We start from the raw sequence: 115,343 nt of genomic DNA on the forward strand, positions 1-115,343 counted from the left end.
GGGCGCATAGCACTTGCAATGCTCGTTTCTCCGTCCGGATATACCAGATCAACAGAATATAATTGCGTCCTGACCGAGGTTTCAACGGAATATTCTCCGAAATCACCATCTAGGCCAGCAATCTTCTGCGGGGCTTCTGTTATTGTTTTGTCACCGAGTAACTTAGGGGTCAGTAGGTACGTCTCAACAGTCTTTCCATTGTAGAACGCTTCAAGTACACGATCGCCGCGGTTGATTAGAATCATCTGGGAATTCCCGAAATCATACATCCCGATTACAGCCGAAGCATTATCGGATAATTTCGCCTTTTTAATGATCAAGTCTGAAAGATCTTTTGAATCTTCGTATTTCAGGAACGGTGCCGCTTTTTCATTTACTGTGGGTTTTTGCAGGCCGAATTCGTCGAACAGATTGGCGCTGTTATCCATTGCGGGTTTTTGTATATTTTCATTTGCAGGATTTGCCTGACAGGAATCTCCTGCACTCACTATCGGTATCATCACCATCGCTGCCAGTAGTAGAGCCAGCAGGACGAGACTCAGTTTACGTAGTTCCATTCTCTTTCAACTCCTTTTGCATTCGCTACGCTCGAAAGGCACGGGAAAATTTTCATATAATCAGAAGATAATCTTCTCATGCCTACGGGCAGGACCGGGTTCAACAGAGTTTCGATGCTTGATGAACCCGTCCTTTTCTTTTCCGGGACAACCTCCGGCTGTCCATAATAAGCGATCTATTAAAAAATATTTAGTTTCTCTGTCCCAATAATCGAACTGGCAGTTTGAGGATACGGACAGAAATCATATATCCGCGTGAACTTAAAACCCGGAGTGAATACCCTCAAGGTATTCCGGGGTCTCACTAATCTCCCAGTCACAATCGCGTGGGACCCTGTTCGAATAATTCTAATGAATTCTTATCAGGCTTAACAAACCCTTTCCGGTACCGCACACTCTCCCAAAATCGCCGGTACGTACAAGTTCCGGTGCCCGTTCCTGTCCGTGCAATTGTCAAATGGTATGCGATCACCGGTTCACGGCTGGGCCGTTACACGAGACCGACCCCCCCGGGTTTCAGCGGGGACCGGTGCCCGGGCCATAAAATAATTGAGTAGACCTTGCCCGAAAAATTCCGGGCAGTCCCTGGCAGAAAAAATAATTCAAACCCTGCCGGAAAATTTTCAATCGGATGCTGAGGGAAAATTTTGAAAAACGTTGTCGAAAAAAAATTCCGGGAAAAATCAGAAATAAAAAATTTCACCCAAACCCATCCGAACGAAAAATCCCCCGGCTCCATCCTGAAACTACCCCCCAAAACCCCTTTTTATTCACATGTAACAACCCCTCCAATCCGGGCACGTGACGGCCCCCGTTTCCCCAAAATTCCCAAACAAAGCCCAAAATGAGCCCCGTTTCCGATCCGATCACCCCCTGTCTGGTCGAAAACTCCTGGAGGAATTGTAGGAAGAGGGGGTCCGGAATATTTCACGAAATTAACGTCGGTGTCCGATGTGAGGGGACTTCAATCCGGGCCTCAAAAAGGGGGTTCTTTTCGTTTTGACCGTGCTACCCCCCCAGCAAAAAATGGGGGCTGCCGGACGCCCGCTAAATTGCAGGTTCAAAAACCCTTAAAATCGGTCCAATGGGGAAAATAATCGATTATAGCCGTATTTTTTGTACGCGTGGACATTTTTTCCCATTGGTCAGAAAACTGGTTTCGTCCGATTGGAAAACCGGGCATTTTACGGGCTTATTTGGGATACGATACATCCCACCGGTTCCGGAGTAGCCCTGCTACACACCACCAATCTTCCTGATACCTGTATCATCAGTCAGCAGTTTCATCTGGTGAATCGCGATGCTGTTCAGTTTCACCAGCCGCTCCTGTTGGGAAAGATTCTCGCTGATAAACAGGGCATTGAGGTTTTCCAGGTTGGAGAGACATACGAGCTGTGAGATGTCGGCATAATCCCGGATATTTCCCGTCTTGTCAGCGTTTACCTCACGCCACTCCTTCGCGGTGATCCCGAATAATGCCATGTTGAGTACATCCGCTTCAGATGCGTAAATCGTGGTAATCTGGTGCCGGGTCAGTTCAGCTGGAATCAGGTTCTCTTTGATCGCATCCGTATGGATCCGGTAATTGATCTTTGCCAGATTCCGGCGGATATCCCAGCCAAGCTGTTTACGCTCTTCATCCTTAAGCCGCTGGAATTCCTTGATGAGATAAAGTTTGAATTCGACTGAGATCCAGGACGCGAACTCGTATGCGATATCCTTGTGAGCGTATGTCCCACCATACCGTCCCGGCTTAGAGATAAGGCCAATGGCTGATGTCCGAACAATCCACTGTTTGGGAGTCAGGGTAAAACTGTTGAGCCCGGCAAGTTTTCTAAACCCATCGAATTCGATGGGATTAAAATACGGATTATTTAGACGCTCCCAAATCCCTAAAAATTCTATGGTATTCCTGTTCCGTAACCAGTTCTGAATAATATAATCAGATCTGTCCGGATCTTTGTAACGTGCAATATCGGTAATACTGATATAATCCTCATCATTCAGCGAACAAATGGAAATTTCGTTATCCAACACACGGATCTTTGTCACTATCTTTCCCAGGTTCAATTACCGGTTATTCAAGAGATAAAGATCCGGGCACAGAGGGTGAAAGTAAATTTGTTCCGTGTCATATCCAATCGATAAATCCGGGCCGTTGGACAAAAACTCCGGAACATGCCCGGTTCTGTCCGGGCAATTGTCAAATGGCGTGCAATGACCGGCTCAGGGCCGGGCCGTTACGCGGAGACACGGCCAGCCCCCGGATTTCGGAGGGGACGGGTTGAGCCCGGGTCTCCTTGTACGGAAGCACGGTTCGTAACGGGCAAACGCGGATACTAAAAAAAATTATGGTGATTTCTGACGGTGAAACGTCATAGTCATTGCAAATGCATTTCCATCCGTATCCCTGCCCCCTGGATGAGTGAGCGCAAGGAACATGGTATCCGGGCCGACAATCGTACCTTTTGCCCATCCACCCGGCCGATCGATCATGTAGACGGACTTACCGTCAGGATCAAAAATACCCACCAGGGTCTGGTTTGCGTAGGTGCCATCCGGTTGTCTGAACACCTTGTATCCCTCCGCGATATGGCCGTGCTGCGAGGTAACGATCCACGTATTTTTACCGATAGCGACCGGCTGGATCGTGGTATTCAGGTAATACCCGGCCTCCTCATCGGATATCCAGACTCCGGTAATATCGGGATATTCCGTCATGGATGCCGGGGCATTCCCGGGTGAAGCGGCAGTCGCCGGAACCTGGGTTGTCATGAGCGGGACCGTCTGTGGGGCACTGTTCGTACATCCCGCTACGAACAGGGTCATAATCAGGACTGCGAAAAGGAGAACGGAACGCTGAAACGACTTCATAGCTTCACTAATCCAGCTCTACCAATAAATAAATTCTTTTTCTCTATCCGGCAAGGCAGCCCGCTGTCCCGGCTCGTACTGCTCATGTTCTGCTCATACGCTGCTGCAGATCTACCCGGCCAATTACCTCACTGATCACTCTTACAAAATCTCCGGAGCCTGCCCGGTCCGGTACCCGTTCCTGTACCGGACAATTGTCAAACGGCATGCGATCATCGCCCCCGGCCGGGCCGTTACGCGGAGACCAGGCCTGCCCCCGGGCTCCGCAGGAAATGGTGAGGGAAAATCAACGCCCTTACAGATCCTTTTCTTTAAGATACGCAAGAAGTGCTGTGCGGACCAGCCTGAGGTTGTCGGTTGACATATCGGCAGAATTTAAGTTGAGGGTAATGTAGGTATCCTTTTCCGGCAGGTAATCCCAGAGCGTGAACGAACCCGGGTATCCCCCGCCATGACCCTGCAGGGTCAGGTTCGCATCTGCATTGAGCCCGGTCATATACCCAAGACCGTAGCCCTGCTCGCGGGATTGTATCGAGGGTTTCTCCATAGTGGCAAACGACGATTTGCTGATCAGTTTCCCTTCCCGCAGCGCACGGTGGAAGCGGTTGAGATCCGCAGTTGTGCTCACAATGTCTCCCGCCCCGCGATCGAACTGTACATACAGGTTGGAAAAATCTGCATACGTGCCATTCTCTCCGCGCTGGGTAGCAGTCATGTGCGGCCCGGGGATGTGGTTGATATCCAGGATGAACGTGTCGTTCATGCCCGCAGGGACAAAGATGTTCCGGGTCACGTAATCCTCATAGGGAACCCCGGCGGCGTTATCGATGATCAGCGTTAAGAGGATATAATTCACGTTCGAGTAGGTATAATTCGTTCCCGGCGGGTAGAGCGGGCTTTTACTTATACCCTGTTCCATGGCGGCCTGGTACGTTACCGGAATTCCCGGGTTCTGGTATTCCCGGAGCAGGATGGAGATTTCGTTATAATCCGCGATACCGCTGGTGTGATCGAGAAGCTGGCGGACCGTGATCGTTTTGCCGTTTGGGATCTTTTCAACAAGATCGGCCGGCAGCCAGCGATCTATAGGATCATCGAGCGAGAGTTTCTTCTCTTCTGCAAGTTTCTGGATCGCAACGCTTGTGAACGTCTTCGACGTGCTGGCAATCAAAAAGCGCATACCGGGCTGTGCCTTTTCTCCGGTAATCGGGGAGGCGTTCCCGGCAGCGGAATTCCAGGTCCATTTCGGGGTTACGATCTCCACAACGGCACCGGGGATGCCGGCTTCCTGGATTTTGGTATCCAGGATGTGCTGGAGAGCGGCTCTGGTCTCTTCGGGGGGTGGACTGGCCCCCCTGCCCCCCGCCTGTTGCTGCGGGGTTACGGATTGCGTGCACCCGGAGGAAACGATTGCTGCGATGACGATGAGGACGATGAGGATACGCTGGATGTCAGACATAGATCTATCGTTTGTGTTGTTGGTGTGACAGATGATAAATGGCAGTTTTTGTCTCCAATGGGTTTGCCGGAAAAATCTCCCCAGAGAAAATTGCCGGACGAATAGGTACCCCTCCCCCCATTTTTCCGTTGGTTTTTTAATGAAACGAAAATATTCCCCTCCGGAATCATCCCGAAGAGGAAAAGAGGTCTTTCTTCCGGCTCCGGTCACCACCCAGACCCCCCGGTATTCGCATGTACTGGTGCCCGTTCATGTACCGGTAATTATCAAACGGAATGTGATGATCGGTTCATGGCTGGACCGTTTCAAAGAGACCCGGCCAGCCCCCGGGCCAAAGCCACGCGAACCACAGCTGAAATATTCTCTCCCGTCTCATTATTCACATAAACAGGGTAGGACAATGAAACAACCTGACCTCGCAACTGAGATCGATATGTTCGGACGGATGACGATTGCTCTTGAGGAGATTGAAAAATGCCGGGAATTTGTCTCTCTCATACCTGAAGTCAGGACGAACATGGCATTTGCCCATCCTCATGCAAAAACGCCCGATGAAATCATGGCTTTTGATGGCCGGATTACCATCATTAACGGTATGCCCCGGGCTCCCGGGAGAGTCCGGTTCGGGGCATCAAGCCATATGGCACGGCTCATCATTGAACTCATGAAAACCGATCCCTCCGTCCGGGCCGGGATCGATTTCGCAAATCCCCCGGGGTTTTCAGACTGGCTGGCAGACTATGGCATAAAGCAGGGCTGGGTGACTGCCATGATTGACCGGAGGATAGAGCCTGCCGAACTCAGGATTGCCGAGGGGTCATCGATGCCGTGGAAAGCACAAGAAGCGGTCCGGGCTGCGGGGGGGAGGGTGCCGAAAATTATCTGCGATACCGGTGGAATGGGAAAGGAGCCGGTCTGTATCCTGACAGGAAAAGAACCCATCAGTCTTGCACGGGATGTGTGCGGGATTGCACGGGCTTACGCACAACTGCGGGAATAACTCTTTTCCCCGACTTCGCATCCTAATGTTGTAATAGTATTCCGAATAATATTATTGAGGCAATTACTATGGAGCTCGACGAAATTACCATCAGCAGGGCGATTCTTTCAGCCCAGATGAATACCCTGATCGATTATATGGAACTGGACGTGGCGGTCGTGGGAGCCGGGCCTGCCGGACTTACCTGTGCGGCACTGATCGCTGAAAAGGGCATCAAGGTTGGCATCATTGAAAAGAAGCTGTCAATCGGTGGCGGGATGTGGGGTGGCGGGATGATGTTTCCCCGGATTGTCGTACAGGAAGAGGCACGTAGTCTGCTTGACCGGTTCTCTATCAAATCCACTATCTACAAAGAAGGGTATTATGTTGCAAAATCTGTCGAAGCTGTCTCCAAACTTACCGTTGCCGCATGTGATGCCGGAGCAGAATTTTTCAATCTCACCTCCGTAGAGGATGTTATGATCAAGGCAGACGGACGGATCAGCGGGCTCGTGATCAACTGGACTGCCGTTGAGATGGGAAAACTCCATGTCGATCCCCTTGTCATGGGCTGCCGGTACACGGTCGATGCAACCGGCCATGATGCGGTTGTTGCCCGGCTCGTGGAGAAGAAGGGCGGGAATCTCCAGGTGAAAGGTGAGAGTTTCATGTGGGCTGACCGTGCCGAATCCCATATCCTTCAGCACACCAGGGAGGTATTCCCCGGCCTGGTTGTTGCCGGTATGGCAGCAAATGCTGTCGGGGGAGAGAGCCGGATGGGCGCGGTATTTGGCGGAATGCTCCTCTCCGGTGAGCATGCGGCCAATCTTGTTTTGAAGAACCTGAAGATGTGATGGAAAACACCTTTTTTGATTTTTTGTTATCTTGCGTATCTCAATTTTTTCTTTGACCACGTAAACACCCGGTCCTTCCGGATCATTTTTGCCCCCTTTTCCCGAAGCACCGGATGTCGTTGTTCAGACCCGGAGTTTTGATTTGTACATCAGGTTCCCGACAACGAGACCTGCGGCGAGCGTTATTGCGACAATGAACCTGTGGGAGAACTATGAGAGCCCGAGCCGGATCACGAACCTGCGGGCAGTTTCAAACCTCACATCCTCCTCGGTATCCGCATCCGGCATATCCTCACCATCCCGCAGGTTGGAACTTTTCATACCCTGGTGCCGGGGGCCAGACGGCTCACAGGGTATTTTTGTAGATCGTTCCGGCCTTCATGACCACACGGATATTCCTGCTGTCGGTTATTGCGGAAATATCCTCAACCGGATCCTTTGCCAGGATAAGAATATCGGCAGTGGCCTGTTCGGAGATCTCACCCAGGGTGCCGGACTGGTTCAGCACCTCGGCGTTGATCTTTGTTGCCGAGAGGATCGTATCGATCGGCTTCTCAACGTGGGAACGCAGGGTAAATTCAATGCTCTGCTCCTCCCAGAGCGGCCCTAACAGGTCGGTACCAAACCCGATCTTCACCCCGTGCTTCCGGGCAATCTTCACGGCCTCGAGTGCCTGGACCCGGACGGAGGCGATCTTGTTGATGCTCACTTCGGGGAACTGGTATTCGGCGCCCCGCCGGGCGAGCGCGTCATAGGTGATGACGGTCGGTATCAGGTACGCTTCCTTCTCCTTCATCAGGGCCGCGGTTTCGTCATCGAGCAGGTTGCCATGCTCGATAGTTCTTACCCCATGATCAAGGCAGATCCGGATGGCTTTTGCCGAGTACACATGGGCGGCAACGTAGGTGCTCTTGGCTTCTGCTTCCTCTGCGATTGCCGTCAGCTCTTCGCTGCTGTACTGCGTATCGGTCACGCGATCCCCCGGGGATGCAACCCCCCCGGCCGCCATGATCTTGATGAAGGATGCCCCCTTCCGGAACTCTGACCGGCAGGCCCGCCGGACCTCGGTGATCCCATCTGCGATCCGGCCGATACTGGTTGCCGAGGTCTGCATGGGCGCCCCGTATTCGCCGTCATAGGTCATGGCCCGGAAATCCCCATGCCCGCCGGTCTGGCTTAATGCCCGCCCGCAATAAAAGAGCCGGGATCCCAGGATCAACCCGTTTTCAACGGCCATGGCGAGCCCGAAGTCTGCACCGCCTACATCCCGCACGGTGGTGAACCCCCGCTGCAAGGCATCCGAGAGGTTCTTTGCCGCACAGCAGGTGATGTACGTGAAGGGCAGCTGGGGTGTTGCAAGATCCACGGTTGCAGAGGTCACATGAACGTGTGCATCGATCAGGCCGGGAATAATGTATTTCCCCTCAGCGTCGATGATAACATCCCCCTGCCCGGCCGTGACGGGATTCTCTGTCAGGGTGGTAATTTTGCCGGATTCTACAACAATGTTCTTTTTCTCGTACCGGGAGGTGTGGACATTCAGGACCTGGCCGTTTCTGATGATTGTTTTCATGGTACCATCCATTGTTTCAAGTTCCTCTGCGGATCGAAGCTGCTGCCTGGAGGATCAGCTGCACAGCAGCTCATGCGGCGCACACCTTTCCTTGATCCGGGTTCTACAAAAAGCCTTTGAAAAAAGAATTGCGGCCCGGGGTTACCGGGTGAGACAGCGAGAGAAAAAATTAAAACAGGATATTTACGCCATTGATAGATGCCGGTGCAGTCCGCCGGACTGAAACCGAAGCACCGATATCCGGTTTGACTTCAAGGGAGAAGGCATCATTTTTGTTGATGCCGCGGGTGGGATAGGCGCAGATGTCGAACAACTCCCCGTTTTCGAGCAGGCTGTTTGAAGTACCCCTCGGGTTCTGGACACTGGTAATCGCCCATTTACCCGGTGTGACGCCCGTGCCCTGCCATCCGGCTATCGGCTCAAGGGTCTCAAGTTCGGTGGCATTGCTGTACACCAGGACCACTTTTTCAAAATCGATCGGCGTTCCGCCCGCTGCAAGCCCGATGGTGAAGTTCACCATCGCAATCGACTCTCCCTGAGTCCCGACACCGTAGACATTCCCGACAATCTGCATGTTGGACCCTGCCGACTGGACTCCGGTGTGGACCACTTCCTGGCTCTTCTGGGTTGTGTAAAAACCGGCGCCGAGGACAACGTACGAGAAGACCGCGGCAACAACAACAAACGCAATGAGGACAATTGCAGCCTCAAGACCGGTAAACGCATTATCTCTGGTACAACGGGTTCGCATACACGGACCTCCCTGAAGAATTTACAAAAATTACTCTCTATTATTTTTATAGATTTGTATATAAATATAGGTGGAACCCGGCAGCCATTTGTTAAAAGGCTGCTGGATTCCGATCCATTGCCAGAAGTCCTAATGATACATGAGCGCCTACCTATTCCCCATGATTCTTGTTGACTGGCAGCTCCTCGACCGGATCGGAAGGGGCCACATCAAAATCGATCCCTATGATCCAAAACTGATCCAGCCCAACTCGCTGGACATCCGGCTCGGGAACCACTTTGTCTGGTACAAGCCGGGAAAAGAGGTCATCGATCCCTTTGCAAAAGATTCCGTGAATACGGATGTAGAGGAGATCCATGCCGACTCGTTTGTCTTGAACCCGGGACAGTTTGTCCTTGCCGAGACCCTGGAATGCATCGGCCTTCCCGACAATATCGTTGCAACCATTGAAGGGAAATCCAGTATTGCCCGGCTCGGCGTTACCCTCCACCAGACCGGGGGCTGGATCGATGCCGGGTTCCGGGGCACGATCACCCTGGAGATGGCGAACGTGAACACGCGCCCGGTGAAAGTCTATGCCGGTATGCCCATAGGCCAGCTCGTCTTCTACACGACCGAGCGGGCAGAGATGCCCTACGACAAGAAATGCGATGCGAAGTACCTCGACCAGCGGCAGGCAACGCTCTCGCGGTACCATGCCAACAAAAAGAATCTCTAGGCCGGTTGTACAGGACAACGGATCAGCACCGGTTACCCACAATAATATACCGGTAAATCCCATTTATGATCAATGATCAGATCCATCCGGAGATGAATTAATGCGACTTCTTTTAATCCATTCTGATTATATCGAATACGAAGCCAAAAAGAAGACAAAGATGGCTGAAGAGGGCGCTGTCCTTGCGGACAGGGAAGAAGAAGCCCTTACGGTTTTCTGTGCCGTGGAATCGATCGACGAGGAAGATCTTGACGGAGTAATCCTCCAGGCAATCGCCGAGATCAGGAAGACGAATGAACAGGTCAAGGCAGAATCAATCCTTATTTACCCGTATGCCCACCTGTCCAGTGATCTCGCGTCCCCCGAGACCGCGGTATCTGTGCTCAATGCGCTTAAGACCGGTCTCGAGGCAGAAGGCTTTGCCGTCAAGCGGGCACCGTTTGGCTGGTATAAGTCGTTCAAGCTCTCCTGCAAGGGCCACCCGCTCTCCGAGCTCTCCAGGACCATTATTCCCGGTGAGACAACCATCAAGCCGGCGAAGAAGGAAGTCACTCACACCTGGTTCGTGCTCACTCCCGACGGGAAGAAGCACGATTACAAGGAGTTCCTCGATGACACGCCATTTGGCTGCCTTGTCAAGAAAGAGCTCGGCGTTGCGGTCCCGGTCGGGGGAGACCCTGCCCACGTTGACCTGATGCGCGGAAAAGAGCTCGTGGACTACGAGCCGGCCAGCGATGTCGGCTGCCTCCGCTGGATGCCCAAAGGCAAGATCGTCCGCGACCTGCTTGCCGATTACGTGCTCCACCTTGTGCTGGAGTACGGCGGCACCCCGGTCGAGACCCCGGTCATGTACGACCTTGGCGACAAGGCGATCTTCGAGCATGCCGACAAGTTCGGCGAGCGCCAGTACCGCTTCAAGTCCAACAACCGGAACATGATGCTCCGGTTCGCGGCCTGCTTTGGCATGTTCTCGATCATGCGGGACATGCACATCTCGCCCAACCACCTGCCGATGAAGATGTACGAGCTCTCGACCTACTCGTTCCGCCACGAGCAGAAGGGAGAGGTCATCGGCTTGAAGCGCCTCCGGTGCTTCACGATGCCCGACATGCACTCGCTCTGCCTCGACATGCCGCAGGCGCTCACGTGCTTCGAGGAGCAGCTCGCAATGGGCTGGCAGACCGGCAAGGACTTCGAGACAAAACTCGTTGCCGCGTTCCGGTGCACGGAAGCCTTCTATGCCGAGCACGAGGCCTGGGTCAAGAAGATCGTCAAGGAATCCAACTGCCCGATGCTCATCGAGGTCCTCTCCGACCGCGTCCACTACTGGGTTGCAAAGATCGACCTTGCAGCAATCGACGGCCAGCTCCGCCCGATCGAGAACCCGACCGTCCAGATCGATGTCGAGTCCTCGACCCGGTTCAACATCAAGTATCACAAGGAAGACGGCACTCCCGTTTACCCCCCGATCCTCCACTGCTCCCCCACGGGCAGTGTCGAGCGTGTGATGTGTGCAATCCTCGAAAATATCTCAACGCAGGAAGTCCCGGCACTCCCGACCTGGCTCTCACCCGTTCAGGTCCGGGTAGTCCCGGTTGCCGAGCGCCACGGGACATTTGCCGCAGAGGTCTGCAATGCTATCAACGCTGCACAGGTACGGTGCGATGTCGATGACCGCGAGGAGAGCGTAGGCAAGAAGGTCCGGGAAGCCGGCATGGACTGGGTTCCCTACGTGATCGTAGTAGGCGACGAGGAAATAGCCTCGAAGAACCTGACGGTCACGATCCGGAAGAAGTCGCAGCCGAACAAGCCCCACAAGGAGCAGATGACCACCGACGCCGTGATCGCAGCGGTGAAGAAGGATACGGAAGGAAAACCGTTCCGCCCCCTCTATACCCCCCGGAATCTTTCAATGAAAGCCCGGTATATCTGATCTCTTCTATTTTTTTCGTTGTTTAGCGATACTGCGTTACCGGATATCCGGAAAGAGCCGTGCACAACGGGTATACGAAAAATATCCGGAAAATAAAAACGGGTTCCGGGATACAATGACGGAACGGTACGTTGTGCTCTTAAATAAAAGCCGGATACGTTTACTTCAGGTAGCGTTCGATACCCGCCTTGAGCTCTGCAAACGAGACGGGCTTGTTGAGCACCCCAAGATGGGGATCATTGATCCGGGCAATATGCTCTTCTACCGCAGGGGCAGCAGAGAAGATGATGACCGGGAGGTCTTTTATCCCGTACTCGGTCCGGAGTTTTTCCAGAAATTCCCAGCCATTGATGGGCATCATCATGATATCGAGCAGGACGAGCGAGGGTGGATCCTTCCGGATTGCTTCAAGTGCTTCAAGACCGTTCCCAATCAGTACCGGCTCGTACCCGAGTTTGCGGATCAGCAGGTCCATCAGGTCAAGGATCGGCTGGTCGTCCTCTACGACAAGGATCTTATGCGTCATGGTCGATCTCCTCCATGGGGCGCTGCTTGGGGATATGGATCGTAAACGTGCTTCCGAGATTCACGATGGAATCCACGCTGATGAAACCCCCGTGCATCTGGACATATTTCTTGGCAATCGAGAGCGAGAGCCCGATCCGGTCATACTTCCGGCTCATGTTCGAGGAGTCGGCCAGCTGGAACGGCTCGAAGATCTCGTCCAGCTGGGTGTTGGTGATACCGATCCCGTTGTCCTGGATGGACAACCGGTGCATGGTATCGGTAGGGGTGGTCGAGTAGATCACCCGGATCTTCCTGGGCGGCTTTGAGTAGTTGACCGCATTCGAGATCATGGACTCGATCACAATCGAGATCTTGTTCTCATCCGCTTCAAAGGTCAGGTCGGAGGGAAGGTCAAGCGTGATCTCGGCCTTGGTCACGTATCCGCCGGCATCGAGGATTGTCCGGAGCATGGAGTTGACGGAGAAGATGGAATATTTTAAGGGGATCTTGCCGGAATCGAGAACTGATAGTTCCAGCATCTGGTTGATGATCTGCCGCTCGCGATCAACGCTCTTTGCGCACCGGTTCAGGATAACTTTGGTCTCGTCGGTAACCCCGTACGTCTGGGGGTCTTCCGTGAGCAGGTTGAGGTAGCCCATGATCGGCTGGAGCGGAGTGCGGAGCTCGTGGGCAATGGTGCTGATGATCCCCCGCCTCCGGTCATTATCCTTCTGGATCGTGAGTTTGAGCCGTTCCCGCTCGGTGATATCCATGACATTGATGAGGACTGCCGGACAGCCCTTCTGGGTGATCCAGGTGAAGAAGAAGGCCGCAAGCCGGAGCTCGCCGGATTTCGAGAGGAGCCGGAACTCGGTCATGACGGGCAGGGGGATCCGTGCATCCGCGGTCTCGGAAAAGAACGGGAATTCGTTCCGGTCCTCATGGTGGATGAGCGGGAAGAGGTCTTTTCCCAAGAGCTCTTCTGCGTCATAGCCCGAAAATGCCAGAAACGAGGGGTTCACGTAGACGATCGTGTTGTTCCGGAGAACAACAATCGATGTCGGGGCGTTCTCGGTGACCTGCTTGTACTGCAGGTAATTCTCTTTTGCCTCCTCTTCAGCGCGTTTCCGTTCATCGATGTTGATGACCGAGCAGCTGACCAGGTTTCCGGTTATCCGGCTCCAGGCAAGGTTGACCCAGAGGATTCCTTTTGTGCGGGAGAGGAACTGGGTCTCAAAATTCGTGACATCTTCGCTTGAACCCAGAAATTCAAAGAACCGCCGCTGCTCATCTTTCGAGGCGAAGAGCTGGGGAAATGTCATCGTGTAGAGTTCTTCCTGCGTATAGCCCATCAGGTCCAGGAGGAACGCGTTTACCATACGTATCTCAAACCGGTTCTGGTCGAAGAGGACGATCCCAAGGAGCGAGGTCTCGAAGATGCTGCGGTAACGGGCTTCGCTTGCATTGACTTTCTCGATAAAGTAGGAGACAACCGCGGCGATACAGATAAAGAGGATTGCCTGGCCGGTAGTCAGCAGCAGACCTGCCGCATTGGGAAAGACGTACAAGTACGCAAGCACTTCGTACGCGATAGCGCAGAACCCGGCAAGGTAGAGGCCCCGCCGTGGAAAAAAGTACGTGGCGTAGAGGATGGGGAAATAAAAGAGCTGCGAGTAGAACGTCTCGATGTGGAGCGAGAGGGAGATGGCGGTGATGAGAATACAGCACAGGGTGAGGGATACGATAACGGAGATACGGACGATATCGGTGTGCGATAACGGTTTTCCTGCAACCCTGATGTTCCGGTTCATGGATATTCTCGTTGTTCACGGTCAAAGTTAATAAAACCCGTCTCTTTGCAGGTGAAAATCCGTAAATCTGTAATCATTTGTACGACTGGCAGGAGTGCCCCCGGGGATACCGCGAACTGAACAGCACAGGACGACCCGGAAAAACCGGTGTATTCCGGCATCAAAAAAAGGATCGGGGCTTTGTTCAGACACAGAGCGGGGAGAGTTTTTCTTTCAGGCGCTCGACTTGCAAAACCGCGGTTCCGATGTAGGCATCGGGGGCAAGCAGGGCGTCGATCTCGGCCTTTGAACAGTACCGGACAATCTCCGGGTCTGCCCCCAGGATCTCGGCAAGGGGTTTTCCTTCTGCAAGCGCTTTCATGCTGGCCGTCCGGATCCGCTCGTGGGAGTCCTGCCGGCTCATGCCCTTCCTGGTGAGCTCGATCATCACCGATTCCGCCATGTTGATCCCGTGGAGGAACGCGAGGTTTCTCCGGATTGCGGGCTTGTTGATGACGAGCCCCTCGAGGACAACGGTCATCAGCCGGAGGCAGTGATCGGTGAGGATGGAGGATTCTGGGAAGATCACCCGCTCGCAGGAGGAGTTGGTGAGATCGCGCTCGTCCCAGAGCGTGTTGTTCTGGAGCGCAGGCTCGACCGCCGAGCGGATGATCCGGGCAAGACCGCAGACCTGCTCCGATTTGATGGGATTCCGCTTGTGTGGCATTGTGGAGGAACCCACCTGCTTTGCACCGAAGGCTTCCTCGACTTCCCCAATCTCGGTCCGCTGGAGCGAGCGGATCTCAACGCCAATCTTGTCGAGCGTTGTTGCAACACCAGCGCAGAACATGAAAAATTCCGCATACCGGTCGCGGGAGATCACCTGGTTTGAGACGTCCACCGAGCTCATGCCAAGGAATTCCATCATGGAGGCCTGGACTTCAAGGCCTTTGGGGCCGAGCGCTGCCTGTGTCCCGACTGCGCCGGTCATCTGGCCGACAACAACGCGGGGGCGCATCTGTTCGAGCCGCTCGATATGCCGGCTCACTTCGCTCGCCCAGATCGCAAAGCGGAGACCGTAGGTGGTCGGGACGCCGTGCTGACCGTGGGTCCTGCCAATGCAGACGAGCGTCTTGTTCTCGTCTGCCCGTTTGAGAAGCACGCCAAGAAGACGGCGGAGTTTTTCGTCCATCAGGTTGAGCGCCTGGCCGAGCTGGAGGCCGGTTGCGGTGTCGAGAATATCGTTGCTCGTTGCACCGTAGTGCACCCAGCGCCCGGACTCTCCTGAAACCTCGGTTATCGATTTGACGATGGCCATCATGTCGTGGCTGATCTCCAGCTCGATCTCCTTTGCCCGCTCAAGCGAGGCTTCGTGTGCCTTCTCGCTGATCTCGACTGCTGCTGCGGCCGGGATCATGCCGTGGCGGGCTTCGGCCTTTGCCAGCGCAACCTCGGCTTTCACAATACAGGAAAACCGGTACTTCTCACTCCAGACAGCACGCATCTCCTGTGTGCCGTAACGCTCCTCGATGGGGTGGACTGCCATGGGTAGAAATGGGTTTTGCCGGAATATAAGGGGTGAGGGGGATCATCCCTTGCCGGGCAATGGGAATATCCTGACTATTCCCTGCACAAAACCATTGAAAGAATGAGGTGATCAAAAAAAGATATAGGGATCGTTTACCCGAAGTGCTGAAAAAGGGAAGATGCCCTGTCTATCGAACTCCATGAGTTTATCTTTGCGCCCGTTATTAAAATCATTAGAAATATAAATTTGCGATGTAAATAAATACCCTGATGAACCAAGGAATCTCCCCTTTTTTTTTACTCCACACAGCGATCATATGTCTGCTGGTTATCCAGCCTGTGAGCGCAATGGATTGGAGCATGGCAGGAAAAGATTCCGGGCATACCTCATTCTCTCCGGATATCATCCCGCCACCCCTGAAACTATCCTGGATTACCGAACGGGGTTTTATGGATACCTATCCTCCCCCCGGGGTAATTGTATCCGATAATATAGTCTACACCCGGGATGTTCTGCTGAACGGGAGTGAATTTGAGACCGGGACCGGTGCACGCGCTACTGTTAACGGGTCCTTGATCTGGCGCTTTTCCGGAGCTTCGCCTGCCGTTGCATACCATGATTATCTCTATGCATGGAACAACGAATCGGTTATCAGCCTGAAAAACGGGATGGAAGTCTGGAGGCAGCCGGTCACCGGTCCGAATTCCCCGATCCTGTACAAAGACCTGCTTATCGCCGGAAATGTCACGGCATTTCATCACCATAATGGAAGTGTAATTTGGACATATCATCCGCAATTATTGGTGCAGGAGACCCGGCATACCCGGATCGATTCGTATCTCCCCCTTACCGCGGGAAATGAGACGGTCATTCTGGCGATAAATTCAATGGAATCAGAACTGGCAGATGCCGGATCAGGATCTGGTGCCAGCACTGCCGGCGATTCCCGGACCGCGTTTGCCTACAAATCCTCTCCGGATGAACAATCCTGTACCCTGATAGCGCTTGATGCTGCCTCGGGAAAAGAGCGATGGATACAAAAAATCCCGATCCTTTCCGGGAGTGCCCCGGTCATATCCGGCGATCGGGTATTTATCGGGGGCAATGCGACCGTCCGCTCATTCTGGCTGAATGACGGGAGTGAGATCTGGAGGGCAGCTCTTCCCGGCTACTCACGAACCTTGTCGGCAGATCCGGAATTTCTTATCGTTGACGACCGTTTTGGCCATAACGTCACGGCGCTTCGTCTTGAGGACGGGAAAACTGAATGGATCTACGAGAGTGAGGGGAGATCCAGATCGATGTCAATCGCGGGGCCGGTCCTGTATATTGTCGGGACGATGCCATCCGCCGGTCTGGTGGCACTTGACATAAAAACCGGAACCCCGATCTGGGAAAAAGAGATGCCGGCAGACTGGACCAGTATTTCATCCCAGCCGGTAATCAGCGGGGATACCCTCTATATCACGACCATGACCGGAAAGACATATGCGTTTTCACCTGCCCCCCAGGATCAGAACCCCCGTCCAAATCCCCTGCCATCCTCGGAAATTGTACTCTCGATCACAGCGTTAATCTGCATTTATGCCGTCACCCGCCGGGAATCATAAGTAAACTCATTTTTTAGTAAAAAATTTTCTTCACCGGATACACTTGTTCGAGACACGGGCCCTGAAGAGGAGTTAAAAAAATGATGTATGAGAAGATTATGTATACTGAACTTCATTCGTCCACTTGGATTCATGATACGACGAGTTGAAACAGCCCGGGGTGCATCGGGGGATTTCAGCATCCGTCATTATTTCCATACGAGGCTGTGATTTCATGGGAACTCCAATTCGTCCCCGGGTTTCTTACACGGTTACAGATGGGGGTGGGGACCCATTACCCGTCCAACAATATCTCCACCCGGTTTGTAAGTTACGGTCCTGCAAAAGAATTTTTCCGGTTTTCCCGATGATTCTCAGTAAGAGATCAGTTCGAGGCCGTCAATTGCTGAAAAATGCCGGTCCCTGGTTACCAGCGGTTCATCGTGGCGGAGCGCAATTGCCGCAATAAGTTCATCAAAGGTTGAGATATGCCGCCCGCTTCCGGAGAGCGTGGAGGCAACTTCGGCATAAATGACCGCAGATTCCGCATCGAACGGGACAACCGGGAAAAACCTGAGAAATTTTTCCGAAACATCATACACGTTCTTTTTCCCGCTTTTCTTTGCCCCATAAAGGAATTCTGCGCTGCTGACCGAGGTGGTTTTTAAGGATTTGTGGGTTTTTATAATCCCCTCGGCATCCGGATCCCCTTTCATGAGATCGATGAGAAAACAGGTATCCACAAGAGTCAAAGCGATACCTTCCGTGGCCTGACACGATCGAGCTTTGATTTCGCAGTTGTCACGGATTCTGCAATCTCACTGCGGACCGCAGGATCGATTGTCTGTAAAAAAGCGCAGACACTTTTTTCCTCGCCACCGGTGACGCGGAGTATCACATCGGAATAACTCTCCCCTGCACGTTTCTGTGCCTTGAGAGCGTGATATGCGGATTCCCGGATGTTGATGGTCTTGGTCACCATGAAAGATTCATTGTGTATACACAGTTATACTTTTTTCGGCACCCCGGTTTATTTCCCGGAACTTCCCCGTGGGGGCGGGCTGCCATGGGGATAAACGGACATTCCGCAGATACTGCGGCTGACCCGTTCCGGTCTTTTTCAAGAGTGGGGGGTCGGCGGTCCCGGCCCGAACCTTCATCAGCTCCCATCCCCATTTCCATGCATGGTACGCCCGTCATTGGTTCCGGATATCCTCCTGGCCGTTGGCTCTGTCGTTGTCTCAGTGCTCTGCACCCTTCTGGTTCAGCCATTTGCAGGACGGTATGGCATGGCCATCACCTTCCTTTCTGCCCTCTTCCTCCTCCTCTATCTTGCAGCCTCCCGCCGGGGCTGGAGGGCGCCGTTTTCCCTTCCGGTGGCCAGGTCGCAGGTCCTCTCCGAGGTCTTTTTAGGGTTGTTCCTCCTGGTTGTGGCGCTCGCGATATCCTGGTACCTGGGTCTTGCCCTGTCCCGGGCGTTCACGGACGAGGACGGGATCCTCCTCGGCCTTGTGATCTTCGGGGCGCTGATGCTCGGTATCTCTTCGTACCGCGACTGGCAGTAGACCGTCTCTGCGGCTGGCACCTTCGCCCCGCATCCCCACACCCATAAAACCCACGAGCGCCAACAAGGTACCCAATGGACAGCATCGACACCTTCTTTCCCTACTCCGGTTACCGCCCGGGCCAGCGCCACATGCTCGAAGTCGCAGCCCAGGTTGCAAGGGATGGCGGGATAGCGATGATCGATGCCCCGACCGGCTCCGGGAAGTCGAGCGTTGTTGCCTCGCTCCTCGCTGAGCGGAGAAAGCGGAAGATCGTAATAGCGGTCCGGACCGTCAGCCAGCTCACAACGTTCATCCGCGAACTCGATCTTGTCAAGAAAAAACAGCCGCAGATAAAAACCGTGTACCTTGTCGGGAAAGGGAGCATGTGCCCGCTTGGCGGCGAAGGGGACATTTACCGGAGGTGCGAAGGCGTCAAGGCGTACTCGAACTCGCTCATGCGGGACCGGGCGGACAAGGGAGCCCTTACACCGGGAAAAGACCCGTTCATCATCCAGCAGATCCGGCTCATGGACAAGGAACACCCGATCCTCTGCCCCTACTATATTCACAGCAAGATGTTCGTGCCGGCCGAGACTGTCGGCGTCAAGATGGTGCCCTCGACCGCCCTCCGCACAAAAGCCGACCGGGTGATAGCAAATCCTGTCCCGCCCCGCGAGCTTGCGGAGTTCTGTGCCGACATCTGCCCCTACGAGCTGATGATGCAGGCAGCCCGGAACACGGACGTCGTGATCCTCAACTACCACCACCTCTTCAACCGGGACATCCGCGAGCAGCTCTACGCAAATCTCGGGGTGGAGCCGCAGGACGTCCTCCTCCTCATCGACGAAGCCCACAACTGCGGCGACGTCATCACCGGCATCGAGAGCGTCACTCTGGAAGAGCGGGACCTTGAACAGGCCTCCCGCGAACTCTCCGGCATGAGGAAGCGCCACAAAGGGGCAGAGGCAGTCCAGCACGTGCTGCCCCGGCTCACGGAGTTCATCCGGGGCCTTACCAACTCCATGGAAAGTGAGGACTGGTTCGATCCCGCTATCTTCGGGCGGATGATCCTGCGGGAGTCCCTCTACAAACAGATGGACGAGATCGTTGACGATCTCATGGGGCTCTCGGAAACGATCCGGGAGAAGAACCTCAAATCCGGCGAGTACCGCGAAACCGCCATAGAACGGCTGACCGTCTTCATGGTCCGGCTGGCCAACTCCTCAACCGACCCGGCCTTCCTGACCGTGTACCGGAAAGACGAGAGCGGCATCACGCTCGAAGTAAGGAACATCGATCCCGCCGCAGCCCTCTCGGACGTCTGCGGCTCGCATGCCTGCTGCATCCTCATCTCGGGAACCCTCTCGCCGGTCGAGAGTTTCCGGCGCTACTATTTCGGCAATGCACCGGTCACCGCCCTCTCCCTCCCCAACGCATTTCCCAAAGAGAACCGGCTCGTGACGTGCGCGAGCGATATCACAACCGCGTACTCGATGCGGCAGAACAAGGAGAACACGACCCGGATCACGGACTATATCCGGGCCTTCTCCGCGCTCAAAGGGAACCGGGCAGTCTATTTTCCCAGTTACCAGATCCTGGAATCGTACGCAAACCTCGCCGTCCCGCATATCCGCAACCGGAAGATCTTCATAGAATCGCGGGATGCCGCGGAGGCCGGAGCTGCGCTCTCCCATTTCCTCTCGCTGCCGGACCGGGGCGAATCGGGCGTCATGTTTGCGGTCTGCGGGGGGAAATGGAGTGAAGGTCTCGACTACCGGGGCGAGATGCTGAACGGGGCAATGGTTGTCGGCCTCCCGCTCGCCCCGTTCAACCGGGTGCGCAGGATGATGATCGACTATTTCCGACACAAGTTCGGCGAAGAGGGCGAGTTCATCTGCTACACGCTGCCGGCCATCAACCGCTCGCTCCAGGCCCTCGGGAGGGTTCTTCGGACCCCCGAAGATCGCGGCGTCCTTGTCCTTGCCGAGAAACGGTTCCTGGAAAAGCGGGTGAGAGGTGCCCTGCCCGGCTGGATGCAGGAAGAGATGATCGAGTGCGATATTGCGAAATACCGGGACGTGATCGGTTCATGGAAATGAGGAGCGGGTCCTGCCGGCTCGGGCTCTGGCATGTCCACGTCCACTGGTGCGGGAGTACGATCCACCAGGTCCGGTTCTCCCGCGAAGGCATACAGGGCACGGTTCCGGAACCGGTCCGGCAGTACTGCGCCGGCCTTCCAGTGGACCTGACCCGGCTTGACGCAGTTCCGCTCCACTATGAAGGAACCTACAACCGGATTTACGCAAACGTCCGCAACGTTCCGTACGGCCGGACCGCAAGTTACGGTGAGATTGCCGCACTTGCCGGCACCGGAGCCCGCGTTGTCGGGCAGGCCATGGCCCGCAACCCTACGCCGCTCGTCATCCCCTGCCACCGGATCGTTGCAGCCCGGGGAATAGGCGGTTTCTCCCCCGCAATCGAGATCAAGGAAGCGCTCCTGGCCCTGGAACAAAAAGGTCTTCATAAAATACTTTGCAAAAAAAGATCTATATAATCGGAGAGCGGGTGTTGACACGGTCAGGGTACGGTCGGATGCAGATCCTGCCCGTGTCCGGATACGACCAGGTGAGCGGGTGAGATCGGCAGTTATTCTCGTGGGCGGAGAGGCAAGACGCGCAAACGGGCAGGAGAAGTACTTCTTCGTGTACGAGGGCAGGACCTTCATCGAGCGCCTGATCGATTCACTCAGCCCGGTCGTGGACGAGATCATCCTTGTTGCCCGCGATCCGGAACAGTGCAAGCGGTTCCATACCCTCAACGGCACGCGTGCCGTCCGCTGCATCAACGACCTCCGGACCGGTATCGGGCCGATTGGCGGGCTCCATGCCGGCGCTATGGCGGCAACCGGTGATTATCTCTTCGTATCTGCCTGCGACATGCCCTGTGTCGAAAGCAGCGTTGTCCGGTACCTCTTTGACTCCATAGGGTCCTATGATGCGTCAATACCCAGCTGGAACTATGACATGATCGAACCGCTCCACGCAGTGTACCGCCGATCGGTACTCCTTGAGTACCTAAAAAACCATGAATCCTATTCCCTGCGCCCGATGATCCGCAGCATCAACACCCGCTATGTTCCCGTGGACGAACTCCGTCAGTTCGATCCAAACCTTCGCACGTTCACCAACATCAACAAGCTCGAAGATCTCGAAACTATCAATGCCCGCCCGGCAAACGGGCAGAATGTCCCGGAATAACCCGGAACCGGCTCTTTTATAAAAAACAGGATTCTGTATAAATTATATGTAATAGGATCACGGACTACTATTGTACTGATCCATTCGCAGAAGAGCGGTACCGGGTTTCTCCTTTCGGCAGGAGAACGGGTGATGATACCTTGAAAAACGAGAATGAAGACTCACTGCAGCTGTTCATCATCGCTGCGGCGTCCATTGGTGCAGTTATCACCACGGTCTTCTCGCTCACCCGCGGGATCTTCGAGATCTTCCCGTTTTTGTATATCCTCCCCATCATCCTTGTTGTCTATTTTTACCCGAACCGTGGCGTGATCTTCTCCCTGGTCATCAGCCTGACCTACATCAGTCTCGTATACCTGTTTAATTTCACGGACCCTGCGATCATCGCCATTTCAACTGCCTGGTTTGCCATCTTTATGACCATTGGCGTGGTTGCCTCGTCCTATGCAACCAAACTCCAGGCCGAGAAGGCCCGGATTCACCAGATCCTCAATAACTCGCAGGACGGTATCTTCTGTTTTGATATCAGGTCCGAGCAGGTGCTCGAGGTTAATGCCAAATGTGCCCAGTGGCTCCGGTACGAGCGCACGGAACTGCTCGGAACAAGCCTTGCCCTTATCTGGTCCGATGCGGGCGAGCGTGAAGGGTTCATTGACCGGCTGAAAAAAGATCCCCGGAACACCGAGACGGAAGGACTCTTCCGGGCAAAAGACGGGACCGTTATCCGGCTCATCATCTCGGCGGTCCTGGTGTTACCGAACCGGGCGCTCTGTTCTGCCATAGATATTACCGGCGGCAAGATTGTTGACGAAGAGATCAGAAAGACGCTCGATGACCTGGAAGAACAGGTCAGGGCCCGCACGGCGCATCTGGAAGAGATCAACGAGAAACTGCGGGCAGAGATCCTTGAGCGCCGGAGAGCCGAACAGAAAATGTTATCCGGGCTCATGAACCCTGACGACGAGGAGGTGGAACGCAGATGAACGTTACTCCTTCCGTAAAACGCCAGGCGTTCTGGACCGTCATCATCCTTGCAACAACGTTCTTTGCGATCTATTCAACCGTATTCTCCTTAACCCACAACATCTACGAAGTATACCCGTTCCTGTATTTTTTGCCCATCATCCTCTTTGTGTACCAGTATCCCCGCTGGGGCGTGCTCTTCTCCCTTCTCATGAGCACGGTCTACCTGCTGCTCGTCTACTTCTTCAGCAACTTCAACCCGGCCGTTATCGCGGTCTCGACTGCGTGGTTCGTGATCTTTGTCACTATCGGGGTAGTCACGTCATCCTTTGCTGAAGGTCTCCGGGCAGAAGAGAGGAAATACCGGGGCATCTTCGAGAACTCGCAGGCGGGGATCTTCACCTTCGATCTCACAACAGGGCGCATCCGCGAACTCAACAGCAAGTGCGCCCGTATGCTGAAATACGGGAAAGACGATCTCATTGACATGGACCTGGCGGTAATTTTTCCAAACGCTTATGACCGGGAGACATTCATCAACGAGATCCGGTCCCGGGCAAAGACCGGGGATACCGAGCTCCGGTTCCAGACACGGGACGCAATCGTCCGCCATTTCCTCGTCTCCGCATCCCTCTCGCCGAATAATCTGGTTATCTGTTCGGCCATTGACATCACCGACCGGAAACTTGCCGAGCGGGTGATCCAGAAAGCAAAGGACGATCTCGAGCAGCGGGTCCGGGAGCGGACGGACGAACTGCTCCGGGCAAACGATGTCCTCAAGGTGGAGATACAGGAACGCAAGCGGTTCGAGGCCGCCATCCAGCTCTCCAACCGGAAACTCAACACCCTCTCATCGATCACCCGCCACGATATCCTCAACCAGATAACCGCCATTGTCATGTACCTCTCGCTTGCAGAGGAGACCACAACCGATCCCCAGGTGCTCGATCATCTCCAGAAGATAGGCCAGCTCACCGAACTTATCCAGGCACAGATCCGGTTCACCAAGGATTACCAGAGTATCGGGGCAAATGCCCCCTTATGGCAGCACGTGGGCTCGACCGTCAACAGTGCGATCGTCAATCTTGACCTGGGCCCGGTCACGGTGAAGAACGATCTCGGCAGGCTGGAGATCTACGCAGATTACCTGCTTGAGAAAGTCTTCTTCAACCTGGTGGACAACTCCCTCCGGCACGGGGAGAAGGTTACCTCCTGCCGGTTCTCCTTCCATGAAGAAACGGACGGGATTACGATCGTGTACGAAGATGATGGTATTGGTGTACCTGCAAATGCCAAGGACAAGATCTTCAAGCGGGAATATTACCGGAATACCGGGTACGGGATGTTCCTCGCCCATGAGATCTTAAGCATCACGGGTCTTTCGATAAAAGAGACCGGCGAGCCGCAGAAGGGTGTCCGGTTCGAGATCCATATCCCCGCAGGGGAGTTCCGTTTTGCTGCTGACAACTTTGTACCGGATACCGGCAGTTTTTAAAAAAAAAGGTTTTATAAACTTCTCTTTTTTGTTTCTTCCAAAAAAAACATACGGGAGTTACAGGTTCTTTTTCCTGCCGCTTGCGTCTCGCATGTAGTGCCCGAACTCGCTCTTCTGGAGCAGGTCGCCTGAGAAGACCGGGCCATCCCGGCAGACGCGGAGACCGGACGGGTCCGTGCAGCACGAGCCGCAGACCCCGACACCGCATTTCATGTACCGGTGGAGCGAGAACTCGGTCTTGTGGGCAAGCCCTTTCTCGGTGACTTTGGCGAGCACGGCCCGCATCATGACCTCCGGCCCGCAGACCGCAAACCGGTCATAGGCCGCAAGGTTGAGGTCGTCCATGAGTGCCGTGACAAACCCGTGGTGCCCCAGCGATCCGTCGTCCGTTGCAATGATCACGTCCGTGCATTCGTCGAGCTGGTCCACAAACAGGAGTTCGCTCTCGCTCCGGGCCCCAAGGAGCATCGTCATCACGCAGTCGGCCCGGGCCAGCGGGAGCAGCGGGGCGGCTCCCACGCCGCCGGCAATGGCGAGCACCTTCTCTCCCTTTGAAAAGCCGTTCCCGAACGGGCCCCGGATCCCGAGTTTGTCCCCCGGGCCGAGATTGAAGAGTGCACCCGTTGCATCCCCCACGTTCTGGACCGTGATGCTGTTCTCGGAGGAGAGGGCCATCGGAATCTCGTCCACACCCGGCACCCAGACCATCACGAACTGCCCGGGTCTGAAGGTGAACGGGGTGTCGAACATAAACGTCCGGATCTGCGCCGTCTCTTTCTTCACCCGGATAATGGTCACGGGAACGGACAGGGCATCAGCCATGGGCACACCCCACAATCTCTCCGGCTTCGATCCCGTTCTTCGCATACAGGTCTTTTTTAATGGCATCAAACACGCTGACATCCCCGTAAACAGCGCTGCCGATCTCAACTGCCGCTGCGCCGGCCATCATCATCTCGATGACATTATCCGCAGATGCAACTCCCCCGCAGCCTATGATGGGGATCTTCACCGATTCATACAGTTCATACACGCACCGCACCGCAACCGGGAAGATGGCCGGCCCCGAGAGCCCGCCGTACCCGTGTCCCAGCATCGGCCTGCGCAGGCCGGTCGAGATCCGCATTGCTTTTACGGTGTTGATGGCAACGATCGCACTCGCCCCGCCGTTCTCGGCGGCTTTCCCGATGGCCGTGATGTCGGTTACATTCGGGGTCAGCTTCACCCAGGTTGGGATTGCGGATTTGCTGACCGCCCGGGTGCAGGCTTCGACAAGAGCCGGGTCGCTCCCGATTGCCGCACCATACCCTTCCGCGTGCGGGCAGGAGAGGTTGAGCTCGAAACCCGAAGCCTTTCCGGAAAACCATCCGGCCACTTCAGCAAATTCTTCCGGGTTTCCGCCAAAGATGCTGACCACGACCGGCTTTTTTGCAAGCCCGGTCAGTTCTTCCACGAAATCCTTCGACGGGTTGGGAAGGCCCATCGCGTTCATGAGCCCGTCTTCCAGCACCACAAGGCAGGGGCCGGCATGCCCCTCCTTTGCCACCGGTCCTATCGACTTGGTGACCACGCCCCCGGCCCCGAGCAGCAGCATCCGCGAGAGCGATGCCCCCGTTGTTCCCAGGATCCCGGCTGCGAGGACGAGGTGGTTGTCAAGTGCAACGCCACCGGCAGTTACCGGACCCGGCTTGAGAGTAACCATTGATCAGAAAATGGTCGTTAATTTATTATAAAGAGCATCTTTCCGGGGATTCATGAAGCCCGGGAAAAACCGGAATTACGAACCCGCTCCTGATCACGGGAGTCACTTAATTATTCTCTGCATACCCATATTGGTACCAGATGGCGCGCCTTGCAGTTGTGGGAGTGGGCAGGATTGGCGGCGGGGTTGCTTACCTGGCGGCATCGCTCGGTATTGTCGACGAACTGATCCTGTATGACAGTGCCCCGGACCTGCTCAAAGCCCAGGTGCTCGATATCGAACACACCGGCCTTGACATGGCCATCAGCACGGATAAAAACGAGGTGAAGGATGCGGACATCTGCATCCTTTCTGCGGGACTCCCGCGCAACCCTTCCGTAAAAACGCGGGCCGATCTCCTTGAAGCAAATCTCCCGGCAGTAAAGGACTGCACGGCGCTCCTGAAGGGGTTTGAAGGAATTCTCATAACGGTAACAAACCCCATGGACATCAACAATTTTTATCTCTGCAAAAAAACGGGCATGGCACGGGAGCGCTGCATCGGGTTTGGCGGCCAGCTCGACAGTGCCCGGTTCGGCCTCGCGCTCCGGAACCGGAACATCAGCGGCTTCCCGTTCGTTCTCGGGGAGCATGGCGAACACCAGGTCCCGGCCTTCTCCCGGCTGGACGAGCCGGTTGACGAGGAGAAACGGAACGAGATCCTCGCGGAGCTCCGGGGCGCCAGCATGGAAGTCATCAAGGGCAAGGGAGGCACGGTCTTCGGCCCGACCCTCCACCTCGCGCACCTTGTACGGATGGTCCTCTCAGACACGCGGGATCTCGCAATCTGTTCGGCAGTGCTTGAGGGCGAGTTCGGCATTACCGGCTGTTCGCTCGGTGTCCCGGCCCGGATCGGGCGGGACGGGATTCATGCGATAGAAGAATGGAATCTCGATCCCTGGGAACGCCGGAAGATGGACGAAGCCGGATCGTTCGCACGCGAACTCTCCACCCGGGCGGTTTCCTGATATGGGATCGCAGGCACAATTGACTTTAGAAAATTGTATGAACGCACCCAGTACTCCGGGGCAGTCACCCGACAGTATCTCCATCGCCATCAACCAGGTAGAATATAGTAAAGTATTACCGGACTGTCCGGTCATCCATGTCTTCGGACGCAATAACAAGGGGAAGGCCATCAGGATCGATGTTACCGGGTTCAAACCATATTTCTACATTCCTGCTGATGAGGCGGACTCGAAACAAATACCGTATAATGCAAAACTTGAGCCCGATACCATATACCGCTCAATTCAGAACGAGCCGCTCCGAAGGCTCTATACAAATCAACCTACAGATGTCCGTGAAGTGCGGAACCTGTTCCGGCATTTTGAAGCCGACATTCCGTTTGCCACACGGTTCATGATCGATTGTGGGCTCACCGGAGGGATGTCCGTATCGTCCGCAATTACGGAAAACAAGGATCTTAGCCCGGCGGTAGTGGATTATCCAGATAAGCCCCGTGTCACGGACAATGTGCGGACCGATGAGGGGTCGGCTCCAGATATTATCGTAGACTATAATGATCTCGTTCCCGCCGAAGTAGATGCACCTGCCCGATCTTGTATTATTGATATCGAATGTGAAGACGAACGAGGATTTCCGGATCCTCAGCGGGATGCGATCATCTGTATCACCGCGTTCGATTCATTCAAGAAAGATTATGTTACGTTCCTGCTGTTCAAAGGTGGAATTCCCCCCTCGATTATGGAACAGCAGGATATCGGCGGACTTGTGAACGGGTGTTTTCAGAAAGGCAGACACACAACCTGTGCCTACGAAACCGAAGTTGACATGCTCAAAGCATTTGTCGCGTACATTACCGAACGAGACCCGGACGTTCTCTCGGGTTGGAACTTCACTGAATTCGATATGCGTTACATCAATGACCGGATGGAGGCTCTCAAACTCCAGCCCTCTCAACTCGCCCGACTCACCGGATGGTCAGACCGCAGCGCACTCCGGGGTCGAGCGCTCTTCGATCTCCTCAGTGCATACAAAAAGATGCACTTGAGTCAGAAGGAGTCGTACCGGCTCGATGCGGTCGCCCTTGAGGAAGTTGGCGAGCAAAAAGTGCGTTACACCGGAACGATCTCTGATCTCTGGAGAAATCAACCGGCTCTGCTCGTGGAGTATAATTTCAAGGATGTTGAGCTCTGTGTCAAGATCAACAATAAGGATAACATTATAGAATTTTACCGGGAGATTGCTCGTTACGTAGGCTGCCCCTTGGACAAGACCCTTAACTCATCAAACATAGTTGACGTTTTTGTCCTTCGGAAAGCATTTGGCAAATATGTTCTGCCCTCAAAAGGGTTTGTTAATGCAGAAGAGTTTGAAGGAGCGACCGTCTTTGAGCCGAGCAGGGGCGTCCGGGAGAACGTCGTAGTACTTGATCTTAAGTCCCTGTACCCGATGGCGATGATGACGATCAATGCCTCAATGGAGACGAAGGATCCGAACGGCGAGCTCCATGCTCCGAACGGGATCCGGTTCCGAAAACAGCCGGATGGGTTGACTCGGAGTATCATTTCAGATCTGCTCAAGGAGAGGGATGAGAAAAAGGCCCTCCGCAACACGTTCGAATTTGGCTCACCTCAGTACGTTCTCTACGATATGCAGCAGAATGTGCTTAAGGTCATCATGAACACCTACTACGGTGTAAGCGGGTACCCTCGGTTCCGGTTATTCGATCGGGAGATTGGTTCTGCGGCGACTTCGGTTGGACGTGCGATTATTGAGCACACCCGACGCGTGATCGAGCAACAGGGTTACAAGGTCATTTATGGGGATACGGATTCCTGCATGGTCCAGTTGCTCCCAAAAGATCTCGACAAGGAGCAGACCATCGCACTTGCCAGACAAATCGAAAAACGCCTAAATGAAAGTTATGCAGAATTTGCAAAAAATGAACTGAATGCGGATGTTCATTTCTTCTCCATCAAATTCGAAAAGATCTATGCCAGGTTCTTTCAGGCAGGGAAAAAGAAAAGATACGCAGGCTCACTCGTCTGGAAAGAGGGAAAGGACGTTCATGAGACCGACATTGTGGGTTTTGAGATCCGACGTAGTGACACCCCTCAGATCACGAAAACTGTTCAGCAGCAGCTGATGGTGATGATCCTTGAAGGAAAGGGGAAAGAAGAGATCCGGAAATACCTGATAGATGAAGTGAAAAAATATAAAACAAATCAATATTCCCTGGATGTGATTGGTATACCCGGTGGAATTGGGAAGGATCTCAATGATTATGACATAGATGATGCCCATATTCGCGGTGCGAAATATTCAAATGAACACCTCGGAACTAAATTTGGTAAAGGTAGCAAGCCTAAACGCGTATATATAAAAAATATTGACAGTTCAGGAATTTCTGACACAAAATATCCTCATACTAATGTGATCTGTTTTGAATATAGTGATCAGGTTCCAAAAGAATTTCACGTTGATTTAGATTTGATGCTGGAAAAAACATTACAACAACCACTTTCCCGTATTATCGAAGCTCTTGGATGGGATTGGAATGAACTTTTAGATCCAAGTAAAAAGATTACAACGGGAACAACTTTCGATCAATGGGGATCATGAAGTGAGCGGAAATAATCCGGTGATTTTCTTTTTTTGAGGAACTTCCAATTATTGCATTAATTCTTAATAGTTCGATGGGGGCTGATGCCCCCATACCCCCCGGTTGCGATAGATTGCGCCGCCCCCGACGGGGCGCCCCCGCGGCGCTTCGATTTCCTGCCAACATCAAAAAAAGGGAATTACCATGGAGATGTTTTCGTTACGTTGTCGGTTGACTCCCCCGTAGATTGTTCGTATAATTGTGGGGGGTCAAGGGGACACTCCCCTTGGGCAGCCTCCCCCTCTGGGGGAGCGAGGGGGTCACTCTCACAGGTATATCACACATTGGTAAAACCTGAAATTAGTTGCGAGCTTGTGAAAAAATTTGCAGTTTCGTAAAAACCAAAATTTTCATTAGGAGCGAATTCACCCTACCCGAGCCTTGCATGCAGCTGCCGGATCTGTTCCCGGACCGCAATCGCCCGCTCGAAATCGAGCCGCTCGGCAGCATCATACATCTCTTTTTCCAGGCTGATCACCACATTGGGGATCTCGGTCTTCGGGATATGGCGGATGTCGGTTATCTCGACTTCCTTCTCCTTGACCGGCTTGATGATGGTCTGCGGGACGATGTTGTTCTCGGTGTTGAACGCCACCTGGAGGGTGCGCCGCCGTTTCGTCTCGGCTATCGCCCGCTTCATCGAATCGGTCATCACGTCGGCATAGAGGACAACTTTCGAGTTCACGTTCCGGGCTGCCCGGCCAATGATCTGGATCAAGCTCTTGGTATCCCGGAGGAAGCCTTCCTTGTCGGCATCCAGGATCCCGATGAAACCGACTTCGGGGATATCGAGCCCTTCCCGGAGCAGGTTGATCCCGACAAGGACATCGAACTTGCCGAGCCGGAGTTCGCGGATGATCTCGCTCCGTTCGAGCGTCTTGATATCCGAGTGGAGGTAGCGGGTCTTGATCTTCCGGTCGGCAAGGAACTCGGAGAGCTCCTCGGCAAGTTTCTTGGTCAGTGTGGTGATGAGGACACGGTCGCCCCGGGCAATCGTCTTTTGTACTTCCCGGATAACATCGTCCGTCTGGCCTTCGATGGGCCGCACTTCAACTTCGGGGTCGATAAGACCGGTTGGGCGGATGATCTGTTCAACGGCTTTTCTGGACTTTTTGAGCTCGTACTCTCCCGGGGTTGCCGAGACAAAGACCACCGAGCTCATGTACTGCTCGAACTCGTGGAACTTCAGGGGCCGGTTGTCGTACGCGCTCGGGAGCCGGAAGCCGTAGTCGATTAAGGATTTCTTGCGCGAGCGGTCGCCGTTGTACATGCCGTGGAGCTGGGGGATCATCTGGTGGCTCTCATCGATGATCAGCAGAAAATCGTCCGGGAAATAGTCGAGCAGGCAGTAGGGCTTCTCGCCCTCTTTCCTGCCATCGAAATGCCGGGAGTAGTTCTCGATGCCCTTGCAGGAGCCGGTCTCCCTCACCATCTCGATGTCGTACCGGGTCCGCTGTTCGAGCCGGTACGCTTCCATCATCCCGAGTGTTGGCAAAACTTCGGTGAGTTCCTGCTGGATCGAGTCTATGGCAGCGGCCCGGGCGCCCTCGGGCGTGACAAAGTGCCGGGCCGGATAGACATAGAAATATTTCAGCTGCTCTTTCCGGTTGCCGGTGTTTTTGTCCACTTCGCTGATACGCTCGATCTCGTTTCCGAACAGCTCGATCCGGATGATGTCGTTGAAGTAACCGGGTATGATATCGATGGTGTCGCCCTTGACCCGGAACCGCCCGGGCATCAGCTCGAGATCGTTTCGCTGGAAGAGGATGTCGAGGAGCCGGCTCATGATCTCGGTTCTTGAGATCTTCTGGCCTACTGCAAGCTCGAACCCCATGTTCCGGAAATTCTCCGGGTTGCCAAGACCGTAGATGCAGGAGACCGAGGCAACCACGATCACATCGCGGCGGGTCGAGAGCGAAGCGGTGGCCGAGAGACGGAGCATCTCGATCTTGGGGTTGATGGCCGAATCTTTCTCGATGTACTGGTCCTTTGCCGGGATGTAGGACTCGGGCTGGTAGTAGTCGTAGTAGGAGACGAAGTACTCGACGCGGTTGTTTGGGAAGAAGTCGCAGAACTCCGAATAGAGCTGGGCGGCAAGCGTCTTGTTGTGCGCAAGGACAAGGGTTGGCCGGTTTGCGGCCGCGATCACGTTTGCCATCGTGAACGTCTTGCCGGAGCCGGTGACGCCAAGCAGGGTCTGGTACTGCTCGTTTCTCTCAAGACCTTCGGTCAGCTCCTTAATGGCTTCCGGCTGGGAGCCGGCCGGCGCAAAGGTTGAGACGAGCTGGAAGTCTGTCACGGTGCTTAGGATCTCGGATTGTGATATTAAAAGGAATGGGGATGAGGCAGGAAAGTGAACTGATCCTGCCGTGCCATGAGATCCGTACCGTGAGGACTTTCAGAATTGCAGATGAAATAGTTTTTCAATAATAAATATAATTATCTTCAAGTGATTATTTTAATGAGTGCACAGCCGATACCTGCCAGGGGCGTGAGCCGGATGCATCTTTGCAAGGCTGCAGCCGGTTGTTGCTTCATCGTTCTTCTCATGGTGATCCCCCCGGTTGCTGCAACCCCGTACGCGAGAATCATCGGGGGCCAGGTCACCGGCCTGAACGAGACGAGCCACACCCTGACAATAGTAACCGACTGCGACAGGTTTCCCTGCGATGAGGATATGCAGGGATCCTATTCAGGAATCGTCCGGAACGATTCAGTATTTGGTTTGCTGCGGACGGGAGAACCGGTTGTGCTGATGTACAGGAGCTGGATGGGTCAGTATCCCTGCAAGAGCGGGGATTACGAGGGCCGGTGCATGGATCCCGGGCATGAACCCATTCCCGTTGGAAACTGGGAGGGAATCTCACGCGTTACCATGGATCCCGTTGCCGGCCGATGGCTGACAACGGATCTTTTTGGAGACCCCCATGAGAGCACGGTGCAGCTTGTCAATAATTATTCACTCGATTATGAACCCGGGCCGGACAGTACTGCATGTCCTCCTGATCAACCACTCTGGGAATGCAATGCCGGCTATCTCAATGTCACCCTCTCTCACAGGAACACTGCCGTTGCAGAGACCCGAATCCTGCGCAACACCACATTCATGTATGAAGATCCGGTTGACAGGACAACGGTCACCATACTGTTCCGGGGGGGCAGGGCAACACCGCGTCATGTCGTAAGTCCCGGGGGATGCCCCTGCACGGATATTGAAGTCCATGCCCGCCCGATACCGGTGATGCCCGTGCAGGCATCACCACCCCTGCCCCCCAATCCTCTACGCTCCGCAACGCAGGCAGCTTCGCTTCCCTTTGGGATATCGCTCATCGCGCCATTCCTTGCCGGGATTCTCGTGCTTGAAAGAATAAGAAAAATGTGATCTGTAAAAAAACCGTGAGAACGTGCCGGCCCCGGGGTTCAGATCTTCCCCCTGCTCCCCGTTCTTGTCATCGGACAGACATTGCAGCCCGCCATCTCGCCAAAGCAGAAGAGGAACCGTTCCCGGATCGTCTTTGGGAGCAGGTCTTCATGAATCGGGACAAACCCGAATGTCTTGTAAAACTGGATGAGGACAAGCGTCGAGTGGATAAAGATCTGCTCGTTTCCGCACGTATCGATGAGTGCCTGGACCGCGAGCCGGGCATACCCTTTGCCCCGGTGCTTCTCGCCTGAAAAGACGCAGTCCATCTCAAGCCCGTCCGGGTGCCGGGTACACCGGGCCGTTGCGGCAAGGCTGCCGTTTTCAAAAACTCCAAAGACCCGCTCGCCCGGCATGTCGTTCTTCTGGCCGCGGTACTCTTCCCATAATTTCTCCGCGAGCCGGAATTCTTCGTGTGCGAGCTCGCGGACTTCGATTTTTGATCCAGGTTCTGCCATATTGCTGATGAGGTTTTCATCTGCAATGTTATTTGAGGTTCGCGATGTGTGCAGGAACGGTGCCGGCAGAATTAATTCAAAAAATTTTTTAAAGTTCCGGAATGGTTTTGGGATCGTTGAGCTGGCAGCATTTCAAATTTTTTTCATAACAGATCGAACCCGTTGTTTTCTTCACTCAGGGAAAATCCCTGAACTACCCCGGTCCCCGCAAACGACCCGGCAGATCGCTCACGTCGATAAAACACTGATCAGGACATTTTCCGGTGTCGTGGAAAACCTGCCTCTCCCCATGATCACCGGATTGCCCGGATTGCCAAAATACGCTCTATACGGGCCCCGTTTTTCCTGATTTTTTGCCGAACGAAGATTCGACAGGAAATCATAGTGCAATTGTTTTTGAAAATGCTCAAATATCGCCCCAATTGCGTAAATAATAATAAATTGGCGGTTTTTGACCGTGCTCTTTATTGCGTTTCTGTTGGCCTGCCACCTACTTCAGTCCGTTTTTTTAAGAAACGCGATTCTAAACCCCCTGGCGTGCCCCGGATTATGAGGCGAAAACGGGGCGTTTTTAGCAGGTATTATAGCGAAATAGGCGGTTTTTAACGGATTTTTTTCACGTCGAAGCACGGATCGGTAGCAGAGAGGTCAGAAGGCTAAAAACCGGCCCGGTTCCTGAAGGGAAGTACGAAAAATATTTTGAAAGATTTTCCGGAAATTTTTTATTTCATCCGGCAATTTGCAAAAATTCAGAGACAATCAGGATGATTTCATAAGGGTCTCCGCCCACGCCCGGTTCGCCCGGAGGGCACAGCCCCCCGCAGACTCCGTGAGCAGCCCGTGCTCGTTGCGGATCCGGGCGAGCAGCCGGGAGCCGAGCGCCTCTTTGAGCGGCACAAGCCCGAGGTTCGCGTCCGAGTACGGGGCAGCGGGGCAGGGTTCGAGGTTGCCGGACGGGCTCACATGCACGAATCCCCGGCCCGCGGCAAGACACCCGCCATACAGATCCTCATCGCCGGGAAACCCGATGAAGAGTGCCGGGAATTTCCGGGTAAAGTCTGCAAGGACAATCCGGAGGATCTTCTTCTGCTCCGGAGTCAGGACAAGGTTCCCCGTGTCAGGCTCCATGGGCACGAACTCGACAAACGTGAAGACCCGAACGCCGGCTGCCATCATCTCCCGGATAAATTTTTCATCAGTCACCCGCGAAAAATTTTCCCGCGTTGTCGTAACCGAGCAACCGAAGAAGATGTTCCGGCTTTTCAGCCGGCCGCAGGCTGCCAGCAGCCGGTCATAGACCCCGCTGCCCCTCCGCAGATCGGTGTCCTCGCGGAAGCCCTCGAAGCTGATGACCGGCACAAGGTTCCGGCATGCTGCAATTTTTTCTGCAACCGCGTCATCGATAAGGAGACCGTTGGAAAAGACCGGGAAGAGGATCGCCGGGTGTTCCCGTGCCATCTGGAAGATCTCATCCATCCGCACGAGCGGTTCGCCACCGGCAATAACGAAAACGGAGACGCCGAGCTCCGCGGCCTGCCGTACAACGGACGCAAGAACCGCCGGGCTCATCTCCGCAGCGGGTTGTTCACCCCGCCCGTGCATGTAGCAGCCGGCACACGCGAGGTTACAGCGCGAGGTGATGCTCGCGATCATGACCGGTGGTACGAACAGCCCGTCACGCTCGTGACCCTTCCGGACCAGCGCAGCTTTTTGCTGGTGGTGCAGGATCACGGATCCCGGGATGATAAGTACCGGCTCGGAGGCAATGATCCGGATCGCCTGGCTGAGGGTTTCTGCGATTGTGGTATCGAATGTATCGCGGTACTGGCGGTTGCTGTCCTGCATACCTGCACCTTCCCGGTTATAACGCCGGACTCCTGGTTTTCCGGCCTTTGATACTACTGATCGCCCGGCCGGCCACTGCCCCGATGAGGATGATGCCTGCAAGAGCGCTGAATGCAAACTTGAGGAGCGTGGCCGCCATCGTAAAACCCGCAATATCCGGAAGATATGCCGGCCATGCGAGGAGCATGGCGATGATCCCGAAATTCTCCAGGTAATCGCAGAGTCCCCCGATCACGGGAACAAGGTTGAGCCGGTGCCACCGGCTCTCCGCTGGCAGCCAGGTGTGAAGGAGCCACGAGATGACCGTCGAGAGGAAGAGCGCGTAGAAGAACGGGACGAACATATCGAGCAGCGCAATGTGCGTTACGTAAAACGCCCGGCCCGCTTCGCCCATAATCGCGAGAAACGCGTACGCCTGATCGGGAGTGTACAGCACTTCCATGTCGAGGACACCGACACCCCCGGTGATCGCATTGAGCTCCGCTATGCCGAACGGCCGGCCGTTGATGAGAAAAGCGGTGACCAGGAGCCCGGCAAGGGCTGCGAGCATGGTGCGCCGCGAGGTGATCGCGATGATCCTGTCCGACAGAACATCAAGAATCCGCTTTCCGCTCTCGATCCCGTCCATGCCTATTCGCCCCGCTGGTCCAGCATATCCTTAATCGTGACATCCGGGTGGTGGTACCGGGGTTTCCCGGCAGTCCTGCCGCCGATCTCAACGGCTCCCTGCGGGCACCAGTGGATACAGGCATAGCACTGGGTACAGTTCCTGCCCCATCTCACTCCATCCGGCGTTGTCGTGATATTATGGGTGGGGCAGATCCGCGTGCAGGTCCCGCAGTGGCTGCACGCCGCTGTGGCATGGAGCCGGCCCGGCACATTGTACACGGAGGTCATGAGCGTTCTCGTCACGGCACCCCCGAACTTCAGGAGAGCCGAGTTCGTGCCCTCAGGTGCCGCAACCTTCCGGTCCCGGACGGCTGCCGCAATTGCCGCAATCCGGCTTTTTGCACCGGTATATTTTTCCTGCCGGTGGCCGGCATCCCCCATCAAATCAACGGGACCGATATAATTCTCCGGCATGACAACGACAAACCCGTTTGAGAGCGTTGTTTCCTTCTGTTCAAGGAGCGTTTTGAGACTGAAGAGCGCTCCCCCCGGCCGCTCCCCGCAGGTTGCAATGCCGAAGAGGTAGGGCCTGCCGGTGAACCGGATATTCTCAACAAACTTCCGGACAATGGCGGGCATGTCGAGGAAGTAGACCGGAAACGCGATCCCGACCGCATCTGCATCCGGGCAGATCCCGCCCGGGTGCATGGCCAGCCGGAGGGGGATCAGTTTTGTATCGCCAAGTTCCGCGGCAAGGTCGCGGGCAACGGCCAGCGTGTTTCCCGTGCCGGTGAAATAGTAGAGGATGGTCTTCATGCATTGTCCTGTTACTGCTTCCCCGTGTACGTGATCGCACCTTTCGGGCAGGCATCGGCACAGCTTGCGCAGAGGATGCACTCGGCGTTCTCCATCCCGCCCTTCCGGACCATGCCGTTCACATCGAGCCCCATCGGGCATTCCTTTGTGCATTTCTTACAGTCAATGCAGCGGCCGGCATCGGCGTCCAGATGAAGGGCCGGCCACCGGAACAGGTTACGGATCTTCCGGCCCGCGATCATCAGGACTGCGATCGGGCAGAACACGTGGCAGAACCCGCGCCTTCCCGCGAGGAATGCAATGATGAAGATGATGACAAAGATTATGCCGACCGTGATCAGGACTTCGATGGACGATATCGAGATGCCATTCACCGTGCCAAACAGGGGATCAACGGAACGGATTCCCCCGGCGCTGTAAAAGGAGAACGCGATCGCGGCAAGCCAGAGCACCGTGATGCCGTACTTGACATAGTTGCGCCATCCGTCCTTCACGGTGTGTTTGATGACCGGCGAACAGATCTCCTGCCATGCCCCCATGGGGCAGAGCCACCCGCACCAGAGCCGGGCTACAACGAGCGAGAGGATGAAGAGCGCGAGGTAGAGCAGCAGGCTGCCGGTGGCAACACCTGCTGAAGCCCCCATCAGGATAACAATGGGGGAGATGTAGAAGATCGTAACCGGGATTAAGAGAAAGGAGATGACGAGCAGCCATTTCCGGATTGCCTGGCGGGACGATGCGTTGTTGTCTTTTGGTGTATCTGTCATGGTGATTTTCCGTAATTTGTCAGTTTTTCCCAATAATCGTACGTTGCTTCAGATTCTCTGCAAACGCTTCTGCAAGCCGGAGGTCGTCCGCATCCGGTCTTCCTTTGTTCAGCCCCCCGAAGAACCGGAGGAAACTGTTCGTGTTGAACCCGGCACAGCTGAATTCATCCATAACCACGTAGCCCCGGGCTTGCAGTGTTTCCCGGAGTGCCGAGTGGTTGTCCCGGATAAACTCCCTGAGCCGGTCTCCCTGATACAACCCCTCCGGGGCCCCGAATGTCGAGAAGATGAAGGCGTTCCTGCCATGGGCATCCGGCAGCCGGCCGGCAAGGTCAAGGATCGACCCGTGGTTTTTTGCTCCGTATATCCCGGAACCGAACCCGACCAGGTCGTACTCCGCAAGCTCTTCAGGGATTATCTCCCGGGGCGTTTTTACCGGGGCGCCAAGGACGTTTGCGATAACGTTTGCTATCTTCTCCGTATTGTTGTGATGACAGGAAAAAACAACAACAAGGGATTTTACCGGCTGTGTCTCCCCGGCCGTGTTCCGGGTCGGCCCTGCGTTCTTTTCTTCCGGGCTTTTCATAGCCTATGATTCCTCTCCCTGCTGGGTTTTCATGTCGGCAATCTTCAGGTCAGGATGACGGTACCGGCCCCGCCCCCTGGTCTTTGGTCCCCACTGGACCGCTTTTGCCGGGCAGAGGTTCAGGCAGGCCATGCAGAGTTCGCAGTGGTGCTGCCAGGACGGTTTATCGTTCACCATCACGATGTTTTTTACCGGGCAGACCCGCGAGCACGTACCGCAGCGGGTGCAGTTCTCATCGGTAATGAACTGTTTGTCGGATTCGTGGATTGTTTTGATGAACCCGGTATACACCAGGCTTTTCAAGAGAGATGAGATCGGTGAGAACTTAGGGCGGACGGCAATCCCCGTATCGATCAGGCCGGCAATGTTCGCAAGCCGTATCTCCGCTTCTGCAAGGAGCGTCTCCTTCTTTTTTCCTTCCGCCGGGGAATAGAGCGGGACAAAGTTTCCCACCATCGGGACTGCCCAGGCAGCATCGAGCGGCTGGCCGGTCTTGTTCTTCACGATGTCGTTCATCTGGTGAAGGGCGGATCCACCCACACCGCCATTTGTTAAGACACAGAATGTGTAGCCGGCCTTTGAGAGGTCAAGCCGTGCAGCAAATTCCGCAACAATGGACGGCAGCCCCATGTCGTAGACCGGTGCGATAATGCCGACACGGTCTGCTACCGGGAGTATATCCCCGGGTACGTTCTGCAATGGTGCAATCGCTACAAGCTCGCAGTCCCCAAGGGAGGCGGCAATCTGCTTTGCAGCGGCAAGCGAGTTGCCGGTGCCGGTGAAATAGTACATGATCGTTTTCATAGTGCACGTCCTGTCTGCTCGATATACTCTGCCAGGGCATTCAGTTTTGTCTCGTCCTTGAGATCGCGACCGGTGAAGACAACCTGCCCGGTGACGGTTATGCCTTTTTCTTCAAGGGCTTCTGCAAGCCGGGGCAGGGTCTTTCCGGCTTCACTCCCGCAGGTGGCAAAGAGGATCGCTTTTTTCCCGCTGCATCCCTGCAGGGCATTGACTGCTGATACAATTGCGGGTGTTGCTTTTCTTGTCCAGACCGGTGTTCCGATCACGACAACATCCGCAGAAGAGACATCGATCACTTCCGGTTCAATGGGACTCCACTCGTGGTTCATTGCGCGGAACAGCCCGAGGAAGTAGGCAAGAGGAGGTGAATGTCCCTCCCTGAGTTTTACTTCGATAAGATCCCCCCCGCAGGCCAATTTCACATGCTCTGCCACGCTCCGCGTATTTCCGGAAGGGGAGTGATAGATAATGCAGGTATTCATGATTTCACGTCACTTTTCTGCCAGGTACTTGTCCGGGGTTCATCGTCGATCCTGACCGGGAATGCTGCCGAGATCTGACCGAGCAGTTCATTGCCCACGGCCGGGTTTTTCGTATCCTCTTTTGTGAGGCAGATCTCTGCCATAACCTCAACACCCCGTTCTGCCAGGGCAGCAGTCAGGAGCGGGAGGGCTTCGCCCGGTCGTTCGTTGCAGGTGACAAAGGTCACGGCCATCTTCCCTTCGCAGCCTTTGAGGGCCCGGACCGCCGCGTTGATTGCCGGCGCCGGCTTCCAGGCCCAGACCGGTGTGCCGATGATGAGCAGGTCGTACTGCGAGACATCGATCTCTTCGGGAACGATCGGGTCGCAGGCCCCTTTGCGGGACCGGAGGACACCGGTTGTGTACGCCGTGAAGTTGGAGTACTCGGTTTTTGTCTTCACTTCAATGAGATCGCACCCGCTGGAGGAATGGATTCCTTCTGCAATTCCCCGTGTCACCCCCGAATATGAGTAGAAGAGCACGCATGCCCGGATACTCCGGTCGCGGGTGGATTTGCGGATCAGTTCCCGGCTGCAGTTCTCCATGACACTGGAGTACATCAGTTCGAACTGCTCCCGGAACTCAACAATGCGATCCCGGTTGATCGTGTAATAGACATAGAATCCCACCCGGCGCGAATCAACAAGCCCCTCCCCCTTGAGGGTTTTTAAGTGCTGCGACACCGCCGGCTGGGAGATTTTCAGCCGGACCGCGAGCTCACTGACGCCGAGCGTCCCGCTCGTATCGGTTGCGAGCAGGTAGATTATCTGGAGGCGGGTGAGATCGCCTAAGGCTTTGAACTTCCCGGCCATGACCGGGACGATCTCGCAGAGTTTGTTGCAGACTTTGCATTTGTTGCAGGGTTCCATGGATTCTGTATAAGTGTTTGCTTATACACTTATAGGCTTTCTCTTTTATCCGGGCACCTCCGCCCGCCCCGCTCTTTCATGCCGGCAGAATGTCTTTACCGGGTTATCCGGTTTTTCCGGAATTGCACGGGAGATACTGCCAGACCCATACAATGCAGATCGCAATCGTGCTGCCGATGAGCACTTCAAGGAACCGGGTCATGGCATTGACAAGCGGCGGGATCTCCGGGTTGATTGCCGATATAACCATAACGATCCCGACCGTAAGGGCAGCAAGCCGGGCCGGGCCCGGAATCCCAAGAACCTGGCAGATGAGGACAACAATGCCGATCAGTAACGCCATGCCGGCTATGCTGAAGGGAAATATGCTCAGGAATATCCCGCTCAAAACCGCTCCCAGAAATGCTCCTAAGACCTGAAGCCAGGCGGTATCCTGTGTTGAGGAACAGCAGTCCTGCGTAACACTGATGAACGTGATCATCGCCCACAGGGATCCGATCATCGCTGTACCGGATGTAATGTGGATGATGTTTTTGGAGAATAGCAGAGCAATGGAGAAGGAGATGAGCGCTCCAAGACCGTACTGAAGGGCAATAAGGATCGGTGCTGCCAGTTTCTGTACACTGCCGGAACCCGTCCTGCATGTTTTTATTTTCCCGGGATCTGTCACAAATATTTTTCTGGCTTGTATAGGATAAGGATTTATTGAGATGGATTTTTCTCTGACCGCGATTTACGGGCCGGGCACCGGAAGCGTTTCCCGGTATCGTTAAGATACGGGAGCCCGGCAACCGGTCTGCGCTGTCATCCGGCCGTCATGGATCTATCCGGAAGACCCGGTTCCTCTCACTTTTTTGGTACAATGGTATGCTTGGCCATATCGACCTTGTAGGACATGGGCCGGTCGAGCAGGTCGAGCACGTTAATCTTCATGTCGATGAGATCCTGGAAATTAAATGCCTCGAACTGGTTTTTGCCATCCACCTCAAAGGAGACCATGATGTCGTTTCCCATCTTCTTGCTGGCTTTGATGTCGTGCATACAGTCCGATTGGAGCGGAAGGTAATGAACATTACGGCAGAGGCAAAGGCCGGATGGGATGGTGTGATACCCGTACCCTGCCAGAGGGGTGGGTGGAGTTCACGCAACGGGGATGTAGATCTCCGTCAGGATCTCTTCCGGGGGAACCTCCATCGGGTCGTTCGGGTAGACTTCCCGGATCGGGCCGGCAATGGTGAGACCCTGCTCCTTGATCCAGGCAAAGGCCTGCAGGTACGTTGGTTCGCAGGTCTCGTACGGGCCCTTGTGCACGGTATGAACCATCCGGCCCCCGGGCAGGGTGTACTTCCGGATATCCCCCGTGCCCTGGACCGGGCCGTTCACCGGCCAGGCGATCTCGACCCGGGCGGTTCTTTCTGCATTTGCCGCCTTTACTGCTTCGGGAGATTGTTCCTTGCAGATAAAGACGGGCGGCCCGGCAATCGGAATGTTGTGTTCCAGCATGTGGTTTAAGACTTTCATTAAGAGTTCCGGGATGAGGGCATAGGTGCCGGTCTTTTCTGTCCCGAGTACGTCCATGGGCGGTTCATCGATAAGGGAAATTGCAGGTTTTCCTGTCATACTCAAACGTGAAACTGAATTGGTATTAACGGCCGGGGTTGCAGGGGGTGAAAGTGTATGTCAGTTGGGGGCTGGAAAAATTTGGCGCTGGAAAACCGGTGAGTGCTGTGGGATGGTTGATGAGTCGTACTTCCTGAACAGGGCCGGCGACAGAAAAGATCCCGGCACCCGGAAACCGGCGGGCCAGATCCCTTTATGCCAGAATATGTACAAAATCTAGGGTCAGGTACCTGATCATGGATTTCGCAATTCTTACTCAGCTCAACGTCCTGTTGCAGCTCATGTGCGTTATCATCGTGGCCGCCTACCTCCTTTCGAGGAGCCGGATATTTCCGGAGATCCTTGCCGGCCATGCGACCCTGAACACGCAGATCATTCTCGTGGTGTTCTTTGGCGCCCTCTCCGTGTATGGTACGATCAGCGGCATTGACTTTCTCGGATCGGTCGTGAACGTCCGCGACCTCGGGCCCATGCTTGCCGGCCTGCTTGCCGGCCCATGGGTTGGCATCGGGGCGGGACTGATTGGGGCTGCCTACCGGCTCAGCATGGGCGGCATCACCGTCTATTCCTGCTCGGTCACCGCAGTCTTTGCCGGGCTCTTCGGGGGGCTCATCTGGCTGCACTGCAAGCGGAAGTTTGCCGGCTGGAAAATTGCCGTGCTCTTTGCCATCCTCATGGAAATCTTCCACATGGTGCTCACACTCCTCATTGCCCGCCCGTTCGATGCTGCTCTTGCGATTGTCGAGAGAGTGTACATCCCGATGATCCTTGCCAATGCCATCGGGATGTTTGTCTTTGCCTACATTGTCAAAAACTACCAGCACGAACAGCAGATCCTGGCTGAACGCGATGCCCTGATCCGGGAAAAAGAGCACGAACAAAAAAATGGGTAATCAATAGCCGGTGATTACGGCACCCCACTTTTTTCAGCAGTCATGTTTTTTTTTATTGGGTGACAATCATTACCCGCAGAAAAAGGCGGTTAAGAAAAATATTCCAAAAAGAAAAATTGCTCTGTAAACATTTTTTTGGGTTTTCAAATGGCGTCCTGTTCACCGTGTGTGATCCCATCTTTTGTTTTAATTTAGGGTAATGTACTATTCCAGCCCCTGAATTCAGGAAGGATTTACGGAGTGAAAAAAGTAAAAAAAACATGCCTAAATTTTAATGCAAAAAGGAAATTCGTTTTGGAGCGGAAAGACTGACGCTCCAGGGGCTTCGCCCCGCCGCTATGGCGCCCCGGTTGCGATAGTGCTGTAGTACCTGAATTGAAATTTTTGGTAATACCGAGGAATCGCATGCGCCCCCGCCCCAAATGGGGGCAGGGCTGGCGCAAAGGGGGGGCGGACTATTGTAAAAGATAGATGTTAGGGGCTGGATTGGCACTTTACCCGAATTTATTTTTCAACGCATGAGTACCGCTCATTCCATGCGATGCTCACGTGTGGAGGGGGGCGTCTTTTTTTGAGGGCGGAAAAACCGATCACTTTGGTTTATAATGGCCCCACTTATCAAGGGCGCCTTTGAGTTCCTTTGCTTTCTTTGCCTTCTCTTCGAGCGTGACGCCTTCCTGCCACGCCTCGATAGCCTGCATGGTTGCCCTGGCCCCGGCCCGGGTCCCTTTCGGGTGGCCGTGGATGCCGCCGCTGACAAGGAGGACCAGTTCGGTGCCGTAGATATCGAGCACCGGGGGAACAAGTCCCGGGTGGAGACCACCGGACGAGACGGGGAACGCGTTCCTGATCTTCCCCCAGTCCTGGTCGAGCAGCAGGGTGCCGACCGCTTTTGTCTTCTTCTCCCGGAGCACGTCTGCGATGACCGTTGATTCCTTCTTTGAACCGGTCAGTTTCCCGACCGCGGTTCCCGAGTGGATCTGCGAGACACCGACAAGACGCATCAGCTTTGCCAGGAACTGCATCGTAATCCCGTGTTTTGGGTTCCGGTCAAAGCTCGCGTGCATGGCCCGGTGGGCGTGGATGGCGAGGCCGAGATCGGAACAGTAGTCCCGCATGGTCATGACGCTCGAAGTTCCTGCCACGACTACATCGATCATCGCGTAGTTCCACCCGTACTCAGCGAGGAGGTCCGCCCGCTTTTTCATCGTTTCCGTGTCGGCCGTAATGTTCAGGAACGCGGATTTCGTCTCGCCGGTCTCTTTCTCGGCCTTGTCCCGCAGTTTCGACATCAGCTTCACCCGGTCATCGAAGCGGTTGAACGAGACGGACGTTAAGTTCTCGTCGTCCTTGACGAAATCAAAGCCCCCCATCCAGGTCTCGTACCCAATCTCGGCATGCTCCTTTGCGGTAAAACCGATCTTCGGCTTGGGCACGGCACCGGTCAGCGGGCGTTTTGCAACCTTCATCATCTTCCGAATCCCGTCATTCCCAAAGTGCGGACCCTTGAAATGTTTCAGGTATGCCTGGGGGAACGAGACATCGACAAGCCGGAGGTTTTTGAGCGCTTTCATCCCGAAGATGTTTCCCGCAATCCCGCTCATCAGCTGGACGGCGTTGCCCTCTTCCCAGAGTGCGACCGGGTAGGCGATCTTCACGAAGTTTCCATCTATTTCGAATGCGGTTGCCTGGAGCGCCTTCATCCGAGGGGGCATGGTAAAGAGCGTTGTCCAGGTACCGGTCGAGCTCTCCGATGCGATACGACCTACCGCCTCCTCGCGCCCGATCCCTGCAGCCGGTTCAAAATAAAACAGGACAACGAGATCGTCCCGTGCCGGAGTATAGTTCAGATCAACGAATTCATTGTACCAGTCAATTGCCATAGAAATCCCTGTACCTCTAAAGGACATGCCGGTTAAAAAAGATGCACAATGGGGTATTGCGGACCCCGGGGAGGACGCGAATGGTTAACAGGGCGGTTCACCGGATCCGTGCCCGGCCGGAATCCTGAAACCTGCAATGAATCCGTTCATGTGCAGACCGGCAAATTCCCCTGAACCCCGTCTCTGTCGTTATCCCGACAAAAGAGTGTGGCAGCACTGTATGCGGTTCTTTTTTTTGAATCGCACGGAAAAAAATGGGTATGATCAACTGATGGTCAGGCCCTGCATAACGGCAGTTTCCGGTACTTCGTATTCCCGGCCGGTTGATAAGACTCGGTATTTCCCGGTTGCTTTTACCCCGTACGGGTTTCCGGTTGTTGAATACGGGACAATGAATTCGCCGTTCGTGCTCTCCTGCCGGTACACGTAATTCCTGCCGGTATTTGTCACCAGGGGAACCTCGATGGTCCCGGTACCGCTGATATGCGCACCCTTTACGTATTCAAACACTTTTACGCTCTTATGGTTCAGGGTATTTGAATCCGGGGCATTATTCGGGGATTCATGGACCAGCCGGTAGTGGCGGAGTGCCGAAACATCCCCAATCGGATGGGTTGTGCTGGTACTCAGCACCGCTGCATGGTATCCCGCAGGAGCTTTGAGGTTGTACTCTTTCACCCGGATCAGGGCATCCGTGATATTCATGGTCTGGGCATTCATGATCACCGGCACGGATGTCCCGGTGATGACCGGGTCTGCCAGTTCAACGTAAAACGAGGTGTTTCCCGCAGGGGTCATCGACCCGTCAAAGTTGTGAAGCCGTGAAACCATCGACTGGTAATACAGCGGTTTGTTGAGGATTGCAAGGGTTGCCGTGTTGGAGAGGCGGTTCTGATCGGGCACCAGCACATCAATCATATAGGGATCCAGGCCCGCCGTTGAGTTGTACCAGGTTGCCATGGGTCCGAATTTACTCCAGTCCATCATGTAATCCGTGACAACATACCGTGTCCCGTCAGCGTCCAGGATTGCGTTTGCCACTCCCTCATCGGTTGCAACAAAAAAGGCAGCAGCCCCGTTTGGTCCTGCAACACCCTGCTGGAACGGGTTTGCGTTGGGAATGCGCTTGGCGATATAGGTGATCATGTGCCCGTAATCCCACCACGACATGACCCCGTACGCTGTTTCCGGGTACGTGAACGTGTCTTTGTCGTACACTGCCAGGTAATCAACGCCGGGATCCGGGGTATTTTGCCCCATCCATTCCAGGGATTCTTTCCAGTCCGGACTCAGCGCGATTCCTCTGCTCGAAGAGAGCAGGTAACTGTACGATGCTGAATTGAAGACAAACAGGATCGCAATCGCGACCGTGAGGAACACAGGGAGGAGCACCAGATAATCCGGGGATTTTACGCGGGCTGCTTTTTTTGCAGGTTTTTTGGATGATTTGCCGGGTTTCCGGATGGTGGGTTCCGGAAGATCTGGTTCTGCCGCCGGTTTTGCAGAGTCAGATCCCTTTAAAAATCCGCAGACTTCCTTTTCGCTGCGACTGATGACAAAACTCACGCAGACTGCTGCAAGAAGAGCGATGTTGATCCCGAGATAATATTCGTACCGCACGTGCTGCCAGGTGGAGTAGAACATCACGACAGACCAGACAAGGGCAAACACCTGGTGCGGATGCTCGTTACGGACATTCTGGTAGAGCATGACAAGCACCCCGCCGGCAAAGAGCAGGAGGCCGTAGTTGAAAGCCATCCAGGCAGATCCGACCGACCAGCCCATGGCTTCCAGAACCGTATTCGTGACCGCCTGCTGGCCGAAGAATGCGCTGAGATTGCTCATCAGGATGTTAAAAATGTCCGGTGTCGCAAGGGCAATGACCAGAACGATCGCAACGGCGATCCCAAGAATCGACCCAAGGTACAATGCGGGATTTTTTCCTTTCAGGTACTGTGCCAGGAAATACAGCACGAGTGTTCCGGCAATCAGGCCGGCATACACAAGGATGTGCCCCAGGGAATAGGTGGAAAGGCCGAGGCTCGCGGAACTGAAGCCAAAGAGGAAAAGCCCGATTGCCGCGGTTGCAAAGACAACGGTATTGATGAGCACGAGATAGCCGCTCGAACGGTTGCGGCAGACATCGACAACTGCCTGGATCACCGTGAAGATCCCGACGATCAGGGCAAAGAGGATCATTGTCGGCATGACGAACAGGCCGGCAAGGTAGGCGATGCCCGCCAGGAACGCGAGCACGATCGTCCGTTTGTAGCTGGCGATCTGGTGTAAGTCAATGGTATTGTCCTTGTCCGAGAGAATGGCGTACGAATACAAGAGGCAGAATAGTGTTGAGAAGAGAACTTCGGCTATGTGATGGTCGAGATACCCGTAAAAAGATCGGTAAAAAAACTGGCCTGAAACGATTGCGGTAAACCCGGCGGCAAGAAGACCCGTCTTCCAGTCCCCGAAACATTTGCCGGTAAAATACATGACAACGATCGTTGCGGCGGCCATCAGCGGGGGCACAAGCAGGGCCGTGCTGATGATCTCGGGCCGTGTTGCTGCCCCGGTGATGAGACAGCAGACAGAGAGGATCAGGGGAAAGAGGGGGCCCCAGTAATTGACCGTCCCGGTGGGGTACAGGGTCATGGCATCAAACCAGCCGTACTGGGGGAAATGTGCAAGCATCTGTTCCGTCTGGCGGAGGTTGTAGAACGGGTCATCCATTGCTACAAAGTTGATGACATCCATATTCCCCATGGTCAGCATGGGGAGGAGGCGGATCCAGAGGGCGAATATCACAAAAGCGGCAAGAATGCCGGCAATGATATACGACTGATATTTTTGAAGAGCGGAAAAATCCATGAACGATCACTTTGCGTTATCTATGGTACTCTGCACAGGATGTTAATAATTTTTAAAACGGATAGTAAGCAGTACACTTTTTTGTTTTTCTTTTCCGGACATCGCGAACATCCCGTTACGATCCAACAACAGGATCGCATAACCTATGCTGGTTGAGAAATATATCCGGTATATGCATTCCCCACGGATCCCGGTGGTGCTCGTTCACGGGTGGAACAGCCATCCCGGGATCTGGAACCGGCTCTGCCGCAGGCTTGATTCAGCTGAAATTCCCTATAGTAAATTCGATCATTCCGGGATGCAGGACTCGTCTTTGGAAGAGATCGCTGAGGCACTGGGAGATTACATCCGGCATACCCGGAGCACAACCAATTACCCGGGGCCGGTTGATATTGTCTGTCATTCGGTGGGAACCTGTATTGCCCGGTATTACCTGGAAGCCGGGAGCGGGGCCGACCGGCAGGAGAACGTACGCCATCTCATCGGCATCGGCTCTCCCAACAACGGATCGGCTCTTGCCGAGCTCTTCTTTAACCCGGAACATGGGCCGAGGATCATCGAACGGTTAAACGGGGTGTTCGTTCCGCAGGGTTTCGATCCGCAGACCGATCTCCTGGTCCAGGGGGTCCGGCCTGCGAGCCGGACCATGCAGGAGCTCCGCTCTGCCGGGATCCGGAACGACATCACCTACCATATGATCGTGACGGCCAACCCGTACAGTATTCCTGCCTTTTTCCCCCTCTTTGACGGGAAAACCTGGGAATCGTCAGAGGATGGAACGTATTTTATGACAAAAAACGGCGATGGGATTGTTTCCCACAGGGAATCCGCCCTCCCGGGTGTGACGCTGGATATCCTCCCTGCCGAAAAGGATGATACTATGGATCTGATCCCGGTTGATCACTACTGTCACATCAACCTGCTCAAGAACCCGCGGGTTATTGAACGGATCCTGGAGTACCTGACCGGGTAATTGCCGGACGGTCCGGTGGTAATGCGGGGGAGTTTCGGTTTTTTTATCCCTGAGCCGCCCGGGGGCGGTGGTCGTTTTGCCTTGGGCCAGGTGGAGCCTCCGGACAACAATCCCGAAGTTCCCTCCAGAAAAAAACACGTTCTCTTTTCCAAATGGATCACCTTTTTACGGGAGGATCCGGATTCCGGTCAACCCGGACACCCTGCGCATGAGGCGGTTATGAGAACGGACAGGAACCGGTGAGTGGAAGATCTGCTGAAAAAAAGAGAGGGTTAAGGGAAAAGATGATTACTTTTTGGAGATGGCTCCCATGAGCTGCCCGATGATCTGCTCGGAGTGGTTCTTCATGCCGAACCAGAAGGTGATGGCGATTGCTGCAGCAAGGCCGATACCAATACCCCATGCAATGGGCGTGACGAAGGTGTAGATGATCGTCAGGTCAATCATGAGCTGCGAGAGTGCAAGGATAACGATCACGAAGTACAGGAAAACGCGCAGGACCAGCATTACCGGAGTAATGAGTTCAATGTTCTGGGTTTCGTGGTACTTGGCAAAGAGATCGATGAAATAGTCAATGAGGATGAAACCTACGACAAGGATGATGACAAATCCTACAATGTGCGGGATATAGCCGACAACGGCGGTCATCAGGAGGCTCATGTAGTCAAGGTTGAGGAAATCCACCGCAGCGAGGATAGCGATAAGGTAAACACAGACCCTTGTTGCCACATCCCCGAGGTACCCGAGAGTGACGCCGGATTTGGTTATCTTTTCGGCAAATTCAGTCTTGTTCACCATGGCATTCTGAACGATCTTGTCGATAACAAAGCGGACTGCTTTTCCAAGCAGGCGGCCGATTATCCAGCCAACCAGCAGGATAATAATTGCACCGATAATTCCGGGCAGGGACGTAGCAAGTACGTCAACCCATTTGTTTTGCGTAACAACAGTAACTGTATCCATAACTCAAACTTCCTACAATCTGGAATTTGCTTCCATATCATAATAGATAATTGCAATAGATATATTTTTCTTTCATCAAGTATACATATTGATAGTAGAAAACAATTATAAATTTTTCATGACACATAAGTAATAATTGAAATGATCTCATGATGCAGGACTACCAGCACGAGCTCAGCCAGATAAAAGAGCTCCTGAAAAAAAGACCGGAAGGCATGAGTGTAACGGATCTCTCCAAGGCTCTTGGAAAGAACAAAAACACTGTTGGCAGGTATCTTGATATCCTGCTCATCTCCGGGCAGGTCGATATGAGAACGTACGGGATGGCAAAAGTCTTCTCCCTCTCCCAGCGCGTCCCCCTCTCCGCCCTGATCAGTTACTCCAATGAGCTCATCATGGTCCTGGACGCTGACTCGCGCATCATCCAGATCAATGAGAACTTTCTCAAACTGCTTCACCTGACCCGGGACGCAACGGTGGGGCAGAATCTCGCATATCTCTCCCCCCCGGACGTGGATATGCACGAGCTGCTGGAAACCCTCTCGGAGGATTCCCTTGGAAAAGAGCACATGCTCACGTTCCACGTGAGGGACATGGGGGAGCGAATCTTCAAACAAAAATCAATTCCTGCAGTGTTTGAGGATGGCGGGAAAGGCCGGACCATCATTCTCGAAGATGTTACCGAACACATCCTTGCCGAGCGCCAGATCCGGGAGAGCGAGGAACGGTTCCGGATGATGGCGGATAATATCCAGGACGGACTCATCATCATGGAGAATGATAAAACTGTGTACGCCAACCATCGCATTGCCGAAATTAGTGGTTACACATTTGAGGAATCATTCGCTCTTGAGCCCCTGGCAATTGTCGCTCCGGAATGCCACGACATAATAAACCGGCAGATCAAGGAACTTGAAAGCAATCCCGAAAAACCGGGTGAGATCCAGGTCTGGATTGTCAGGAAGGATGGTGAGCGGAGATTTGTATCCGCACGCATCAGCAGTGTCCGGTACCAGAATACCAATTATAATTTCGTCATCTTTACCGATATGACTGCGTCAAAACAGCAGGAACTTCTTTTGCGGGAGAGCGAACAGCGGTTCCGGATGATGGCGGAAAATATCCAGGACGGCCTCATCATTGTGGAAAACGAGAGTTTTGTCTACGCCAATCGCAGGGTTTCTGAGATCAGCGGTTATTCCACGGAAGATCTCATCCATATGCATTCCTCGGATCTTCTTTCCGCTGAAGACCATGAGCACCTGGAAAAAATGATTCTCAACGCAGGTCCCGATGCGAAAAAAAGTGGGGAACTTACCTTCTGGATCAACCGGAAAGACGGGACGCGGCGATGCATATTGGGACGTATCACGTCTGCTACGCAGGGAAAAACCATTAGCACCTACGTCACGATGACCGATATAACGGAATCCGCAGAGCGTGAACGCACCCTCCGGGATCGCATCACCTCGCTCCAGCAGCTGATTTCCTGATCCTGCCGGTCCGCCCGATAATCTCTCACCCCCTTTTTTTATACGCCTTTTTGAAATCTTCCGGTACCGATTTTCTGATCAGGCGCGGGCGTTGTCGCGAATCTTTTCAAAAAATATCCGGTGGGAAATTGTGGGGGCCAAACCATGGTAGTGCCCCATTTATTATATGATTGTATAATCTATAAACAAAATGTTTATTATACATTACTTCCAACAAAATGAGTGCAACAAGCCCAAGGAGCACCTCCCGATGAGCCCGCAGAGCAAGAATGAAAATGTGCACACACGACCATCCGCATTCCTGCACCGGAAAGGGCGCCATAATCTGCTCTTTTACCTTTGCCTCCTTCTCATTGCCGGTATCTTTATCATCGCTGCTCCGGCACAGGCTGCCGGAGGTGACATCTCCCTCCAGCTGGATCAATCCAGCCGTTTTGCACCGGACGGGATGGTCTGTCAGGAACATTTCCACCCGGCAGAAGACCATGATGCCGGAACGGGAAATATCGGGGTTAGCAAAAATCCCGGGGCAGTCCTATGATCTCGGCGCTGGTTGTGGATTCCGATCCGGCCATGAGTGCATTTATTACCGGCATCTGTGAGAACACCGGTTCCTTCAAAGTCCACACCGCGGAATCCGGCGAGGCCGCCATGGTCTGGCTCTTTACCAACGATGTGGACGTCATCGTATCCGATTACCGGATGCCGGAGATGACCGGCATCGAACTGCTGCGTTCTTTGCGGAACCAGAACATCCGGATCCCGTTTATCCTTTTTACCGAGGATGATTCCGGGTTTTTGAAAAACGAGGCGTATAAGAGCGATGCATACGGGTTTATCATACGACGGGGAACAGAAAAAAAGCCGTTCCTGGATCTCATGCGACTGATGTACTGGGCCGGAGGGTATCACGATGCAGATGAGTGATCGGTCACATTGCCCTTCCAGAAAAACCCATCCCGCCTCTTCCCAAAACGGGAATGCCCGGATGCGGGGACCAGAACTGATCGTAACGGGACAATGGAGATCCCACCATCATTTCAATTTCGGCAGATCGTAAAAAAGCCAATCTTTGTATGAATGCCCGACAGATAGTGTGATTGTTATGTTTCCCGCTGGAATGTCGCGGATCGAGCGGCTGCTTCTGGTTACTGCCCTTGTTCTTTTCATCCTCCTTGCCGTGAAGATGACGATGTTCATTGTCACGATCATCCTGACCTCGGTCTTCCTCACCATGCTTGCATACCCGGGCGTGAACTGGCTTAAGAAGAAGGGACTCTCCGATCTCCCGGCGGTCTCGATCATCACGGTCGTGGCCTGCCTGATCATCCTCGCCTTTATCCTGCTGACCCTGTTGTCGTTCAATACCCTGGTTGCGGATATCCCGCTCTACCAGCAGGAGCTCAACCTGCGGCTTGCGGACATCACCGCTCTCCTCCAGTCCGTGGGAATCACGAGCGACAAGCTTTCGTTACCGCCACTGGACATCGGCAGCATCATCTCACTGGGGATATCTTCGGTTATGGGCCTCAGTGAAGCCATCATCTTCCTTTTCTTTGTCGCCGTGACAACGTTTTTCATGCTCCTCGAGGTTCCGGACCTGAGCGCCCGGTTCAGGCAGCTTGGGGGAAACAACCCAGAGACCATCCGGCAGGTCTCCCGCATGGCCGGGTATGTCATGGATTTCATTGTCGTGAGAACAGAAACCAATTTTATCCACGGGGTGCTTTTCGGAGGGTTCCTCAGTATCATGGGCGTGCATGCCGCAATCCTCTGGGGAATTTTAGTATTCCTCCTGGGCTACATTCCCTATATCGGACTCATCATCGCATCTGTGCCGGCGATCTTTTTTGCCTGGCTCCAGTTCGGGGTCTGGGGAGCGGTGGCCGTCATTGCCGCAGTCTGCGTGCTGAACCTGATTGTTGAAAACCCGGTCTATTCCTACCTTGCTGCACGGAAATTTGAGATCCCGGCCCTCGTCGTCATCATCTCCGTGATCTTCTGGGGATGGCTGTTCGGCCTTGTCGGCATGCTCTTTGCCATCCCCATCACGCTGATGGTCTTTTTGGGATTCCAGCTCTTTGAGGAATCCCGCTGGATCAACCGGGTGCTGGGTGTCAGCCACCTGTTCGAAGAGGAGAGTTCTCCCCAAAAAGAACCGGATGCCTGAGTCCTGACAACGGATGGATTTACGCGGATCCCATCACGGGATCACTTTCTTTTTCCGGAGCAGGCGGTTGTAGGCGATTGCGAACCGGTGCGCCTCATTGCGGATCTCCTGGAGGAAATGGAGGGCCATCCCCTTCTGGTCCAGCCGGAGCGGGAGCATCTCGCCAGGGATATAGATGTCCTCCTCTTTCTTTGCAATCGCTATAACCGGCACATCCACGCCCAGGTCCTCAAGGGCAGCCGATGCTGCCGAGAGCTGCCCTTTCCCGCCATCGATGAGGATCAGGTCAGGCAGATCGGCATCCTCCTCGATGAGCCTGCGGTACCGCCGGGTCACGACTTCAGCAATCGAGGCAAAGTCATCAACACCCTCAACGGTCTTGATCTTGAACCGCCGGTAATTCTTCTTGTCCGGCACCCCGCTTCGGAACTGGACCATCGAGCCCACCATCGCTGTACCGGAGATATGGGAGATATCGAAACACTCGATCACCTCCGGCAGGCCTTCAAGGCCGAGATTTGACTGGAGATCGTTCATCTTGAGATCGTTTTTCAAAAACGCAAGCTCGATGTTCTTCTCAACTAAGGAGAGGAGCTTCTTCTTCTCGCCAATCTTCGGGACCGTGATCGTTACCGCATGGCCCTTTCGCTCCGCCAGGTAATCGGCTAACGCCCCGTCTATCTCGTGGGCCAGGATCAGTTCGGCAGGAGGCATGCGCTCGGTGTAATACTGGACAAGGAACTCCTCGAAGAAATCCTCGCGGAGGTCAAAGGAATATTCCTGTTTGCCGGCAAGGCGGCCTTTCTCTACCGGGAAGACCATGAGGTAGACCGTGGGACCGGCAACCGTGTACGCAATCACGTCCTGGTCGGTCTCGCGGACCTGTTCCACGTGCTGGCGCTCGGCAAGATGTTCTATTGCAGCAATCTGGTTGCGGATGGCAAGGGCTTTTTCGTACTCCTGCTGGGAGGACTGTGCAACCATCTCTGACCGGAGGGTTGCGATAAGTTCGCTGCTTTTTCCCTTGAGGAGGCTCCTGGCCCGGTCAACGCTTTCCCGGTAATCTTCCTCGCCGACAGCCCCGATGCAGGGAGCGCTGCAGGAGTGCATGTGGTGCCGGAGACAGGCACGTTTCGGCAGCTTCCGGCACGAGCGGAGCAGGAAGATCCGCTTTATTACTTTGAGAACCGCATCGCGCTCGGCCGCGGATACGAACGGGCCGAAATAGGTTCCCTCCTCCCGGTTCTTCTGCCGTGCAATGCCAATGCGGGGATAGGGTTCCTTTGTTATCTCGATGTAGGCATAGCGTTTGGCATCCTTGAGATCGATATTGTATTTCGGCTGGTATTTCTTGATGAGATTGTTCTCGAGGAGGAACGCTTCCGTCTCGGTGTTGGTCACCAGCACGCTGACCGAGACTATCGACTCCACGAGCTTCCGGGTCTTGGGGTCGTGATCCTTCTTCTGGAAATAACTGCCAACTCTTTTTTTGAGGTTCTTGGCCTTTCCTACGTAGATGATCGTGCCTTCACGGTCAAGGAACTGGTAACACCCGGGGCTCGCCGGGAGGGTGGCCGTGTCAAACATTGCTGTAGTAGGGTCTCGCGTGCCAGCTATTAAGGGATAGGCATTGATCAATACCCCCGCAGGAAAGCACCTGTGACGGATGCGGGCATGGGCAGCGGACCGGTCAGGATCTCAGGGGGCCGTATGCGGGAGCGCAGGCAGAGCGTAGTGCGAAACGGGCAGCAGGATGCCGGCAGATTAAATATTACGGGATGTCCGGGCCGCCCCGGGTGTATCCCGCTGAATCCAGGACCGCGAGCCAGTCAAAATCGCAGAAGCTTTGGGGAGTCAGGGCAAAATAACCCGGGTTCTTCTTGCTTCCCGGACGGACCCGCAGAGCCGCGATCTCTGATGCCGGGAGCCCCCTGCCACGATAGGTAGGGATGAACCGGGCCGGCCCCGGCACGGCAGTCAGCAGGGCTTCTAGTGTGCCGTCCCCGGGTTCCTCGGTACCGTCCCCTTCGCAGACGCCAACTGCAGACCCGATGACTGCATACCCCGGACCGATGATCTCCTGGAGATGCGCTCCTGCAGGCCACCACGTGAGTGCATGCTTCCCGAGCTGCCACCGGGCCGGTCCGCGCTGCAGGTGGCTGTTGTGGGCAAAGGCAAAGACCTTCCCCCGGCCCCGTTCGCACGAGACCGCATACGCGAGATTGTCCGCCATCATAGCATCGCGCCAGCCAAGGCCGTTCATGATCCGTTCCCCCGGTGCCACCTTCTTTGCGAGCAGGGCATGGTAGTCCAGGAGCTGCCGGGCCACCGAGGCATACTGGACCGCTTCATGGTAGCAGTAATCGCCGGTCTTTGCCACCAGCTCCGGGCGGCGGGTGGTAAGTTCCATGATGAGATCCTCGGTCTCGATCCTCAGTGCGCTGGCAGCCGGCGAGCATCCGATCGATTGCTCCGGGTCCATCATCGCAGCAGGGTTCTCCCACGCAGAATCGTCTCCAAGGAGGGCGTTGATGCGGTCAGATCGATCGGTATCCTCAGTTTCGTCAACCGAAGCGAGATACTCAAGAACGAACTGCAGGAGCTGCCGGGGGCTGTCGCTTGTGGTCATCTCGGTCGGGCTGTCGAAGCCGTAGAACCGGACTTTTGTGGTGTGGGATGGGTCGGTATTGTACTGCCGGATCCATTCTGCGAGTTCCCGGTTCGCATCGAGCCTTCCGAAATTATGGCTGAACCCGGTCTCCCGTATATCATCATACGATGCCGGGCCGCGACCGAGGACATACTCGTTCACCGCATGCGCCCGGGGAAAACTGCTCTCGATGGCAATGGCGCTGTAGCCGTGCTTTTGTACAAGCTGCTGGAAGAGCCGGTTCCGGAGCAGGAGGATCTCTTCGCCGCCATGGAGTGCCTCGCCGAAACCGAGCAGCTCGACTGCGGGGCTGAGGGAGCCTATGAGCCTTTTGACGGTGATGTTGAAGATGCCGGGGGAATCTAAAGAGAATCGTATCGATTCGTTGAGGACCCAGTCCTCGAGGGTTGCATATTCCGGGCCGTAACTTTCCGGGAAAAAATCAAAGTCATTCATTTCTTAAAAGCCCCTCGGGGAGATCGGATCTGTCCTTGCCGGTGTTAATTCTGCTCTTTATTTGTTTAAGCCTGAGGATTCCTGTTTGCCGGGCGCTCTATCCCCGCAGCCTCGTTTACGGGGAGTGCCACCATACCCGGGGGGCCTCCCCGCAACAGTGCAAAACAACGGGTATTTTCTGAAACAATGCTGACCCGCCGTGCCTCAACACGGCCATGACGCGGGAACCCACCGAATTCCGATCATATCTCCGGTCAAAATCCCGACAGCCCGTTCAATACCGGTTCACTAAAAAATTCAAAAAAAGGAATTCTTTTACTTCGCGTTCAGGATGGGCTTCAAAAACTGCCCGGTATAACTTCCCGCAACCGCCGCCACCTGTTCGGGGGTCCCGGTTGCCACGATCTCGCCGCCGCCGTCCCCTCCCTCCGGGCCGATATCGATGAGATGGTCGGCCGACTTGACAACATCGAGGTTGTGTTCGATAACGATCACGGTATTGCCCTTCTCCACGAGATCGTCGAGCACCTTGATGAGCTTCTTGGTGTCATCGAAGTGGAGACCGGTTGTCGGCTCGTCCAGGAGGTACAGGGTCCTGCCGGTGGCACGCTTGGCAAGCTCGCGGGTGAGCTTGATCCGCTGCGCCTCGCCACCCGAGAGGGTTGTCGAGCTCTGGCCGAGCTTGATGTAATCGAGCCCTACCCGGGACAGGGTCTCCAGCTTGGACTGGATCGAGGGAATGTGCTCGAAGTGCTTCATCGCCTCTTCAACGCTCATGTCGAGAACGTCGGCGATCGACTTCCCCTTGTACAGGACTTCCAGGGTCTCGCGGTTGTACCGCTTCCCCTTGCACTCCTCGCACTCGATGTAGACATCGGGGAGGAAGTTCATCTCGATCTTGATGAGACCGTCGCCTTCGCAGGCCTCGCACCGGCCGCCCCGGATATTGAAGGAGAACCGGCCCGGCGCAAAGCCCCGCATCTTCGCCTCCTTTGTCCCGGCAAAGACCGTGCGGATCTCGTCGAAGACTTTCGTGTAGGTTGCGGGGTTGGACCGGGGGGTCTTTCCAATCGGGGACTGGTCGATGACGATCACCTTGTCGATCTCGGCATCGAAGACGATCGCGTCGTGCTTGCCGGCCTGCTCCTTTGACTTGTTGATGATCTGCATCATGCCCTTGTAGAGCGTCTCGTACACGAGGGTTGACTTCCCGCTGCCCGAGACCCCGGTAACGACCGTGAGGAGACCGATGGGGAACTTCGCGGTGATGCCCCTGAGGTTGTTCTCCTGGCACTTCTTCACCGTGATGTACTTCTTTGGGACCCTCCTTGTTTTCGGCACATCGATCATCTTTGCCCCGGAGAGGTACTGGCCGGTCAAGGACTTCTTGTTCTTCTCGATCTGCTTGGGGTTGCCTTCCGCGACAACGGCGCCTCCGTGGAGCCCGGCACCGGGGCCCATGTCGATCACGTGCTCTGCGGACCGGATCATGTCTTCGTCGTGCTCCACCACGAGCACCGTGTTCCCGAGGTCGCGGAGTGTCCGGAGGGTCTCGATCAGTTTCCGGTTGTCGCGCTGGTGGAGCCCGATGGAGGGCTCGTCGAGAACATAGAGCACGCCCATCAGGTTGGATCCGATCTGGGTTGCGAGCCGGATCCTTTGGGCTTCTCCTCCGGAGAGCGTCCCGGCGTTCCGGGAGAGCGTGAGGTACCCGAGGCCGACTTTTTCCAGGAAATCGATCCGGCTTTTGATCTCCTTCGTGATCAGGTTGGCAATCTCCGCTTCCTTTTTGGTCAGCCGGACGTTCTTGAAGAACGCGATACCTTCCGAAATCGACATGTCCGTGACATCGATGATCGATTTCCCGTCGATCCGGACCGCGAGCACCTTGTCCTTGAGCCGTTTTCCCCCGCAGGCCGGGCAGGGGGAGACCCGCATGTAGCCTTCGAGCTCGCGCTTACGCCAGTCTGACTGGGTCTGGGCATAGAGCCGGGCGGTCTGGGGGAGGAGACCTTCCCATTCGCCCGTGTGCGACCATTCGGCGTCGCCGTTCTTCATGCTCATCGAGAACTTCATCCGCTTCGAGGAGCCGTACATCAGGGCGTTGTACTGCTCTTCGGTGAGGTCCTTGATAGGCGTCATGGCCGAGAAGCCGTAGTTCTTTGCGACCGTTGCAAGGTACTGGCCCCGGAACCCGTCCATCGGGTTGCGGTACGGGGCGATGGCACCGTCTGCGATACACCGCTCCTTGTCCGGGATGATTAAGTCGGGGTCGAACTCCATCTTGACCCCGAGACCGTGGCACTCCTCGCAGGCGCCGAACGGGCTGTTGAACGAGAACATCCGGGGCTGGAGTTCCTCGAATGCCATCCCGCAGACCGGGCAGGCCATGAGGGACGAGTAGGTGGTCTCCTTCTCATCCTCGCCCGCAACGAGCACGAGCCCCTCGGACTTCTTTAAGCAGTTCTCCACCGCCTCGGCAAGCCGGGTCCGGTCGGAGGATTCGAGCCGGTCGATCACGATCTCGATGTCCTGCTTTTTGTACCGGTCGAGGCTGATCTCCTCGTCGGTCCGGATGATCTTCCCGTTGACCCGGACCCTTGCGTAGCCTTCCCTGTTGAGATCTTTCAAGAGCTGCTGGTACGTGCCCTTCTTCTGCCGGACTATCGGGGCGAGAATGGTGACCTGGCCTTTGTGCTCGGAAGCGATCTGGTCGGCAATCTTATCCGGGCTCTGGGCCGCGATGGGGATGTTGTGCTCGGGACAGAACGGCGTCCCGATGCGGGCATAGAGGAGCCGGAGGTAATCGTAGATCTCGGTGACGGTCCCGACGGTGGACCGGGGATTTTTCGAGGTGGTCTTCTGCTCGATGGAGATCGCAGGCGAGAGCCCCTCGATGGAGTCCACGTCGGGCTTGTGCATCATGCCGAGGAACTGCCGGGCGTACGAGGAGAGGGACTCGACGTACCGGCGCTGGCCTTCCGCATAGAGGGTATCGAATGCGAGCGTTGATTTCCCGGAGCCGGAGACTCCCGTTATGACGACCAACTTGTCCCGGGGGATCGTGACGCTGACATTTTTGAGGTTGTGCTGGCGTGCACCTTTGATGATGATATCTTTCATTGTAGGTGCTCAGACTGTTAAGCTCCGGTAGTTAAAGGAGTGAGGTTTGGGGCATGAAAGTGAAAATTGAATTCAGGGTTAGAAATGCGTTTTTATCGAGTTCATGCGTTGGAATCCAATCCTTCGCATCCGATTTGCACGCTGAATAAAAAAAGAGGGTGAGATTTACAATTTCAGCATGCCTTTTTCTTTGAGATAATACCCAGGACCGGATACGCTAAACGAAGCGGTCAATATCTGCTCAAGCGACTTTTGAATTGGTTTGCCCGTATCCAACGCTTTTGCAAGATCCCATAGTCCTTCTTCAATCTTCTTGAAGGTTGCATCATCCAGAGGAACTGTTGTTTCACCAGATTTAATCCGCTTGAATCGATCAAACAGGGTTTGATAACTTGCATTCAGAATGAGGTCTGCGAGTAAAATCTCACTTGAAAATGCATACCGATATGATCGACTTGTAATCCCATAGCCCGCTGAAAAGTAATATATTTTTTTCTCTGGATTTTTTTCTTTCTCCATCAGTCCTGCGATATTTCGCAGTTCCGTGACCAGCTCTTTTTTGAAGAAATCTTCATGCGTTGCCATTACTACACCTCACAATCATTTAATTTTCTGGCATCATCGGAGTTCCATAAGTTTGATACATATTGGGGGCTCGCGGTTCCATCCAATGTCATTCCATCTAGTGGAATTCGAGGATAACCTCTCTGTACTTTCCAGCCGGTTTCACTTACTGGTTCGGGCCCTATTGATGACGTAGGCCGTGGCATATGGCTTTCGAGATAGTCATGAATCTCATATAACGTTTCATCTCCCAGGACAGATTCAATGGCCACGATGTTTAATCGTTTTGCGACTTCAACCCATGGTGAAGCCACATTCAGGGAATAAAATGTGACTGAACCTACCCGACGTGTTTTCAGGATTTTGTTATTTACGAATTTTTTGATAATTCTCGTTGCGGTAACCCTTGAAACGCCAACCTCTTCTGACAATTCTGTTACGTTGAATTCGATGTCCTGCAAAGGTAATAGAAACTCCAGTAATCTCATTTCACTGGTGTTCCCAAACACTCCCTCAAATGGTTGCTGCATATGACTCACACCATACACCGTGAATTAGACTGGGGCATCACTCCCGATCTCTACCCTGATGTTATTATTATTATTATTATTATTAAAGATATGTAAAGTAAATTGAACACACGTGTAAATATTATTTAATATGTCGGATCTTACCCAACGATGTGTTAAACCCATGCGCAGATAGTACCAGCGTGGCCTGATTCATATCAGAGATGTAAAACTTGATATCTTTCTTTCTTATCTGGGTAATATAACCCTCATTTAACAGGGTCTTAATCGCATCATCGAATTCTTTAGTAAATCGCTTTTTTGCATATATCTTTTTAATTAATTCTGAGTTTTTCCCTCGGTCCTTTGCCAGAGATCGACCTTGGTACAGCATATCCAAGATGAAAAGTTCTTCATCAGATAACTGGCAGCACACAGTAACATAATATTATTTTACGTTAATTATAGTGTTTTGGGTTTTATGAATTCCCCCCCGTAACCGGGGGCGAGCGGGTCACATCGGGCTTGTGCATCACGGCCTGAGGAACTGCCGGGCGTACGAGGAGAGGGACTCAGGCGTACCGGCGTCGGCCTTCCGCGTAAAGGGTATCGAATGCGAGCGTTGATTTCCCGGAGCCGTTCGAGGCTCCGCTGATCGTCGCGGGTTTGTCGCGGGGATCGTGACGCTGACATTTTTGAGATTGTGCTGGCGTGCACCTTTGATATTGATATCTTTCATTGTGCGTGCGGTACTGATTAGTGCTGGGTATTAAAGACATTTGATCTATTCAAGGTATTTACCAAGTGTATTTCGAATGAAAAGTTTGCCGAATTCGGACAATGAATTAGTTGGACTGAGAAAGCCTATTTTTTTCATTTCTTCCAAAAAATCAGAGTTTAACACCTGAATATTTTTGTAGGCCAGTTTAATCGCATAACCAGGGTCCATTTTTCGGTCGATTTTCAGATCTCTAAAGCCAGAATTGAGTAAGTAAGACTCTAATGGGGTAAGGTGCACGCATAATCCCCAGTCATTCAACCATTTTTTTACTGAATTACCAACTGAAATATTACAATTCTTAATCGTGAATTCTCGGTATAATTTTCCGACTAAATCCGATGGAAGTGTTTCCAAATTTTCTTCTTTCAACAAACAAATTGGTTTATCTAATCCTAATAGATAACCTACCTCCAAAGATACATTTGGGTTAAAGGATTCTTGAGAAATTATTTCAAAAACTGCGATTCCAAAACCACATCCATGCAAATAAGTTAAAATATTGAAATAGGTGTCTGAGTGATATGCCTTATCATCAGCACGAAGACCTTTTAGCCCGGATTCTGCCAAGCTTTTTCGGAGCGCCGATAAAATATTTGTGTGGTCTTGGGTATTACCAAATTGCATCATAATAAACGCAACTTTTTTGGGATCGGGGTGATCAAGTTTGAATTTTTTTAGGCTCTCTTGAATTTCATGTGGAATATGAACTTTAGAGATATTTTGTATCGAATGTTCCTCGACTGAAATGGCATTTTTTTCTTTTCCCGGTACTAGGCTTGGAGGCTTCGTTTGCAATATTGATGGTAAATCATAACCGGCATTTTCAAAATCTATGTATAGCCATTCCTCATCGCATTCTAAATCAAGCAAATCAAAACCAATATCCTTAATTAATTCAATATTAATCGGAATGGAACTAAATTTAGAATAATACTTCAAAAAAGCTGCAACAATTTTCCCAAATTTTCCTTCTTTGTCAATATAGATTTGAGTTAAGAACCCTCCAAATATCTCATCGGTCCATGAGAGCGGAAAATTATTTGAATCGTAATCTTGGTGATCTTCATGTTCAAACACATCATTGAATGAGCGTATCCATAAATCCTCGATATCATTTTCGAGACAAAAAATTTTGAATGGTCTTGATTGTAAAAAACCGTCGACATCTAAACTTAGTAAATGTGCATATATTCTTTTTAGATATCCAGGGATTTTGATATTTTTTTTCATTTTTTAAAACTCTCTGCATTTCAGTATCATATAATTTTTGAGAGAATCTAATATCTATATTGGCTAACTGATGTGAAGCCTTAAGGGTTCCCGGGATACACCTCACACCAGGAACCGGCGTTGCTCAATGTCTACGGTTACCTGCACTTGACGACGGGTCCGGTACCAACCCGGTCCCGGGTCCGCCCACTGCGTCTGATATGAGAGCAAATGCACCAGACTCCGTAAAACCAGGCCTCCCGAGTCAGCAGATTTGTGAAATTCGGAAACGTTCTTCGTTTCAACGCGTAAAAATCTCGATTCGATAACATGAGAAGAAGATTACCCACTTGGGGCGCATGGAAAAATAAGTCAGGTCATTTGGTGGTCTGCAACGATTGGTGTAATGTTAGTGAATTCGAATACGAGGGATCAGTTCAAGAAGGGACAAAAATTTTCTATGGCGAATCTTCGAGCGTAACCGTTTCAAAAGATAAATACCTGAAAATTTTTCAAGATTTCAAGAAAAACACTCCTTTTAAGATGGGAACTTCAAGAACGTCACCTCCCAATGGAAGCGTCGGTAACTGGTTGAAAAACAATGTCACAGAAACTGCGATTGCATCATATGTCGGCTCCATTTTGATTCATGAAGGTTATGCCATTAAAGGAGAGGATCCTTCTACAATTGAATTCAGAAAAAATAGTATCGAAGGGTGAAATGAATGACCGCTCATGAACAAATGCTGATTGCCGCAAATTTGTTGGTTGTTGTAAAAGGAATAAATGAATTTTCTTCAGCAGAAATATTTTCACTTCTTCAATGTGCGGGATCGGATTATCCGATAACAACAATCCATCCTGAAATGTTGCGATGTTGTATTAATTGTCCTCGGGAGCATGAAACGCCTCATGATTATTTTGAAAAGATTGATCGGGACAAATATCGATTGGTTAAAAAATTGTCTTGAACTTGAAAGCTACTGGCCCACTACAGAATATAAAAAATAAATTTTATATTTGCCCCATTGGTTGGTCCATCGATTGATTTTCTTTTTACTCTAGCCATATTTTCAAATTTTGTACTTCCAAGTGCTCCACAGACAAGAGGCAGGCGGTTTGTAAAGTTGAGTTCATGGTGAACATCTCCGGATCGGATTGTCACTTCTTTTTGACCCCGTGTTCTTGCAGGAATGATGTAATGGTCTCTGCAATAAATACGAGTTTCATCTGAAGGGTGAAGCTCATCGGCAACAGTTGAAATTTCGGTCATTGAATTCCACTAGAGCGCAATAATGCAAATAGTTATCTCAGTTCTCAGTGCCCTCAGTACCAGCGATTGACGACGGATCCAGTACTAAACCCGCCCCCCCGGATCCGCCCAACCCCACAGCCCCGCCCCAAACGCTGCCGGTCGGAAGGAGCGCTGGATCGAACCATTAAACCCAGCAGAAAAAATGTATACTCTTTCGGGAATAATGAGTACCTATGAAATATACGGTGGTGCTCGAACCCCAGGAAGAAGGCGGTTTCACGGTTCAGTGCGTCGAGATCCCCGGAGCGATCAGCCAGGGCGAGACCCGTAAAGAAGCGCTCGCCAATATCAAGGAAGCAATAGAACTTGTTCTCGAAGTCCAGCGGGAAGAGTTACACCGGAAATCTCCCGCACACCACTGCGAAATCTCCCAGGTCGAAGTGGCGGATGTCGCATAAACTCCCGGTCGTCTCCGGGGAAGAGATGGTCAGGTACCTCTCGAAGCATGGGTTCGAGGTCAAGCGGCAGACATCGAGCCACGTTGTCGTACAAAAAGAATGGCGTGTCTTTTCTGTTCCTCTTCACCGCGAACTGAAGAAAGGAACATTGATCGGGATCCTCAAACAGGCCGGGATAGAGGTCGAGGATTTCAAACATGGATTCCGGTAAGAAAGAACCTGAGGATCGCTGCTGATTTTTCGAATGTGATCAAGTAGTACCTGCCATTATCAGTGCCCTCGGATCCGAAGAATCACTACGGGTCCGGTACTAAACCGGTCCTGGGTCCGCCAATCAATAGAGAACCCGGCCCCGCCGCACGCGATCCGCCGGGTAGAACTGACCCATCCCTCTGTCCTGGTTCATGAGAGGTCCGATAGTCAGGTTTTATGGGGCGGTTCACCGCTTCCGGGTTGTTTTTTTACCCTTGGGCCCGATAACGGAGTCGTGCGGTGCATTGTAAAACATGCTTGAGGCCGGCCCTTCTCTGAGAACCTTCTGGTTATATGCCTCGATATATTTTTGAACCGCTTTTGAATCCATGACATCGATACCATCAGAGCGGGCTGCCATCACAAATCTTTTTGACATTCCCCAGTTGTCAGGATTGGATGACCGCTCCATAATGCGTTCGTGCAGAGTTTTTATCTCGCGAGCCATAACGGCAGCATTTTTCTGAAGATGATGTTCGTCAAGGTATGCAAAGAATGCAGAAAGTACCGGAACAACACACCGGAAAAACTCCGGACCTTCGGACATCTTCTCCGGGAATAAGTGAACGCAGCATTCTCTCATCGCATCAGCATCCCATTCCTGCGGGACACGCCCAAGATAACTGAACATCATATCAGTAAAAAATCCGGCAATATTTTCAGACTGCAACCGCTCATCTTCGCTTAAATTCAAGAAACGCGGACTGGTACAAAACCCTTCGCCCCAATCGAAAATAACAAAGTCCAGGCACTCGTTGAGTGCAGATTCCGATAATTGTTCAGACGAAACGGTTCTCTTTTTTCGTTGTTTCATTATAGACTTCCCCAATAGTGGAGGATCTTTGTTCAGCAGGGCCTTTTTAGGTACAACCGTTGTTCCAACGCCTTCCGGTCATCCAGACTCTTTCTGATGAAAGGATCAACACCACCGATTGACTCAAGAATTGTTTCCGATTTTCATGAACGTAATCTTTTTGCTTTTGAGGCATTCGAGATCGTAATGGAAGCGGGAGACTCACTAACCTATCATATCTTTGGAAATTTCAACTCCACGGTTGCAGGCCCCAGCTCAGTGCCCCGGGCTCCGACACCTGACAACGGGTCCGGCACCAATACGGCCCCGGGTCACGACATTACCGGCGGGTGGTTGCCCCGGGCGGGGGCAGGTTCACCGTTGGAGTCCCTACACACTCCGAAGAGGGGGGGTCGGGAAATCTCAACGGTGGGACAGGGATTCCATCAGCGAAAAAAGATCCGGTCCGGTGATTTTTTGTCTCTCACACCGGAACCGGAGAATTCCTCTCTCTGGATCGGAGCACGGCCTTAAAGATCTCACCTGCGGCCAGTATGATCAGGCCGGGGATGAGACAGAGCAACCATTGGTACGGGGTAAGTGCTGTGGTCCCGAAAATATCCTGGAAGAGGCGGGTTTCCGTCATCAGGATAGTCCCGAAGACAACCCAGAGATAGATATACACAAGCCGGGAGTTCGAGAATGTCGCTTCCTGGAAGGCAGTATCTTTCGGGAATCGCAGGTTCCATGCAAGAAAGATATTCATCAGCGAAAGAGATACCAGCGCCATGGTCTGCCCGATTTGTGCCGAGTTAAAGGTGACCTTGCCGATGTGGAAGAGATAAAGCGCCATCGCGGCCATGAGCAATCCGGCACTGAACAGCCTGATAAACATCTTTGTCGTGATGAGCGGTTCACGGACTTTCCGTGGTGCCCGGTTCATGATCCCGGGTGACGCCATGTCAAGGCCGAACGAGATGCCGATGGGTGCAACAACGAGCATGTGAATCCAGAGCACCTGACCGGGACTGAAGAGCGCAGTCCCGGCGATTGCAAAGATCGAGGACCCCAGGAATGCCAGGATGAACATGAACAGGTTGGCGATCTGGATCCGCAGGTATTTCTGCAGGTTATCGTACACCTTCCGGCCTTCTTCGATGGCGGTCACAATGGTCGCAAAGTTATCATCGGTGAGGATCATTTTGGCCGCCCCCTTTGCAACATCGGTTCCGGTAATCCCCATCGCGATGCCGATATCTGCCGCCTTGATTGCAGGAGCGTCGTTCACACCGTCGCCGGTCATTGCCACAATATTGCTTTTCTTTTTCAGGACTTCCACCAGCCGGACCTTATGTTCCGGTGCGACCCGTGCGATAACCCCGATCTCATCGATCTGGCGTTCCGCCTCTGCATCGCTCAGTGCGGCAAATTCGGCACCGGTAACCGCCCGCCCAACAATACCCAGTTCCCGCCCGATGGCCTCTGCGGTCACGGCATGGTCCCCGGTGATCATCCGGACCCGGATCCCCGCGTTTTTAGCCTTTGCAATGGAATCTTTTGCCTCCGCCCGCGGAGGATCGACCTCTCCGACGAGTGCGGTTATCGCCAGGTTCTGCATAAGGGGGATGAGGTCGGCTTTCGGGTCGAAGGTCGTCGGGTTGAAATCACGCTGGGCAAATGCCAAGACACGTAGTCCTCCGCGGGCAATTTGCTCGTTTTCACGAAGGACCTTGTTCCTTTCCGCTTCATGCAGTTCCTGCGCCGTGCCGTCCGGCAACAGGTAGTACGACGAGTGAGTCAGGATAACGTCCGGTGCCCCCTTCACATAGGCACGGATGATCTCTTTTCCCGCCGGATCCTTCATGCGATGGAAGGTGGCCATGAATTTATAGTCGGAATCGAAGGGTATGCTGGCGAGCCGGGGATGGTTTTTTTGGAACTGCCTGACATCAATCCCGCCTTTCTCTGCAAGGACATAGAGTGCCCCTTCTGTCGGGTCCCCGATTACCTGGCCGTCCCGGATCTCGGTATCGATGCAGAGCGCACAGCAAAAGAGAATGAAATCGAGATTTTCTTCCTGGTCCCCCTGCGTCCTCTGTATCTTTCCCGTAAAACTGTAGCCTTCCCCGGTAACGCTGTAGCGATGCCTGACCGTGGATATCGTCCGGACCGTCATCTGGTTCATCGTCAGAGTCCCGGTCTTGTCCGAGTTGATCGCTGAAGTGGAACCCAGGGTCTCCACAGCGGGCAGGTTTTTGATGATGGCATTCTTCTTTGCCATTGCAACCGTGCCCATGGCGAGAATGCTGGTGACGACTGCCGGCAGGGCATCGGGAATCGAACCGATGGCGAGTGATACCCCAATGACAAATAACGTGGTGAAAGACTCACCCTGGGAGAGCCCGAGTACGACAATACTGATAAACGAGAGCCCTGCCAGGCCGATGATTATGAGAGTTAAGTTATTGATCTGCCGGGTAAGGGGACTCTTTTCCGCCTTCTGATCCCGGAGCATAGTGGCGATATGACCCACTTCGGAGCCCATTCCCGTGGTGGTGACCAGGATCTCTCCATGTCCACGCGTCACATTCGTGTTCATGAACGCCATGTTCAGCTGGTCACCAAGAGAGACGTCCTTTTTTGTTAGAGGGTCCGTGTTCTTCTCCACGGCGGTGCTCTCTCCGGTAAGGGCAGATTCTTCTATCTGGAGCGTTGCCGTAACGATTACACGACCGTCGGCCGGGATGCGGTCGCCGGCATCTACGATCACGATATCGCCGGGGACGATTTGATCGGCTTCGACCTGGACAACCCCGCCATCCCGCCGCACTTTGGCAACAATCTTCATCATCTTGTTGAGTGCTGCGACACTGGCCGCTGCCTTCGCCTCCTGGCGATAGCCGAGCATTGCGTTGAAGATTGTCAGGAGGAGAAGGAGCAAAAAAGTGCGATATTCGCGAATAAACAGGCTCACGATCGCCGCGATGATCAGGACGATCTGCATGTACGAGGTATACTGCTCCAGGAAACGAAGCCAGGCAGGTTTTTCTTTCTCCTCTTCAAGAATGTTTCTGCCATATAACTCAAGCCGGTGGGCGGCTTCGGCGGCACTGAGCCCTTTTTCCAGGGGTGTTCCAAGTTTTTTTGCTGCTTCATCGACGCGTAGTCCGTACCAAATCTCTTTAGTAGCCGCGGTAGCGGAAGGCTGCGGTGGTTGGTCGGCCATGGTCGTGAAATTCCCCTTTTTGTCCTTCATCTTCCCATGTTCATTTCGTGAAATTCTCGTGCAGGGTCGGTTGCAGGATGGCTGATGAGTTGTCGGCCCTGTCGGTTTTTCCCCCAGGAGAGGCCCCGGTTTTTCTTTTCCTTTCTATCTCGAATTGATTACGGGAACACCATCAGTTCACATCCGGATTTATGATGAGATACAACACGTGAATATATATTGGACATATATAAAATGATTGTGGAGATCTGATTTTTTTGTAACTCCCACCCACACTGCGTTCGATGGCGGCCCCCCCTCTTCTCCCGCCACGTGCACGAGGAGATCCGCGACACCCCCATAACAGGAAACCTGATTATCTCCTCCGCATAATGAATTGATCAGCAAGCAGCAGGTGAAGACCCGTGGAAGTCGAAGAACAGATCATCAGGGAACTGCACCAGGTGCCACGCCAGCACTACCGCGAGATCCTTGATTTCATCCGGGCGAAAAAGAAGAACGCCGGCAAAATACTTTCCGAACCGGCACTTGCCAGCGAATCTTCCTTAAAAAAGGACTGGCTGCGTCCTGAGGAAGACGAGGCATGGGCGAACTTGTAAGAGGCGACGTTGTTGTCGTCTTATTCCCGTTCTCGGATCTGAGCAGCGCAAAGAAACGCCCGTCCCTTGTCCTCGCAACACCGGACGGCGATGATGTCATTCTCTGCCAGATAACCAGCCGGCTGGTATCAGACCGGTATGCAATTCTCCTTAGCGAAACCGATTTTTCTTCGGGATCTCTCCGTCAGGAGAGCAATGTCCGGCCAACCCGGATTTTTACTGCTGATAAAAGAATCATCCAATATACCGCCGGGCATCTGAAGGATGATGCGATGACCGCGATTGTCAACCGGGTCGTTGAGATCATGCAACAATAACCCGGCCTATTATCAGTGCCCCCGGTTCCGGTAATTGACGATGGGTCCGGTACCAAACCGGTCCCGGGTCTGTCATTCAAAGAGTGGACGGGTCGCACCACCGGGCGGGCAGGAATGGGAGGTGGACCGTAGAATGATAATAGCACATGATATTATATTCTGACTCCTATACTCCGGCATGAGATGGATGATTTTCATCAGCGTCCTCTTCATTTCTCTTCTCCTCGCGGCAGGTTGCATTTCCCAGGATGCCGGCCCGTTGCTGGCAACCAGCTCCCCACGAGGCGCCTCCACCGGTTCTTTCGTGCCTCCGAGCGGATCCTCAATTGCAATTGCATTCGATGCCAACGAGATGTCAACAACCTCGCCCGAGGCAAAGGAACAGTTCATCAAAGGGCTGACGTACTCAACTCAATACGCCCGTTACAACGACTCACTTGCATTTTTTGATGCAGCCCTTGCGATCGACCAGAATTTTTCTGAAGCCTGGATAGCGAAGGGGGTCGCCCTTCACAATATGAAACGCTATGATGAAGCGATCAAAAACTATGACAGGGCTCTTGAGATTAATCCGGATGATGCGGGTGCCTGGTCCGTGAAGGCGATGACGTTCAGGGATTGGGGAAAAACAACAGAGTCCGGGGAATCTTCACGGAGAGCCGCCGAGCTTGATCCCAGATATCGAAATTCTCCGCAAACACCGGTCACTCCGGCCTGAATACATCCATTCAATAATTATCTGACCGATTCTGGTGGGGATTATCGTGTGGCTCGCTTCGTCCCGTCAGTACCGGCCATTACTCAGTGCCCCCGGTTCTGACACCTGACAACGGGTCCGGTACTAAATTCTGTCCCGGGTCCGCCCAACCCCCACAAGCCCGGCCCCTCCCCGCTACACTCAGCCGGCAGGGGAGACGGGGGATCATGGTTCCGCCCCGTATTTTCAAAAAAATCCGGTCAAACCAATCACAAGATCATATAACCGGAAAAAATTCCCATGGTTCGCAACCGGGTCCCGATTTTCATGTGAAAATCGATCAGCGACTGAAAACCGGTTGGGCCCATAAGTACAGACGGAACGTGAAACCGGATCCCGATTTTGAAACTGCAATCGCGATCAGGATCGCGATCAAAAACCAATCCGGATTAATCTCGATCCGAATTTGATCGCAGAACCGGATTCCGGTTCTTCCGGTAAAATCGATCCATGGATGGTTTCTGCAGAGCAGACATATCCTGATACCTGGCCATTCCCCGTGCTCTCAATTCCCTCAATTGACGACTGCCCCCTCCGCCTCATGTCCCGGGTCAGCACCACCACGCGGCTGGTAAAGAGGTAAGAACCGCAATACAATTGGTAAATATATTAACATAGAAATTCAAAATTCGTGGGAATGGCGAATCAAAAACGAATGCAATATTGTAAAACAATCATCGATTCGTTTTTGAGGACTGATCATCGGAGATTATCACGGGCCCGGGATTTATTACGGGTCATAGCACCAACTGGCAGCAGAGCGCCCGTCCCCGGTTATCCAGCAGGTGCCAGGACCATGCTCCGGGTCCGGGGAGGCATCTCGTGACACGCTCCCGCACGACCTGGGCCCTGGTCTTCATCCTCCTCCTCGCATTTGTCCTCCGTTTCTGGCAGCTCGACCTCAAGCTGCTTCACCATGACGAAGCGGTTCATTCCTGGTTCTGCTACCAGTTCCTGACCACGGGTGCATGGCAGTACGACCCCAGTTACCACGGGCCGTTCCTCTACTACGTGACGACCGGCATGTTTGCCCTGATCGGTCCGTCGGACTTTGCAGCCAGGCTGCTCCCGGCGCTCGTCGGATTCGCCATCATCCCGCTCGTGTACGCGGTATACCGGATCGGGTACATCAGAGAAAACCAGATGCTGGTTGCCGCTCTCTTCATCGCCATATCACCGGATATGGTCTATTTCTCCCGCTTCCTCCGGCACGACATTTTCATGCTCTTCTTCACCATGCTCCTCCTTGTCGCGATCCTGTACTATTTTGAACGGGGCCAGACGAGGTTTGCCGTTCTCGCTGCTGTTGCGGCAGCCGGTGCACTCTGCTGCAAGGAGGAGATGCCGGTCATCATCATCATTTTTGCCGTCTTCTTTGCGTTTTCAGTCTGGAGAGGACGGTTTACCCTTCCCCTGCAGTGGAAGGCCGATCTCATGCTCGCGGTTATCCTCGTATTCGCGATCATGAGCGTGCTGTACTCGGCGTTCTTCAGCCATGTCGATACCCTGGTTGGCCAGAACTTCAGCATCACCACACAGGGTCTCAATTTCAAAATGAACACGACCGGCTGGTACCAGGCCATTGACCACTGGACTGCGATGCACAACCAGCAGCGGCTCGGCGGCCCGATGTACTTCTACATCCCGCTCTTCCTCCTCTACGAGCTCCCCATCTTTATCCTCGCCCTGATTGGGACGATCCAGTTTATGACCACAGGACTCCACCCGGTCCGCGTTGTAAAAAAGGTGAGGAACTGGATCCGGAGACGCCGCTATACCCTCCCGGCAGGAGATCTCGCGGCAATAACACTACAGCAGATCCGTGACCGAAAGGAAGCCGGCGGGAAATCCGAAGAGTTCTTCCGCTTCTGTATCGTCTGGATGATCGGCACAATGGCCCTCTATGCCTTTGTCGGGGAGAAGGTCCCCTGGCTCATCATCGCCCAGCTTCTGCCGATGATCTTTGTTGCAACCTACCGGCCGGGCTGGCAGAAGACCGCGTTTGTACTCGCGGGCTGCCTCTTCCTCCTCGTCGTGACCTGGCATGTCGCATTTGTCCCTGTGGACATCAACGAACCGATCGTCCAGGTCCAGAACTCGGAAGATCTGCGGGTGGTGATGGGGCTGATGGACAATACCAGCCTTGTTGTCATCGCCTCAGAGCACTACTGGCCGCTCCCGTGGTATTACCGGGGTGATGTGTGGAACAAGAAGATCAAATTCTACGGCGGCATTACCGATATCGGGACCATAACCTGGAATGACCCCGGCATGATCATCCTCCATGATACGGAGAGCTACCCCTCCCTTGAAGGGTACCAGAAAAAGACCTATAAACTGAGCTACTGGTTCTCGTTCGATGACAATAAGAATCGGCTGCCGGATTACTACCTCCACCGCGACGGGAAGATGGGGAGCATCAACATTGATGTCTTCACGCGGCTGCCGGCGTATGCAATCCCTCCGAATGTAATCCTGTCCGACAAACTCCCGGTCAATGTAACGTAATTTTCCGGATCCCGGGCACGATTCAGTACTCTTTTTTTCAAAGATTTGTCTTGCCCATCCCGCCAAGACCCTGTAACATTTTTCACAACAACCGAAAATTCCCTCGTCTCAAGTACAGTTGTTTCGCCGGTCCTCTCCAGCACAGTAAAGGCAGGCTTACATCGAAAAGTCCCATCCCCATCCGACCCAAGGATCCAACAATCAAAGACTCGTATGTGCCACGATCCGTCCTTACCGGCGCTCTTCAGGGCTATCGGTACCAAAGAAGCAACAACGGGCCGGTACTAACCGATCCCGGTCCGCCCAATGGCCACCAGCCCGGCCCCGCCCCAAACGCACGCGGCACAACCCGCCAGTACCGGCGCTGTTTGTGCCCCCGTTATCTGATATGCGACAAAGGCCTCAGTATCGATCCGGTTCCGGACCCGTCAATCCAAAGAAAGGATGGGTCCGCACCACATCACCCGCCAGATAAACATGATGTCAATCTTTATCCGAAATCACACCCCTAAAAGGAATGATGAAAGAACTCCGGAGTGAGATTGAGATTGCCGCATCGGCCAAACAGGTGTGGGAGATCCTCACCGACTTTGCGGGTTTTCCAAAATGGAATCCGTTCATTCGCCGGGCACGTGGAAACCTTGTGGCGGGGGAACGGCTCGAAGTCTTGATGCAGCCTTCCGGGGCGAGGGGAATGACTTTTTCGCCCACGGTTCTCAATGTTGAGACTGACCGGGAGCTTCGGTGGATCGGCCATCTCTTCGTACCCGGCCTTTTTGACGGCCAACATATCTTTACTATCGAACCGCTCGGAACAGGTCGGGTTCGTTTTACCCAGCGGGAGATCTTCACGGGCCTGCTCGTCCCCCTGTTGGCACGGATGCTCGATACCGGTACCCAACGCGGTTTTGAGGAGATGAACAAAGCGCTGAAAGCCAGGGCAGAACAGACCGTAGGATGACGACGGGTCCGGTACCAACCGGCCCCGGGTCAGCCCACTCACCTCCAGCCCGGCCCCGACGCACGCGGAGGGCATAGGAGAACAGACCCCTCTTCCTGTCCAGATGTCCATGAGGAGTCCGACAGACCGAGCCGCTGGAACGGGGTTTTTCCCGCAACTTTCCACTATCGCCGGACGAACAAAAGAAGTGGGGCGGTTCACCGCTTCCGGGTTGTTTTTTTACCCTTGGGCCCGATAACGGAGTCGTGCGGTGCATTGTAAAACATGCTTGAGGCCGGCCCCTCTCTGAGAACCTTCTGGTTATATGCCTCGATATATTTTTGAACCGCTTTTGAATCCATGACATCGATACCATCAGAGCGGGCTGCCATCACAAATCTTTTTGACATTCCCCAGTTGTCAGGATTGGATGACCGCTCCATAATGCGTTCGTGCAGAGTTTTTATCTCGCGAGCCATAACGGCAGCATTTTTCTGAAGATGATGTTCGTCAAGGTATGCAAAGAATGCAGAAAGTACCGGAACAACACACCGGAAAAACTCCGGACCTTCGGACATCTTCTCCGGGAATAAGTGAACGCAGCATTCTCTCATCGCATCAGCATCCCATTCCTGCGGGACACGCCCAAGATAACTGAACATCATATCAGTAAAAAATCCGGCAATATTTTCAGACTGCAACCGCTCATCTTCGCTTAAATTCAAGAAACGCGGACTGGTACAAAACCCTTCGCCCCAATCGAAAATAACAAAGTCCAGGCACTCGTTGAGTGCAGATTCCGATAATTGTTCAGACGAAACGGTTCTCTTTTTTCGTTGTTTCATTATAGACTTCCCCAATAGTGGAGGATCTTTGTTCAGCAGGGCCTTTTTAGGTACAACCGTTGTTCCAACGCCTTCCGGTCATCCAGACTCTTTCTGATGAAAGGATCAACACCACCGATTGACTCAAGAATTTTTTCCGATTTTCATGAACGTAATCTTTTTGCTTTTGAGGCATTCGAGATCGTAATGGAAGCGGGAGACTCACTAACCTATCATCTCTTTGGAAATTTTAACTCCTCGGTTGCATGCCCCAGCTCAGTGCCCCGGGCTCCGACACTTGACAACGGGTTCGGCACCAATCCGACCCCGGGTCCGCCCACTCACCACAAGCCCGGCCCCGCTGTATTGGGCAGGCAAAGAAAAGATCCGGGACTGAACACTCGTGCCGGATCATCTCAGGCAGATGAAGGAACCGGCACAATGATTCCTTTCCGGATTGCGCCGGCAATATGCGATGCCAGGTCCTGATATTCTTCCGGTGTCAGGGTGAGCACATCGAGGGCAACTCTGAATTTTCTCACGGTCTGGATCTCGGCATCTTTCGTTAAAAGAGCCCGTTTGAAAATATCCCTGCCGGTGAAATCAGCAGAGACGATTGCAATATCGATGTCACTGCGGGGCGATGCTGTTCCCTGGCCACAAGACCCGAACACGATAAGGTCGTGGATAAGGATCCCGTTTTCCCTTGCGACAGCGCCAAAAAAAGGTACCGCTTCAAGGACTTTTGCTTCAACCCTGGAAGAATCTCCGTCGTCTCGCGTGTGATACGTTCGGATCCCATTACCGGGAATATTCCCGTAGGATCTCAGCAATCTTTCCCCGGGTTGCTGGGATATTCTTCGTGACAATCTGCCAGATGACTTCGTGATCTACGGCAAAATAATGATGAATTACTTTGTTCCTTAACCCAACGATCGTTTTCCAGGGCACTTCGGGGTGCCGTTCCCTGACATCATCCGGGATCGCCGCCGCAGCTTCACCAATCTTCTCGATGTTGCGTTCAACTGCGTCGACAGTCTGCTCGCGAAGAATGAATTCATCATAGGATAATCCGGCAACGTAACGTTCGATCTTATCCATAGAGGAGAGGATTTCTGAAAGGTACAATGCGGGAGACCTGGCGGTCATGCGTACTGTACCTCGGCAAGGATAGTATCCCGGATGAGCGGGTGAAGGGATCTCCGTATGACCAGGTCTACTTTGTGATGGAGAACAGATTCGAGATAATCGGCGAGGTCAACAAGTTCCCACCCGATCGGCCGGTCGAATTCTACAATAATATCGATATCACTGGCCGGGGCTGCTTCTCCGCGTGCATAGGATCCGAAGATACCGATGGATGTCACGCCGTATTTTTCACGGATCTCCGGCAGGCACTTCCGCAGGCTTTCTCGTATCTCCTCAGCCGATGTCATGGTCCCGATAAAAGATGATAGTCTTCGGACGGTAAAAAATGCATGGTCTTCTCCTGCTTCCCTCTCCGACCCGTTCCGAACTTATTATCAGTGCCATCAGTTTCGGTAATTGACGACGGGTCCGGTACTAAACCGGTCCCGGGTCCGCCCAACCCCCACAAGCCCGGCCCCGCCCCACCGCACGCGGCCGGCTTGAGTGATCGGATCGGAATGCTCTGGTTAAAAAAAATTTCCGGCAGAACCGGTTCGTGCTGAAAAAATTTCCGGGCCGGTCACATTTGCACCGGATTTTTTCCCGGTCAAAACCGGCATGGGCAAAAATATTTTTTCCGGGCCTTGTTTGCAAACGTCCGCCCCCCCACGGTGCCGGATCGCATGATCCCGATATCAGAAAGATCTGTTTCCATGACGGTGAAAACCTCCCTTCGGCATGAACCCGATCCGGAAAACAGGGGTTTCCTTCATGTACCAAGCCTGAAGTACGGCCGGAAAAAGGGGGGCACCGGAAGGCCGCTATTTTGCAGGTTGAAGTGGGGCTATAATTGGCTCTTTTTTGAAAATACTTAAGAATTGCCGGTTTCTCCGTGGGCGTGGACATCGTTTCCACTCCAGCCGGATGGATGGATCGTCCGTTTGGCAAACAAAGCCCGCTGCGGGCCCCGAATAGTACAGGTCTTCCGGGAGCGGGATTACCCCGGCGGGATACCTGGACCGGATGCAGGGGTCAGGCACAGGGACATGGGTCTATCCCGGGCAGAACCGGGTGGGCAAAAACCGGATACGAATCGTTGTTCCGGAACCGCCGGACAGAGATTTCCGGGTGCCGCGAACCGGAGAACCATTTGCGATTAATACGATGCCGAAAGATTATTCCGGGAGGTTATACGATGCCGGTCATTATCTTAAAGATACGAAAAGGCCTGTCCACGGAACAGAAACGCAGGATTGTTCAGGAATTTACTGATACGCTTGTTGCAACCGTTGGGGTGACGCCCGGTCTCGTGACCATCTTTATCGAAGAGCACGAGCCCGAAGATATCGCAAACGCCGGAAAACTCCGGTGCGATCCTTAATCATCACCTTTTGCTTTTTTTCCGTGTGAGATAATCCGGAAGAGAACAAGGCTTAAGATGCCGGATGACCACGATCAGGTAGTGGTGCAATCAATGAAAAAGAACACAACCCGATCCAGCCCGTTCCATGATACCCTTCGGGCATCAGCCTGTATCCTCGTAATTATCCTGACCGGATTTCTCATCATCTCTCCCGTATCAGCGCATCCCCCCTCCGACATGGTACTGTCCTACAACGGGATCACAAAGGATCTCCAGGTCACAATCACCCACCAGGTTCCCAATCCCCAGGAGCATTACATCCGGGAAGTTGCGGTGTCCATCAACGGAAAAGCGGTGAACACCTCCACGTACACCCGCCAGCCGGCGCCGGATACATTCACCTACACGTACCCGGTTGCGGTGTTGCCCGGCGATGATATCGAAGTTGTCGCACAATGCAGCCAGGCCGGTTCGATCAGCCGGAACCTCTCCGTGGCACCAACCGCGTCCCCGTCACCCGCTGCCATACCGGGAACGCAGAAAGCCGCAGCAGGACTCGCCCCGCTTCTCGGTGCAGCGGCCCTGGTCCTGCTGATAAAAAAGTAATTTTTTAAAAACCCGGGGGATCAGCGATCTCTTCCGCCCCGCCGCTCATCATACGGGATCTCCGCGCTTCTCCCCTGCGAGAGCTTCTTGCGGTCGCTCCTTGCATTCTCAAACCGTTCTTCCAGGGGAATATCGACACTCTTGCCCCGGGAGAGGGGTTCCTTGTCTTCCCGGGAACTGCCGAACCGTTCCTCCAAGGGAATCTCAACGCTCCTTCCCTTGGATAACGGTTCGCGGCCCTGCCGGGAATGCTCAAAACGGTCCTGGAGCGGGATCTCAACACTCTTTCCCAGGGATAACTCGCCCCGCTCACCGCGTGAACGCTCGAACCGTTCCTGGAGCGCTATCTCATCGCTTCTCACGCTCGTGTACCGGTCCTGGACCTCGCGGTCGCGCTGCTGCCGGCGCTCCTCGACCGGGATGCTGTCACTCCGCCGGGACGGGGGACTCCGGGACACGGTCTGTGCCGGCGCATCGGAATCCGGGATAAAATCAATACCGGAATCTGCCATGCGGCCCGGGGTACTCCGGGCCGGCCGGTCATCGCGCTGCAGTGCCGGCATACGCGGCACCGGTTCCTGGCCACGGACCTCGCCCCTGTCCTCAGACGCATGGCGTGGGCCGGTGTACGCATACCGGCTTTTGGGAACCGGGGGCGCACTATTCCCGCGCCGGACTTCGGCTGCTGCCCGGTCTATCGTATCAGTCACTTCCTGGGGGTGCCACTCGGTGAACATCAGGAACTGGAGAAAAGAGTCCGGCTCGCGGAACACCGACGCACGGATTCCCTCAAAGACGATGGTCCGGTCAATGTCCCCGTACCAGCCCCCGGCCCGCTCCACGATCGCATCATTGCCGTCAAAAATATAGACCCGTTCTATGGCGCCGTCCCGTCCCCACCCGGTCTCCGACACGCCGCTCTCCTCGAACGTTAACGTCTTCCCGACCGCTCCGTAATCCCCGCCCTCCCGGACCGCGATCCGGCTGCATCCCTGCTCATACCGGAACGTCCGGGGCCGCTCGCCAAATGAGAAGGTTTCTTCAAGCATCCCGTACGGATCAAAAACAAACCGCCGGAGGATCTTGTCCCGGCGGACCGGGTCGTTCTCGGTCATTATGTTGGACGCATGATCGAAGAGATACAGGCGCCGGAGCGTTTTCCGGTCGTCGAGTACCTGTATACCGCCGCTGCCGTACTGGTAATACCGGACAACACTTCCATGCCGGTTTCCTGTATGTTCGGTTATGACTGCATCTGCCACTTGAGATCACCTTCGGGCTTTGCGTACTTTTCCGTACATTGCTCTTCGTTAGCCAAATAAGTATGTTTCGCGAAAGATGCGGGCAGGATTCCTGCCGGGCGGTGATATGCCCCGGGGAGTAAACTTCATTCCCTTTTGCTGCAAATACAATGCATACATATGACAGAAGAATCCCCGATTTCCGAGCCGGTCTGTATCAGCCAGACTCCGCCGGAAAAAACCCTCTACCTGGCAAAATGGAGCATGCGGTTCTGGGCCTGGCTCATCGATATCATTGTCATCACCCTTTTTCTGAATATCGTTCACGGCATTCTCGAACCGGTCTGGGTTCTTCCCTTTTACTGGGATATTCCCCACTGGGACCCGTTTGCCGTCGGGTTCCAGACCCTCTTCTTCTTCCTGTACTGGACCGTCATGGAAGGGTTCCGGGGCCAGTCCATCGGCAAGATGGTGATGAACTTGAAAGTGGTCAACCGGGATGGTACCCGGATAAATTACAGCAAGGCCGCCATAGAGAGTTTCGGGAAGACGTTTGTCCCCGTCCTCATCCTCGACTGCCTGATCGGGTGGTTTGCCATGCCCGAGACAAAACTCCGGGTCTTCAACCGGATTTCCAACACGATCGTCATCAAGACCGACTACAAGGAGCCTGCCGGGATCCTGTACGTCAAGGATAAAGAGTAACTCCCTGCACTCCCGTTTTTTTTCCATACCTTTTTGTAACAGGATCTGCTCCGGTATACTATGGAAGAGCCGGCGCTCAATTCTTCAGCGGGTGGATTAAACGATCCGGAACCCCCATCCGGCGATGAACGGCTGAGGCATTTTATCGGCATGCTCTCCGATGACGATGAGATGAACCGCTGGAAAGCAGCAGAAGTGCTGGGACGGATCGGGGATACGGCCGCAGTTGCGCCCCTCATCGATACGCTCTGGGACGAGGATGCCCGGGTCCGGCTCAAGGCGGCCTGGGCGCTGGGCATGATCGGCGATCCCGAGGCACTCCGGCCGCTCCAGCGCCTGTACCGCATGGAGCGCGAAGATGCGCAGGAGATAATCGAAGAAGCGATTGCATTGATCAAACGGATAATGGCTGAACCCCGGGGATAGAGCCGGTTTTCCGGGCCTTGGCTCTCTCTTTGTTACCCAACCGGATTAAGACAGGTTTATCGCATGGATCACCGAATAAAAATGCAGGAGTTCCGGCATGGAAAAGATCGAATCGCTCTATAAAACCGAGAACGGGACGGTTCTTATCGAGATCAAACTCACTTCGATCCTCCAGATGTTCAACTCGTTCGACCCCGCACCGTTCCACGAGAAGGAACTCGATTCTGATGCTGAAAAGTATATTGTCAATATCGTCAACGACTTCCCGGCAAAAACCCGGTTCCGGATCATCATCCACCTGCCTGCAGACATTGCCGACAGCAATGATGCAAAGAAGATAGTTCCTGCAATCCATAACCACTTCCAGTACAGGATGCTGGTTGCCGACATGCAGTTCCGGTCCCGGTTCCGGTTTGGCAGGAGTGCCATGCTGATCGGCCTCGGGTTTCTGGCAATTGCCCTCTTTGTCCGGTTCCTGATAGCCTCGTACAGCAGCCAGCTGGTTGCCCAGCTCCTTGCCGATACCCTGCTGATTGTCGGGTGGGCGGCAATGTGGGAGCCCGTCACGATATTGCTCTACCAGCTCTGGCCCATCATCAAGCTGAAAAGGACCTACGAAAAGATAAGCGGCATGGAGATCGAGATCCGTTCGTCCGGATGAACCCGGCAGACCGGAAAGACCACTCCCTTTTTTTGGCCCGGGCGGATTTTCCGAAATGTTTTCCTGCGTGAATGCAAGATCAGAAAAATCTTTTTTTGCCTGTTGACACTGGCACGAATGCGGGTTTTCACCCAAATGAAGAAAATTGCAGTTTTCCGGGTACAGGAACTACTCTTGTTCAGGTGTGATACTGCGAAAAAAGATACGATTTCAGAGAAATATGAGGTTGTTTTTCTGTCCCGGAGGCCGGAATCCGTAAGGATTAATCCAGCCACCGGGTCAGATCTTCCACCGGGGGCCTGATGGAGGGGGAGAGTTCATCGGCAGGAACGCCAACCGCACATCCCATCAGTTCCCATTCGCCCGCGGGTATGCCCAGTATGCTGCAGAATTCCGCGCTCCGGGACATCTGCGAGGTAATGGATACCAGGTGGAATCCCAGCCCGAGGGCGGTTGCCTTGAGCCACATGTTCTCCATGCAGTGCGCAAGGGACTGGAGCTCCACCGGGGGGAACCCTTTGCGCTCGGCAACCACAATGTACACCGGGGCAGTCCCGATCCCGGGTACGAGCCCCCGCTTTTGGATCAGTGACAGCCGATCCGCAAAGGATCCCGCTCTCTCGCGGAGTGCCGGGTTCTTTTCCATCCCCTCTTTCAGTTCCTGCGCCATCACGGCAACCTGATCCATGGCAAGGGATTTTACCGCATTGAGGCTTGCCGAACCGTTCCTTAAGACAAAGAACCGGCGGAAATAATCCTTTGATGTGCCCACCGCGGCTGCGGCAAACGGGGCAAGCAGGCCGGCGTGAAGGATGCGCCGGATAGCGTCATCATCGGGAACTTCCGAAGTGAACATCCGGTATGAGCGGCGCTCGGCAAGAATCTGGTCCAGGCAGACATTTCTCTGTTCGAAGATATCGGTGCACATAAAATATCCTATAATTCAGTTGGGCGGAGTGCCTCATGAACATTGGCACGGGGAAAAAAATACGGGAAACCCCACCTTGCCGGAGGGGAGCCAGATCAGGCCAGCCGCTCTGCGTGCAGCACGCCCATGACTCCCATCACATCATGGCAGGGCTTTCGCTCGATCTCAAAGTCATAGTGCCTTGTGATATAATCGAGCAGGGCCGGGTTCGTCATCCCGCAGATAGGCGGCGTGTGCAGTTCCATCTCGATTCTCCGGACTCCTGCAAGATCGGGCGGGTGAATCAGCCACTCACCTCCTTCGCAATCGCATTTCAAAAAATCGCACCCCCCGGCCATCCGGATGATCGTCCCAAGGGTGAAGGTGGGTGCAATCACCCGGCAGTCATCCCAGCAGATCTCTTTTGGTTTTCCATCACCGATGGCTCCCCGGATGACCTTGACGGCTGCACTGTTTGTCCGGATGTTCTCCTCAAGAATTCCGCAGGTCACGGGTTCAACCGCCGTCACCTGTGACGAGAGCCTGGCGGCCCGGATACAGAACGCTCCCACGTTGGCCCCGATATCGAGGACGCGGTCGGACTGGGTGATATCGTCAAACCGGTATTCCGGCACATCAAAAATCTGCCGGAAGGAAGTCTTCCTGTTTGAGAAGATCACGTTATCGGACGTGATAACGTTCTGAGGCAAATTCATTTTTTCCTGTCAATGACATGGGCAGAACGCTCCATTAAAGATTTCTTCTCACGTGTGTCTCGTCCGTTATCATCCGTGAAACAATGAATTACCGCATGAACCCGTCAGGTGTTAATCCGGACAATTCGCGTACTCAACGGTTTTTTAAGAAAGGAACAGGGTTTTTTACCCGTATGCCGATTATTCCGGTACGTATGGGGTTCAAAGACCTGGTGTCCGGTTGTGTTCCCGAAGATCTCCTCCCTCTCCTGACCGGCCATTACACGGTGATCGGCACCGTTGCAGTCATCGCGATCCCCCGCCTGCTTGAAGATTATAAATTCACGATTGCAAAGGCTATCCTTTCGCATCGCCATTCGGTACAAACGGTGCTGAACAAGACCGCCCCGGTCAATGGCAGCAGCCGCACTGCACGATACGAGATTCTTGCAGGAAAGGATACCGTGACCACCTGCCGGGAATACGGCATTGAGTACGAGCTGGACATCCTCTCCTCGTTCTTCAATCCCCGCCTGTCAACCGAGCGCAGGCGGGTTGCCGGTATGGTCCGGCCCGGTGAGCTGGTTCTTGTCCCGTTTGCCGGTGTCGGGCCTTTTGTGGTTCCTGCCGCCCGGAGGGGGGCCCGCGTTGTGGCAGTGGAACAGAATCCGGATGCGTTCCGGTGGCTGTGCAATAATATCTGCGGGAACTGTGTCGAGGGCCGGGTTACTCCCATTGAGGGAGATGCGTTTGACCCCTCTCATCTCCAGGACACTATCTTTGACCGGGTTATCATTCCCACCCCCTATGGTATGGATTCGATCCTTGGCGTGCTCGCACCGCACGTGAAACCCGGCGGGATGATTCACTTTTATACGTTCCACAACAAGAGGGAGATAGCCGTACTGGAAGACCTGTTTGGCAGGACCGGGTATGAAGTTCTCCGGGTCCGGAAGTGTGGTAACGTTGCACCAGCTGTGGCCCGGTGGGTCTTTGACCTGAAACGGGTGGGCTGACCAGCAACTCTGCAGATGGGGATGGAACAAAAAATCAGGCTGATCGGATATCTTTTGAGCTGCACGAGGGGCAGCTGGGATGGCTGACCCGGTCCCAGGTGAACTCAGCACCGCAGTCATTGCAACAGCATTCTGAGCAGGATGGATCAAAAACCGTTATAAGAAATGATTCGTCCTGTAAACCCATGGGTATGCACACCTCTGATCAATAGATAATAATAAGTAATCTATACATTTTGTGCTTTTAAAAACAGGGTAACTCCGCCTCTGGTTCGCGATCCCCGTTCCCCCATATCCCCGATGTGATGATCTTCATTGATGGTGGGAAATGTCCGTTCACGGAAAACCAGGTATCGTGGCGAGCCGCGGATGCAGTATATGTGAACCTGTAATTATCATCGGAAAAAATGCATATATGGTAAACGAATGGAACCTCATGTACCAATCTCAATAAAAATTCCGTGATCCGCCATGTATCTTCAGACAACAACCTCAATCCTCCGTCCCTGGTTGGCTTCGGATGCCGAGGCGGTTGCCCGGCATGCAAATAATCCCCGTGTTGCAGCTGGCATGAGAGATGCATTCCCGCATCCCTATACTCTTGAGGATGCACACCGGTTTATTGAACGGGCCCCGGGAGCCGGCAACCTTTTTCTCGCAATCGAGGTTAAGGGTGAAGCCATGGGAGGGATCGGTATCCATGTGCTGGATGATGTCTATTGCCGCACCGGGGAGATCGGGTACTGGCTGTCGGAATCCTGCTGGGGGCAGGGGATCACCGCAGAAGCGGTCCGGGCACTCGTCCCGGTTGTTTTCCGAACAACGGATCTCGTCCGCATCCAGGCAGGAATCTTTTCGTGCAACCCGGCTTCTGCCCGGGTCCTGGAAAAGTGCGGTTTTGTGCGGGAAGCCGTCCTCAAAGATGCAATCACGAAAAACGGGGTTGTGATGGATGAGATTGTGTATGCAATCTTAAAAAAACAGGTCGGGGAATCAGACGGGTAAGACCCGGCTCCCGTAAATTTCATTGATGACCTGGCCCATGCCCATGTACAATGCCAGGCCACCGGCAATGAGGCCCATGATTCCGCCGGCAACAAGGATCGCGGGGTTCGCGGTTAACTGGGCTGCAACGAGGAGGATTACCAGGATGACGACTGCGGCAAGCGTGACCTGGAGAAGCCGGTGCATACGGAGCGTACAGATGAAGAGCCCGAATGCAAAAATGCCCCACAGGGCAAGGAATGCTGCAATATCAACCGGTTGCGGGGCCTTTGCAATGCCAAGGGCCGGAAGGAGAAGCATTGATGCAAACGCGATCCAGAAGCAGCCGAAACTGCCGAAGGTGAGCATCCCGAAGCTGTTGTTCTTCTTCCATTCCATGATGCCGACAATTACCTGGATGATGCCTCCATAGAAGATGGCCATGGCAAGTATGGGGCTTGAAAGGGCGGTCAGGCCTGCATTATGCAGGCTGAGCAGCAGGGTGGTCATACCGAATGAGCACAGTCCCAGGGGTGCCGGGTTGGCAGTGTTATCGTTCAGAAAGAGATTGTTCCGGTTCTTTTCTTCAATGTGTTCCATGAAATCCTCTCAATACGTGTCCTCTGGTGCAGTAAAACCGGGACTGAAAGAAAATCCCCGTATATTTACACCAGTCTATTAGAATTGTGGTGCACAATATTAAAAAATTTGCATCGGCACTTGCAATTTCATCGGGACCATTACACCGGATTCTTTCTGAAATTTTTAGAGCCGCACCACATCTAAAAAATACAGCAGGGTAATTCCAAATTTATGGTGCGCTCTGGGTTCACAAAAAGGGATGGCCCGGATTGGGTTGCAGGGGGAACTTTTTATTCAGCCCTCAATGCATCGATGGGATCCATATTCGAAGCCCGCCATGCAGGGTACACACCCGAGATAACACAGACAATTACGCCGATTGCCATTCCTTCAGGAACATAAATGATACTTTCGGGCAGGAAGAAATACGCGGTACTCCCAATCATCGCCCCGACAACAGAGTACCCTATGATAAGACTGCAGATCCCGCCAAACACGGCCCCGATGATTCCCAGGATAAACGCCTCGTAAAGGAACATCCGGCGTATTTCTCCTTTCTCCGTACCAATGGAGAGCAGGATCCCGATCTCCTGGATCCGCTCATTGACGGACATCATCATGACGTTGAAGATGCTGACTGCCGCAACAACAAGAGAAATCCCGCCGATTGCAAGGATAAAGGTCGTGATCGTGCTAAGCGTAGATGTGATGTTTGAAAGACGGGAACTTGCATCGGAGATCCGGATAACCTGGGTTCTCCGGTTAACCTTGTCATCGATCGCGGCTTCCACATCCGGTATGGTGTCGACATTCTTGACGATCACGTTCACCTGGTCATACAGGTTTTCATTGCCGAAGTGGGAGGTGTACCAGTCATCCGAAACAATGATGGCATTATCGGCCATGACTCCGTCAGCGGTCATTCCCCGGGCGGTAAGAATGCCGGCAACCCGGACAACCGGGCGGGTGACCGACTTGTTATCCTCCCCTATTTTCAGGCGGCTGCCGATCTTGATGCCCAGGTTTGTTGCAAGGGTAGATCCCACCAGGGCATCACTCTCACCCTGGATGGCATCGCCTTCGGATATGGTGAGAAACTTGGTTACGTCATTTGGGTCCATCCCGTACATTGACCCCCGCCCGTTTGTCGATCCTACCGTGAAATGCGTACTGGACCGATGTATGGGTATGACAATATTATTTCCTGACGACTCCTTGATCTCGTTCAGCTGGGCTTTATCTATTCCCGTCGAGGCGGTTGACCCGGGGCTCATCCGGACGGCATCCGGGGTTATCGAGATCGTATTTGCGCTTGCCGAAAGCTGTTCTTTTACCTGAAGCTGCATGTTCGTCCCGAGCATTCCCATTGAGGAGATCGCAACAACGCCGATAACAATGCCGATGGAGGCGAGGAGCGAGCGGAGAAAATTCAGGCGGACACTCCGGACCGAGAGATCGAAGAAAATATCTTTCATGATTCCACGATCCTCCCGTCTTCAAGTACGATCGTGCGATGAGCGTATTCAGCGATCTTCGGGTCATGGGTTACAAGAATGACCGTCTTTCCCTCGCGGTGCAGTCCGACAAGGAGATCCATGATCTGGTGGCCGGTCTTCCGGTCCAGGTTGCCGGTCGGTTCATCGCAGAGCAGGATCTTGGGCTCGTTGACAAGTGCCCGCGCAACTGCAACCCGCTGCTGCTGGCCGCCGGATAACTGGTTGGGCCGGTGAGCACTCATGTCGCTGTCAAATCCCACGGATTTCAAAACGGCAGCGGCTTTGCCGGAAGAATCCCGCTTTTTATATTTCAGGATGAGGGGATACTCTACGTTTTCATACGCGGTTAAGAGCGGGATCAGGTAAAACTTCTGGAAGATATAGCCGATGATATCGCGGCGCATGTGGGTGCGTTCAAGCGCGGTCATGCCGGATACATCCCGGCCGTCGACATACATTTTTCCGGACGTGGGTACATCGAGGATCCCGAGCTGGTTCATCATGGTGGATTTGCCGGAGCCCGAAGGCCCCATGATGGCAATAAATTCATTTTCCTGGATGTCGAGAGTGACGTGGTCGAGCGCAGTAAAGTCGCCACTCTCCAGGTGATAGACTTTCGACACATCGTCGAGCCGGATAAGGGGGGTGGTGCTCATAGTCCGCAGGATTTTAGTCGCGTTTCAGTTTCATTGCAACCCATTTTCGTTTTTTATACAGGACAATGGCAATTACGAGGATGATGACACCCGCAATAACCGGGTAGAATGATGCGATGCCTCCACCCCTTCCTCCGCTAATACCAAAGATGCTGTTACTCCCGCCGCCGCGGTACGAGGAACTTGTCGCCGCCTGCCCTGTTGCGGAGCTGGAACCGGAGGATCCGGCTGGGCTGAAACTCTGGGCAGACCGGAGATCATAGGTTTTTGTTGTAGTGAACGAATTGCCATTTGCATCTTTCCAGGTGATGACGATGGGGATGGATGAGAGATCGGTACTGGCAAAGTTGAGTTCGAAACTGGAGAAATCATCCGCTGCCAGAGATCCTATCGCATATTCCGGGTAAGGCTCGACAGCACGGGCAGGGGATCCGACCGTGACCAGCAGGGCTTTTGCATCGGTGATCCCCGCATTGTTCACATCCCCGGTGAGCTTGTATGAGGATCCCTGATTCACCAGGGCAATGTTATTGACAATGGGCTTTGCCCCGGTTTTGTCCTCACCGATATTGATGGGGAGGATGAGATCTGCTGCATGTTCATTGTCCCCGTTCTCGTAACTGATATGGAAGTTGACAGAAGAGTTGCCGTGCGGGGTGATGGTAAACGGAATCTCGATGGCACTTTCTGCGTCAATGGACATGATAAATTTCTCGGGCGGGTTGACATCCGCGTTGGTTCCTGCAGGTGTGATGATGATACTATCGATCGGGCCTTTCCGGGAATTGAAGATACTCAGGTTCACCGAACTTGCAGCATCCAGGGGAAATGCATCCGGCTTTTTCGAGATGCCGGTGCGGAGTTGGGTTGAGTCAACCGTTACTTTGATCGGGTACCGGATACTCCCGGCATCCCTTGAAGCCACGCTGAACAGGGGGAAATACGTCCCTTCCGGAGGTCTTGCCGTAACAAGGAACGAGTAGGTCATCGTGTTTCCCGGCCCGAGATAGATCATTCCCTTGTTCGCATCAGGATTTTTGAGAATAATATTGTCGTCCAGTATGGTTGCCTGGGAAAATGCTACTGCCTGGGAACCGGAGTTGGTTATCTGGACCGTGATCGTTCCATCTTCATAGGGATAGAATGACTGGGGATCAACCGTGACCGAACTCACGTATACCTGGGCCAGGGCATTTTCTGCCGAAAGAGTAGTTGATGTGCCTGTACTACCCGAACTGCTGCCTGAACTTGCTGAGCTCGTTGTGCTTGCCGACGTGGTTGCTGCAGTTGCTGCACATACCATGAACAGGAGTAAAAGTGTAATGAGAATACCGGCTCGTTTTTTCATGATTCCTCCGGGTGTTCTCTCCGTACCGGAAGATTCACCCCTTTTTTAAAAATCTACCCTTCTGTTTTATTGTTATCCGGGTTGGTTAAAACACTGGTAATATGCCGATTCCAGGGAGTGAGACGGGGGTTTTTCACTATCACCAAGGAAGGTACTGTTGTTCTGCGGATACTACCCTGCACCTGGCAGGTGTGTTGTTCTGGTGATTATTCAGAGGATCTCCCTCCGCTCGTCCCTGGGGCATCACACCGGTGCAAGCAGGACAACCCGCCAACACCATGTAATGTATATTTTACATTTTGTAATATAAGCATTGTGCTGATTCCCGCGATCTCATCGGTCACCCAACCCCTTCCCCTACCAAAGAATCCCCTGGTTATACGATAGAATAAATTGGAAAATCCGGGTATCGGCACATCTTTTCCTCCCCACTCGCATTCCTGGAAACGAAAAGAGAGGGGCCGGTCAGATAACAGAAACGATCAGGGTACAAAAACCGATAGCTCCTTTTTTTCTTGAAACTGCCCGTATCCGCTGTGCCGTGACCGGGTGAGATTCCCTGCCATGAGATTCTTTTTTATGCCGGTTACATTTCCTCTGTTTTGCCCGCAGAGGGCAATGGCGGATGACGGATTATGAGCGCTTGCATTGGTGATCCGGCAGCTCCCGGCAGGCTGACACATGCCACCCTGCAAAGTCCTCATGGTTACATTGCTCCCATGGTAGATCTTGTTCATCACAAATTTTGGCGTGTTACCCGTCCGGTTCATTGCCGGATGTTCCTTGGGAGAACGCATGGTGTCCAGGGATTGGGGTCCTGTCATATTGCACCCAGGCTGGATGAAACTTTTATTATTCATACTGGTGGGCGCAGGGTGCATTGTATGAGCTGCGCTGACCATCCCGACACACGCAATCAGGATGCAAACGGTGCAAGGATGTAATAATACATTCCGGGTGTTTTCATGGAGATCAGATCCAGTTTTATTTGCTCACGAAAACGCAACATCGGTTGCGGTTAAAGTAAAGAATTCTTTACATTTTGTACTATATAACTTTTCTTTTTAATAGTTCTCATTACAATTCTACGTGATATCCTCCCTTGCATGTGAAACGAGGAATCCGAATAAAAACGCATGAGGAATAAACCCCTGGCGGGGTTCCAAAGGAACCTGGAAAAACGGGTGGGTTTAGTCTATCTCATAGGTCAGCACGTCCTTTTCGTACGTGAAGACCTCTTCAATAGTCACATTGAAATGCCGTGCGATCCTGAAAGCCAGGTCAAGGGAAGGGACATATTTACCTTTTTCAATGGCGAGAATCGTCTGCCGGGTGACGCCGATTGCCCGGGCTAAATCTTCCTGCGTAAGATCGTGCATTGCCCGGAATACCTTGATCTTATTCTTCATCGGTCTCCCAATCCCCGTATTTCCGGGCATAATAGAGCCTGAAGCCGACATAGAGGAAGATCATCAGGCATAAAAGCCCCAGTTGGAAATATCCCATCATCTTGAGGGGCATAATCTCCAGGGACAGGAAATCTGAAGTGTGATTGAAAACCCGCTGCCTGGGAAACCGGGGGACATAGAGCAGGTTCATGACCGCACCGATAGAGAATGCACAGAATAACACCCAGAAAACCTGGAATGTTCTGAGGGCAGCTTTTTCCGTGATCTTCGCGCTGCGCTCATCATCGATCAGATCGGAAACGTTCCTCCGGGCAAGGTAAGCAATCACAATCCCGACAATGAATGCTGCTTCTATCAGCAGCGCATTATGGACTTCCACGGAATACCAGAAAATACCGAGAAGGGCAAGAGCAATACAACCTACAACAAGGTAAAAGGTATTTTTCTTCATGCAGTCCCTTTGTCACATGTTTTTGACATTTGGTGATATAATAGTGACTGTTTTCTGAAGGGGAGTGATTCGTTCCTGCAGCACGGTAACCACGGCGATGACCGGCAGGTGAAGGTGAGAACCCTGTATACGAAGACCGGACTCCCTCTGCCGGGAACAAAAGACATAAACCCGGAAAAATCCTTCACCCCGGATCTGCTGTCATTGCCTGTGTATGGTATGGATATCCTATTATCCAAATAAGAAAAACCGTATACCACGAAACCTATGGAGCCGGGAACCATTAAAATTGCCCTTATCCAGATGTCCATGAGCCGGGACATGGATGAGAACCGGAAAAAAGCACAGGACCGTGTCGAAGGTGCCGCACGAGCCGGAGCTCGGATCATCTGTCTTCCTGAGTTATACCGGTCCCAATACTTCCCCCGGCATGTCGGCACCGACATAGCGGGGATGGCAGAGACGATCCCGGGTGAATCAACAGGTATTTTTTCAGCGATTGCCCGCATGCATGGCGTGGTCGTCATCGTGCCGGTCCTGGAAAAAACCCCGGACGGCAGGATCTGTAATGCAGCCGTAGTCATCGATGCCGATGGCAGCCTCAGTGCACCCTACCGCAAAGTCCACATTCCGCAGGACCCCGGCTTCTTCGAAAAAGAATACTTCTATCCGGGTGAATTGTACTCCGTCTTCCCGACAAAGTACGGACGGATTGCCGTGCTCATCTGTTATGACCAGTGGTTCCCGGAAGCAGCCCGGTGTGTTGCCCTGGAAGGGGCAGAGATCATCTTTTACCCTACGGCCATAGGGCATCCCGATGCCAATACACCCATGGAAGGAAACTGGCAGGAGGCCTGGGAGCTTATCCAGCGCAGCCATGCGATCGCAAACAGCGTCCACGTGGCAGCGGTCAACCGGGTGGGTACGGAGGGGGAGATCCGGTTCTTTGGTGGTTCTTTTGTCTGCGATGCTTTTGGGAACGTAATTTCCCGGCTGGCAGATTCGGAAGAGACCCTGATCGCAACCGTTGACCTTTCCATGAATGCAGAAGTCATGGATTCGTGGGGTTTTTTCCGGAACCGCCGCCCGGAGACGTATGGCCGGATAGGCACCCGCTTCCCCGGGGAGACCGGTACATTCCCTGCATTGCGCACGGGTGACACCCCGAGAAACCGGGGGTTCCACATGCCTGCCGAATGGGAACCCCATACCGCGGTCTGGCTCTCCTGGCCCGGCAACAGGGACACGTTCCCGCAGATTTTCCTTGTGGAGGAAGCCTACTATGAGTTTATCGAAAAGATCCACTCCTCCGAGAGGGTAGAACTCTTTGTCCCGAGCGCTGTCGTCCACCGTAAAGTCAGGTCAAGGCTCCGGGAAATGGGGGTTGATCTCACGCGGGTCACGCTTCATACCAACGAATATTCCGATGTCTGGATCCGGGATTACGGCCCCACGTTCGTTGTCAATCGTGCTCAACGGAAACTCTCCCTTGTCCGCTGGAATTTCAATGCATGGGGAGAGAAATATGACAACCAGATCATGGACGGGAAGATCCCCTTCATGATGAACCGCCGCCTTAACCTTCCCATGTTCGAGCCGGGGATCATCCTGGAAGGCGGCTCGATCGATGTGAACGGCAGGGGCACGGTCCTGACAACAAAGGCCTGCCTCCTCAACCCCAACCGCAACCCGTCGCTCTCTGCAGATGCAATCGAAGAAAAACTCCGAAATTATCTCGGGGTTGAGAACGTCATCTGGCTCAATCATGGTGTTGAGGGCGACGATACGGATGGCCACATTGATGATATTGCCCGGTTTGTCGGACCTTCCACCGTGGTCTGTGCGTATGAGACTGATCGTAAGGATGCAAACTATACTGCCCTTCATGAGAACTATGAGATCCTGCAGAAGTCATGCGACCAGGAAGGGCAGCCGCTCACGGTCATAAAATTACCCATGCCAAAGAAGATTGAAGACGCGGATGGGCGCTACCCGGCAAGCTACACAAATTTCTATATCGGTAATACCGTTGTTATCGTTCCGGTATTTGACGATCCTTCTGATGCGGAGGCGCTCCGGATACTCCAGAATCTCTTCCCGGAAAGGAACGTTGTCGGGATCAACGCCCGGGCAATGGTTGAAGGATACGGCACATTCCATTGCGGAACCCAGCAGCAGCCGGAAGTATAATCCGGATGGCAGGGGGTATTTGACTAGTCCCTGCGTTTCTTGATGTCAGCGATGGACTCCGTTGGATTCCGTTACCGTCTTTGCCTGTCCGGAGCTCATGGGTACACTGGTTGGAACAATACTCACGGAACTCCTTGGAATATTTTCTTCGAGCGCCATTTTGATCCGGTTGATACTTTCCTGGACTTCACACATCCGTTTTTCACCATCGAACTCAAGGAAGATCTCGATATACACGTTGTTGCCCGAGCGGCGGGAGCGCACCCCGTGGAGTGCAGAGTAGTCCTCGAAGAAATCCGCCAGGTGCCGGACGATCACCATCTGTAACTCTTCGTCGAGCGTTTTATCGAGGAGATCGGGAAGCGATGAGGTGATGACCCTGTATCCCGAGAAGAGCAGGAACCCTGCAATGATAAATGATGCCAGGGGGTCGATATAGAGCGACCAGGCATAATGAGAGAACCCGAGCGAGGCAATAAGGGATACGAGAACGGCAAAATCCGAGAACGCCTTGGTCCTGAACAGGCGCCACTGCGAATCCATGATCGGCGATGGCTCCTTCTGGAATAGCCGGAAGTTCTTCCGCCAGAGCCAGGAGTTCATGGTAACCCCGATGATCATCAGGAAAATACCCAGGTAAGCCCCCTCCTGAACGATCTCTGCCGGGACTGCAATCCTGTACAGGGCAACAAAGAAGACCAGGGCAAGCGAGATGAACATCACGCCCCCGGTGACGATTGATGTTACCGTTTCGAATTTCCCCATGCCGTAATCGTATGCCCCGGCCCCGCCTTTTGCCATCTTGCGGATAGTGAGATACGCAAAAAATGTTGCCAGGATCTCGTTTGCACATTTGATGGCATCGGCGAACAGAACGATAGAGCCGGAGAGGATGGCTGCAATAATATCGGGAATCCAGAGAATGAAATCAACAATCAGGCTGATGAGTACTGTCCGTTGTTTGGAGGAGAATGATCCTCCCCCGCTGCTACCACTGGTGACTGCGTGAGACATGATAAATATGGCTCAAATCTGGTTTTTTCTGGATAAAAAAACCCTGCATTTGTTTCTGGTGTAACCGATCCAGGATTTCCGGCGGAACCAGGATCCGATCCCGGAGACCGGCTGCCTGCCCGGTAACCTTTTTCAGGTAAAAAATGCAAAATATGTGACACCTTTCTCAAGAGTTTAAAGATCATTTTTCTCCTGATTACCCGATGTGACAACAGGCATTCCCATGGACTTCACACTTCCCGACACCCTACGGTACCGATTGCAGAATTACGCCTCAGCGGTCAGGGAGACCCGGGCACAGTTTCAGGGAAGCGGGCGGGCGGGCACAAGCCCGGCATATGCCCCGTATTACGAGAGATCCCATATCCTCTTGCTCTTCGACGCCCTTGCGGGAGCGGGCACCGGTATTTCCCCGGACCTGTGGCAGGAATATATCCGGATCACCCGCAGGTTCGAACGATTCGAACGGGATGCCGGGCCGGCATACCGGAAGGAGTTGCTAAACGAACTGGTGAATTTCACCCAGGCTTACCAGGCTGCGCTCTGTTTTGCGTACCTTGGTGAACCCGGGGTGAACCCGCCTGCACAACGAACGAGAGAACGGGAGATAATCGGCATATTGCTCCAGGAACTCAAAAAAGATCATGACCTTACGGACGCTGAACGCCTCATATCCAGCCTCGATCGGAATGTTGCGGGCATTGCGGTCGCCCGGATGGAGCCGGAACCTGCTGATCCGCCGGCCATCCTGAGCACTGTCGGTGATACGGTCCCGCGGTGCAACCAGGGAATTCCCTGAAAAAGAGTTTTTAGTGCTGATAATATCCTTATCGGATCAGATCCTCTCTTATGGGCCCCCTCACGTAACGCGGAGCACGAGCAGGGTGATATCGTCCGACTGGGGCGCCTCTCCCGTGAACTGCCGGATTTCCGCAAGGAGACCTTCCATGATTGCTGTTGCGGTACAGGATCGGTTCTTTTCCAGGTATGCCACCATGCGCTCTTCCCCGAACTCCACGTCCTCTGCATTGAACGCCTCCGTTACCCCGTCCGTATACATGAAGAGGAGATCGCCCGGCTCAAGGGTGAGCTCATGCGACTCTGCCCTCACCGTTTCGAGTACGCCGAGTGCAATATCGCCGCATTCCAGGTACCGGGCCTTCCCGCCGTTCTTCTTTATGAGAACCGGGGGATTGTGCCCGGAGTTGACGTAGGTAAACGACCTCTGCACCGGGTCGAGCACGCCATAGAAGAGTGTGATGAACATACCCGATCTCCCGTCATCGAAGAGCATCCGGTTCACCCACCGCACGGCGGTGCCCGGATGAGAATGTTCGCTTCCGCTCGCGTGGAGGAGTGTCCGGGAAAGTGCCATGTACAATGCAGCGCTCACACTTTTTCCTGAAACATCGCCAATCACAAAGCCCCACCGCCCGTCATCGAAGGGAATGAAATCGTACAGGTCCCCGCCGATCTCCATTGCCGGGATCGTTGCAGCAGCAATGTCATACCCGGGGATTACCGGAATGAACTCGGGAAGCATACTCATCTGGATCTCTTTTGCGATCTCGAGCTCCTTTGTGTACCGCTCCTTTTCCGCGGTGGTGAGCCTGAGATCTTCTATATTCTGTTTGAGATCCCCGGCCATCTGGTTGAAGGACTGAGCCAGATCCTCGAACTCATCGCGGGTATCCAGCACGACCCGGTAATCCAGGTCTCCGCGACCAAGGGCACATGCCCCTTTCTTGAGGGCGTCAACCGGCTGGGTGATGATCTGGGCCAGGAACACTGCAAGAAGGGCGACGACAACGATGATTGCCAGCATCAGGACGGCAAAGATATCCCGTATGCGGTCGGTCTGCGCAGTGATCCTGGCACTGGTGTTGCGAGTCTCTGATGAGATCCGGTCCCGCGTTGCTTGTATCGGGGCCGTGACCTCGGCAACCGGCATGGAAACGGCAAAACTCCAGTTCAGGGATCTCACCGGGGCATAGGCAACGTATGTCTCGCCATCCCCGAATCTTGTCCTCTCAACACCGGATTTTCCCGCGGTCATGTTTTTGCTGATTGCATCCAGGGTCGGGTCGTTATCCCGGAATACATTTTCCGGGATATAGGCCGTGGCATTGCCGATTCCTTCCCGTGAGAGACCCGGTCGGCTGATGATGTTGCCTTTGCCATCCATAAGTACGGCATATCCCCGGCCGCCGAGCGTCTTGTTAAGGTAGGCCGAATTGATGACATCCACCGCAACATCGCTCCCTACAACCCATGTGCCATACCGTGTCTGGACGGCTTTTGATGACGTTACAACGAGCCCCGTTCCTGCAGCATCCGCGTACGGTTTCGACCAGTACACCTGAGGGATCTTTTTTGCACCGGTAAACCAGTCGCGGTCCCGGGGATCGATGGTACCATTGGCAAAACTCCTCCAGGGATACATGACAACGATCCCGGAATCCGTGGCAACATAGACGCTCGTTAAGTTGGTATCCGCTTCATACACGGCTCTCGCAAGGTCGCTCATACCCCCGACGGTGCGGTACTCATCGGCATTATCTGTTATTGCCGCACCCGGTGCAAGAAAGATAACCGTTGCGTCAGCAGGGTTTGCCGGGGGATCCTGCCGGGTGTGCGGCGTGGTGAGGGGTGTAATAGGCGGGTTGTTCCCAATCGTTTTTGCCTGCGCCGCAAGGATCTCCATCTCGGTGATCGTATCCTCAAACAGAACGTTGGTGATCTCGGCCTGGTCATAGGCCATCTGCGTGAGATACAGTTCAGCAGCATGCTCAAGGGCAATTGTGGCATCATCGATTGCCATATTCCCAAGATCCGTGCTGTCTTTTTCTGCAGAGAACCCCACGTCGCTGATCGTGACAAAGGCAACAAAACCGCATACCAGGAGTGACACGACAGACAGGATCAGGAATACCAGGAGGATCTTGACCAGAACGCTGCATGCAGGCAAACGAAACGTCCGGCCACTCATAACACATCATACCTTATAGTAAGGGAAGAGCGAATCGGGATGGTGGGAAGTGCCTTTCTGCAGGGATCCGAAAACCTGCACCCGGTGTTCATATCATGTAAGGTAATCTCTGACGTAATAAATTTACCAATCCGGTTCTGGAGTTTACCCGGGGAAGGATTCCGTTCAGAGAATCAAACCGGAATCGCAATTATCGAATGATAATATATCCAGATCAGGATGCCGGAAAGAATCCCCAGAATGAACACCGCTGCCAGGACACAAAGAACCGGGTAGGGGCTTTTGTGGTGGCCCGTTCCTGCAGCCGCAGTCCCGCTCCCGGCAAAAGGATGATGGTTTGTCTCCTTCCAGATATGAAGAGACCGCAGGTAAATCGCGCCTATTCCGCAGAATAAAAGAACAAGGATTCCCTCAGAGACCGTTCTGATTGCAAAGGATAATCCTTCCGCTGAGTGGAGCCCGCCCAGGAGTATCCCGAGAAGAAAGGAGGCAAGGGCAAAAAAGAATCCCGTATACTCCCGTGGGAAAAGGAGTTCCTGGAGTTTCCGGTTATGGTGTTCCACACACTCGACCATCTCCAGTTTCTGGTAGATGATTCCGAGAAGGGCCCGGGCATACGCATTGTAGGGAGAGATCTTGAGAGCACGCCGGAGGGCCCCGGTTGCTTCCTGCCTGCGGTCGAGTTTGTCAAGAGCCACACCGATATTTACCCAGGTATCTGCTGACATGGGATTGATCGCTGCTGCTTTTTTCGCATGAGCCAGGGCCTCTTCATACCTGTTCAGGCTGATGAGGGCAACAGCCTTGTTATTGAGGAGAATGTCATTTTCAGGAGTTACAGCAAGTTCCCTGTCGCAGCAATTGAGAGCCTCGTGGAACTTTCCCTGCTGCAGGAGCTGAATTATCTGATCCCTGGTGGAGATTTTCGTATCGGGCATGGAAACAGAGGTTTGATTGTCCGGGTTCCTAATGCACGGTAGTTATCATGGCCGATATATAAATGTAACCGTTCGCGGTGTTTTTTGTCGGCATGGTTTTTGGTAAGAGAAAAAAGGGGGAGGCCGGACGTCATGGCCTAGACATTCACATTCAGGAAAACCCGGATGAGAAGGCCGATAACGAACGATATCGCGGCAATGCCGAGACTGATTGCGGCCATCTCGCCGAACCGGCGCCAGAACGGGAGATCCTTGGCAACCGAGATGTAGAATGTGAAGAGGAATATGATGCCGACTGCTCCGCAGAGGGTGAACATGAGGGCAAGGTACGGGGAGGGAAGGATGAGGAATGGCAGGATCAGGATCGCAACCGTCCCGATATAGGTAAATCCCGTGTAGATCGAAGCCTTCAATGGATCGGACGGCCCGGCATCCGTTCTCTGCGACAGATATTCCGATGCCCCCATGGAGAGGGAGGCTGCAACGCCCATGATGAGACCTGCAACGGCAATGATCTGGGAGTTCTGGATGGCAAACGTGAGCCCGGCAAGCGTGCCGGTGAATTCCACGAGCGCATCGTTGAGGCCGAGCACCACGGAGCCTACATACCGGAGGCGTTCTTCATCAATGAGGGCAATGAGTTCGCGTTCGTGCCGCTCTTCGTTCTCAAGGATGCCGGCAACCTCGGGAATCCCATCTGGCATTGTCCGGTCCATGTCCTGGGCCCGGTGCTCGACCCGCTCAAGGATCTTGAGCGTGAACGTGAGGCCGAGAAGCTTAGCTGCGAGGACGTACATCCAGACCCGGAGGATCGACGGGGAAACATCTCTTCCGGTGTACTGTTTCCAGATTCCGTAATGGGCAAGCTCTTCTGCGGCTATTCCTGAAAGGACCTCCCGGTTATGGGGATCTTTTGTCCCTGCTGCGATCTTTGTATAAATGAGGTGTTCGGTCAGTTCCGCTCTCTGCAACGAGAGAAATGTCTCCAGCTGGTTGGGAGGAATTGTGGTGTCAGGCATGGGGTATCACACATCAATGGGGAATGGAAACCATACCCTGTCGTAACTCAACGGTCATGATGAGTCCGGTGGCAGAAACCGGTATTTTCCTTTCGGTGCAATGATCTCAAACCGGACACCGCTCCCCGGAGTGCCGGTCTCACGGATGGAAAGAGCGGTGATCGAGAGGATTTCGCGGGACAAAAAGAGACCAAGACCGGTATTCTTGCCAAAACCTTTCCGGAAGAGCCGGGCCTTGTCCTCGGGAGGAATACCAATGCCGTTATCAATATACGAGATGACCAGCCCGTCCGGGGTTTCCAGCAATGAGAATGTGATGCGGGTCACACCCTCCCCGTGACGGAGTGAATTTTCAACAAGGTTGTAAAACACTTTCTCAATTAAGGGATCCGCATAAATTTCAGCGGGGGGTAGGTTGATCTCAAGGGCAATGTCCCCAAGGTTCAGCTGCGACAGGGAATTCCGGACCGTTTTTTCAAGGTTATGCCATGCGGGAGCCTGGACCCCGATATCCTGGTAATACCGGGTGAACTCGATCTGCCTCCCGATAGCTTCTGCGGCCTCTTCCTCTTTCTCAATATACCCCCGGATATCCGGATTGGTTTCGCGCTCCCGGGATAATTCGAGAAATGTCTTGAGCCCCATGAGCTGGTTAAGGATATCGTGCCGGGTGATGGACGAGAGCATATTGAGCTTGTTGTTTGCCTGCTGCAGGGCAGTTTCCCACTGTTTGCGATCCGTGATGTCGAGAATTACTCCGACAAGTCCTTCGATCCTGCCGTCACGATCGGTAAACGTGGACTTGGATATGATGACATCGTGCAGGGTGCCGTCAGCGTAGAGGACCTGCGATTCATAGATCTGCGACCCGGGAGTTGTAAAGAGCTCGTTGTCCTTCCGGTAGTCGATGTCAGCGAGTTCTTTTGGTATAATCTCATAAACCGTCTTTCCGATGATCCGGTCTTTGCTGATACCGAGGAATTTTTCAAACGAGGAATTGCAGCCCAGGAACTCCCCTTTTGCATTCTTATAGAAGATGGGACTGGAGATCGTCTCAACAAGGCGGTTGAGGAACCGTTCCCGGTCCGCGATTAATTCCTGTGCCTTTTTGCTTTCCGTGATGTCATGGAGCACATGCACACTCCCGATGAGATCGCCGGCCGGGTTGTGCAGCGGGGAGACGGTCACCTGAAAATCCCCGCCCAGGTTATCTTCATGGATCTCGGCGGAATGCAAATTCCCGTCAGCAAGAAGGCGGGAATGGGGGCAGATCCCCAACGGCGCTGTGTGTTTGTGTACGAGCTCGTAACAGGCCCGTCCGACAACCAGGTCCGGGGCAAGTCCGAGTCTTTCGGCCATGGGCCTGTTCACCCGCACGATCCGGTGGTTCCGGTCAATGATGGCGATCATGTCGGGAACCGCATCGAAGGTCAGTTCCCACTCGTTCTTTGCCTGAAGGATCTGGTCCTGCATCTCTTTCTGTGCGGTGATGTCGTGGGCGCTTGCCGAGACCCCGATTATCTCTCCGGCAATATTTTTTATCGGGGACAGGGACAGGGACACTTGGAGAATTCTCCCGTTTTTTGCTACCCGTTCCGTTTCATAGCGCTCAACCGGCTCGCCGTTCTTGATTTTTTCCAGGAACCCGGTCATCTCATCCCGGTGATTTTTGGGAATGATGAGCGAGATGGACTTTCCCACCGCTTCTCCGGCAGTATATCCGTACAGTTGTTCAGCTCCATCATTCCAGTCGGTGATGATCCCATCCGGGGTCTTACCGATGATAGCATCGTTCGAGGACCGGACCATCGAGACCAGCCGGCGGCACATCTGCGTGTCGTGGTGCATCTTCCCGCTGAGCCAGGAGATGAGTCCTGAGAGAACAATAAAGACGAAAATCCGGGCAAGGGCTGCAATCCAGATATCCGAAAAAACCGGGTACACCGCCAGCACTTCTGCACAATAGAGGGCAGAGATTCCCACAGAAAAAACAAGTCCGCGCCTTGGATAGTAATAAGCCGCAAGAAGGATCGGGATATAGAACAGGTGGGGGAGGACGTTTGTTATCCCATTGACCAGCGCATAGCCGTTGAGGGCGAGCGCTGCTGCTCCGCTGACTCCGATGAGGAGGGGGATGAGGAGCGGGTGCCGGTAGACCTGGTCAAAGTACTGAAAATTCAAATCGGTTGTTCCCCCGGGAGCAGTACTCTAGTGTTTACCGGTATGGTTTTAATGGTTAGCGAATAGCCTGCACATACGAGCCAGATTATGTCAGATGTATCTGGATCTCTGTGGGGATCCAAAAAATGTCCGGCAGTGTAGCAGGAGCGCAAGGGAAAAACGGTATGGCCGTTTGCACCGATCATTTGCCAAAAAAGGGACCGACCTGCGGTCTCTTCTTATGAATTCGTAGACCGGGTTGCCGGGATCTCTTCGGTCTGACGGAATTGTTCCATTATCAAAAACCGCTCCGAAGGTGTGTTGATCGCATGGACAATGCCGGTGATCCGCAGCGGATCCCCGTTTGTGTCCTGCTCGATCACCTGTCCGCGAAGGGCAACATCCACCCAGGTGCCTTTTTGATGTTTTGCCCTGAACTTGCATTCGAAGAGCGAGGTTTTGCCTTTGGTATAATTCCGGAATGCAAGGAGGATGCCCGGCATGTCGAGCGGATGGATGAAGGCCAGGCACGCGTCAACCGAGAGAACCCGCTGGTCCAGATTGTATCCAAGCATATCATCTATCCACTGATTGAGATCATGGATCTGCATCTTCCGTATGTCGACATCCCAGATCCCGATATGTCCCGCTTCGAGTGCGAGTTTGAGCCTCCCTTGTGTTTCGTTGAGCGCAAGGGCTTCCTGTTTTTCCAAGGTGATATCTATGATGATGCCCCGGAATCCAGCGGGTTTACCTGTCCCGGGATCAACCCTCATCTCCCCGTATACCCGTGCGGGAAACACGCTGCCGTCTTTACGCCTGAGCTGGTATTCGCTCCCGGAGGAGCTCCTCTTTCCCTGGAGTGCCTCCTGGATATCCCGGAGCAGGCGATCCGTGTCCTGCGGAGCAATGTAATCAAGAATTGAGATCGTTCCGGAGATATCATTCAGGGTAACGCGAAAAAAATCAAATGCCAAGCGGTTGGCATAGGTTATGTTATAGGAAAGATTCATCTCAATCACGGCAAACGGGAACAGACTGGTGAGACCCTGGTTCTTTTCCCGGCTGATATCCAGGTCACGCTTGGTCTTATGGATATCAGTGATGTCCCGGAGGGTTTCTATGGCTCCTACAATCTTCCCGTCCGGATCGTACAGGGGCCCGGCACTGACAAGGAGATGAGCTCCCTTGCCCCCATAGAGATGCGATGAGTAGATATCGGTTGTTATCTTGTTATCTTCGTTTTTGATATCTGAGTATGGCATCTCTTCCAGATAGGGGCCCCGGATCACCGCATCGATAAGGATCGGTTTTCGTTCGCCGAAAAAGGGAATCGAGTATTCAAAGTCTCCTTTTCCCAGGATATCGGCCTGATTGATCCCGGTCATGGTTTCAATGGCACGGTTCCAGGCGATCACTTTTCCCTGGACATCGATGACAAATGTTGCATCGGGAAGGAAATTGATGATATCCATGAGCTTGCGCTCGGATTTCTGGAGAGCATTTTCTGTCCTTCTCCGTTCAATCGCGGTGCAGAGCTTGTGTTTGAGCTCGGCTATCATCCCCTTTACATCTGTCCCTTTCTGGATGTAAAAATCAGCGCCGTTATTGAGTGCCTCGATAACGATCTCTTCCCGGCCTTTCCCAGTGAAGAGGATGAACGGGAGCCGGCCGAACTGCTGTCGAACCTCTTTTAGCAGTTCTATGCCATCCATCTCCGGCATCTGGTAATCGGAGAGGATCGCATCGTACCGGCAGGCCCGGATCCTTTTTAATGCCTCCGGCCCGGAGGATACAACTTCAACCGTGTAATTCCCGCTCTTTTCTAAGAAAATCTTGTTCAGTTTCAGGAGAACTTCGTCATCGTCAACGTAAAGAATCGAGTACATAAAAAAAGTCCTGAATATGTCCGTTGTCTGTTTCCTGAAATCTATTGATGAGATCGTTTTATCATAATTATATAAACTGAATATCCTATATATTGCCATCGGTTTTATTGTGAGTATTCAGCCGAATTCGCCATGATATTACTCTGGTATCTCAAAAAAAGCCCCATTTGTTCGCAGATACAAAACACAATATTTATATGCAAACTCAATTGCTATGAAACGGACCCCTCCGGGGGGAGATAAGAAAAAAAGAAAACTAAAATTTTCGTCCGGTTTTTTGCCGGGACTGAACTGGAGGTCCGGATTGATTTTCTGAACCTGCTGGCAGGACCCCCGGTAATCTGGATTGCATTTCTCCCGTGGAGGAGTACTGACGAGGAGGATCTTAAAAAAAGCAGAAAATGGATTTGTCTGAAAACCCGCCGGTGGTTATGACTTCTGGTATTTTTTACCGGCCGAGAAGGCCTTGTCGATCGGCTTCCCTACCTCCCAGTAGGTTGCCTGGGCATAGACGATCGGGTGCATTTTTGTGACATCCGGCTTCCCGTCCGTTAAACAGGACTTGTCTGCGTGGATCTCGACAACCTCGCCGATGTAGAGCAGGTGGCTCCCGCAGTCAACGGACCTGAAGAGTTTGCATTCGATGTTGACCGGGCATTCTACTGCAAGAGGTGCGGTCTTCAGTTTCCCGTAGATTGATGTGAACACTTCAGACTTGTCTTCCTGTGCACCGGAGACAAGGCCGCAGTGATCGGTCTCGATCGTATGTTTTGCTGAAGGCACGTTCAGGCTGAAGGTCTTGTTCTCTTCGATCCCCTTCACGGTGTGCCGGGCCTTGTTGAGCGCAACGCAGACCATCGGGGGTGCCATGCAGGCGACCGTGGACCAGGCAGCGGTCATGTAGTTTGGCTTTCCGTTGACATTCGCGCCCACGAGCAGGGTGGGCATGACACTCATGTACGGCATCGGGCCGACGGTTACTTTCTCCATCTGGATTCTCCGGGATGATCTTGGCGGGAGAGGATTTTAAGGATATTCATGGAAAAGACGCAAGAGATTTTTACTCCCGGCTCATTAATGGCTTGGGAACACATGCTTTTTCTTTCAGAACAGGAGAAACACAACTGGGCAGAATATGCGGATACCATTTTCCGGCATCGTGTGCATCCTGCAGAGTACGATGGGAAGATCCGCAAAAACCTGGTTCCGGCATTTCACTTTTATATCGCGACATACCTGGCCGCAAAAGGTGCCGGAGAGCAGAGCGTCAGGTGGCTGGAGACCGGCACGCTCTGTGAGGAAGACGGGCTTTTCTGCTGTGCGTTCCTTCTTGGGTTTTTAAAAAGGCATGAAAATCAGCTGACAAAACCCGCGGTTGTTTTCCAGGATCCCCGCCCGTTCATCCATTTTGCCGGGGTTCCCGCCATGAAAGAGGCGCGGCGGCAGTTTGTCCGGCAGTGCAGTCATTCCCTGCCGGTTTTTAAAAAACCGGTCCGGTTCATGGATATCGGGTGTGGTGACGGGGGGCTCACAACCGCGCTCCTTCTCCACTTGGTGGAGTCCGGAAACGTATCGGAAGTCAGTGAGATCCTTTTGGTTGATTCCTCACCGGCAATGGCCGCCCTTGCGGAGAAGACTGTCCGATCCGCGTTTCCGGATGCGGTTATCCGTATCGAGAACGGACGGATCCAGGATTGTTCGGGCACCATAGATCAGAAATACGATATCGCGATGAGCTCGCTTGCGTACCACCATATGCCGCTCGAAGACAAGCGGGTCCACCTCGCCCGGCTCAGGCCCTGGATTGATCACCTGATCCTGTTCGAGCTGGATGCGAACAATGATACACCGGATCTCTTCTCGCCGGAACTTGCCCTGTCGGTATACCAGTCGTACGGCCGGATCATGGACTTTGTCTACTCGCATGACGCCCCGGTCGACGTGGTCACCGATTGCATTGACTCGTTCCTGATGACCGAGCTCGTCTCCCTCCTCACCGAACCACGGGGAACACGGAGCGATTACCATATGCTGCGGAGCCAGTGGAACTCCCTGTTTTCTGAAGTGCTGGGTCCCGAGTTCTCGCTCCGGTGCGATTCCTCTTCCTGCTCCGATGAGCACATGTCGCTCTTCACGCTCCATTATGGCAGGACGGGATGATACATACGGTAATGCGGGAAAATAGCGGGCAGCAATACCAGAACTCCTGATCCATGAGGTGGATCTTTAAATCCTCAAACGGGATCTCTCCTTATGGCAGATCATCCGGAGGGAGCAATTCTCCAGCGGGACGGGAAGACCTATGCGGTCATGGCAAGGTCTCCGGGGGGCCTCGTAACCCCGGAACTTCTTGAGCGCATTGCGGCGATTGCCCGCACCTTCCGGGTGCCAGAAGTCAAGATAACTTCCGGGCAACGCATAGCCCTCATCGGTATTCCCGGAGAGGATCTTGCGGCCGTCTTTGAGGAACTGGGAACGGATGCCGTGAGAAAGACCGGGCCCTGCATCCGGTACTTCCAGTCCTGTCCCGGGAACCGGAACTGCAGGAACGGTACCCAGGACTCGCTCGGCCTCGCTATCCGGCTCGAATCCCTGTACCGGGAGAAACCGTTCCCGGGAAAGATCAAGATCGGGATCTCCGGATGCCCCCGGTGCTGCGGGGAGAGCCAGACCCGGGATATCGGGATTCTGGGAACCTTAAACGGCTGGACACTCTTCTTTGGCGGCAACAGCGGCACCCGGCCCAGGTTCGGTGATCTCCTTGCGAAAAATCTCTCGACCGATGAAGTGCTTGATCTTGTGAGCCGCCTCCTGGAATATTACCGGATGCATGCAGGGCCAAAGGAGCGGACCGCCCGGTTCATGGAGCGGATAACCCCTGAAACATTGCGAAGCGACCTGCTCAACCAGATCCCCTGCACCCCGCTGGAATCGTGATGGCCTTATCCGTTTCACCGGATCTTTTCTTTTTGGTGGGTGAGCAGTTCTGTAAATACGATCATATCATGGGTTGAGTTTCAGCCATTCACCGGTGGAAAATTTCTCCTGCCTTATAGCGCGACGCGATGCACGGTGCCGGAACAACCGGATTCCCCCGTGAGTATGATCGTTGTCGCGTTCAATCTCCGGTGCATCCGGACCTCGGAATCATATCCTGTTTCCTGTGAGGTTCCGAATCGGGGAAAAACCGGAATGAAGGTATTCCCATCCCTGTACTCCGGTTAAAGGACCTGGATCCGGGGTGCAGAATCCCCTGGGAAAAATACGCCTTATACGGGCCCGGATTCCCGTTTCCGGATCACGGCCCCGTCAGGAAAACCCCGCAAAACGCCCCGATTCGGTTCGTGTGGAAAAGACGTGTGATTATCGCTCCGATTGCCAAAAAAGGGCTGAAATGCACCTCGTAGAATGGTCATTAATGGTGTTCTGCGGGTGTCCTTTTTCGCCCCTTATTTTACCCAATTGTTCTGAGAAACGCTGCCGGAACGCGAATATGAAGGTCATTTTTCAGGGTGATTTTTCGAGGGAATCCGCATTTTCATAGGAATGTCGTTTCTCAGATTATCCGCCCGCCGGACACGTCTGCTGGCAAATTTTTTCGGAGGCCATTTATGGGAAATTGCGGCAAACGGGCGATAAATTGAGCCTATATGAAAATGGCAATCTCCATTTTTCGCACATTTTGGTATTTTTCCAGGATGCTTGTTGGGAATGGTCTCAAAAATCGCAAAATTTGAGGCCTGATTGGCAAAATACGGCGTTTTTGGATGACGAGTATGATGCCCGGACCCTCCTCCCCCGGGAGTTGTTTTCCCCCCGGGTATCCGACAAAGATCCCCGGACGCCCCCCTCTCTTTCAGGAACCACCGGGATCCTTTCGTGTCCGGCTGAAAACAAAAATTTATTGCAGTTCTTTTTGAAAGATAACCTGAAATCTCACCATGAAGTTGTCGGAAGGGCTTTTGTATTTTGGGCGAAAGAGATGACTCACTACCTGATAGATATCCGCCTCATGGGATCCGTGAAACAGCAGATCAGCCGGTTAAGCAACCAGTTGGCGGAGAAATTCGATCTCGGAACCAATTTGGTTGTCCCGCATATCACGCTGGCCGGGCCGTTTTCAACCGGGAATGAGATACAACTCATCGAAGATTTCACACGAATCTGTACCACAAGGAAGGAGATCCCGAAATATGATGTGGGCGGGTATGGGTTTTTTGAAAGTACGAGGGTTGTCTTTGTTACGATCACTCCCGATGAGACCCTGAAACAGTTCCGGTACGAGCTTGCAGGTGCAATCTCCCCGTATTGTACGTTACGGAACTATGACCTGGATTCTGCCGACGGATTCATGTTTCACGCAACGCTTGCCATGAAACTCGACTGGCTCACCTTCCAGCGAATAAAATGGTATGTCAGAAAACAGGAGAGCGTTGTATTCCGGCACCACCCGATCCGGGCAACCCTGCTCCGGAATTCCAAAATCCTGTGCGAGTACGATTTTATCCAGGAGCGGATGCTGAGCCCGACCCAGGCCCGGAGCAAAGCAACCAGGATGCGGGACTTCGATATTCTCAAGACGTGGGCTGACGGAAGCTGGGAATGAGAAGAACCATCCGGTTTTTTATTGAAGATCAGCATTTTTTCAACCGATAACATCCGGTCTTTTTTACAAAACCCCCTGCCGGTTTCTCTTCCCGGAATACCCAGCCCAAACCGTCCAGCCCTCCCTTTGAGATTTAATAGTTCAGAAACCAAGTACTGGTATGGATATGGCAGTAGTAAAAAAATGGGCGATCTTTTTTATCAGCATTCTCGTTGCGATCCTGATCGCGGACCGGCTTTCCAATAGCATAATGGTGATGACGGGATTAACCGGTCCCGTCCAGTTCCTGTCGAGTTTTATTCTCTATGCACTCTTCTTCTTTGCAATACTCTACATCATCCAGAAAGTGTTCAGGGTGGATTTCTTCGGGTTTTACCGCGAATAACCAAAAGGAACTCCCGCTCACTTTTTTTATTCCAGGGGCCCGAACCGCGTAGTGTATCCCCGGGCAATGACCGACGCACCAAGGAGCGGCGCAAGGCCGTTCAGGCTGCTCACGGCCAGCCGTGGCATCGGCAGGTAATGATCAACGTACCGTTCAATCGGCGGGATGATCAGGTCCTGGTTGTTCAGGACAACGGAACCATCAAAGACAATCGTATCCGGGTCGTAGGCAACGATGAGGTCGGAAACCCCCCGGGCATTGACTCTCCCGAGTACCTCCAGAAAATCACGTTCTTCAGGATCACGGTTTTGCCGGATGGCATTTAAAATTTCCCCGGCAGAGAGTACCTGCTGATCTCCGGACCCCCGTCCCGTTCTCTTCTGCCACTCCCGGTAAAACCGGGGGAGGAACCGTCCCGAAGCATAGCCTTCCCAGTGTCCCTTCCCGCCACACCCGCAGGTCAGGTCGTACTCGCTGTCCACGAACAGGTGACCTATCTCGCCGGCGTTCCCATCGCGACCGGAGACGATAGTGCCGTTTGCAATTATTCCTGCCCCGATGCCGGTCGACATCGTGACGTACACGAAATTCCTGGATCTCTTTCCCTCGCCGAAATATGCCTCCCCCAGGAGACCTGCACAGCAGTCGTTGACCAGCCGGACCGGGAGATCGAATTCTGCGGCGAGGGGGCCTGTCAGGGGAATGATGTCAAGGGGGATGTTTGGGGGATGCACGATTGCCGTGCGGGATTTGTCAACCGGCCCTGCTGCCCCGATACCGATTCCGGCCAGCGTTCCTGTCTTTCGGTCTGGAACCAGGGAATGGATTGCGCTGATGATGAGATCCGTGATGATTCCTGCATCCGGCAGGTCTTTTGGAAGTTCCACTACCTTCTTCTGTTCGATCTGTCCGGTTACGGTGACGAGCCCGACCCGGAGGTTGGTTGCCCCGAGATCAACGGCAATGGCGAATTCTGGTTGTCCGGTTATATCATCGGGTGTCATTTGAAGATTCTCCGGGTTAAGGATCTCCCTCTCTTTGTAATCAGTATCACTTCTTATCTGAAGAAGATTCTCTGCATGAAGTTCGTGATGAATGAAACACGCAGGCTTCGATAATAATTTCCTCAACCGGTCTCCGTCAATTGTGTTATTTTCCAAAAATAGGGGGAAAATCCGGCTTGTCTGTGGGGACTAAATTATCCCCGACAAGGGGCTCATGACGATGACAGCAGTCTCGGAACTGAGCTACTGGGTACCCCCTCCGGGAGCGTGTGCCGGTTTTACGTCGGAGAATAACAATTGCCGGATGATAGTTGGATTTCAGGAAATGCACTTTGGTAAGAAAACCTTTTCTGGCCTTAAAAGATCAGGACTCGCTCAGTCATAGGCATGTTCACGATGCTCAATGAAAACCATATAGACCGTCTGCTCCTGTTCATCCGGCATGAAGATCAACCGGTATTTTTTTGCGAGTCTCGTGGACTTCTTGCCATGGAGTGAGCCGGAGAGCCAACCTCCAACATGCATGGGATCTTCGGAAAGCCGGACCAGTTTCTTGCCGAGTTCCGCAATGATCCTTTTATTTATTGTCCTTAATGGTTGCAAAACTTTCAAGAAAGGTGTCGGTCCGTTTGATGACCCATGCCATCAGGCACACTCGTTGAGGAGATCATCAACGGAGGTGATTGTCTTTACCCGACCCTGCCTGATGTCGCGATCACTTTTTTTGATCGCATGCATAGCTGCAGGATTGCTGAGGATCTCTACCGTATCAATGAGGGCTTCGAGATCTTCCTTCTTGACCATGTCAGCCTGAATCTTTTTGATTTCCTGGTAGACCTGATCTATCGTGACACCAGAACTCATAATCATACTTGCATTCATCATCTTAAAACCATTCGGGAATGGTAGGGGGATCTCCCCATTGTGCCGGACTTAACCCGGATCGTCCTTACGCGCAAAACGCTTTGTCGGGTTTTGCGCTTCGGATTACCGTGCTTTTCCCGTTCCAGAATCTTGCCCAACAAGGTCCTTACGGTGCGGTCGAATGACTTCGAAGGTTTTTTTTTATAATTATTTAATTTTTGAATATCGAAAGAACAATTATGTAAAAAAAGAATAGCATTTGTTAGTTACTGCATGAGCGAATACGCGGCCTTCTGTGAAAACTTATCAAACACAAATAGTGAAGCAGAACGCATGGATTTCGTTCGAAAATTTATTTTTCATGGTACACCCATTGTTTTTAAAGACCGTGAACATGATTATTTCGAATTTAGGAATAGAATCGCTAAAAAATTTAATGTAAATTTTACTGAAGTTTTTATTGTTGGTTCAGCTAAGTTTGGTTTTAGCTTTACTGGGGGAAAACCATTTGATTACGATTCTGATATCGACATAGTTATAGTTAATGAAACTTTATTCGACGAATATTATAAAAAAATCTGCGAGTATCAATATAAAATGGATAGGGAATATAGAGGGATTGCGTACGAAGAACGAAAAAATTATGCAAATTTTTTACGATATTTAGTCAAAGGATGGATGCGACCCGATCTTTTACCGATTAGCTTTCAAGTTAACGAATTAAAAACGGATTGGTTTAGTTTTTTTGAGGGGATTTCAAATGGAAGATCCGAAGTAGGTAATTATGAAGTGAATGCTGGGTTGTATAAAAATTATTTTTTTCTTGAAAGATACTATGGAACAAATGTCGAAAAAATGTACCGTTATTTAAGCACAAAACAACAAACAGAACAATTGAGTGCAAGGGAGTCATAGAATGGTAAAACAGATTACGTCAAGCCCAAGTACACAAAAAATTTCAGATCTTTATCCAAAAATTCAAAATCAACCTCCGACATTGATTTTACAGCCTGATTTTCAGCGAAGACTGGTTTGGAATAAAAGGCATAAAGAAAAATTTATTGATACAATATTACAGGGTTTACCGGTTCCTGAAATATATATCGCTCAGTCAGGTATTGATCTCGAAACAATTGCTACACAACATGTTGTTGTTGATGGTCAACAGAGATTACGAACAATTGTCCAATATATTGAAAATTCTGATGATTTTGGAAAATTGGTCCCGAAGTATAAGGATTTACCCCCAGAACAACAACGTGAATTTTTAAGTTATGATGTGGTTGTTCGAAATCTTGGTGATCTAGATTCAGATACAATCAGAGATGTTTTCAAAAGAATCAATTCTACACAATTTAGCTTAAATCAGATTGAACTTCATAATGCCGTATATGATGGTGATTTCATTACAACCGCTATGGAAATTTTAACTGAAATTGGGGATGGAAGATTTCCATTCCTTAATGAGGCTAATATTTCCAGGATGGAAGACCTGCATTTCATATTATTGATAATGGCCACTATCGAAAATAAAGGCTATTTCAAAATGAGTGACATGATTGAAAAATGTATTATCGAATATAATGATACATACCCTGGAGCGAAAACCATCAAGGAAAAATTCATAAAAATTTTTGAAATTATTGAGGGTTTAAAATTAGCGGATGATTCAATTTGGTATCGCAAATCAAATTTTTTCACGTTATTTGTTGAATTATTCAATTACGGGAAAAAAATCAATATTGACAAATTGAAGCAAAAATTAGAGAAATTTGAAGAAGATGTTTTAATCAACAAAAAAATTAGCGGGCCGGCAAACGACTACCAAACCTATTATTCATACCTGTGGTCAGGAACAAACAGTAGAGTTGCTCGGGTTTCACGTTCAGAGATTTTTAATAAATTAATATTATCCAAAATCTAACCCTTCAAAAAAATTAAAAATCTCATCAATAAAAAATTTCCTGTCTTCTACTCCTTCCCCCGGATCCCATGGATCTTGATGATGCCGGCGCAGGACTTGCAGGTATAGAACTCGTCCTTCCAGCAGTTCTCGCAACCCCAGCGCCCGCAGAGCACGCACTGCCGGAGCTCCGAGATAGCATGCGGGGTGCTGCAGAGGTCGCAGATATACCGGGAGAAACTCCCGGGATCTTTTGTCGGCGGCTCGCCCTGCTTGCGAATGACCGGGATCACGTCCTTGAGATCCCGGAAGAGGTCGCCTTCGGGTTTACTTTTTGGCGGTTCCTTTCGAAACCAGTTCTTTTTCAACACGGTCAAGCCGGGCCTCCATGGTTACGAGCGTGTTCTGCATGTCGGTTTCGGATTTTTTCAGCTCGGCAAGCCGTGCCTCATCCAGTTCAAGCTCCTTGTAATTCTGCGCCTTGAAGTCCCCGAGCTTGCTGTGGTTCACGAGCTGCCATTCCTCCACCAGGCTCTGGAACCGGCGGTCAAGGTACTCGTCTACCCGGCTCTCGATCGGGCGGGAGAGCGAGAGGTTCCCCTTTGCCCCCCGGATGTAATAGTAGACCAGAAACAGGAGGACAACCAGGATGATGACGACAAGGATGAATGTCAGAAGATCCATTTCAGATCAGCTCCTTGAGTCTCCGGGCCCGGTTCTCCAGTTCCGTCATCTTGTCGGATGCCGCGTGACTGGATGCCTTAAGCCCCGGGATCTCCTGCTCGATTGCGTACAACCTGCTTGTAAAATCTGCAATATCGGTTGTGCGGGCAAGATCCCATTCCTCGACAACCGCCTGCATCCTGCGATCCACGTAGGCGTTGAGATAACTGTTCATCCCGATCATACTGACTTCTCCAGGGTGGTGATGAGGGCGTCGAGTTTTTGAGAGCGCTGTTCAAGCGCCGACTTCTCGGCATACAGGGTACCGATCTCGCTGGTAACGCTTGCAAGCCGGTTTTCCAGCTTGTGCAGGTCGGTCTCGGTAAGGAGCTGCCATTCGTCGATGATCGATGCGAATGTTGTATCGAAATAGGCATCGAGCGTCTTGTCCATGGTCGGAAGTTTCGATTCAACCGCACCGGGGAACTCTGAGACCTGGTCCCAGAATGCAGGAGCGGACGGGTTCTGGTTTACTACCGGGTACATCTATTTCACCTTCTTCTCCTCTTCGCTTATCTTGCCCATCATGTTGTCCAGTTTCCGGGTCTTGACATAATTCTCAAGCCGCGAGAGCCGTGTCTCGATGAGCTTCTCCTTTGCAAAGATGCCGGTCTCAAGACCGGTGTTCTCGTCCTCCACGGATCTGATCTCCGCGGTCTGCTCGGGGGACAGCCGGGTGAACGGGAAATTTTTTGCCTCTGCGTGCTGCTGGAGAAGCTTGAGCTTGTCCCTCTCAAGATCCAGTTCAACCTTCCGGTTGATCGTCTTCATCAGCCGTACCTCCCGGAGCATGAGGTAGAGGATGAAAACACCGAGAATTGCCAGTGCGGCAATGATAACGGTGTCGGTGATTACCGGGGTCTGGACCACAACGGTCTGTTCTGCCACCATACTATCTAACCTCGACGCGACAGGGTATAATCACTTTCATCCCTTCGCTTCCCGCATCAGAGTTCATCTTTTCCCTTCAGGCTCTGTTTGACAGCAGCGGTTGTTTTGGCTGCGGCCTTGCCCACTTTATCTGCTGCCTTTTTGGACTCGGTCTTGACAGTGCCCGCAGCCTTCTTTGTCTCGGTCTTGACCGTTTCTGCAGTTTTTGCCGCGCCGGTCTTTACCGAATCCCCGGTTTTCCTTACTGCCGAGTCAAGTTTTCCAACGCCTTCCGAGAAGGATTTGTTGGCGTCCTTGAGTGCGGCTTCTGCTTTTTCTTTGAGCGGGGGTGTTCTCCTCACCGTAACCGTGGCGCCTTCCTTGAGGCCGAGGTCTTTTAAGTCCTCCTCACTGACGCGGACTTCCCCTTCCCCTACCATCCTGTCGGCGATCACCGTAACGGTGACGACCTTTTTGGTTGTCTCGTTTACAAGGTCCACATGGTCTCCTTCAACAATCTTCAGCTCGGTGAGCTTTGACTCGTGGAGGCGTACCCGTCCGTGGCTCGGGAACGCACGCTTCTTGATGATCAATTGCATGTCGGTCATAATGGATACCTGCTCTGAAATATGATAATGGTTTTGTATTCCTGCCGTTTCGACGGCAGAACCTGATACAGTATGGACGGTCTGCCCTAAAAAAGAAGGGTAATGTACTATTCCAGCCCCTTAAATCCAGGAAGGATTTACGGAGTGAAAAAAAAGGGAAAAAAATACATGCCTAACATTAATGCAAAAAAGTAAATTCGTTTTGGAGCGGAAATACTGACGCTCCAGGGGCTTCGCCCCGCCGCTATGGCGCCACGGTTGCGATAGTGCTGTATTACCTGAATCGGGATTTTTGGTAATACCGAGGAATCGCATGCGCCCCCGCCCCATTGGGGGCAGGGCTGGCGCAAAGGGGGGCGGACTTTTGTAAAAGATAGATGTCAGGGGCTGGATTGGCACTTTACCCAAAAAGAATGGATCCGGATTATGGCAGTTTCAGCGGGATTGTACTGATATGTTCAAACGGGATCTTCGGCGAAAAACCAAGGATATCCAGCGTTGCTTCCCCTTTTACCCTCAGGGAAATCTGTCCCTTTGCAAAGATGAAGACAAGAGCGCTCATCAGTTTCATGTTGTCGACCGAAACCGGAATCGTGAGATCATTCGGACCGGCTTTGATCGCAATACTTTCCTGGCTCCCGCAGGTGAGGTACGTCCAGTTCTCACCGTCCTTATAGAAAACACTGAACGTCAGTTTTTTGATCTTCACCCCAACCGGGTTCCGGTTCATGATTGCAAGGGTGACTGCGAGCGAGAGGGTTGAAAGGGAAAGTGAAGTGAGCGCGGTATCTTTCACGGTTATTTCCGGTTCCTTGATGAAAAGACCGCAACCCGGAATGGTATTTCCTGAAAGAAGCAGCGGCAGCCAGAACAAAAACTCACCCGGTTCTTGTTAATAATGGAAAAATGATTGATGGGATACGGTTTTCACGCAACGGCCTGCGCTTTCTTTGCCGTGAAAGAATAGGCGATCGCGATAAGTCCCATGACGATCCCGAACGCACCGGCAATGAACGGCAGGAGTGCTGCAACAATGAGCGGCATGCAGAGGAGGAGGAGACCGAATATGATGCTGATAACCCCGAGCACTGCGTTGCCTGCATCCTTTGCGGTAAAGCCCTGGAAGAGGTGAGCGCAGCCGATGAAACAGGCCCAGAAACCTACGAAGATCACAAAGAACGAGAGGACAAAGACGGTTGAATAGAGCGGGTAACACAGGATTACGATACCTGCAAGGATGTTGATGATGGCAAGGAAGATCTTCCAGCCCATATTCGAGCGGTCAACGGCAAGACTGCCGAGCGCAAATAATCCGCCCACGAGCCAGTATGCTCCCATGAACGTGATGAGGATTACCGTTGTCATGCCGGGAGTTGCAAGCAGCATGCACCCGATGAGGAGTGCGAGGATTCCCCAGATGAGCAACAGCCACCAGGGGAACAGTTTCACATCCACAACAGCGGGAATCGGCGAGGAAATTTCTTCAGTCATAATACTTTCACGTGTGTAACATAATCCGAGATAGTATTTGTAGACTCCGTTTCCATTTACCGAGATGCTGTAGCATAATCCCCCCCCCTGACCGGAAGGAATCGGACTTCGGGCCGCCATGTTATATAATGTATGTCGCATACAATCCATGTGTAGTCGGACATATCATATCACATAAATTCAGTTACCTGCCGGGAAACGTATCCTGGCATACCTCAGTTCCCATGTGTCCGGCATCACCATGCCTGACAATGTACAGGAGGAATTCATGAACCGTGAAGAAAAACTCGTGGTTGCAATAATTGACGACTGCATGCATACGGACACCCCGCATGGGCGCGCCATCCAGCGGATTGCGAAAGGTCTTGAAGAGTATGGGATCTATGTAGGGGATGTTGCTTCCCCGTCCGACGCCCGCGCTGCATATTCCAATCTCCCGGCAGTCAACTGTATTCTCATCAACTGGAATCTCGGGGGAGATACCCCACAGAAACAC

The 115,343-nt window shown here is 53.2% G+C and carries 115 protein-coding genes and 1 pseudogene (2 of these 116 only partly in view); 45 read left to right on the top strand and 71 right to left on the bottom strand.

Annotated elements, in window-relative coordinates:
* The 4 genes from WC598_RS02185 to WC598_RS02200 form a co-directional block, all read right to left on the bottom strand.
* A protein-coding gene (locus tag WC598_RS02185; protein ID WP_372959828.1) for a hypothetical protein crosses the window boundary here: on the bottom strand, window positions 1–557 show its 5' portion. It extends 370 nt beyond the left edge of the window; 557 of the gene's 927 nt are visible here — the first part of the coding sequence; it begins with the start codon at window positions 555–557; the stop codon falls past the left edge of the window.
* 1,236 nt (window positions 558–1,793) lie between these two features.
* Entirely contained in the window at window positions 1,794–2,609 is an 816-nt protein-coding gene (locus WC598_RS02190) for a KilA-N domain-containing protein (RefSeq protein WP_372959829.1), read from the bottom strand.
* 297 nt (window positions 2,610–2,906) lie between these two features.
* Entirely contained in the window at window positions 2,907–3,431 is a 525-nt protein-coding gene (locus WC598_RS02195) for a hypothetical protein (protein ID WP_372959830.1), read from the bottom strand.
* A gap of 295 nt (window positions 3,432–3,726) precedes the next feature.
* A complete protein-coding gene (locus WC598_RS02200; RefSeq protein ID WP_372959831.1) occupies window positions 3,727–4,890 on the bottom strand; it encodes a serine hydrolase domain-containing protein in 1,164 nt (387 codons plus the stop codon).
* A 400-nt stretch (window positions 4,891–5,290) separates the two neighbouring features.
* Between WC598_RS02200 and WC598_RS02205 the strand changes: the two genes are divergently transcribed.
* Complete coding sequence (locus WC598_RS02205; protein WP_372959832.1) at window positions 5,291–5,890, top strand: thiamine-phosphate synthase family protein; 600 nt, start codon at window positions 5,291–5,293, stop codon at window positions 5,888–5,890.
* Window positions 5,891–5,958: 68 nt separating this feature from the next.
* Window positions 5,959–6,723 (top strand): sulfide-dependent adenosine diphosphate thiazole synthase, encoded by a 765-nt coding sequence (locus WC598_RS02210; RefSeq protein ID WP_372959833.1) that lies wholly within the window; start codon window positions 5,959–5,961, stop codon window positions 6,721–6,723.
* A 346-nt stretch (window positions 6,724–7,069) separates the two neighbouring features.
* Here WC598_RS02210 and WC598_RS02215 read toward each other — a convergent pair whose 3' ends face one another.
* Together WC598_RS02215 and WC598_RS02220 are read right to left on the bottom strand one after the other, a co-directional pair.
* Entirely contained in the window at window positions 7,070–8,296 is a 1,227-nt protein-coding gene (locus WC598_RS02215; RefSeq protein WP_372959834.1) for an amidohydrolase family protein, read from the bottom strand.
* 169 nt (window positions 8,297–8,465) lie between these two features.
* Window positions 8,466–9,047: an archaellin/type IV pilin N-terminal domain-containing protein gene (locus WC598_RS02220; protein WP_372959835.1), complete on the bottom strand. Its 582-nt coding sequence runs from the start codon at window positions 9,045–9,047 to the stop codon at window positions 8,466–8,468.
* A 160-nt stretch (window positions 9,048–9,207) separates the two neighbouring features.
* Between WC598_RS02220 and dcd the strand changes: the two genes are divergently transcribed.
* A complete protein-coding gene (gene dcd, locus WC598_RS02225) occupies window positions 9,208–9,765 on the top strand; it encodes a dCTP deaminase (RefSeq protein WP_372960074.1) in 558 nt (185 codons plus the stop codon).
* Between the two features lie 100 nt (window positions 9,766–9,865).
* Window positions 9,866–11,698 (top strand): threonine--tRNA ligase, encoded by a 1,833-nt coding sequence (locus WC598_RS02230; RefSeq protein ID WP_372959836.1) that lies wholly within the window; start codon window positions 9,866–9,868, stop codon window positions 11,696–11,698.
* A 160-nt stretch (window positions 11,699–11,858) separates the two neighbouring features.
* On the opposite strand, the gene WC598_RS02235 is transcribed toward WC598_RS02230, so the two are convergent.
* The 3 genes from WC598_RS02235 to purB form a co-directional block, all read right to left on the bottom strand.
* Window positions 11,859–12,224: a response regulator gene (locus WC598_RS02235; RefSeq protein WP_372959837.1), complete on the bottom strand. Its 366-nt coding sequence runs from the start codon at window positions 12,222–12,224 to the stop codon at window positions 11,859–11,861.
* Window positions 12,214–14,016 carry a PAS domain S-box protein gene (locus tag WC598_RS02240; protein WP_372959838.1) on the bottom strand — a complete coding sequence of 601 codons (1,803 nt, stop codon included), beginning with the start codon at window positions 14,014–14,016 and terminating at the stop codon, window positions 12,214–12,216. Before WC598_RS02240 ends, WC598_RS02235 begins: the two co-directional genes overlap by 11 nt.
* Before the next feature lie 184 nt (window positions 14,017–14,200).
* Complete coding sequence (purB, locus tag WC598_RS02245; RefSeq protein WP_372959839.1) at window positions 14,201–15,541, bottom strand: adenylosuccinate lyase; 1,341 nt, start codon at window positions 15,539–15,541, stop codon at window positions 14,201–14,203.
* A gap of 341 nt (window positions 15,542–15,882) precedes the next feature.
* Here purB and WC598_RS02250 point away from each other — a divergent pair, with 341 nt between their 5' ends.
* On the top strand, window positions 15,883–17,133 hold the full coding sequence (locus tag WC598_RS02250) for a PQQ-binding-like beta-propeller repeat protein (protein ID WP_372959840.1): 1,251 nt from the start codon (window positions 15,883–15,885) through the stop codon (window positions 17,131–17,133).
* Between the two features lie 353 nt (window positions 17,134–17,486).
* Here the strand turns inward: WC598_RS02250 and WC598_RS02255 are convergent, their stop codons facing one another.
* Together WC598_RS02255 and WC598_RS02260 are read right to left on the bottom strand one after the other, a co-directional pair.
* Complete coding sequence (locus tag WC598_RS02255) at window positions 17,487–17,855, bottom strand: type II toxin-antitoxin system VapC family toxin (protein ID WP_372960075.1); 369 nt, start codon at window positions 17,853–17,855, stop codon at window positions 17,487–17,489.
* A gap of 5 nt (window positions 17,856–17,860) precedes the next feature.
* The gene (locus WC598_RS02260) at window positions 17,861–18,094 is read right to left on the bottom strand and encodes an antitoxin VapB family protein (protein WP_372959841.1); all 234 of its coding nucleotides are present in this window, start codon (window positions 18,092–18,094) and stop codon (window positions 17,861–17,863) included.
* Window positions 18,095–18,296: 202 nt separating this feature from the next.
* On the opposite strand from WC598_RS02260, the gene WC598_RS02265 reads away from it, so the two are divergent.
* From WC598_RS02265 to WC598_RS02290, 6 genes are all read left to right on the top strand, one after another.
* A complete protein-coding gene (locus WC598_RS02265) occupies window positions 18,297–18,677 on the top strand; it encodes a hypothetical protein (RefSeq protein WP_372959842.1) in 381 nt (126 codons plus the stop codon).
* Between the two features lie 74 nt (window positions 18,678–18,751).
* The gene (locus WC598_RS02270; protein WP_372959843.1) at window positions 18,752–20,758 is read left to right on the top strand and encodes an ATP-dependent DNA helicase; all 2,007 of its coding nucleotides are present in this window, start codon (window positions 18,752–18,754) and stop codon (window positions 20,756–20,758) included.
* On the top strand, window positions 20,749–21,213 hold the full coding sequence (locus WC598_RS02275) for a methylated-DNA--[protein]-cysteine S-methyltransferase (protein ID WP_372959844.1): 465 nt from the start codon (window positions 20,749–20,751) through the stop codon (window positions 21,211–21,213). Before WC598_RS02270 ends, WC598_RS02275 begins: the two co-directional genes overlap by 10 nt.
* Window positions 21,214–21,292: 79 nt before the next feature.
* Entirely contained in the window at window positions 21,293–21,916 is a 624-nt protein-coding gene (locus WC598_RS02280) for a molybdenum cofactor guanylyltransferase (protein WP_372959845.1), read from the top strand.
* Window positions 21,917–22,056: 140 nt separating this feature from the next.
* The gene (locus WC598_RS02285) at window positions 22,057–22,899 is read left to right on the top strand and encodes a PAS domain S-box protein (protein WP_372959846.1); all 843 of its coding nucleotides are present in this window, start codon (window positions 22,057–22,059) and stop codon (window positions 22,897–22,899) included.
* Window positions 22,896–24,374 (top strand): sensor histidine kinase, encoded by a 1,479-nt coding sequence (locus WC598_RS02290; RefSeq protein WP_372959847.1) that lies wholly within the window; start codon window positions 22,896–22,898, stop codon window positions 24,372–24,374. Before WC598_RS02285 ends, WC598_RS02290 begins: the two co-directional genes overlap by 4 nt.
* A 57-nt stretch (window positions 24,375–24,431) precedes the next feature.
* Here the strand turns inward: WC598_RS02290 and WC598_RS02295 are convergent, their stop codons facing one another.
* The gene (locus WC598_RS02295; protein WP_372959848.1) at window positions 24,432–25,196 is read right to left on the bottom strand and encodes a dihydroorotate dehydrogenase electron transfer subunit; all 765 of its coding nucleotides are present in this window, start codon (window positions 25,194–25,196) and stop codon (window positions 24,432–24,434) included.
* The gene (locus WC598_RS02300) at window positions 25,189–26,076 is read right to left on the bottom strand and encodes a dihydroorotate dehydrogenase (RefSeq protein WP_372959849.1); all 888 of its coding nucleotides are present in this window, start codon (window positions 26,074–26,076) and stop codon (window positions 25,189–25,191) included. The genes WC598_RS02295 and WC598_RS02300 overlap by 8 nt, the downstream gene beginning before the upstream one ends.
* A 140-nt stretch (window positions 26,077–26,216) precedes the next feature.
* Here WC598_RS02300 and WC598_RS02305 point away from each other — a divergent pair, with 140 nt between their 5' ends.
* Together WC598_RS02305 and WC598_RS02310 are read left to right on the top strand one after the other, a co-directional pair.
* Window positions 26,217–27,083, top strand: a complete 867-nt coding sequence (locus WC598_RS02305) for a malate dehydrogenase (protein WP_372959850.1) — start codon at window positions 26,217–26,219, stop codon at window positions 27,081–27,083.
* Between the two features lie 37 nt (window positions 27,084–27,120).
* Window positions 27,121–29,703, top strand: coding sequence for a DNA-directed DNA polymerase (locus tag WC598_RS02310; protein WP_372959851.1), 2,583 nt, complete (start codon window positions 27,121–27,123; stop codon window positions 29,701–29,703).
* A gap of 410 nt (window positions 29,704–30,113) precedes the next feature.
* On the opposite strand, the gene uvrB is transcribed toward WC598_RS02310, so the two are convergent.
* Window positions 30,114–32,042, bottom strand: coding sequence for an excinuclease ABC subunit UvrB (gene uvrB, locus WC598_RS02315; RefSeq protein WP_372959852.1), 1,929 nt, complete (start codon window positions 32,040–32,042; stop codon window positions 30,114–30,116).
* 162 nt (window positions 32,043–32,204) lie between these two features.
* Between uvrB and WC598_RS02320 the strand changes: the two genes are divergently transcribed.
* Window positions 32,205–33,125 carry a hypothetical protein gene (locus WC598_RS02320; protein WP_372959853.1) on the top strand — a complete coding sequence of 307 codons (921 nt, stop codon included), beginning with the start codon at window positions 32,205–32,207 and terminating at the stop codon, window positions 33,123–33,125.
* 38 nt (window positions 33,126–33,163) lie between these two features.
* On the opposite strand, the gene WC598_RS02325 is transcribed toward WC598_RS02320, so the two are convergent.
* The 12 genes from WC598_RS02325 to WC598_RS02380 form a co-directional block, all read right to left on the bottom strand.
* Window positions 33,164–33,622 carry a GNAT family N-acetyltransferase gene (locus WC598_RS02325; protein ID WP_372959854.1) on the bottom strand — a complete coding sequence of 153 codons (459 nt, stop codon included), beginning with the start codon at window positions 33,620–33,622 and terminating at the stop codon, window positions 33,164–33,166.
* Between the two features lie 759 nt (window positions 33,623–34,381).
* Entirely contained in the window at window positions 34,382–35,467 is a 1,086-nt protein-coding gene (locus WC598_RS02330) for a radical SAM/SPASM domain-containing protein (RefSeq protein ID WP_372959855.1), read from the bottom strand.
* A gap of 16 nt (window positions 35,468–35,483) precedes the next feature.
* Entirely contained in the window at window positions 35,484–36,095 is a 612-nt protein-coding gene (locus WC598_RS02335; RefSeq protein ID WP_372959856.1) for a hypothetical protein, read from the bottom strand.
* 2 nt (window positions 36,096–36,097) lie between these two features.
* A complete protein-coding gene (locus WC598_RS02340) occupies window positions 36,098–36,892 on the bottom strand; it encodes an EFR1 family ferrodoxin (RefSeq protein ID WP_372959857.1) in 795 nt (264 codons plus the stop codon).
* A gap of 11 nt (window positions 36,893–36,903) precedes the next feature.
* A complete protein-coding gene (locus WC598_RS02345) occupies window positions 36,904–37,659 on the bottom strand; it encodes a 4Fe-4S binding protein (RefSeq protein WP_372959858.1) in 756 nt (251 codons plus the stop codon).
* A gap of 19 nt (window positions 37,660–37,678) precedes the next feature.
* Window positions 37,679–38,245: a flavodoxin family protein gene (locus WC598_RS02350; RefSeq protein WP_372959859.1), complete on the bottom strand. Its 567-nt coding sequence runs from the start codon at window positions 38,243–38,245 to the stop codon at window positions 37,679–37,681.
* A 3-nt stretch (window positions 38,246–38,248) separates the two neighbouring features.
* On the bottom strand, window positions 38,249–39,049 hold the full coding sequence (locus WC598_RS02355; RefSeq protein ID WP_372959860.1) for an EFR1 family ferrodoxin: 801 nt from the start codon (window positions 39,047–39,049) through the stop codon (window positions 38,249–38,251).
* A complete protein-coding gene (locus WC598_RS02360) occupies window positions 39,046–39,531 on the bottom strand; it encodes a flavodoxin family protein (RefSeq protein WP_372959861.1) in 486 nt (161 codons plus the stop codon). Before WC598_RS02360 ends, WC598_RS02355 begins: the two co-directional genes overlap by 4 nt.
* On the bottom strand, window positions 39,528–40,439 hold the full coding sequence (locus tag WC598_RS02365) for a metalloregulator ArsR/SmtB family transcription factor (RefSeq protein WP_372959862.1): 912 nt from the start codon (window positions 40,437–40,439) through the stop codon (window positions 39,528–39,530). Before WC598_RS02365 ends, WC598_RS02360 begins: the two co-directional genes overlap by 4 nt.
* A 103-nt stretch (window positions 40,440–40,542) precedes the next feature.
* Window positions 40,543–41,109: an FUSC family protein gene (locus WC598_RS02370; RefSeq protein ID WP_372959863.1), complete on the bottom strand. Its 567-nt coding sequence runs from the start codon at window positions 41,107–41,109 to the stop codon at window positions 40,543–40,545.
* Between the two features lie 176 nt (window positions 41,110–41,285).
* Window positions 41,286–41,480: a hypothetical protein gene (locus WC598_RS02375; RefSeq protein ID WP_372959864.1), complete on the bottom strand. Its 195-nt coding sequence runs from the start codon at window positions 41,478–41,480 to the stop codon at window positions 41,286–41,288.
* A gap of 99 nt (window positions 41,481–41,579) precedes the next feature.
* Window positions 41,580–42,059 carry a GyrI-like domain-containing protein gene (locus tag WC598_RS02380; protein WP_372959865.1) on the bottom strand — a complete coding sequence of 160 codons (480 nt, stop codon included), beginning with the start codon at window positions 42,057–42,059 and terminating at the stop codon, window positions 41,580–41,582.
* Window positions 42,060–42,295: 236 nt separating this feature from the next.
* On the opposite strand from WC598_RS02380, the gene WC598_RS02385 reads away from it, so the two are divergent.
* Window positions 42,296–42,952 (top strand): LytS/YhcK type 5TM receptor domain-containing protein, encoded by a 657-nt coding sequence (locus WC598_RS02385; protein WP_372959866.1) that lies wholly within the window; start codon window positions 42,296–42,298, stop codon window positions 42,950–42,952.
* Between the two features lie 590 nt (window positions 42,953–43,542).
* Here the strand turns inward: WC598_RS02385 and rbcL are convergent.
* Both rbcL and WC598_RS02395 read right to left on the bottom strand, forming a co-directional pair.
* Window positions 43,543–44,835: a type III ribulose-bisphosphate carboxylase gene (rbcL, locus tag WC598_RS02390; protein ID WP_372959867.1), complete on the bottom strand. Its 1,293-nt coding sequence runs from the start codon at window positions 44,833–44,835 to the stop codon at window positions 43,543–43,545.
* Window positions 44,836–45,099: 264 nt separating this feature from the next.
* On the bottom strand, window positions 45,100–47,700 hold the full coding sequence (locus WC598_RS02395) for an oligosaccharyl transferase, archaeosortase A system-associated (protein ID WP_372959868.1): 2,601 nt from the start codon (window positions 47,698–47,700) through the stop codon (window positions 45,100–45,102).
* A 145-nt stretch (window positions 47,701–47,845) separates the two neighbouring features.
* Here WC598_RS02395 and WC598_RS02400 point away from each other — a divergent pair, with 145 nt between their 5' ends.
* Complete coding sequence (locus WC598_RS02400) at window positions 47,846–48,673, top strand: esterase/lipase family protein (protein WP_372959869.1); 828 nt, start codon at window positions 47,846–47,848, stop codon at window positions 48,671–48,673.
* 288 nt (window positions 48,674–48,961) lie between these two features.
* Here the strand turns inward: WC598_RS02400 and WC598_RS02405 are convergent, their stop codons facing one another.
* Window positions 48,962–49,636, bottom strand: coding sequence for a hypothetical protein (locus tag WC598_RS02405; protein ID WP_372959870.1), 675 nt, complete (start codon window positions 49,634–49,636; stop codon window positions 48,962–48,964).
* Window positions 49,637–49,785: 149 nt separating this feature from the next.
* On the opposite strand from WC598_RS02405, the gene WC598_RS02410 reads away from it, so the two are divergent.
* The 4 genes from WC598_RS02410 (at window position 49,786) to WC598_RS02425 (ending at window position 53,299) form a co-directional block, all read left to right on the top strand.
* Complete coding sequence (locus WC598_RS02410) at window positions 49,786–51,129, top strand: PAS domain S-box protein (protein WP_372959871.1); 1,344 nt, start codon at window positions 49,786–49,788, stop codon at window positions 51,127–51,129.
* Between the two features lie 190 nt (window positions 51,130–51,319).
* Window positions 51,320–51,670, top strand: a complete 351-nt coding sequence (locus WC598_RS02415; protein ID WP_372959872.1) for a hypothetical protein — start codon at window positions 51,320–51,322, stop codon at window positions 51,668–51,670.
* A complete protein-coding gene (locus WC598_RS02420; RefSeq protein WP_372959873.1) occupies window positions 51,667–52,056 on the top strand; it encodes a response regulator in 390 nt (129 codons plus the stop codon). Before WC598_RS02415 ends, WC598_RS02420 begins: the two co-directional genes overlap by 4 nt.
* 178 nt (window positions 52,057–52,234) lie before the next feature.
* Window positions 52,235–53,299: an AI-2E family transporter gene (locus WC598_RS02425; RefSeq protein ID WP_372959874.1), complete on the top strand. Its 1,065-nt coding sequence runs from the start codon at window positions 52,235–52,237 to the stop codon at window positions 53,297–53,299.
* A 33-nt stretch (window positions 53,300–53,332) separates the two neighbouring features.
* Here WC598_RS02425 and uvrC read toward each other — a convergent pair whose 3' ends face one another.
* The 7 genes and pseudogenes from uvrC to WC598_RS02460 form a co-directional block, all read right to left on the bottom strand.
* The gene (gene uvrC, locus WC598_RS02430; protein ID WP_372959875.1) at window positions 53,333–54,886 is read right to left on the bottom strand and encodes an excinuclease ABC subunit UvrC; all 1,554 of its coding nucleotides are present in this window, start codon (window positions 54,884–54,886) and stop codon (window positions 53,333–53,335) included.
* 184 nt (window positions 54,887–55,070) lie between these two features.
* Window positions 55,071–56,405 carry an erythromycin esterase family protein gene (locus tag WC598_RS02435; protein WP_372959876.1) on the bottom strand — a complete coding sequence of 445 codons (1,335 nt, stop codon included), beginning with the start codon at window positions 56,403–56,405 and terminating at the stop codon, window positions 55,071–55,073.
* A gap of 315 nt (window positions 56,406–56,720) precedes the next feature.
* Window positions 56,721–59,528 carry an excinuclease ABC subunit UvrA gene (uvrA, locus tag WC598_RS02440; RefSeq protein WP_372959877.1) on the bottom strand — a complete coding sequence of 936 codons (2,808 nt, stop codon included), beginning with the start codon at window positions 59,526–59,528 and terminating at the stop codon, window positions 56,721–56,723.
* A gap of 165 nt (window positions 59,529–59,693) precedes the next feature.
* Complete coding sequence (locus tag WC598_RS02445; protein WP_372959878.1) at window positions 59,694–60,113, bottom strand: hypothetical protein; 420 nt, start codon at window positions 60,111–60,113, stop codon at window positions 59,694–59,696.
* Between the two features lie 2 nt (window positions 60,114–60,115).
* Complete coding sequence (locus WC598_RS02450; RefSeq protein ID WP_372959879.1) at window positions 60,116–60,622, bottom strand: winged helix-turn-helix domain-containing protein; 507 nt, start codon at window positions 60,620–60,622, stop codon at window positions 60,116–60,118.
* A gap of 494 nt (window positions 60,623–61,116) precedes the next feature.
* Window positions 61,117–61,340, bottom strand: a pseudogene (locus WC598_RS02455) (hypothetical protein); the annotation flags it as partial.
* A gap of 45 nt (window positions 61,341–61,385) precedes the next feature.
* Window positions 61,386–62,612: a hypothetical protein gene (locus WC598_RS02460; protein WP_372959880.1), complete on the bottom strand. Its 1,227-nt coding sequence runs from the start codon at window positions 62,610–62,612 to the stop codon at window positions 61,386–61,388.
* 309 nt (window positions 62,613–62,921) lie between these two features.
* Between WC598_RS02460 and WC598_RS02465 the strand changes: the two genes are divergently transcribed.
* Both WC598_RS02465 and WC598_RS02470 read left to right on the top strand, forming a co-directional pair.
* Window positions 62,922–63,311 (top strand): hypothetical protein, encoded by a 390-nt coding sequence (locus tag WC598_RS02465; protein ID WP_372959881.1) that lies wholly within the window; start codon window positions 62,922–62,924, stop codon window positions 63,309–63,311.
* A 5-nt stretch (window positions 63,312–63,316) separates the two neighbouring features.
* Window positions 63,317–63,562, top strand: coding sequence for a hypothetical protein (locus WC598_RS02470; RefSeq protein WP_372959882.1), 246 nt, complete (start codon window positions 63,317–63,319; stop codon window positions 63,560–63,562).
* A gap of 20 nt (window positions 63,563–63,582) precedes the next feature.
* Here the strand turns inward: WC598_RS02470 and WC598_RS02475 are convergent, their stop codons facing one another.
* Window positions 63,583–63,864, bottom strand: a complete 282-nt coding sequence (locus tag WC598_RS02475) for a hypothetical protein (protein ID WP_372959883.1) — start codon at window positions 63,862–63,864, stop codon at window positions 63,583–63,585.
* A gap of 215 nt (window positions 63,865–64,079) precedes the next feature.
* Between WC598_RS02475 and WC598_RS02480 the strand changes: the two genes are divergently transcribed.
* Window positions 64,080–64,304, top strand: coding sequence for a type II toxin-antitoxin system HicB family antitoxin (locus WC598_RS02480; RefSeq protein WP_372959884.1), 225 nt, complete (start codon window positions 64,080–64,082; stop codon window positions 64,302–64,304).
* Window positions 64,294–64,515, top strand: a complete 222-nt coding sequence (locus tag WC598_RS02485) for a type II toxin-antitoxin system HicA family toxin (RefSeq protein ID WP_372959885.1) — start codon at window positions 64,294–64,296, stop codon at window positions 64,513–64,515. Before WC598_RS02480 ends, WC598_RS02485 begins: the two co-directional genes overlap by 11 nt.
* A gap of 228 nt (window positions 64,516–64,743) precedes the next feature.
* Here the strand turns inward: WC598_RS02485 and WC598_RS02490 are convergent, their stop codons facing one another.
* Window positions 64,744–65,370, bottom strand: a complete 627-nt coding sequence (locus WC598_RS02490) for a hypothetical protein (protein ID WP_372959886.1) — start codon at window positions 65,368–65,370, stop codon at window positions 64,744–64,746.
* 463 nt (window positions 65,371–65,833) lie between these two features.
* Window positions 65,834–68,605: a cation-translocating P-type ATPase gene (locus tag WC598_RS02495; protein ID WP_372959887.1), complete on the bottom strand. Its 2,772-nt coding sequence runs from the start codon at window positions 68,603–68,605 to the stop codon at window positions 65,834–65,836.
* Window positions 68,606–68,979: 374 nt separating this feature from the next.
* On the opposite strand from WC598_RS02495, the gene WC598_RS02500 reads away from it, so the two are divergent.
* The 5 genes from WC598_RS02500 (at window position 68,980) to WC598_RS02520 (ending at window position 73,717) form a co-directional block, all read left to right on the top strand.
* The gene (locus tag WC598_RS02500; protein WP_372959888.1) at window positions 68,980–69,174 is read left to right on the top strand and encodes a hypothetical protein; all 195 of its coding nucleotides are present in this window, start codon (window positions 68,980–68,982) and stop codon (window positions 69,172–69,174) included.
* Window positions 69,159–69,491, top strand: coding sequence for a type II toxin-antitoxin system PemK/MazF family toxin (locus tag WC598_RS02505; protein WP_372959889.1), 333 nt, complete (start codon window positions 69,159–69,161; stop codon window positions 69,489–69,491). The genes WC598_RS02500 and WC598_RS02505 overlap by 16 nt, the downstream gene beginning before the upstream one ends.
* A gap of 178 nt (window positions 69,492–69,669) precedes the next feature.
* The gene (locus tag WC598_RS02510; RefSeq protein WP_372959890.1) at window positions 69,670–70,209 is read left to right on the top strand and encodes a tetratricopeptide repeat protein; all 540 of its coding nucleotides are present in this window, start codon (window positions 69,670–69,672) and stop codon (window positions 70,207–70,209) included.
* 861 nt (window positions 70,210–71,070) lie between these two features.
* Complete coding sequence (locus WC598_RS02515) at window positions 71,071–72,756, top strand: flippase activity-associated protein Agl23 (RefSeq protein ID WP_372959891.1); 1,686 nt, start codon at window positions 71,071–71,073, stop codon at window positions 72,754–72,756.
* Between the two features lie 517 nt (window positions 72,757–73,273).
* Window positions 73,274–73,717, top strand: coding sequence for an SRPBCC family protein (locus tag WC598_RS02520; RefSeq protein ID WP_372959892.1), 444 nt, complete (start codon window positions 73,274–73,276; stop codon window positions 73,715–73,717).
* 197 nt (window positions 73,718–73,914) lie between these two features.
* On the opposite strand, the gene WC598_RS02525 is transcribed toward WC598_RS02520, so the two are convergent.
* The 4 genes from WC598_RS02525 to WC598_RS02540 all read right to left on the bottom strand — a co-directional run bounded on the left by WC598_RS02525 (window position 73,915) and on the right by WC598_RS02540 (window position 75,956).
* Window positions 73,915–74,541 (bottom strand): hypothetical protein, encoded by a 627-nt coding sequence (locus WC598_RS02525; protein ID WP_372959886.1) that lies wholly within the window; start codon window positions 74,539–74,541, stop codon window positions 73,915–73,917.
* Between the two features lie 395 nt (window positions 74,542–74,936).
* Entirely contained in the window at window positions 74,937–75,353 is a 417-nt protein-coding gene (locus WC598_RS02530) for a nucleotidyltransferase domain-containing protein (RefSeq protein ID WP_372959893.1), read from the bottom strand.
* Window positions 75,322–75,669: a DUF86 domain-containing protein gene (locus WC598_RS02535; RefSeq protein ID WP_372959894.1), complete on the bottom strand. Its 348-nt coding sequence runs from the start codon at window positions 75,667–75,669 to the stop codon at window positions 75,322–75,324. Before WC598_RS02535 ends, WC598_RS02530 begins: the two co-directional genes overlap by 32 nt.
* On the bottom strand, window positions 75,666–75,956 hold the full coding sequence (locus WC598_RS02540; protein WP_372959895.1) for a nucleotidyltransferase family protein: 291 nt from the start codon (window positions 75,954–75,956) through the stop codon (window positions 75,666–75,668). Before WC598_RS02540 ends, WC598_RS02535 begins: the two co-directional genes overlap by 4 nt.
* Window positions 75,957–76,843: 887 nt before the next feature.
* Here WC598_RS02540 and WC598_RS02545 point away from each other — a divergent pair.
* Window positions 76,844–77,029, top strand: coding sequence for a 4-oxalocrotonate tautomerase family protein (locus tag WC598_RS02545; RefSeq protein WP_372959896.1), 186 nt, complete (start codon window positions 76,844–76,846; stop codon window positions 77,027–77,029).
* Window positions 77,030–77,122: 93 nt separating this feature from the next.
* Window positions 77,123–77,617 (top strand): hypothetical protein, encoded by a 495-nt coding sequence (locus WC598_RS02550; RefSeq protein ID WP_372959897.1) that lies wholly within the window; start codon window positions 77,123–77,125, stop codon window positions 77,615–77,617.
* A gap of 20 nt (window positions 77,618–77,637) precedes the next feature.
* On the opposite strand, the gene WC598_RS02555 is transcribed toward WC598_RS02550, so the two are convergent.
* Entirely contained in the window at window positions 77,638–78,879 is a 1,242-nt protein-coding gene (locus WC598_RS02555) for a hypothetical protein (protein WP_372959898.1), read from the bottom strand.
* A gap of 159 nt (window positions 78,880–79,038) precedes the next feature.
* On the opposite strand from WC598_RS02555, the gene WC598_RS02560 reads away from it, so the two are divergent.
* The 3 genes from WC598_RS02560 (at window position 79,039) to WC598_RS02570 (ending at window position 80,650) form a co-directional block, all read left to right on the top strand.
* On the top strand, window positions 79,039–79,563 hold the full coding sequence (locus WC598_RS02560) for an RDD family protein (protein ID WP_372959899.1): 525 nt from the start codon (window positions 79,039–79,041) through the stop codon (window positions 79,561–79,563).
* Window positions 79,564–79,623: 60 nt separating this feature from the next.
* Window positions 79,624–79,989 (top strand): HEAT repeat domain-containing protein, encoded by a 366-nt coding sequence (locus tag WC598_RS02565; RefSeq protein ID WP_372959900.1) that lies wholly within the window; start codon window positions 79,624–79,626, stop codon window positions 79,987–79,989.
* Between the two features lie 97 nt (window positions 79,990–80,086).
* A complete protein-coding gene (locus WC598_RS02570) occupies window positions 80,087–80,650 on the top strand; it encodes a hypothetical protein (protein WP_372959901.1) in 564 nt (187 codons plus the stop codon).
* A 262-nt stretch (window positions 80,651–80,912) separates the two neighbouring features.
* Here WC598_RS02570 and WC598_RS02575 read toward each other — a convergent pair whose 3' ends face one another.
* Window positions 80,913–81,578: a nitroreductase family protein gene (locus tag WC598_RS02575; RefSeq protein WP_372959902.1), complete on the bottom strand. Its 666-nt coding sequence runs from the start codon at window positions 81,576–81,578 to the stop codon at window positions 80,913–80,915.
* A gap of 95 nt (window positions 81,579–81,673) precedes the next feature.
* Complete coding sequence (locus WC598_RS02580; protein ID WP_372959903.1) at window positions 81,674–82,273, bottom strand: FkbM family methyltransferase; 600 nt, start codon at window positions 82,271–82,273, stop codon at window positions 81,674–81,676.
* A gap of 173 nt (window positions 82,274–82,446) precedes the next feature.
* Between WC598_RS02580 and WC598_RS02585 the strand changes: the two genes are divergently transcribed.
* Both WC598_RS02585 and WC598_RS02590 read left to right on the top strand, forming a co-directional pair.
* On the top strand, window positions 82,447–83,268 hold the full coding sequence (locus WC598_RS02585) for a class I SAM-dependent methyltransferase family protein (protein ID WP_372959904.1): 822 nt from the start codon (window positions 82,447–82,449) through the stop codon (window positions 83,266–83,268).
* A 471-nt stretch (window positions 83,269–83,739) separates the two neighbouring features.
* A complete protein-coding gene (locus WC598_RS02590; protein WP_372959905.1) occupies window positions 83,740–84,273 on the top strand; it encodes a GNAT family N-acetyltransferase in 534 nt (177 codons plus the stop codon).
* On the opposite strand, the gene WC598_RS02595 is transcribed toward WC598_RS02590, so the two are convergent.
* From WC598_RS02595 to WC598_RS02625, 7 genes are all read right to left on the bottom strand, one after another.
* The gene (locus WC598_RS02595; protein ID WP_372959906.1) at window positions 84,262–84,852 is read right to left on the bottom strand and encodes an acetate uptake transporter; all 591 of its coding nucleotides are present in this window, start codon (window positions 84,850–84,852) and stop codon (window positions 84,262–84,264) included. The two genes, WC598_RS02590 and WC598_RS02595, sit on opposite strands and share 12 nt — an antisense overlap.
* Before the next feature lie 272 nt (window positions 84,853–85,124).
* Entirely contained in the window at window positions 85,125–86,309 is a 1,185-nt protein-coding gene (locus tag WC598_RS02600) for an ABC transporter permease (protein WP_372959907.1), read from the bottom strand.
* A complete protein-coding gene (locus WC598_RS02605; protein ID WP_372959908.1) occupies window positions 86,306–86,986 on the bottom strand; it encodes an ABC transporter ATP-binding protein in 681 nt (226 codons plus the stop codon). Before WC598_RS02605 ends, WC598_RS02600 begins: the two co-directional genes overlap by 4 nt.
* Window positions 86,987–86,999: 13 nt before the next feature.
* Window positions 87,000–88,334 carry a hypothetical protein gene (locus tag WC598_RS02610; protein ID WP_372959909.1) on the bottom strand — a complete coding sequence of 445 codons (1,335 nt, stop codon included), beginning with the start codon at window positions 88,332–88,334 and terminating at the stop codon, window positions 87,000–87,002.
* A 482-nt stretch (window positions 88,335–88,816) separates the two neighbouring features.
* Entirely contained in the window at window positions 88,817–89,158 is a 342-nt protein-coding gene (locus WC598_RS02615) for a hypothetical protein (RefSeq protein ID WP_372959910.1), read from the bottom strand.
* Between the two features lie 366 nt (window positions 89,159–89,524).
* Window positions 89,525–89,743, bottom strand: a complete 219-nt coding sequence (locus WC598_RS02620; protein WP_372959911.1) for a helix-turn-helix transcriptional regulator — start codon at window positions 89,741–89,743, stop codon at window positions 89,525–89,527.
* Window positions 89,733–90,194: a DUF2178 domain-containing protein gene (locus WC598_RS02625; RefSeq protein WP_372959912.1), complete on the bottom strand. Its 462-nt coding sequence runs from the start codon at window positions 90,192–90,194 to the stop codon at window positions 89,733–89,735. Before WC598_RS02625 ends, WC598_RS02620 begins: the two co-directional genes overlap by 11 nt.
* Before the next feature lie 267 nt (window positions 90,195–90,461).
* Between WC598_RS02625 and WC598_RS02630 the strand changes: the two genes are divergently transcribed.
* Window positions 90,462–92,384 (top strand): agmatine deiminase family protein, encoded by a 1,923-nt coding sequence (locus WC598_RS02630; RefSeq protein WP_372959913.1) that lies wholly within the window; start codon window positions 90,462–90,464, stop codon window positions 92,382–92,384.
* A 45-nt stretch (window positions 92,385–92,429) separates the two neighbouring features.
* Here the strand turns inward: WC598_RS02630 and WC598_RS02635 are convergent, their stop codons facing one another.
* Window positions 92,430–93,398, bottom strand: coding sequence for a cation diffusion facilitator family transporter (locus WC598_RS02635; RefSeq protein ID WP_372959914.1), 969 nt, complete (start codon window positions 93,396–93,398; stop codon window positions 92,430–92,432).
* Between the two features lie 205 nt (window positions 93,399–93,603).
* Between WC598_RS02635 and WC598_RS02640 the strand changes: the two genes are divergently transcribed.
* Window positions 93,604–94,197: a hypothetical protein gene (locus WC598_RS02640; protein ID WP_372959915.1), complete on the top strand. Its 594-nt coding sequence runs from the start codon at window positions 93,604–93,606 to the stop codon at window positions 94,195–94,197.
* Between the two features lie 60 nt (window positions 94,198–94,257).
* Here the strand turns inward: WC598_RS02640 and WC598_RS02645 are convergent, their stop codons facing one another.
* The 6 genes from WC598_RS02645 to WC598_RS02670 form a co-directional block, all read right to left on the bottom strand.
* On the bottom strand, window positions 94,258–96,366 hold the full coding sequence (locus WC598_RS02645) for a SpoIIE family protein phosphatase (RefSeq protein ID WP_372959916.1): 2,109 nt from the start codon (window positions 96,364–96,366) through the stop codon (window positions 94,258–94,260).
* A gap of 194 nt (window positions 96,367–96,560) precedes the next feature.
* A complete protein-coding gene (locus WC598_RS02650; RefSeq protein ID WP_372959917.1) occupies window positions 96,561–97,325 on the bottom strand; it encodes a tetratricopeptide repeat protein in 765 nt (254 codons plus the stop codon).
* Window positions 97,326–97,462: 137 nt separating this feature from the next.
* Entirely contained in the window at window positions 97,463–98,344 is an 882-nt protein-coding gene (locus WC598_RS02655; RefSeq protein ID WP_372959918.1) for a VIT1/CCC1 transporter family protein, read from the bottom strand.
* Window positions 98,345–98,398: 54 nt separating this feature from the next.
* Window positions 98,399–100,525, bottom strand: coding sequence for a PAS domain S-box protein (locus tag WC598_RS02660; protein WP_372959919.1), 2,127 nt, complete (start codon window positions 100,523–100,525; stop codon window positions 98,399–98,401).
* A 218-nt stretch (window positions 100,526–100,743) separates the two neighbouring features.
* A complete protein-coding gene (locus WC598_RS02665; RefSeq protein WP_372959920.1) occupies window positions 100,744–102,393 on the bottom strand; it encodes a PAS domain S-box protein in 1,650 nt (549 codons plus the stop codon).
* Between the two features lie 429 nt (window positions 102,394–102,822).
* A complete protein-coding gene (locus WC598_RS02670) occupies window positions 102,823–103,383 on the bottom strand; it encodes a flavin reductase family protein (RefSeq protein WP_372959921.1) in 561 nt (186 codons plus the stop codon).
* A 102-nt stretch (window positions 103,384–103,485) separates the two neighbouring features.
* Between WC598_RS02670 and WC598_RS02675 the strand changes: the two genes are divergently transcribed.
* The 4 genes from WC598_RS02675 (at window position 103,486) to WC598_RS02690 (ending at window position 107,384) form a co-directional block, all read left to right on the top strand.
* Window positions 103,486–104,553 carry a trans-aconitate 2-methyltransferase gene (locus WC598_RS02675; RefSeq protein WP_372959922.1) on the top strand — a complete coding sequence of 356 codons (1,068 nt, stop codon included), beginning with the start codon at window positions 103,486–103,488 and terminating at the stop codon, window positions 104,551–104,553.
* 93 nt (window positions 104,554–104,646) lie between these two features.
* Window positions 104,647–105,330, top strand: a complete 684-nt coding sequence (locus WC598_RS02680; RefSeq protein ID WP_372959923.1) for an NAD(P)/FAD-dependent oxidoreductase — start codon at window positions 104,647–104,649, stop codon at window positions 105,328–105,330.
* A 1,045-nt stretch (window positions 105,331–106,375) separates the two neighbouring features.
* Entirely contained in the window at window positions 106,376–106,999 is a 624-nt protein-coding gene (locus WC598_RS02685; RefSeq protein ID WP_372959924.1) for a 2'-5' RNA ligase family protein, read from the top strand.
* 166 nt (window positions 107,000–107,165) lie between these two features.
* A complete protein-coding gene (locus WC598_RS02690) occupies window positions 107,166–107,384 on the top strand; it encodes a hypothetical protein (RefSeq protein WP_372959925.1) in 219 nt (72 codons plus the stop codon).
* 26 nt (window positions 107,385–107,410) lie between these two features.
* On the opposite strand, the gene WC598_RS02695 is transcribed toward WC598_RS02690, so the two are convergent.
* From WC598_RS02695 to WC598_RS02705, 3 genes are all read right to left on the bottom strand, one after another.
* On the bottom strand, window positions 107,411–108,388 hold the full coding sequence (locus tag WC598_RS02695; protein WP_372959926.1) for an ROK family protein: 978 nt from the start codon (window positions 108,386–108,388) through the stop codon (window positions 107,411–107,413).
* A gap of 375 nt (window positions 108,389–108,763) precedes the next feature.
* Window positions 108,764–108,913: a type II toxin-antitoxin system RelE/ParE family toxin gene (locus WC598_RS02700; protein WP_372959927.1), complete on the bottom strand. Its 150-nt coding sequence runs from the start codon at window positions 108,911–108,913 to the stop codon at window positions 108,764–108,766.
* Window positions 108,914–109,033: 120 nt separating this feature from the next.
* On the bottom strand, window positions 109,034–109,252 hold the full coding sequence (locus WC598_RS02705; RefSeq protein ID WP_372959928.1) for a hypothetical protein: 219 nt from the start codon (window positions 109,250–109,252) through the stop codon (window positions 109,034–109,036).
* Window positions 109,253–109,525: 273 nt separating this feature from the next.
* Here WC598_RS02705 and WC598_RS02710 point away from each other — a divergent pair, with 273 nt between their 5' ends.
* Both WC598_RS02710 and WC598_RS02715 read left to right on the top strand, forming a co-directional pair.
* Window positions 109,526–110,167, top strand: coding sequence for a hypothetical protein (locus WC598_RS02710; RefSeq protein WP_372959929.1), 642 nt, complete (start codon window positions 109,526–109,528; stop codon window positions 110,165–110,167).
* A gap of 1 nt (window position 110,168) precedes the next feature.
* Window positions 110,169–111,176, top strand: coding sequence for a DUF262 domain-containing protein (locus WC598_RS02715; protein ID WP_372959930.1), 1,008 nt, complete (start codon window positions 110,169–110,171; stop codon window positions 111,174–111,176).
* Between the two features lie 47 nt (window positions 111,177–111,223).
* Here the strand turns inward: WC598_RS02715 and WC598_RS02720 are convergent, their stop codons facing one another.
* The 8 genes from WC598_RS02720 to WC598_RS02755 all read right to left on the bottom strand — a co-directional run bounded on the left by WC598_RS02720 (window position 111,224) and on the right by WC598_RS02755 (window position 114,847).
* Window positions 111,224–111,526 carry a hypothetical protein gene (locus WC598_RS02720; RefSeq protein ID WP_372960076.1) on the bottom strand — a complete coding sequence of 101 codons (303 nt, stop codon included), beginning with the start codon at window positions 111,524–111,526 and terminating at the stop codon, window positions 111,224–111,226.
* Window positions 111,483–111,839 carry a hypothetical protein gene (locus tag WC598_RS02725; RefSeq protein WP_372959931.1) on the bottom strand — a complete coding sequence of 119 codons (357 nt, stop codon included), beginning with the start codon at window positions 111,837–111,839 and terminating at the stop codon, window positions 111,483–111,485. Before WC598_RS02725 ends, WC598_RS02720 begins: the two co-directional genes overlap by 44 nt.
* 1 nt (window position 111,840) lies before the next feature.
* A complete protein-coding gene (locus WC598_RS02730) occupies window positions 111,841–112,062 on the bottom strand; it encodes a hypothetical protein (protein ID WP_372959932.1) in 222 nt (73 codons plus the stop codon).
* A complete protein-coding gene (locus WC598_RS02735) occupies window positions 112,059–112,364 on the bottom strand; it encodes a hypothetical protein (protein WP_372959933.1) in 306 nt (101 codons plus the stop codon). Before WC598_RS02735 ends, WC598_RS02730 begins: the two co-directional genes overlap by 4 nt.
* Window positions 112,365–112,769: a hypothetical protein gene (locus tag WC598_RS02740; protein ID WP_372959934.1), complete on the bottom strand. Its 405-nt coding sequence runs from the start codon at window positions 112,767–112,769 to the stop codon at window positions 112,365–112,367.
* 56 nt (window positions 112,770–112,825) lie between these two features.
* On the bottom strand, window positions 112,826–113,356 hold the full coding sequence (locus WC598_RS02745; RefSeq protein ID WP_372959935.1) for a hypothetical protein: 531 nt from the start codon (window positions 113,354–113,356) through the stop codon (window positions 112,826–112,828).
* A 424-nt stretch (window positions 113,357–113,780) separates the two neighbouring features.
* The gene (locus WC598_RS02750; RefSeq protein WP_372959936.1) at window positions 113,781–114,230 is read right to left on the bottom strand and encodes an LEA type 2 family protein; all 450 of its coding nucleotides are present in this window, start codon (window positions 114,228–114,230) and stop codon (window positions 113,781–113,783) included.
* A 53-nt stretch (window positions 114,231–114,283) separates the two neighbouring features.
* Complete coding sequence (locus WC598_RS02755; RefSeq protein WP_372959937.1) at window positions 114,284–114,847, bottom strand: HdeD family acid-resistance protein; 564 nt, start codon at window positions 114,845–114,847, stop codon at window positions 114,284–114,286.
* Between the two features lie 268 nt (window positions 114,848–115,115).
* Between WC598_RS02755 and WC598_RS02760 the strand changes: the two genes are divergently transcribed.
* A protein-coding gene (locus tag WC598_RS02760; protein ID WP_372959938.1) for an Orn/Lys/Arg decarboxylase N-terminal domain-containing protein crosses the window boundary here: on the top strand, window positions 115,116–115,343 show its 5' end (the start). Its footprint extends 2,079 nt past the window's final position; 228 of the gene's 2,307 nt are visible here — the first part of the coding sequence; it begins with the start codon at window positions 115,116–115,118; its stop codon lies beyond the right edge, outside the window.

The sequence above is a fragment of the Methanoregula sp. genome (genome assembly GCF_041645475.1).
In the GTDB taxonomy this organism is placed as follows: Archaea; Halobacteriota; Methanomicrobia; order Methanomicrobiales; family Methanospirillaceae; genus Methanoregula.

Coding starts and splice junctions, on each gene's coding strand:
- WC598_RS02505 (WP_372959889.1), top strand. CDS start 69,159: ATGGGCGAACTTGTAAGAGGCGACGTTGTTGTCGTCTTATTCCCGTTC.
- WC598_RS02220 (WP_372959835.1), bottom strand. CDS start 9,047: ATGCGAACCCGTTGTACCAGAGATAATGCGTTTACCGGTCTTGAGGCT.
- WC598_RS02670 (WP_372959921.1), bottom strand. CDS start 103,383: ATGGAGAAAGTAACCGTCGGCCCGATGCCGTACATGAGTGTCATGCCC.
- WC598_RS02745 (WP_372959935.1), bottom strand. CDS start 113,356: ATGACCGACATGCAATTGATCATCAAGAAGCGTGCGTTCCCGAGCCAC.
- WC598_RS02410 (WP_372959871.1), top strand. CDS start 49,786: ATGATGCAGGACTACCAGCACGAGCTCAGCCAGATAAAAGAGCTCCTG.
- WC598_RS02755 (WP_372959937.1), bottom strand. CDS start 114,847: ATGACTGAAGAAATTTCCTCGCCGATTCCCGCTGTTGTGGATGTGAAA.
- WC598_RS02635 (WP_372959914.1), bottom strand. CDS start 93,398: ATGTCTCACGCAGTCACCAGTGGTAGCAGCGGGGGAGGATCATTCTCC.
- WC598_RS02205 (WP_372959832.1), top strand. CDS start 5,291: ATGAAACAACCTGACCTCGCAACTGAGATCGATATGTTCGGACGGATG.
- WC598_RS02400 (WP_372959869.1), top strand. CDS start 47,846: ATGCTGGTTGAGAAATATATCCGGTATATGCATTCCCCACGGATCCCG.
- WC598_RS02355 (WP_372959860.1), bottom strand. CDS start 39,049: ATGAAAACGATCATGTACTATTTCACCGGCACCGGCAACTCGCTTGCC.
- WC598_RS02200 (WP_372959831.1), bottom strand. CDS start 4,890: ATGTCTGACATCCAGCGTATCCTCATCGTCCTCATCGTCATCGCAGCA.
- WC598_RS02240 (WP_372959838.1), bottom strand. CDS start 14,016: ATGAACCGGAACATCAGGGTTGCAGGAAAACCGTTATCGCACACCGAT.
- WC598_RS02360 (WP_372959861.1), bottom strand. CDS start 39,531: ATGAATACCTGCATTATCTATCACTCCCCTTCCGGAAATACGCGGAGC.
- WC598_RS02485 (WP_372959885.1), top strand. CDS start 64,294: ATGTCGCATAAACTCCCGGTCGTCTCCGGGGAAGAGATGGTCAGGTAC.
- WC598_RS02580 (WP_372959903.1), bottom strand. CDS start 82,273: ATGAATTTGCCTCAGAACGTTATCACGTCCGATAACGTGATCTTCTCA.
- WC598_RS02395 (WP_372959868.1), bottom strand. CDS start 47,700: ATGGATTTTTCCGCTCTTCAAAAATATCAGTCGTATATCATTGCCGGC.
- WC598_RS02290 (WP_372959847.1), top strand. CDS start 22,896: ATGAACGTTACTCCTTCCGTAAAACGCCAGGCGTTCTGGACCGTCATC.
- purB (WP_372959839.1), bottom strand. CDS start 15,541: ATGGCAGTCCACCCCATCGAGGAGCGTTACGGCACACAGGAGATGCGT.
- WC598_RS02665 (WP_372959920.1), bottom strand. CDS start 102,393: ATGTACTCGATTCTTTACGTTGACGATGACGAAGTTCTCCTGAAACTG.
- WC598_RS02605 (WP_372959908.1), bottom strand. CDS start 86,986: ATGAGCACCACCCCCCTTATCCGGCTCGACGATGTGTCGAAAGTCTAT.
- WC598_RS02700 (WP_372959927.1), bottom strand. CDS start 108,913: ATGCATGTTGGAGGTTGGCTCTCCGGCTCACTCCATGGCAAGAAGTCC.
- WC598_RS02345 (WP_372959858.1), bottom strand. CDS start 37,659: ATGACAGATACACCAAAAGACAACAACGCATCGTCCCGCCAGGCAATC.
- WC598_RS02510 (WP_372959890.1), top strand. CDS start 69,670: ATGAGATGGATGATTTTCATCAGCGTCCTCTTCATTTCTCTTCTCCTC.
- rbcL (WP_372959867.1), bottom strand. CDS start 44,835: ATGGCAATTGACTGGTACAATGAATTCGTTGATCTGAACTATACTCCG.
- WC598_RS02615 (WP_372959910.1), bottom strand. CDS start 89,158: ATGACAGGACCCCAATCCCTGGACACCATGCGTTCTCCCAAGGAACAT.
- WC598_RS02325 (WP_372959854.1), bottom strand. CDS start 33,622: ATGGCAGAACCTGGATCAAAAATCGAAGTCCGCGAGCTCGCACACGAA.
- WC598_RS02685 (WP_372959924.1), top strand. CDS start 106,376: ATGACTCACTACCTGATAGATATCCGCCTCATGGGATCCGTGAAACAG.
- WC598_RS02215 (WP_372959834.1), bottom strand. CDS start 8,296: ATGAAAACAATCATCAGAAACGGCCAGGTCCTGAATGTCCACACCTCC.
- WC598_RS02300 (WP_372959849.1), bottom strand. CDS start 26,076: ATGGTTACTCTCAAGCCGGGTCCGGTAACTGCCGGTGGCGTTGCACTT.
- WC598_RS02690 (WP_372959925.1), top strand. CDS start 107,166: ATGGCAGTAGTAAAAAAATGGGCGATCTTTTTTATCAGCATTCTCGTT.
- WC598_RS02195 (WP_372959830.1), bottom strand. CDS start 3,431: ATGAAGTCGTTTCAGCGTTCCGTTCTCCTTTTCGCAGTCCTGATTATG.
- WC598_RS02265 (WP_372959842.1), top strand. CDS start 18,297: ATGGTACGCCCGTCATTGGTTCCGGATATCCTCCTGGCCGTTGGCTCT.
- WC598_RS02595 (WP_372959906.1), bottom strand. CDS start 84,852: ATGGAACACATTGAAGAAAAGAACCGGAACAATCTCTTTCTGAACGAT.
- WC598_RS02565 (WP_372959900.1), top strand. CDS start 79,624: ATGGAAGAGCCGGCGCTCAATTCTTCAGCGGGTGGATTAAACGATCCG.
- WC598_RS02495 (WP_372959887.1), bottom strand. CDS start 68,605: ATGAAGGACAAAAAGGGGAATTTCACGACCATGGCCGACCAACCACCG.
- WC598_RS02730 (WP_372959932.1), bottom strand. CDS start 112,062: ATGATCGGGATGAACAGTTATCTCAACGCCTACGTGGATCGCAGGATG.
- WC598_RS02630 (WP_372959913.1), top strand. CDS start 90,462: ATGGAGCCGGGAACCATTAAAATTGCCCTTATCCAGATGTCCATGAGC.
- WC598_RS02425 (WP_372959874.1), top strand. CDS start 52,235: ATGTTTCCCGCTGGAATGTCGCGGATCGAGCGGCTGCTTCTGGTTACT.
- WC598_RS02570 (WP_372959901.1), top strand. CDS start 80,087: ATGGAAAAGATCGAATCGCTCTATAAAACCGAGAACGGGACGGTTCTT.
- WC598_RS02250 (WP_372959840.1), top strand. CDS start 15,883: ATGGCAGGAAAAGATTCCGGGCATACCTCATTCTCTCCGGATATCATC.
- WC598_RS02610 (WP_372959909.1), bottom strand. CDS start 88,334: ATGAAAAAACGAGCCGGTATTCTCATTACACTTTTACTCCTGTTCATG.
- WC598_RS02380 (WP_372959865.1), bottom strand. CDS start 42,059: ATGACAGGAAAACCTGCAATTTCCCTTATCGATGAACCGCCCATGGAC.
- WC598_RS02475 (WP_372959883.1), bottom strand. CDS start 63,864: ATGACCGAAATTTCAACTGTTGCCGATGAGCTTCACCCTTCAGATGAA.
- WC598_RS02585 (WP_372959904.1), top strand. CDS start 82,447: ATGCCGATTATTCCGGTACGTATGGGGTTCAAAGACCTGGTGTCCGGT.
- WC598_RS02490 (WP_372959886.1), bottom strand. CDS start 65,370: ATGAAACAACGAAAAAAGAGAACCGTTTCGTCTGAACAATTATCGGAA.
- WC598_RS02675 (WP_372959922.1), top strand. CDS start 103,486: ATGCTTTTTCTTTCAGAACAGGAGAAACACAACTGGGCAGAATATGCG.
- WC598_RS02655 (WP_372959918.1), bottom strand. CDS start 98,344: ATGCCTGACACCACAATTCCTCCCAACCAGCTGGAGACATTTCTCTCG.
- WC598_RS02305 (WP_372959850.1), top strand. CDS start 26,217: ATGGCGCGCCTTGCAGTTGTGGGAGTGGGCAGGATTGGCGGCGGGGTT.
- WC598_RS02435 (WP_372959876.1), bottom strand. CDS start 56,405: ATGAATGACTTTGATTTTTTCCCGGAAAGTTACGGCCCGGAATATGCA.
- WC598_RS02235 (WP_372959837.1), bottom strand. CDS start 12,224: ATGACGCATAAGATCCTTGTCGTAGAGGACGACCAGCCGATCCTTGAC.
- WC598_RS02275 (WP_372959844.1), top strand. CDS start 20,749: ATGGAAATGAGGAGCGGGTCCTGCCGGCTCGGGCTCTGGCATGTCCAC.
- WC598_RS02575 (WP_372959902.1), bottom strand. CDS start 81,578: ATGTGCACCGATATCTTCGAACAGAGAAATGTCTGCCTGGACCAGATT.
- WC598_RS02310 (WP_372959851.1), top strand. CDS start 27,121: ATGAACGCACCCAGTACTCCGGGGCAGTCACCCGACAGTATCTCCATC.
- WC598_RS02330 (WP_372959855.1), bottom strand. CDS start 35,467: ATGCAGGACAGCAACCGCCAGTACCGCGATACATTCGATACCACAATC.
- WC598_RS02680 (WP_372959923.1), top strand. CDS start 104,647: ATGGCAGATCATCCGGAGGGAGCAATTCTCCAGCGGGACGGGAAGACC.
- dcd (WP_372960074.1), top strand. CDS start 9,208: ATGATTCTTGTTGACTGGCAGCTCCTCGACCGGATCGGAAGGGGCCAC.
- WC598_RS02470 (WP_372959882.1), top strand. CDS start 63,317: ATGACCGCTCATGAACAAATGCTGATTGCCGCAAATTTGTTGGTTGTT.
- WC598_RS02350 (WP_372959859.1), bottom strand. CDS start 38,245: ATGAAAAGCCCGGAAGAAAAGAACGCAGGGCCGACCCGGAACACGGCC.
- WC598_RS02740 (WP_372959934.1), bottom strand. CDS start 112,769: ATGGTGGCAGAACAGACCGTTGTGGTCCAGACCCCGGTAATCACCGAC.
- WC598_RS02450 (WP_372959879.1), bottom strand. CDS start 60,622: ATGCAGCAACCATTTGAGGGAGTGTTTGGGAACACCAGTGAAATGAGA.
- uvrA (WP_372959877.1), bottom strand. CDS start 59,528: ATGAAAGATATCATCATCAAAGGTGCACGCCAGCACAACCTCAAAAAT.
- WC598_RS02260 (WP_372959841.1), bottom strand. CDS start 18,094: ATGGTGACCAAGACCATCAACATCCGGGAATCCGCATATCACGCTCTC.
- WC598_RS02210 (WP_372959833.1), top strand. CDS start 5,959: ATGGAGCTCGACGAAATTACCATCAGCAGGGCGATTCTTTCAGCCCAG.
- WC598_RS02715 (WP_372959930.1), top strand. CDS start 110,169: ATGGTAAAACAGATTACGTCAAGCCCAAGTACACAAAAAATTTCAGAT.
- WC598_RS02705 (WP_372959928.1), bottom strand. CDS start 109,252: ATGAGTTCTGGTGTCACGATAGATCAGGTCTACCAGGAAATCAAAAAG.
- WC598_RS02480 (WP_372959884.1), top strand. CDS start 64,080: ATGAAATATACGGTGGTGCTCGAACCCCAGGAAGAAGGCGGTTTCACG.
- WC598_RS02725 (WP_372959931.1), bottom strand. CDS start 111,839: ATGGATCTTCTGACATTCATCCTTGTCGTCATCATCCTGGTTGTCCTC.
- WC598_RS02695 (WP_372959926.1), bottom strand. CDS start 108,388: ATGACACCCGATGATATAACCGGACAACCAGAATTCGCCATTGCCGTT.
- WC598_RS02295 (WP_372959848.1), bottom strand. CDS start 25,196: ATGGCTGATGCCCTGTCCGTTCCCGTGACCATTATCCGGGTGAAGAAA.
- WC598_RS02600 (WP_372959907.1), bottom strand. CDS start 86,309: ATGAAAGATATTTTCTTCGATCTCTCGGTCCGGAGTGTCCGCCTGAAT.
- WC598_RS02710 (WP_372959929.1), top strand. CDS start 109,526: ATGAGCGAATACGCGGCCTTCTGTGAAAACTTATCAAACACAAATAGT.
- WC598_RS02560 (WP_372959899.1), top strand. CDS start 79,039: ATGACAGAAGAATCCCCGATTTCCGAGCCGGTCTGTATCAGCCAGACT.
- uvrC (WP_372959875.1), bottom strand. CDS start 54,886: ATGTTTGACACGGCCACCCTCCCGGCGAGCCCCGGGTGTTACCAGTTC.
- WC598_RS02230 (WP_372959836.1), top strand. CDS start 9,866: ATGCGACTTCTTTTAATCCATTCTGATTATATCGAATACGAAGCCAAA.
- WC598_RS02445 (WP_372959878.1), bottom strand. CDS start 60,113: ATGGCAACGCATGAAGATTTCTTCAAAAAAGAGCTGGTCACGGAACTG.
- WC598_RS02620 (WP_372959911.1), bottom strand. CDS start 89,743: ATGAAGAATAAGATCAAGGTATTCCGGGCAATGCACGATCTTACGCAG.
- WC598_RS02460 (WP_372959880.1), bottom strand. CDS start 62,612: ATGAAAAAAAATATCAAAATCCCTGGATATCTAAAAAGAATATATGCA.
- WC598_RS02535 (WP_372959894.1), bottom strand. CDS start 75,669: ATGACCGCCAGGTCTCCCGCATTGTACCTTTCAGAAATCCTCTCCTCT.
- WC598_RS02650 (WP_372959917.1), bottom strand. CDS start 97,325: ATGCCCGATACGAAAATCTCCACCAGGGATCAGATAATTCAGCTCCTG.
- WC598_RS02375 (WP_372959864.1), bottom strand. CDS start 41,480: ATGCACGACATCAAAGCCAGCAAGAAGATGGGAAACGACATCATGGTC.
- WC598_RS02520 (WP_372959892.1), top strand. CDS start 73,274: ATGATGAAAGAACTCCGGAGTGAGATTGAGATTGCCGCATCGGCCAAA.
- WC598_RS02735 (WP_372959933.1), bottom strand. CDS start 112,364: ATGTACCCGGTAGTAAACCAGAACCCGTCCGCTCCTGCATTCTGGGAC.
- WC598_RS02340 (WP_372959857.1), bottom strand. CDS start 36,892: ATGAAGACCATCCTCTACTATTTCACCGGCACGGGAAACACGCTGGCC.
- WC598_RS02420 (WP_372959873.1), top strand. CDS start 51,667: ATGATCTCGGCGCTGGTTGTGGATTCCGATCCGGCCATGAGTGCATTT.
- WC598_RS02550 (WP_372959897.1), top strand. CDS start 77,123: ATGAAAAAGAACACAACCCGATCCAGCCCGTTCCATGATACCCTTCGG.
- WC598_RS02590 (WP_372959905.1), top strand. CDS start 83,740: ATGTATCTTCAGACAACAACCTCAATCCTCCGTCCCTGGTTGGCTTCG.
- WC598_RS02365 (WP_372959862.1), bottom strand. CDS start 40,439: ATGGAACCCTGCAACAAATGCAAAGTCTGCAACAAACTCTGCGAGATC.
- WC598_RS02465 (WP_372959881.1), top strand. CDS start 62,922: ATGAGAAGAAGATTACCCACTTGGGGCGCATGGAAAAATAAGTCAGGT.
- WC598_RS02385 (WP_372959866.1), top strand. CDS start 42,296: ATGGATTTCGCAATTCTTACTCAGCTCAACGTCCTGTTGCAGCTCATG.
- WC598_RS02405 (WP_372959870.1), bottom strand. CDS start 49,636: ATGGATACAGTTACTGTTGTTACGCAAAACAAATGGGTTGACGTACTT.
- WC598_RS02415 (WP_372959872.1), top strand. CDS start 51,320: ATGTTTATTATACATTACTTCCAACAAAATGAGTGCAACAAGCCCAAG.
- WC598_RS02335 (WP_372959856.1), bottom strand. CDS start 36,095: ATGGACGGGATCGAGAGCGGAAAGCGGATTCTTGATGTTCTGTCGGAC.
- WC598_RS02545 (WP_372959896.1), top strand. CDS start 76,844: ATGCCGGTCATTATCTTAAAGATACGAAAAGGCCTGTCCACGGAACAG.
- WC598_RS02270 (WP_372959843.1), top strand. CDS start 18,752: ATGGACAGCATCGACACCTTCTTTCCCTACTCCGGTTACCGCCCGGGC.
- WC598_RS02525 (WP_372959886.1), bottom strand. CDS start 74,541: ATGAAACAACGAAAAAAGAGAACCGTTTCGTCTGAACAATTATCGGAA.
- WC598_RS02320 (WP_372959853.1), top strand. CDS start 32,205: ATGAGTGCACAGCCGATACCTGCCAGGGGCGTGAGCCGGATGCATCTT.
- WC598_RS02540 (WP_372959895.1), bottom strand. CDS start 75,956: ATGACATCGGCTGAGGAGATACGAGAAAGCCTGCGGAAGTGCCTGCCG.
- WC598_RS02625 (WP_372959912.1), bottom strand. CDS start 90,194: ATGAAGAAAAATACCTTTTACCTTGTTGTAGGTTGTATTGCTCTTGCC.